Source organism: Gordonia sp. NPDC003429 (genome assembly GCF_053588575.1).
On record NZ_JBSFQF010000001.1, the window covers coordinates 227,487 to 318,907 of the forward strand.

Genomic DNA, 91,421 nt, shown 5'->3' on the forward strand with positions numbered 1-91,421 from the left:
GTTAATGATTGCTAACTGAAAGGGGCGCGGTGTCCACCACTTCACCGGCAGCGGCGACTGCACCGCCGGCGGCGACACCGGCCGGCTTCCGCGAGACGCACGAGGCCAATGTCGCGGCCCTGCGCGAGCGGCTCGCACGTGTCGCGGTCGGCGGCGGCGAGCGTGCGCGCAACCGCCATCTCGCCCGCGGCAAACTGCTGCCGCGCGATCGGGTGGACACGCTGCTCGACGTCGGATCACCGTTTCTGGAGGTCGCCGCGCTGGCCGCACTCGGCATGTACGACGACAAGGTGCCCGCGGCCGGCGTGATCGCCGGCGTCGGCCGGATCGCCGGGCGCGAATGCATGATCGTGGCCAACGACGCCACCGTGTCGGGCGGCACCTACTACCCGATGACGGTGAAGAAGCACCTGCGCGCGCAGGAGATCGCCGCGGCCAACCGGCTGCCGTGCATCTATCTCGTCGACTCGGGTGGCGCGATGCTGCTGGCGCAGGACGAGGTGTTCCCCGACCGCGACCACTTCGGCCGCATCTTCTTCAACCAGGCGACGATGAGCGCCGCAGGTATTCCGCAGATCGCCGCGGTCCTCGGCTCTTCGACTGCGGGCGGCGCCTACGTGCCCGCGATGAGCGACGAGACGGTGATCGTACGCAACCAGGGCACCATCTTCCTGGCGGGACCGCCGCTGGTGAAGGCGGCCACCGGCGAGGACGTGACCGCAGAGGATCTCGGTGGCGGGGCCATGCACTCGTCGGTCTCCGGGGTCACCGATCACCTGGTGGACAACGACGAGCAGGCCCTTGCCGCCGTCCGCGACATCGTCGCGACGCTGGGCCCGCGGGAGCCGGCGCAGTGGGAGGTGGCCGCTCCGCGTCCCGCGGCGCGTCCACAGACCGATCTCTACGACGTGGTGCCCACCGACCCGAGGACGCCCTATGACGTGCGCGAGGTGATCGGCATCCTCGCCGACGGCGGCGATTACCGTGAGTTCAAACAGAATTACGGCACCACGCTGGTCACCGCGTTCGCCCACATCGGCGGACACCCCGTGGGCATCGTGGCCAACAATGGTGTGCTCTTCAGCGAATCCGCCCTCAAGGGAGCACATTTCATCGAGCTGTGCGACCAGCGCCGAATCCCGTTGGTGTTCCTGCAGAACATCACGGGCTTCATGGTGGGCCGCGCCTACGAGGAAGGCGGCATCGCCAAGAACGGCGCCAAGATGGTCAACGCCGTCGCCTGCGCCCGCGTGCCGAAGTTCACCGTGATGATCGGCGGTTCCTTCGGCGCAGGCAACTACTCGATGTGCGGACGCGCCTACTCGCCCCGATTCCTGTGGACGTGGCCCAACGCCCGCATCTCGGTGATGGGTGGCCCGCAGGCCGCCGACACCCTGGCAACGGTGCGCCGCAACCAGATCGAGCGTCGCGGCGAGCACTGGCCCGACGCCGACGAGGAAGCGTTCAAGGAACCGATCCGTGCCCAGTTCGAACGCCAGTCCGACGCCTACTACTCGACGGCGCGATTGTGGGACGACGGCGTCATCGACCCCGCCGACACCCGCACCGTGCTGAGCCTGGCGCTCGAGACCTGCCGATACGCCCCACTCGCCGACGTGCGCTACGGCGTCTTCCGGATGTGAGGAACCCATCGTGACCGACACCGTCCCGGATGTATCGAGCGCATCCCACACCTCCCACGCCGGCGACGATCTCCCAGATCCGGCGCAGCCCAGAATGATTCGCAGTGTGCTGGTGGCCAACCGTGGCGAGATAGCCTGCCGTGTGATCGCCACGTTGCGGCGCCTCGGCATCCGCAGCATCGCCGTCTACTCCGATCCCGACGCCGAGGCCGAACACGTGCGGCTCGCCGACGTCGCGGTGCGCATCGGTCCGGCGCCGGCCACCGAGAGCTACCTCGACATCGCCGCAGTGCTCGACGCCGCGCGGCGCACGGGTACCGACGCGGTACATCCCGGCTACGGATTCCTCTCGGAGAACCAGGCTTTCGCCGAGGCGCTGGCCGATGCGGGCATCATCTTCATCGGACCACCGGCCACCGCGATCGCCACCATGGGCGACAAGATCACCGCACGTGCCGCCGTATCGGATCGGAATGTGCCGGTGGTGCCGGGCATCTCGCGACCCGGACTCTCCGACGCCGAACTCGTCGACGCCGCCTCCGACATCGGGTTCCCGGTGCTCATCAAGCCCAGCGCGGGCGGCGGCGGCAAGGGTATGCACCGCGTGGACGATGCGGCCGCGCTGCCCGGCGCCCTGGCCACGGCGCGGCGCGAGGCGGCGTCCGCATTCGGCGACGACACCCTGTTCCTGGAACGATTCGTCGACACCCCGCGCCACATCGAAGTGCAGGTGCTCGCCGACGCCCACGGCACCGTGATCCACCTCGGTGAGCGCGAGTGCTCGCTGCAGCGCCGTCATCAGAAGGTCATCGAGGAGGCGCCGTCGGCGCTGCTCGACGAGGCCACCCGGCAGCGGATCGGCGCTGCGGCCTGCGACGCCGCCCGCAGTGTGGGGTACACCGGCGCGGGCACCGTCGAGTTCATCGTCTCCGCGCACCGCCCCGACGAGTTCTTCTTCATGGAGATGAACACGCGGCTGCAGGTGGAACACCCGGTCACCGAGATGGTGACCGGCGTCGACCTCGTCGAACAGCAGATCCGGGTGGCGCGGGGCGAACCGCTCGACCTCGCCCAGGACGACATCGTGCTGCGCGGCCACGCCGTCGAGGCGCGCGTATACGCCGAGGACCCGGCGGCGGGATTTCTGCCGACCGGCGGCACGATCACCGCGCTCGCCACCCCCGAGACCGGGGCCGCGACAGGAGTGCGCCTCGACTCGGCGATGGCCTGCGGCCTGGTGGTGAGCAGCGACTACGACCCGATGCTCGCCAAGGTCATCGCCTACGGCGACGACCGCGCCGAGGCTCTCGACCGGCTCGACCACGCACTGTCGGAGACGCGGGTGCTCGGCGTGGTCACCAACATCGACTTCTGCCGCGACGTGCTGGCGCGGCCGCAGGTGGCCGCCGCCGACCTCGACACCGAACTGCTCGACCGGCTCGCCGCCGACTACACCGCACCGCCGCCGGCGCCAGAGGCACTCGCCCTGGTCGGACTCGCCCGCGTTGCACGGCAACTCGTAGGACACGGTGCCGCCGACGTGTGGCCCCAGGACGTATGGCACAGCGCGGTGGGGTGGCGGATCGGCGGCCGGGCGCCGGTGATCACGCGGCTCACCTGGGGCGGCCACCACATCACGGTGACCGCCGACATCGTCGGAACCGACACCGGCCGGATCGACGGGGCTGTGACGGTGAACGTCGACGACGACTCCGGCCCGCCCGGCTGGCACGCATCGGTGAGCTACCTGCCCGGTGGCGGGGACCCGACGCGCACGCAACCCGAGAGCGCCGGGGTCCGTCTGGTCGTGGACGGCGTCAGCCAATCCTGGACGATCGCCGACGCCGGCACACACGGTGTGCGGGGAGTCGACTCGTGGTGGGTGTCGGGGCCGCAGGGAACCTGGCTCGTCCACCAGGCCAGGGCACTGCTCGACGAGGCCGCCGAGGAGAATGCCGGTGACATCGTGAGTCCGATGCCGGGGACCGTGGTGGCCGTACCTGCCACCGCCGGAGCCGAGATCACCGCCGGCGCAGCGGTGGTGGTGGTGGAGGCGATGAAGATGGAACACACCCTCACCGCGCCGGTCGATGGTACGGCGCAGATCTCGGTCCGGGTGGGGGACAAGGTCTCCGCCGGTCAGCGCCTTGCTCACATCACACCTGTCCAGATCACCCCGGCCGACACCGCACCCGCCGACGCAGCAGGAGAGAACAGATGGAACTGACCCCCGAATACACCGACCTGATGCACACCGTGCGCGACTTCGCCCGCTCGGTGGTGGCCCCGGTCTCGGCGACACACGATGCCGAACACAGCTTTCCCTACGACGTGGTCTCCCAGATGGGCAAGATGGGCCTGTTCGGGCTGCCGTTCCCCGAAGAGTACGGGGGCATGGGCGGTGACTACTTCGCGCTGGCACTGGCACTGGAAGAACTCGGCAAGGTCGACCAATCGGTGGCCATCACCCTCGAGGCGGGAGTGAGTCTGGGCGCCATGCCGATTCACAAGTTCGGCAGCGATGAGCAGAAGCAGCGATGGCTACCCGACCTCACCTCCGGTCGCGCGCTCGCCGGATTCGGACTGACCGAACCGGGGGCGGGCTCCGACGCGGGTGCCACCGCCACCACCGCACGCGACGACGGGGATTCGTGGGTGATCAACGGCGCCAAACAGTTCATCACCAACTCGGGTACCGACATCACCTCCCTGGTCACGGTCACCGCGGTCACCGGTGTGAAAGACAACGGGCGCAAGGAGATCTCGACCATCATCGTGCCTTCCGACACGCCCGGATTCACCGCCGAACCCGCCTACAACAAGGTCGGCTGGAACGCGTCCGACACCCACCCGCTGTCCTTCGTCGACGTGCGGGTACCCAAGGAGAACCTGCTCGGCACCCGTGGGCGCGGCTACTCCAACTTTCTGTCGATCCTCGACGAGGGGCGCATCGCCATCGCAGCCTTGGCCACCGGCGCGGCGCAGGGCTGCGTGGACGAGAGCGTGGCGTACGCCAAGGAGCGTGAATCGTTCGGCAAGCCGATCGGCGAGTACCAGTCGGTGGCGTTCGCCATCGCCCGGATGGAGGCCCGCGCTCACGTGGCGCGCACCGCCTACTACGACGCAGCGGCAAAGATGCTGGCGGGCAAACCTTTCAAGAAGGAGGCCTCGATCGCCAAGATGATCGCCAGTGAGGCGGCGATGGACAACGCCCGGATGGCCACCCAGATCCACGGCGGCTACGGGTTCATGAACGAGTACCCGGTGGCACGCCACTATCGCGATTCCAAGATCCTGGAGATCGGTGAGGGCACCACCGAGGTGCAACTGATGCTGATCGCGCGCGAACTGGGCTTCTCGTGAACGCCGAGAACGAGACCGCGACCGCCCGCCGCGTGATCCAACGCGGACTGTGGTTCGAGGAGTTCGTCATCGACACCATCTACGAACACCGGCCGGGCCGCACGGTGACCGAGGCCGACAACGTCGTGTTCACCACGCTCACGATGAATACCCAGGCATTGCACCTCGACGCGGCGTGGTCGGCCACGCAGCCCGGCTTCGGCGGTCAGCGGCTGATCAACTCGATGTTCACGTTGTCGACCATCGTCGGGCTGTCCGTGTCGCAACTGACCCAGGGCACGCTGGTGGCCAATCTCGGTTTCAGCGACATCTCCTTTCCGGCACCGCTATTCGCCGGCGACACCCTCTACGCCGAAACCGAGTGCACCGGAAAGCGCGAATCCCGCTCCCGCCCCGGCGAAGGAGTGGTCAACTTGGTGCACGTCGGCCGCAACCAGGACGGGGTGGTTGTCGCCCGGGCGACGCGGGCCACCCTGGTCCGGAAACGACCCGAGGAGAGCTGATCGAGAATGTCCACCGGACCGCTACCGACCCAGTCAGCCGGACCGCCGGCGAAATTGGCCAACCCGTGGACTCCACCGGGGCCCGCGATGCTCTTCTGCCCGGCCGACCGGCCCGAACGTTTCCAGAAGGCCGCCGACCGCGCCGATGTGGTGATCCTCGACCTCGAAGATGCGGTGGCGCCGCAGCACCGGGCGGCGGCCCGCGAGGCGCTCGTCGCCCACCCACTCGATCCGGATCGCACCGTGGTGCGGATCAATCCGGCGGGCACCGGCGACTACCGCCGCGATCTCGCCGCACTCGCCGACACCAACTATCGCGTGGTGATGCAGGCCAAGGCCGAGACGGCCGACACCATCGTGCCGACCGCGCTACAGACCATCGCCCTGATCGAGACCCCGCTCGGAGTGGTACGGGTCAACGAGATCGCTTGTGCGGTCAACTGTATCGGCCTGATGTGGGGCGCCGAGGATCTCGTCGCCGGCCTCGGCGGCAAGTCCAGCAGATTCGGCGCCGACGAGCCGGACCCGGGCACCTACCGCGACGTCGCACGCTATGCGCGGTCGATGGTACGGATCTCGTCGGCGGCCGCCGGGATCTTCGCCGTGGACTCGGTACACCTCGACATCCCCGATGTCGACGGGCTCGCCGCGGAGGTGCGCGACGCCGTCGCACTCGGATACGCCGCCACCGCGTGCATCCATCCGTCCCAGGTCGCGATCATCCGCGCCGGTTATCGGCCTTCCGACGACGAAATCGGTTGGGCCGAGAAGATTCTCGCCGAGGCCGAGCGTGCGGGCGGCGGCGTGTTCAGCGTCGACGGCCAGATGATCGACGGTCCCGTGCTACGCCAGGCCGAGGCCGTGATGACACGTGCCGCAGCCGCCGCCACCGACGGGCACCCCACCGTCAACCCATGACCGCGCAACCACCCGGGAAGAGTGACCGACATGGCTGAGATGACCACCGAATTATCATACGCCAGAGGCGAATCCGATCCGCCGCTGCTCACCGAGACGATCGGTGCCACGCTGTCGAGGACCACCGAGGCTTTCGGCGACAACATCGCACTCATCGACGCACCCACCGGCCGCACCTGGACCTACCGCGAGTTCCGGCGCGACGTGCTCGCCCTTGCTGCCGGATTGCTGCGGCTGGACGTGAGTGCCGGCGACAGGGTGGGGCTGTGGGCGCCCAACCGGCCGGAATGGGTGCTCACCCAGTACGCGACGGCCGAGATCGGGGCGATCCTGGTCAATCTCAATCCGGCCTACCGTCAGCACGAACTCGACTACGCACTCACCCAGTCGGGATCGAGCGTGGTACTCGCCGCCGCGCGTTACAAGGATTCCGACTACGCCGGCATGCTCGACGCCGCACGTCCGGCCGCGCCCGACGTCCGTGAGGTGATCCTCTTCGACGGTTCGGCCTGGGACGAGCTGACCGCCACCCCGACCGACGACGAACTGTCGGCGGTGGCAGCACGCGCGGCGAGTCTGCGCCCCGACGATCCGATCAACATCCAATACACCTCGGGCACCACCGGTTTCCCCAAGGGTGCCACGCTCACACATCGCAACATCGGCAACAACGGCTACCTCGTGGGCGAACTGCTCGACTACACCGACGCCGACCGCATCTGCATCCCGGTGCCCTTCTACCATTGCTTCGGCATGGTGATGGGAAACCTGGCGGCCACCAGTCACGGTGCGGCCATGGTGATCCCGTCACCCACCTTCGACCCCGAGGCCGTGCTGTCGGCAGTCGCCGAACACCGCTGCACCAGTCTGTACGGGGTGCCGACGATGTTCATCGCCGAACTGGCGTTGCTCGATCAGTTCGACGACGGCCACGTCGACCTGTCGTCGTTACGCACCGGGGTCATGGCCGGCTCACCCTGCCCCGAACACGTGATGCGTCAGGTGGTCGACCGGATGCACATGCGCGAGGTGTCAATCTGTTACGGCATGACCGAGACATCGCCGGTATCCACCCAGACCCGCGTCGACGACCCGCTGGAGTTGCGTGTCGGCACCGTGGGCCGGGTCGGTCCGCACCTGGAGATCAAGGTGATCGATCCCGTCACCGGCGAGACCGTGCCACGCGGGGAGACCGGCGAGTTCTGCACCCGCGGCTACAGCGTGATGACCGGATACTGGAATCAGCCCGACAAGACCGCCGAGGCGATCGACGCGGACGGGTGGATGCACACCGGTGACCTGGCCGTGATGGATGCGGGCGGCGCCGGGAGCGGCGGCGGTTACGTGCGGATCACCGGTCGCATCAAGGACATGGTGATCCGCGGTGGTGAGAACATCTATCCGCGGGAGATCGAGGAGTTCCTCTACACCCATCCCGACATTCTCGACGCCCAGGTGATCGGGGTGCCCGACGAACGCTACGGGGAGGAACTGATGGCCTGGATCCGCTTGAAGGAGGGGGCGGCCGACCTCGGCGCCGACGACATCCGGGAGTTCGCGTCGGGTCGGATTGCGCGACACAAGATCCCGCGCTACGTGCATGTGGTCAAGGAGTTCCCGATGACCGTGACCGGCAAGGTCCGCAAGGTCCAGATGCGCGCGGAATCCGTCGAGATCCTGCGGCTACTGCGATGACGCCCGGCACCGGGACCGGTTACCGCATCGACGAATTCGCCGCCGCGGTGGCCGCACGCGAGGCCGTCGACGTCGGTTCCTATGACTCGTTGTGGCGATGGTCGGTGTCGCGGCCGGCTGCGTTCTGGCGTGCCGTGTGGGACTTCTTCGATCTCGATGTGCTCGGCGGGCCGCTCGCCGACGGCGACGACGCCGTGCTGGCGTCATCGGACATGCCCGGCGCGCAATGGTTTCCCGGCATCACACTGAACTATGCCGCGCAGGTTTTCCGGCACGCCATCGGACCCGAAGCGGCCACCCGCACCGCGGTGGTCGGCATCGACGAGGACGGCGCGCGCCGCGTTCTGACCTGGGCCGAACTGCGTTCGGACGCACTGTCGTTTGCGCGGACCCTGCGTTCGCTGGGCGTGGGTGACGGCGACGTGGTGGCCGCCTACCTGCCCGATGTTCCCGAGGCGATCGTCGCCTTCCTCGGCACCGCTACCGTGGGTGCGATCTGGTCGGGCTGTGGACAGGACTACGCGCCCGAGGGGGCGGCCGGACGGCTGGCACAACTGAATCCGGCCGTGCTCGTCACCGCCGACGGCTATCGATACAACGGCAAGACCATCGATAAGGTGGCCGACAGCGATGCGCTCGCCGGCCTGCTCGACGGGCTGCGCGCCCACGTCGTCGTCGGCGATCCGGCCCGTCACGGCCAGGGCGTGGCGCGAATCTCGTACGCGGACGCGGTGACCCGTGGCGGTGACGACGGCGACACCGAGCCGGTTCGGGTGGCATTCGACCACCCGCTGTGGGTGCTATTCAGCTCCGGCACCACCGGTAGGCCCAAGGGAATCGTGCACGGTCACGGGGGAGTGGTGCTCGAACATCTCAAGGCGGCGGGCCTGCACGCGGGGCTCGCGCCGGGTGACGTGTTCTTCTGGCAGACGGCGCTGAGCTGGATGATGTGGAACTTCCAGATCGCCGGGCTGCTGTGCGGTGCCGAGGTGGTCTGTTACAGCGGGTCGCCACTGTATCCGAGCGCAGACCGGCTGTGGCAGATCGTCGCCGACGAGAAGGTGACCTACTTCGGCACCAGCCCGGGGCAACTGCAGGCCTCACGCAAGGCGGGGCTGGCACCCGGACGCGACCATGACCTCACGGCGCTGCGCACCCTCGGCAGCACCGGTTCGTCGCTGTCGGCCGACCTGTTCACCTGGATCGACCAGAACGTGTCCGCGGGCCTTCCGGTGTCGTCGATCAGCGGCGGCACGGACGTGGTCAGCGCCTTCGCCGGGGGCTCGGCGGGGGTGCCGGTGGTACCCGGCGAACTGTCGGTGCGCTATCTGGGTGTGGCGCTGCAGAGTTGGGCACCCGACACCAGACCGCTGATCGACGAGGTGGGCGAGATGGTCATCACCGCACCCATGCCGTCGATGCCGGTGAGCTTCTGGAATGATCCCGACGGGTCGCGCTACCGCGCGGCGTATTTCGCGCACGAATGGTCCGTGCCCGATACTCCGCCGGTCTGGCGCCATGGCGACTGGGTGACGCTCACCGGCCGCGGTTCGCTCGTCATCCACGGCCGCAGCGACGCCACACTGAACAAGCAGGGCGTGCGGATGGGCTCCGCCGACATCTACGAGGTGGTCGAGGGTCTCGACGAGATCGCCGAGGCGTTCGTGGTGGGTGTCGACGGTCCCGGCGGCGCCTACTGGATGCCGTTGTTCGTCACCCTCACCCCGGGCGCGGTACTCGACGACGATCTGCGTGCCCGGATCACCCGGGAGATCCGCACCCGATTGTCGCCACGTCACGTGCCCGACGAGGTGATCGAGGCGCCCGGCATCCCACACACCCGGACGGGCAAGAAGCTCGAGGTTCCGGTGACCGCGATCCTGGCCGGTCGGGCGAGCGTCGACGTCGATCCGAGGTCCGTCGATGATCCTGCGCTCATCGCGTGGTACGCGGAGCAGGGTCGCGCGCATCAGTGGTGAGATCGCGGATTCACCCTGCATCAAAGGCCCGCACCGACGGCCAGATCAGCGCCAAAGCGCCATGCGCGCTGGCGATGTCGATCGCGGCGTGATCGATGAGCAGGCGCACCCACAGCGGACCGTAGATCGCGTCGAGCACGAGATCGAGGTCGATGTCGCTGCGGACCTGCCCCGTCGCGATCCCGTGACGTAGGCACCGCCGCGACAGCGTGCGACGCGGTTCCCAGAATCGCGTGACGAAGTCTGCGGCTGCGTGCTGGTCGCGCTGGGCATCTCCGACGATTCCCTTGATCATGCGTCCGCTCGGCGAGGCGAACATCTCGGCGACCATCTCGAGGTGACTGTCGAGGTCGGCGTAGGTGTCACCGGTGTCGGGGAAGGGCGTCGCGTCGAGGGTTGCGCGTAGCAACGCGTCGATCGCCAGTGCACCTCGCGAGGGCCACCACCGGTAAATGGTCTGTTTGCCGACTCCGGCGTGGCCCGCGATTTCGTCCATGCTCACCGACAAGCGACCCTCTGCGGACATCAATGTGAACGCCGCGTCGAGGATTCGACTCGCCGCTACCGGGTCCCGTGTGCGTCCCCGTCCCATGGCTCAGACCCTACCGAATAACGAGACTCGGAGTCTTGCGTTCGTTAAACGAGACTATTAGTCTTGTTTATGCGGCAGGTAGCCGCATCACTCTCCAGATATAAGGAGTTCCCATGTCCGTTTCGGTGCCGTCCATGTCGATGCCCTCGATGCCGTTGGCGACCGGCACGTGGGTTGTCGACAAGACTCACAGTGCAGTGCGCTTCTCGGTTCGCCACCTCGGGATCTCGAAAGTGCGAGGCAGGTTCACCCGATTCGACGCGACGGCGGTGGTCGGGACGAGCCTTGCCGACACTCGGATGACCGCGGTTGTCGAGATGGCGAGCGTGAACACCGACAATGCCATGCGTGACCAGCACCTTCGTGGCCCCGATTTCTTCGATGTCGAACAAGAACCGGTGATGACCTTCGAGTCGACGTCGATCTCGGCACGCGACGACGACGGATACGACATGGCCGGTGCGCTCACGATCAACGGGGTGACCCGGGAGGAGGTGCTGGTCGTCGAGGCGCTCGGCGTCGAGACGTTCCCCGGCGACGGATCGACCCACGCGGGATTCAGCGCGCGCGGATCGATCTCGCGAGCCGACTACGGGATCGAATTCAATGTCCCGATGTCCGCAGGCGGGGTGGTCATCGGTGATCGGGTCGACATCGAACTCGACGTCCAGTTGATGCCCTCCGGCCAGGCCGACGCCTACCACGCCGCGTTCGCGCCCGCAGAGTAACGCACGGTTCGCCCGGGGTCACTGCCGTCGATCGGCCGAACGGTCCGCACCCGGGGCGGATTGACGCACCCGGTAGGACGTGTGGTCGCGTGTACTAGCGTGGGCGAAGAGTTGCCGGGCTGCCCGAACGGGGGTGGGCGCGGTTCCGACGTTCACGCAGGAGAAGGTGATCTATGACCTACCAATCGGGAGGACCTGGCTACGGTCAGCAGCCGGGATCAGGGCAGGGCTACGGGCCCCCGCAAGGGGGATACCCGCAGGCCGGTCCCCAGGGCTATGACCCCGCGGCGTACCCGCAGTCCTATCCTCAGCAGCAGCAGCCCTCTTATGGTCAGCAGCCCGCGCAGGGCAACGAACAACCCTACGGACAGGGTTACGGCCAGTACGGGTACGGGCAGCAGCCGGGTCAGCCCGGCTACGGCCAGTACGGCTACGGCCAATACGGCTACGGAGCGCCCCAGAAACCGGCCGGCCAGGGACTGCCGTCGAACATCGGCTTCATCCTCGCGATCGCGGTGGCCGCGGTGTGTGCGCTCAACGTGCTCCTCGGATTCTGGAAGCACAGCTACTTCCTCGGAACCGGGGTGACGTTGGCGACGCTCGCCTTGCTGACGCTGGCACCAAAGCTCTCCGACAAGGTGCTCGTGCCGGTGTTGACCGCTTTCGCGGCGGGCGTCACCGTCGACAAGATCGACGACGTCATCCGGACGGCGACCTCCGACTCGGCCGAGTACCTGCCGTCGGAGTATCAGGTGGGTGTCATCGGCTACTTGCAACTGGTGCTGTGCCTGATCATCACCGCGATTGCGGTGTTCTGGCTGCTGGTGGTCCTCGGCGTGTTCAAGGTCGCGCCCGCCGCGGGCGCCGCCACCGAGACGGCCCCAGGGGTTGACGTCCCTCAGGCCGCCGCCCAGTCCGCAGTGGCCCAGCCCGGTGCCACCGAGTCGGCACAGTCGTATGCGCAGGCCCCCGCACCCGGATACGGCGACGCACAGTCAGGCGCACAGCAGCCGAGCTACGACCCCTCGGCCTATGCCGGCTACGGCCAGCAGGGTTACGGGTACACCCCGGGAGCCTCGGCGACCCCGTCCGGACCCTCCTCGTCGGCGTCCACCGCATCGGCATCGACGTCGTCGGACGCGACATCGGGCGCGCAACCCGCCGAGGCGCCGTCAAACCCCGCCTACGGCGGCACGGCCGGAGAGGGTGCACACACCGAGCACACGACCACGGTGTTCCAGAAGCCGGGCCAGCACGGCAACGGCTGACAGCCTGTCGTTGAGCTGACCGAGCGCCCCGTCGACCCCGAGTCGGCGGGGCGCTCGGCGTTCGCCCGGCGCGTCTACGGGGCAACTCGCGTCACACGTGTCACGCTCGTAACGATGCCCTCCCTGAGATCCGCTTCTGCCGACAATCTCGCGGCGCGCCTGCGACAGGTGCGCCGGCATTCGCGACTGCAGCGCGCCAACGCCGACGGCACCGCGCGCGAATTGATCCTGGTTGCCTTCGGGGTACCGGTGATCACCCTTGGCGTGCTGCTCGTGGGACTGCTGGCGGTGTTGCTCCTCGCCGGAAGTGCGCTGTCGGGGATCGCGGGAGCGCTGGCGACCTGCTGGCTGGCCATCCACCAGGTACCCGTCACCATCAGCGGCGTCACCATCGGCGTGCTGCCCCTGTTACCCACCCTGCTCATCGCCGCGGGGACCGCGGTTTCGGCCGCATCGGTTGCGCGGCGCGGCCGTGCCGCGACCGAGGTGATCGCCGTCGCGTGCGCGGCGGTCGGCGGTCCGTTGCTGATCACGGCGATGTCGCTGGCCGTGGTGATGGACGGGTCGTCGGACCTGCAGGTGCAGAGCCCCAATGCGTTGCTGGCGTTCGGTTGCACCCTGGCCGTGCACGGCGTGGCCGCTGCCCTCGGTATCGGCTGGGCACGGCGCCGCGACCTCCAGTCGCGGCTGGCGCTCACCGCAGCGGATCGACGCGGTGTCCGCTACGGCGTCGTCGCCGCGCTGGCGTTGCTGGCCGCGGGCGGCGCGGTGGTGGTGATCCGGCTCGTCATGCGCTGGCACCTGGTGGGCCAACTGATCGCCGGCGGATACGACTTCGACGGATTCCTCGGCCTGACCGGACTGTCGGTGTTGTATCTGCCCAACGCGATCGTCGGTGCGGCCGCGGTGCTGGTCGGCGCCCACGTCCACGTCGGATCGGCATCGGTCGCCTTGACCGGGGTCCACGGTGGCGCGGTTCCACCGCTGCCGGTGCTGGCCGTGTTGCCGGGCGGGGACGTGGGGACCTGGGGAATCGTCGGATTCGTGGTGCCCGCCGCGATTGCCGCATTCGTCGGCTGGCGCTGCCGTTCGGCCGACCCCGTCGCGCACGCACGCGCGGTGGGGGTCGCGGCCGGTGTGGCCGCCACGGTGATGGTGGTGCTCGGCTGGTCGCTGGGTGGCGCCCTCGGCGAATTCGGTTCGGCGGGTGTCGATGTGGCCGCCATGGGCGTGTTCACCTTCGGCTGGATCGCGGTGGTCGGGCTGCTCGTGGTGCTGATTCACGGGTATTTGCCGTCCACCCGCAGCGCACGCCGCGACGGCCGCGGCGTCGTCGACCTCGAGCCCGACCTCGACGACTGGTTCGACGACCGCGGATACGATGACGACTACGTTGACGACGGGCCGGTGGTCGTCGACGAGGGCGTGGCCGTCCACGACGAGGATGACGCGTACGAGGACGACGCGTACGAGGACGACGCGTACGGCGAGGACGAATATTCGTCGGACGTCGATGAGGGCTCGGAAGGTTCGGATGAGGCCCACGACGACGATCGTGGGGACGAGCACGCCGCCGACGACGGCGGGGACGGGCAGCACGACCCCGCCCACCACGAACTCAAGGTTTGAACGCCCCGTCACCGACCCGCCGATCGTCAGTGACTCGATCACAGGCCGATGACACCGATCATCTAGGCTCGCAAGTGTGAATGCAGATCCCGGCCGTGCGAGTACGTCCCCGCAGCCGGGCCGGATCGTCGTCATGGCGTCGGGTACGGGCACGCTACTCGAATCGATCATCGACCGGGCGACGGCGCCCGACGCCCCGTTCGAGGTGGCGGCCGTGGTCGTCGACCGCGACTGTCGCGCCGCCGACATCGCCGCGCGACACCACATCCCACTCATCGAATGCCGGTTGTCGGCGTTCGCCGACCGCGCCGAGTGGGATGCGCATCTGGCCGAGACGGTCGGCGAGGTGAACCCCGACGTGGTGGTCACCGCGGGATTCATGAAGATCCTCGGACCCGGGTTTCTGTCCCGATTCGGCGGACGGATCGTGAATTCACATCCCGCGCTGTTGCCCTCGTTCCCCGGCGCACACGGCGTTGCCGACGCACTCGCCCACGGGGTCAAGGTCACCGGTGCGACGGTGCACCTGGTGGACGCGGGTGTGGACACCGGGCCGATCCTGGCGCAGGCGCCGGTGGTGATCTCGCCCGGTGACACCGAGGATTCCCTGCACGAACGCATCAAATCGGTGGAGCGCATCCTGCTCCCCGACGTGGTGGCGAAGGTCGTCACCCGAGGAGTTGTCATCGACGGACGAAAGGCCCACATTCCGTGAACGCAGCCAGCCCCGCTGACGCCAGTCGCCGACCGATCCGCCGGGCCCTGGTGAGCGTCTACGACAAGACCGATCTCACCGATCTCGCGACGGCCTTGCACGACGCCGGAGTGGAATTGGTGTCCACCGGTTCCACCGCGAAAACCATTGCCGCTGCCGGTGTTCCGGTCATCGAGGTGTCCGAGCTCACCGGATTCCCGGAATGTCTCGACGGGCGGGTCAAGACGCTGCACCCCAAGGTGCACGCGGGCATCCTCGCCGACCTCCGGAAGCAGTCGCACGTCGACCAGCTCGCCGACCTCGGTGTGGCCGCCTTCGATCTCGTCGTGGTGAACCTCTATCCGTTCACCGAGACCGTGGCGTCCGGGGCCTCCGACGACGAGTGCATCGAACAGATCGACATCGGCGGTCCGTCGATGGTGCGTGGCGCGGCCAAGAATCATCCGAGCGTCGCGGTGGTCGTCGACCCGATGGACTACGAAAAGGTTGCCGACGCCGTCGCCGCCGGCGGTTTCACGCTTGCGCAGCGACAGCAATTGGCCGCCAAGGCCTTCCGCCACACTGCCGACTACGACGTGGCCGTCGCATCGTGGATGTCGGCGACCATTGCGCCCGCCCCGGACGGATCGGAGTTCGCGGAATGGTCGGGTGCCACGTGGGAGCGGTCGGCTGTGCTGCGCTACGGCGAGAATCCGCATCAGGCGGCAGCGCTGTACCTGTCCACGTCGAATCCCACAGGCCTGGCGTCGGCAGAACAGTTGCACGGCAAGGAGATGAGCTACAACAACTACACCGACTCCGACGCCGCCTGGCGCAGCGCGCACGACTTCGACGTGCCCGCCGTGGCGATCATCAAGCACGCCAACCCCTGTGGCATCGCGGTGGGTGCCGACATCGGGGAGGCGCATCGCAAGGCACATGCGTGCGACCCGGTCAGCGCCTACGGCGGGGTGATCGCGGCGAACCGTGAGATCACCGTCGAGATGGCCGAGCAGGTGGCCGAGATCTTCACCGAGGTGATCATCGCGCCGGGATTCGCCGACGGTGCGTTGTCGGTGTTGCAGCGCAAGAAGAACATTCGGATTCTGCGGGCAGTGCCCCCGGTACGTGGTGGCGTGGAAACCCGGCCGATCTCCGGTGGACTGCTCATGCAGGACCGCGACATCCTCGACGCGGCGGGTGACGATCCCGGCAACTGGAGCCTGGCGACCGGCGCGCCGGCCGATCCGGACACCCTCGCCGACCTCGAATTCGCTTGGCGTGCTTGCCGGTCGGTGAAATCGAATGCGATCCTGCTCGCCAAGGACGGCGCCTCGGTGGGAGTGGGCATGGGACAGGTGAACCGGGTGGACTCCGCGCATCTCGCGGTGACCCGCGCGGGGGAGCGGTCGGTGGGTAGCGTCGGCGCCTCCGACGCGTTCTTCCCGTTCCCCGACGGACTTCAGGTACTGATCGCCGGTGGCGTGAGCGCCGTGGTGCAGCCCGGTGGCTCGATCCGCGACAACGAGGTGATCGAAGCAGCATCCGAGGCCGGGATCACCCTGTACCTCACCGGTGCACGCCATTTCGCGCACTGACCCGTCGAGCGTGCCCAGAACTCGGTCGAGCGTGCCCAAAATCCCGTCGAGCGTGCCCACAATCCCGTCGAGCGTGCCCAGAACTCGGTCGAGCGTGCCCAGAACTCGGTCGAGCGTGCCCAGAACTCGGTCGAGCGTGCCCAGAACTCGGTCGAGCGTGCCCACATTCCCGTCGGCCGTGCCCATTGCCGAGGCCGGACGGTGAGTGTCCTCGACTTCGGGCTTCTCATGCTGGCGGGTTTCGGTGCCGGCCTCGTGGGATACATCACCGGGTTGGCGTCGGTGGTCAGTTATCCGGCGCTGCTGGCGGTGGGACTGAGTCCCATCGCGGCGAACGTGACCAATACCGTCGCCCTGGTGTCAGTGGGCGTCGGCAGTCTCGCACAGTCGGGAAAAGTGCTTCTCGACGGTGACCGCAGGCCGCTGCTCGCCGGTGTGGTGGCATCGCTGATCGGCGGGACCATCGGTGCGGTGATCCTGCTCCTTTCTCCACCGGATTCGTTCAAAGTGATCGTGCCCTACCTCGTGGGGTTCGCCGCCATCGCACTGCTGATCCAGCCCACGCTGCGACGACTCGCTGCCCACCACACGGACCGACCGTGGATATGGCTTCTCGGACTCACCCTCATCTCGGTGTACGGCGGGTACTTCGGTGCCGGAGCGGGGATCGTGCTGCTGGCATTGACGCTGATCGTGACAAGCGAACCGCTGTGGCGCGCGACATTGTTGAAATCACTGTTCCTGGGCGTCGCCAATCTCGTTGCCGCACTGGGCTTCATGATCTTCGGTCCGGTGCATTGGGGGGCCGCGCTCGCGATGGCCATCGGATGCCTGGTGGGCGGCTGGTGCGGACCACCGGTGGTTCGACGGCTGCCGCCGGGTCCGCTACGCATCGTGGTGGGCATCGGCGGCCTGGGTCTGGCGGTGTGGCTCGCCGTGAGTTGACTGGCTCCGGTTGTTCGCCTCGGTTGTGGGCACGCTCGGCCGGGATCTGGGCACGCTCGACCGGGAAACGGGCACGCTCGACCCGGAAACGGGCACGCTCGGCCGGGATCTGGGCACGCTCGACCCGGAAACGGGCACGCTCGACCGGGAAACGGGCACGCTCGACCGGGAAACGGGCACGCTCGACCGGGATCTGGGCACGCTCGTGTCTTTCTCTCCGTGCGGACAACCCTGTCGGAGGCGCGCAACGGTGAGTACACAGGGTGCGTGACCGTATTCAAACCTGATCCGACCGGCGTGCCGTGCGTCGTCGTCGCGCCCGTCGCCGCTGGTCGTGCGACCATGGCAGGACTCCCGGTCGATCGGTGCGGATCCCGGCCCGCCCACCATCGGGAAGGCCCTCGCATGAACCACCGCCCTTGCGACGATCATCGGATGAACTGGTCGGACGGTACCCATCACGGGTCGCCGCCGTGCGCTCTCGGACGCCACCATCACCACAACCATCCGAGAGGGACCATCCATGACACTTTCACTCGACAAGTCACAGCAGCAGGTCACTGACACCGCAATTGTCGGCTCCGGCGTCGAACTCGACATCGACGAGTTCGGTCCGCGGTTCGGCGCGGAGATCCGAGGCCTCGACGTCGCCGACGCCTCCGACGACCAGATCCGCGCGATTCGCCGGGCACTCATCGACTACAAGGTGATCGTGTTGCGCGATCAGCGCCTCGACGACGCGGCGCACATCGAGTTCGGCAACAGAATCGGGGACCTCACCGTCGGCCATCCCGTCTGGAACAGCGGTGACGTTCCCGACGAGGTGTACTCGCTCGACAGCTCCAACGACGGATTCGCCGACGTCTGGCACACCGACGTCACGTTCATGCCGCGCCCACCGCTCGGGTCGATCCTGCGGCCGGTGGTGTTGCCCCGCAACGGCGGAGACACCAACTGGGCCGACGCCGAACTGGCCTACGAGTCGCTGTCGGCGCCGGTGCAGCGGCTGGTAGACCAGTTGACCGCGGTTCACGACGGCAACCGCGCGTTCGGCTACTACCTCGAACAGCAGCGCGGCGGACACGGAAACGTCTGGGACGGAAAAGAAGTCACCCGGCTGGTGCCGGTGAGCCATCCCGTCGTGCGAATCCACCCCGAGACCGGCCGCAAGGCTGTGTTCGTCAATCCCGGTTTCACCTCGCACATCGAGGGAGTATCGGAGGCCGAGAGCCGCCATCTGCTCGACCTGCTCTACGCGCACCTCACCAAGCCCGAGCACATCGTGCGGCATCGCTGGCGCCTCGGCGACCTGGTGCTGTGGGACAACCGGAACACGGTGCACTATGCCAACCGGGATTACGGCGACGCCCGCCGGGTGATGCACCGGATCACGCTGCGCGGGGACGAACCGGTGGGGCCGACTGCCTGACCGCGAAAAGGCGCCTTTCAGCCTCTGAAAAGCGCCCCGGAGCAGGCAGTCGTTGACGATGTGGCAACGCACCGCGCTCGGGGCGCTCTTCAGTAGCGTGCGAGCCTCCTAGCTCGACCCGAGGTTGGGCGGCACCCAGGCGAGGGTGTACGAGACGAGCTTACGATCGACGTTGATGGGAACCAGAGTGTTACACACTGTGACCACCAGGTACGTGCCGGGTGGCACGTGATCGAATTCCCCCGTCGCGATCCCGGTATCCCGGTTGGCGGTCGACGGTTGGATTCCGACCACCGCTCCGCTGTCATTGAGGCGCCGTAGGAGTTCGACGTAGTCGATCGAATCCGCGCTGAGTGAGTTGATCAGTACGGGAAGGGCGGCCCCGCCGGCCTTCAAGAAGTCGGCCGCAACGGTATTGCAGAAGCCCGGGATAACTGTGCCTGACCTCGGCACATCGGTGATGGTGTAGTGAATAGTGCTGCCGCTCACCGTGGTCGAGAGATGGACGCCGCCCGGTTCTGAACTCCCTGCTGAGCCCGAACTACTTCCGGCCACCTCCGTCGGCCCGACCGCGGACGCGGTGGCCGGTACCGAGAGGAACGCAAAAAAGCCGACGACAACAAGGATACTTACCCACCAACTCTTCATGATTCGCAGCCTAGGCCCGGAATATGTGATCTGCACCGAAATCCTGAATATGGAACATCACGCAAATCCGCCACGGCTGAACGACGACCCCTTTTCGGTGGACATTTTCGTCAATTCCCGGCTGCGTTTTCCGGAGTCGCCCACTTGAAAGGCCCCGGACCTGTGGACAACCGAGTGGTTGACAACGCCGTCCGCCGGTGCGATTCTCGTATTCAACCAAGTGGTTGAAGGAGTGCAATGGCCGATCAGCTGTCCCGGGTGTTCGCCGCACTGTCCGACCCGACACGACGTGACATCGTCGCCCGCCTGACCAGTGCCGATGCCACTGTCAGTGAGTTGGCGGCACCCTACGACGTGAGCATCCAAGCAGTGTCGAAGCACCTCAAGGTGCTCGAGGACGCCGGGTTGGTGAGCCGTAGCCGGGAGGCGCAGACCCGGCCGGTTCACCTTGAAGCAGAGGTTTTCGACCTGATGACCAAGTGGATCGAGCGATACCGCCGTCAGGCCGAGGCGCGATATACGCGCCTCGACGCCGTACTGGCCGATATGAACGACGACGCGGCGGTACCGCGTCGACAAACCGAGACCAACCGAGGAGAAGAGGCATCGTGAACACCGTCGAGAAGACATTCGAGAAAGTCGCGGTGGAGGCCGACCCGATCGTCCCCATCATCCGCATCACCCGCGACTTCCGTGCCACCCCGGCACAATTGATGAAGGCACACACCGACCCCGACATCTTCGCCCGATGGGTGGGACCCGACAGCCTCACCAACCGGGTGACGGCATGGGACGCCCGAAACGGAGGGGAATGGGCGTACACCGCATCGCGCGGATCCGGTGACGAGGCAGAGGAATTCCGCTTCCGCGGCTGCTTTCACACCGTCGGCGACGACGTCATCGTGCAGACCTTCACCTGGGAGGGCACGCCCGATCAGGTGGCGCTCGAGACCCTGCGGTTCACCGATCTCGGCGACGGCCGCACCCGCCTGGTTGCCGAATCCCTCTGCGACAGCTTCCAAGCACGCGACGGATGGCTTGCGTCGGGGATGGAGACGGGCCTCGACGAGGGCTACGACGCCCTCGACCGGCTCGTCGAATCCGGTGACGTTGAATCCGGAGACGTCGAATCCGGAGACGTCGAATCCGGAGACGTCGAATCCGGTGACGCCCAATGAGCGCAGAAACCACCGAGCGCTCGCGCGGATTGGCCGATCTCGATGCGGCCCAACGTCATCGGCTCATCAGTGCAGACTTCGCCGCCATCACCGAGCAGGTGACCGACTGGGACGCGCCGACGCCCGTGCCCGATTGGAAAGCCCGCGACGTGGTGACCCACCTCGTCGAATGGTCCACCGGCTTCTTCGCGGCCGGCGGGGTGCGGTTCGCACCCGCGCCAGACACCCACGACGACCCGACGGCGACGTGGGTTGCGCACGCCGCGGCCGTCGGGGCCCTGTTCGACGAACCCGACGTCACGTTTGCGCACCCGATGGTGGGAACCCGTCCGATCGGCGACGCGATCGACGCGTTCTACACCTCCGACGTATTCATGCACAGCTGGGATCTGGCTCGGTCGGGGGGCATCGACCCCGACCTCGACCCCGCGTTCGCCACGCGGTTGCGCGAGGGCATGGAGCCGATCGACGAGATCCTGCGATCGTCGGGCCAGTATGGTCCGGCGATGCCGGTGAGCGACGACGCCGATCCCGTGGACCGGCTGATGGCCTTCGTCGGCCGTGATCCCGGATGGGGCCACGCCCGGTCGGGTCGGGAGATTCGCCCAGCCCGGACTAGTCCCGATTCGGAGTACCGTGGTCGGAGTGGCAGAGGACTTCACCACGCCGGCCCCGACCACCAGCGGCTCGGCGACCACCGAAACCCGACATCCTTCCCCGCGCACCCTCGGTGAGCTGCGGGCCAGCGGACACGTGCAGCGCTCCGTGCGCGACGAGATCCGGCACAACCTGCTGGGCGCGCTCCGCGAGGGCCGCGATCCGTGGCCGGGCATCGTCGGCTTCGAGGCCACGGTCATCCCGCAGCTCGAGCGGGCGCTGATCGCCGGCCACGACGTCGTGATGCTGGGCGAACGTGGCCAGGGCAAAACCCGCATCCTGCGGACACTGGTCGGTCTCCTCGACGAGTGGACCCCGGTGATCGCAGGCTCCGACCTCGGCGAACATCCCTACGAGCCGATCACACCGGCGTCGATCCGACGGGCGGCCGGCCTACTCGACGACCTGCCGATCGAGTGGCGTCACCGCAGCCAGCGCTACAGCGAGAAGCTCGCCACCCCCGACACCTCGGTGGCCGACCTCGTGGGTGACATCGACCCGATGAAGGTGGCCGAGGGCCGCAGCCTCGGCGACCCGGAGACCATCCACTTCGGCCTGATCCCGCGCGCCCACCGCGGCATCGTCGCGATCAACGAGCTGCCCGACCTGGCCGAACGCATCCAGGTGTCGATGCTCAACGTGATGGAGGAGCGCGACATCCAGGTGCGTGGCTACACGCTGCGGCTGCCGCTGGATGTGCTGGTGATGGCCAGCGCCAACCCGGAGGATTACACCAACCGCGGCCGCATCATCACCCCGCTCAAGGACCGTTTCGGCGCCGAGATCCGCACGCACTACCCGCTGGAACTCGACGACGAGATCTCGGTGATCGAGCAAGAAGCCGACCTGGTGGCCACGGTGCCGACGTTCATCACCGAGATCCTGGCGCGCTTCACGCGCTACGCCCGCGATCATCCGTCGATCGACCAGCGATCGGGTGTCTCGGCGCGTTTCTCCATCGCCGGAGCCGAGACCGTGGCCGCCGCCGCGCTGCATCGTGCCACCGTCACCGGGGAGGACGTCGCGGTGGCCCGCGTCGTCGACCTGGAATCGGTGATCGAGGTGCTGCGCGGCAAGATCGAGTTCGAATCCGGCGAAGAGGGCCGCGAACTGGAGATTCTCGAGCACCTGCTGCGCAAATCGGTGGCCGACACGGTGCGCGCGCACTTCGGCGGCATCGACATGGCGCCGCTCGTGCACGCGCTGGAGAACGGCGAACCCGTGGTCACCGGCGACCGGGTGACCGCCGAGGACCTGCTCGCCTCGATCCCGGATCCCGACGTCACCGCGGCGGTGCTCGACGAGATCGCCGACCGACTCGACGCCGAGGTGGCCGGGGAACGTGCCAGCGCCGTCGAATTGGCGTTGGAGGGGCTGTTCCTGGCCCGCCGCATCGGCAAGGAAGCCGACGACGACGGCCAGACCATCTACGGCTGAATCCCCCACGGGGAGTGGAAGGTGGGTGTGAACCCATGGTTGCCAAGAACTTTCACCGATCGCGGTACCAGCGGTACACCGGCGGCCCCGATCCGCTTGCACCGCCGGTGGATCTGCGCGAGGCGCTGAGCGAGATCGGCGACGACGTCATGGCCGGCGTCTCCCCGCAGCGGGCGTTGCGTGAATTCCTGCGCCGCGGCACGCAGGACATGCGCGGGCTGGACAAGCTACGCGAAGAGGTCAACCGTCGTCGTCAAGAGCTGCTCAAGCAGCGCAACCTCGACGGGACGTTCAACGAGATCCGCGAACTCCTCGACCGCGCCGTCCTGGAGGAACGCAAACAGCTCGCCCGCGACCTCGACGACGAGGCCCGCTTCGCCGAGATGCAGATCGGCAGTCTGCCACCGTCGACCGCGCAGGCCGTCGAGGAACTGTCGGAGTACGACTGGCGCAGCCCGCAGGCGCGCGAGGACTACGAGAAGATCAAGGACCTCCTCGGACGCGAACTCCTCGACCAGCGTTTCGCCGGGATGAAGGAGGCGCTCGAGGGCGCCACCGAGGCCGATCGCCGGCAGGTGTCGGAGATGCTGACCGACCTCAATCAGCTTCTCGACGCCCACAATCGGGGTGAGGACACCACCGAACAGTTCGACGACTTCATGCGCAAGCACGGCGACTTCTTCCCGGACAATCCGCGCAACACCGAAGAGCTCATCGACTCGCTGGCGCAGCGGGCCGCTGCGGCCCAACAGTTCTACAACTCGCTGACCCCCGAGCAACGCGCCGAACTCGATCAGCTCGCGCAGCAGGCGTTCGGTTCGCCCGAACTGATGAGTCAACTGGCACAGATGGATTCGTCACTGCGCCAGGCACGTCCCGGCCTCGACTGGGACAACGCGCAATCGTTCTCCGGCGAGCAGCAGATGGGACTGGGGCAGGGTGCCGCCGCGCTGCGCGACATCTCCGAACTCGAGGCCCTCTCCGAGCAACTGTCCCAGCAGTACGCGGGCGCCCAGATGGACGACATCGACCTCGAGGCGCTGGCCCGCCAGCTCGGGGAGCAGGCCGCCGTGGATGCCCGCACCCTCGCCGAACTGGAAAAGGCGTTGCGCGAAGAAGGATTCTTCGACCGCACCGCCGACGGCAACCTCCGTCTGAGTCCCAAGGCGATGCGCCAACTCGGGCAGTCGATCTTCCGTGACGTCGCCGAACAGATGTCGGGCCGGCGCGGCGACCGGCAGACCCGTCGGTCCGGGCTGCTCGGCGAACCCACCGGTGCCACCCGCGAATGGGAATTCGGCGACACCGACCCCTGGGACGTCACCCGAACGGTGTCGAATGCGGTGTTGCGCACCATCTCCGAAAGTCCCGAACCCACCACCGCGTCGACGCGGATGGCCCGCGACGGGGTGGCCATCGACGTGCGCGACGTGGAGGTGGCCGAGACGGAGGCCCGCACCCAGGCGGCGGTGGTGCTGTTGGTGGACACCTCGTTCTCGATGGAGATGGAGGGTCGGTGGACGCCGATGAAGCGCACCGCGATTGCGCTGAATCACCTGATCTCCACCCGCTTTCGCAGCGACGAACTGGAACTGATCGCGTTCGGCCGTTACGCCCGCAGCATCGACATCGCCGAACTCACCGGACTGCAGCCGCGGATGGAACAGGGCACCAACCTGCACCACGCCCTGCTGCTCGCACAACGCCATCTGCGGCGTTACCCCAACGCGCAGCCGGTGGTGCTGGTGGTGACCGACGGTGAACCGACCGCCCACCTCGACCCGAGTGGTGAGCCGTTCTTCTTCTATCCGCCGCATCCGCAGACCATCGCGGTGACCGTCCGCGAACTCGATCACGTTTCCCGAATGGGCGCGCAGGTCACGTTCTTCCGGCTCGGGGAGGACCCGGGTCTCGCGCATTTCATGGACCAGATCGCCCGCCGCATCGGCGGACGGGTGGTGGCTCCCGATGTCGACGGACTGGGTGCGGCCGTGGTGGGCGACTACCTGAAATCGCGGCGCGGCCGACGACGCTGACTTCCGGTCACCACGAGAAATCAGGGATTCGTCAGGGTCGTTCCGGGTGGCCAGGACACCCGCGACGCCACTACCGTGGCTGAGGTGAGCCTGCCAGCGCAACGTCCCGAACCCGGACCCGACGACGAACGCCGGGCACGACTGCGTGCCGCCGACGTCGATCGCGAACTGGTGCACAGTATTTTGTCGGCGGCGATGTCCAGCGGCGCACTCTCGCCCACGGAGTACGAAGAGCGCGCACAGAAAGCAGTGAGCGCCAAGACATTCGGTGAACTCGACGAACTCACCGACGACCTCCCGGTGACTCAACTCGGCGTACCATTGCCCGCCGCGGGCGATCCCTACCCGGGAGCGGCAACCGCGCAGGTCAGTTCGGCGGCCGGGCGCGAACCCGTCCGTCACCGGCTCGCCATCATGTCGGGCTCCGAACTCAAGGGCCGCGCGGTGGTGGCCGAGCATCTGAGTGCCACCGCGATCATGGGGGGTGTCGAAATCGATCTGCGCGAGGTGGACTTCACCTCGGCAGATCTGACCATCCAGTGCGTCGCGGTGATGGGTAGCGTCGACATCACGGTGCCGCCCGACGTCGGAGTGGAGGTCGGCGGGCTTGCCATCATGGGCGGATTCGGCGGGAAGGCGGCCCACCCCGGCCGACCGGGTGGCGTGACCGTCCACGTCACCGGATTCGCCCTGATGGGTGGCGTGGACGTCAAGCGCAAGGAGCGTGACTGATCGACGGCGTCGTCGACACGTCATCGGATCTCAGGCGAGCAGCCACGCGATCACGGCGATCACCGGAACCGAACCCAGCGTGGTGATCAGGGCGGTGTCGCGGGCGAGAATCTGGCCGCGCCGATAACGGGTGGCGTACACCATCACGTTCTGCGCGGTGGGCAGCGCAGCGATCACCACCTGCGCGAACAGGGTGTGACCGGACTCGCCGAAACCCCATCGTGCGATCACGTAGACCAGCGCGGGCATCGCGATCAGTTTGAGTACCGACGCCGCCACCACCTCACGCCGCGGACTATCACCCTTCTTCATCACCGCCACCCCGGTCAACGACAAACCGAACGCGAGCAGCGCCGCGGGCACCGACGCGCTGCCGAGCATTTTGAACGGCTCGAGGACCGCGGCGGGCGGATGCCAGCCGAGTGCGGAGAACACCACGCCGATCAGGCCGCCGATCACGATCGGGTTGGTCAGCGGCAGCACCACGGCGTCGCGGATCGCCGATCGTCCGGCGGTGCGATCCAACGCCGTCAGGTCCAGCGTGACCAGCGCCAGCGGTGAGTAGATCAGGATCTGAAAGAGCAGCAGCGGGGCGATGAACGAGGCGTCGTGCAGCACGAAGAGGGCAATCGGCAGACCGAGATTCACACTGTTGACATACGACGACGACAGCGCTCCGATGACGAGTTCGGGAATCGAGCGGCGGCGCAACAGCAGCCGTGCCACGCCGATATAGACGGCGCCGACGATCAGCGCCGAACCACCGGCGATCAGCAGCGTGGTGGAGAAGATGACCGACAGGTCGGCGGTGACGAGTGAATGAAAGAGCAGCGCCGGGGTACACACGAAGAACACCAGGCGGGAGAGCACTTCGTGGGCGTGTTCGCCCAGCGTATGGGTCCGGCCGAGCAGAAATCCGATTCCGACCATGATGAAGATGACCGTGAACCCGGAGACCACGCCTGACACCGGTCGAGTCTAGTCACTAGTCTGAAACGACATTTCGGACGGTGAGGGGACCGGGTGAACGACGACGGCAGGCGCGATCCGCGGGAAGACGGCGGTGTCGATCCGTACGGCGAGACCCAGTTCCGCCCACTTCCCGAGGCGCGGCCGGAGTACGACGCGCCGTTCACCCCGATCGGCTATCCACCCTACGAGGACCCGGCCGCGCAACCGCCGACCGATCCCGGACCCTATGTGGCGCCCGGCTCCCAGCCGTATTCACCCCAGCCGTACCCGAACCAGCCCTATCCGCCCCAGTCGTACCCGAACCAGCTGTACCCGAACCAGCCGTATCCCAGCCAGGGTCCGTACGGGGCCGTGCCTTACGTGCCCGGATATCCGGCACCGGGTCTTCCGTGGACCCCGCAGGCCCCGACCAGCACCAAGGCGATTCTCTCCCTGGTCTGCGGCATCGTGTCCGTGGTGGGGTTGCTCACCTGCTGGGTGTCGGTGTTCGTGTCCCTGCCCACGGGCCTTGCCGCGGTCGTCCTCGGTGCCCTGGCACGGTCGGAGATCACGCGGTCGGCCGGTGGCCAGCGCGGGGAGGGCATGGCGCTGGCCGGTTTGATCACCGGAGTGGTCGGCATCATCGGGGCCATCGTCTACGCCGTGATCTTCTTCGTCCTCATCGCATCGAGCAATTGACCCGGTGACCCGCTTCCGCGGGCGAGCGTGAGCACGGACTTCGTGTACGAATCGAATGAAACGCGGCAGTAAAGGCGCGTGAGGGCTCCACCCGTCATTAAGCTGATGCGGCAGAGGCCGGCTCGTCGTGTCGGGCCCGCCCGCCGTGCACAGTTCGTCGACCCTGCCTGCGGTCGACGTCGTCGAGGAAAGGCTCGCAGATGTCCACACCGCACGACGGTTCGAAAGAGCCTGATTCCGGTTCGGAAGGCGCGGCATCGACACCGCCGCCCTCGCCGTCCGACGACTCCACTCGGATCATCCAGACTCCACCGTCGGGAGGGTTCCCCTCGGGCGCCACGCCCCCGCCTGCCGGGCCGCCCTCGTCGGATGCCACCCGGGTGATCAACACCGGCCCGAGCGGAAACACGCCGGAGACGCCCGGATCGACGCCGCCACCGCCGTCGGGGTACCCGCCCCCACCGCCGTACGGTGCGGCTCCCGAGCCCCCGCAGTACGGCACCCCTCAATACGGCGCGCCGCCCCAGTACGGCACCCCGGAGTACGGCGCACCGCCCCAGTACGGCGCACCCGCCGGCGGCGGCACTCCCGACTACGGTTCGACGCCGGGTGGGCAATATCAGGCTCCCGGCGCCCAGCCCCAATACGGCGCCCCTCAATACGGTGAGCAACCCCAGTACGGTGAGCAGCCCCAGTACGGTCAGCCGCCCGCGTACGGCCAGCCGCCCGGTTACGGGCAGCCGCCTGCGTCCGGCTATCCGGCGGCCGGTGGGGTACCGGGGCAACAGTCGACCAACGGGATGGCGATCGCGTCGCTGATCGTCTCGATCGTCGGCGTGCTGTGCTGCTCCACCCTGCTGGTACCGATCATCGGTGTCGTGCTCGGCGTGGTGGCCCGCAACCAGATCAAGGCCTCCAACGGCACCCAGAAGGGTGACGGCATGGCCCTGGCCGGCATCATCATCGGCGGCATCGCGATCGTGGTGGGCATCGTGTACTGGATTCTGTACGCAACCGGCGTGCTCACCTTCAACATCACCGACACGTCCACGTACTGACCGGCTGCGCTGACCGGCTGTACTGACCGGTCAACCCCGCAGGTGCACCGTTTTGGAGGTTGACCCCTCCGCCGGGTAGTCTGGTGAGGTTGCGTGCCGCGCCCCCGGGTGTTCGGCGCGCGGACCATGCGAGTCGTCGTGTGTCCCTACGACGCGGACGACCACCAGAGCACACACGTAGAGAAGGGCACTACCATGGCTGTTCCGAAGCGCCGGATGTCGCGGGCCAACACCCGCAGCCGTCGTTCGCAGTGGAAAGCGGACAATCCGGCACTGCAGGAGGTCAGGGTGAACGGCGTCGCCCAGCGCATCCCGCGGCGGTACGTCAAGGCCGCCCGCGCCGGCGTCATCGACCTCGACCGCCGCTGACCCAACGTTCCACCAGAACTGCCGCAACATCCTCGATGTTGCGGCAGTTCTCGTTGTAGACCTCTGCTCCCGTTGTAACCTCTGCGTCGTGCCGCCGTGGTTTCACCGTCGGCGCGGTTGATCGAGGCGAACGAGGTTCAGATGTTGCTGACGATCCTGAGCACAGCGGGGATCGCGTTGTTCGCGGGGTCCGGTGCGCTCGTCGGCGTCCGGAAGGGCTTCGACCTGTGGGGGATCGTCACCGTGGGTGTGCTCACCGGTGTCGGTGGGGGCATCTTGCGGGACCTGCTCGTCGGCATCACACCGCCGACGTCCCTGGTGAACTGGCTCCCGATCTCCACCGCGGTCATCGCCAGCCTGGCGGTGTTCAAATTCCATCCGTCGCTCGCGGAAATCGGGCGCCCGGTCGAGATCCTCGACGCCTTGGGTGTGGGTCTGTTCGCGTCGGTGGGTGCCAGTATCGCGGTCGATGTCGGCGCGAACGCGTTCACCGCGACGCTGGTCGGTCTGCTCACCGCGATCGGCGGCGGCATCATCCGCGACGTCCTGGTCAACGACGTCCCGTTGCTGTTGCAGCCGTCCGAACTCTACGCGATTCCCGCCCTGATCGGGGCCGCGATCGTCGCCGGGGGGATGGTGCACACCAATCTCCCGCAGCAGGTCTGGCTCATCGTGGGCACGGTCGTGTCGAGCGCTCTGCGGCTGGCGTCGTTGTTCCGCGGGTGGCGGCTGCCCACCGCCGGCCGCGGTGTCCGGCTGGCACCCCGCTGGCGTCCCGGTGGGCGGCCCCGCCCACCGGAATGACCGGCTCCTACTGTGCGATCACCTTGTTGACCAGACGGTTCAGTGAGTTGGGAATGAACTTCGCAGCGTTGCCCAGCACCAGGGTCTGGGTGCCCACCGAGTAGCTCGTGCGGTGCAGCAACTTGTCCTGGCGACTCGGATGCACTGCTTCCCAGACCTTGTCGGCCACCTGCTCGGGGGTGATCCGGACGCCCAGGCTCTTCGTGGATTTCGCGTCATTGTCGGCGAGAGCGGTCTTGGCCCACAGCGGCCAGATCCCCACCACCCGGATGTCGTCTTTTTCCCACTCGAGTTCGAGTGCTTCGGTCAGGCCCGCGACGTAGAACTTGGTGGCGCTGTAGGTCGCGATCCCCGGCTGACCGTAAATGGCCGACGCGGATGCGATGTTGACCAGATGGGCGCCGGGCGTCGCCTTGAGGTATTTGAAGGCGGCCTGCGCGCCGAGGGTGACGCCGAGCGCATCGATGTCGATCTGCTTACGGATCGCGTCGGGGGAGATGTCGGCGAGGTCGCCGGCGATGAGGATGCCCGCGTTGTTGTCCAGCACGTCGAGTTGGCCACCGGTGTGCGAGGTGAAATCCGCGAGCGATTGCTCCCATTGCGCGGGGTCGCGGACGTCGATCTGCCCGGTGATGAATGCGGGGTGGTTGGCCTTCACCTTCGCCAGCGCGTCGGCGTCGACGTCGTAGACGCCGACGGTCCACCCTTCGCGGTCGAACCGCTCCGCGGTGGCCAATCCGATGCCGGCCGCACCGCCGGTGATGAAGATGGACGGCATTGAATCTCCTGCCCTTGAACTGCGAAAACGTGCGATCCACACGAACCTACCCGCGAGTATATCTGCGCGTGTGTTTACTCCGTCACACCCCGGTGCTATCTTGACAACACGCATTGTCATAACAGCGCACGTTGTCACGGTTGCGCGCAGACGTCCCAATGAGAGGCGAATTCGAATGACTACTGCAATGGACCGCACCGACGAGGTTGCAACGTCGACGAGCGACGAGAACGTGGTCAGCATCCGCGACCACGGCATCGACGAAGTGTCGGGCCGACTGCTGGCATCGGCGGCACGGCTCTCCCGAAACGCGATGACCGAGATCGACTGGTCGCTGCCGATGGATCCCACCAAGTACGGCTGCAGCCCCGAGTGGTCGTCGCTGTACGGCACCGACTACTGGAACGAGCTCACCGAGGAGCAGCGGGTCTCGCTGACGCGGCACGAGTTCGCGTCGATCATGTGCATCGGTATCTGGTTCGAGATGATCCTCAACGAGATGATCCTGCGCGATCAGTACCTCGGCGACTACCACAGCAGCGAGTACCAGTTCGCGCTGACCGAGATCGCCGACGAGTGCCGTCACTCGATGATGTTCGCCAAGGCGTCGGAGAAGATGGTCGGCACCTCCTACCGCCCGAGCCGGATCGTCGGACGACTCGGCAAGCTGCTCAAGGGCAATGCCCGCGGGGAGATCGCCTACACCGGCATCCTGGTGGCCGAGGAGATCCTCGACGTGTTCCAGCGTGGCTGCATGCGCGACGACCGGGTGCTCCCGTTCATCCGCACCGTCAACGAGATCCATGTGCTCGAGGAATCGCGGCACATGAAGTTCGCGCGCGAACAGGTCCGCGAGTCGTTGAAGACCGCCGGCGCCGCCCGCCGTCAGACGAGCGCGCTGATCGTGTCGATCGCCGCGTACGTGATCGTGTCGAGCCTCATCCAGAAGCAGGCGTACACCGACGCCGGACTCGACGCCGACCGCGCCGCTGCCGAGGCCAAGAACAACGCCCACTTCCACGCGATGATCCGCAGCAGCTGCGCACACCTGATGGAGTTCCTCGACGAGGTGGGCCTGCTCACCCGCCCGGCGATGCGCTACTACCGGAAAGCGAACATGCTCTGATGTTCGTCATCACCCAGACATGCTGCAGCGACGCGGCATGCGTGTCGGTCTGCCCGGTGAACTGCATCCACCCCACCCCCGACGAGCCGGGATTCGGCACCTCCGACATCCTGCACGTCGACCCGGTGGCCTGCATCGACTGCGGCGCCTGCGCCGATGCGTGCCCGGTGGACGCCATCTTCCCGGCCGAGAACCTCGGTGCCCGCGACAAGGTGTTCATCGAGATCAACGCCGACTACTACCGCACCCACCCCGAGGTGAAGTCGGGGTGGAACCCGATCGCCTGGGACCCGGCCGAGGACGATGCAGACCCCGACCATCCGTCGGTGACCTACCCCGACATCCCGCGGCTCCCCGCAGGCATGCGGGTGGCGTTGGTGGGCACCGGTCCGGCGGGCGGATACGCACTGCGGACACTGCTCGACCGCACCGAGGCCGACGTGACCGTCATAGACAAACTGCCGACACCGGGTGGTCTGGTGCGAGCGGGGGTCGCGCCAGATCATCCGGGAACCAAGGGTGTGCTGCACGGCTTCGACCTGCTCTACCGCGATCCCCGGGTCACCATGGCCACCAACGTCGAGGTGGGCAACCCGCGGGCCGGTGGACCCGACATCGGAGTGGTGTCGCCGCAGGAGCTGTCCGAACACTTCGACGCGGTCATCTACGCGGTGGGCGCCAGCGAATCCCGGCGACTCGGCATCCCGGGTGAGGACCTGCCCGGTTCCACCTCCGCCACCGAACTCGTCGCCTGGTACAACGCCGTGCCCGGTGCCGACGCGGCACCGCCGATCCGTCGCGGCACCGCCGACGACCCCGCGACCGGCCGGGCGGTGATCGTCGGCACCGGCAACGTGGCGCTCGACGTGGCCCGCATTCTGGTGTCACCGCCGGAATTGTTGTCCACCACCGACATCGCCGATCGCGCACTGGGCATCCTCAAGGAACAGAACGTGCACGAGGTGGTGCTGCTGGGTCGTCGCGACCAGGCCAATGCCGCGTACACGTCGGCCGAATTCCGTGCGCTGTCGACGATTCCGGGCGTTGAGGTGGTGGTGATCGATGATCCCGCCGCACAGGTCGACGACCTGTCCGGCCCGGCCGACCCGAACCGGCGGCGCATCGTGTTCCTGTTCCACAGCGCCCCCGAAGAGATCCTGGGCGACGGTCAGGTGGACGGCGTGCGGGTCCGCACCGGCGAGGGCACCCACCGTATCGGCGCCGACCTGGTGGTACGCAGCATCGGTTACCGCAGCGTGCCCATCGCCGGACTGCCGTTCGACGAAGCGCGGGGGCTGTTCCCCAACGTCGACGGCCGGATGGTCGACGCGGACGGCGCGGTGATTCCCGGTGCCTACGTGGTGGGCTGGGCCAAACGCGGCCCGAGCGGCGGAATCGGCGCCAACAAGATGTGCGCCCAGAAGACCGTCGAGGACCTGGTCCGCGATGCCGCCGAGGGCAAGCTGACGCCGCCGAAACACAAGCCCGACGACTTCAACCGCCTGCTGCGCTCACGCACCCGGCATGTGATCGGCTACCGGGGGATGCGGGCCATCGACCGCATCGAACGTCGCCGCGGCGACGAGCAGGGCCGCCCGCGCGTCAAGTTCACCCGCGTTCCCGACATGGTCGGTGCCGCGGGGTGGCGCAAACGCTGACCTCTCGCGACCGGGTTCCAACCTTCCTCACCCCGCTCGAAGTCCCCGGGGTTCGGCACCTCAGTCGGCGCGGGGTGCCGGCAGCGCCAGACCTTCTTCCTCGGCCATGAGTTCCTTCTCACCGGTCATGGCGTCGATCTCCTCGAGTGGTGGAACAGGTTTCCCGTCGAGCACGAGTTGCATTCGTTCCTTGTCGAGCTGACCTTCCCAGTTGGCCACCACGAAGGTGGCCACACAATTGCCGATCAGGTTGACCGACACCCGCATCGAATCCATGATCCGGTCTGCGCCGAGCAGCAACGCCACCGCGGCGACCGGGATACTGCCGTGGCTGATGGCCGCCACCGTTGCCGAGAGTGCCAGGAACGAGGATCCCGGCACACCGGCCATTCCCTTTGAGGTCAACATCAGCACCAGCATCGCCGTGATCTGCTCGCCGAAACTCAAATCGACGCCGAGTGCCTGCGCCAGGAACAGGATGCAGATCGACAAATAGAGCGTTGCCCCGTCGAGGTTGAACGAATATCCGGTCGGCACCACCAAACCCGTTGTGGTACGGGAACATCCGGCGAAGGTCAGCTTTGTCATGATGCGCGGCAGCACCACTTCGGTGGACGCGGTGCCCAGTGCGACGAACAGTTCGTCCTTGATGTAGACGAGGAACTTCCACAGATTGACACCGGCGAAGATCCGGACGATCGCGGCGAGCACAAGGATGAACAGGATGGCGGCGAGATAACAACAACCGATCAGCCTGCCGTAACTGGCCAGTGACGACAATCCGTACTGCCCGACCACGAACGCCATCGCGCCGAACGCGCCGACGGGGGCGAGCTTCATGATCCAGCCGATCATGGTGAAGAAGATGTGGCTGCTCTGGTCGATGAACTCGAGGATGATGGGCGGACCCTTCTCGCCCAGCTTGGCCAGTGCCAATCCGAACAGCACCGCGAAGAACAGCACCTGAAGCAATTCGTTCTCGGCGAACGCGGAGATCACCGAGGTCGGGATGATGTTCAGCAGGAAGTCCACCGTGTGCGGGAGTTCGCCGTTGTCGGTCTTCTTCGCGATGGCGTCGGCGCCGGTGGCGAGAGTGTCGGGATCGATGTTGAAGCCCGCGCCCGGCTTCACGAGGTTGCCCACCACCAGGCCGAAGATCAATGCGAAGGTCGTGACGGCCTCGAAATAGATCAGCGCCTTCACGCCGATGCGTCCCACCGCCTTGAGATCGCCGACGTGGGCGATTCCCAAGACCACCGTGCAGAAGATGATGGGTGCGATGAGCATCTTGATGAGCTTGATGAAGCCGTCGGCCAACGGCTTCATGTCGGCACCGAAGTCCGGCCACAGCGCACCGACGGTGATGCCCGCGACGATGCCCACCAACAGCCAGGTGAACATCGACCGGTACCAAGGTGTTTTCGGTTTCTCTGCGGTCGGGTCCGCCGACACGGTGATGTCGCTCGTCATGCGGCGAGTGTGCTCAACTGTTTGGTCGATTTGGTGAAATGACTATTGCAATTCCGTAAATGGCGCAACCCCGTACGAAGACGAGAAGTGCGCGTTGCTCAGCCGACTCTCAGTGATTGTGGATAAGACTGTTCATATGCGCATTCTCGTGGTTGACGATGACCGGGCGGTCCGGGAATCGCTGCGTCGGTCACTGACCTTCAACGGGTACGCGGTCGACACCGCGGGCGACGGGATCGAGGCGCTGGAGAAGATCGTCGCCGACCGACCCGACGTCGCCATTCTCGATGTGATGATGCCCCGCCTCGACGGCCTCGAGGTGTGCCGGCGTCTTCGCTCGACCGGCGACGACCTGCCCATCCTCGTGCTGACCGCCCGCGACTCGGTGTCCGAGCGGGTGTCGGGACTCGACGCGGGCGCCGACGACTACCTGCCGAAACCCTTCGCGATGGAGGAGTTGCTGGCGCGACTGCGCGCCCTGCTGCGACGCTCCACCCCCGACGACCCGGAGTCCGAAGCACTCACCTTCGCCGACCTGTCGCTGGATCCGGTGACCCGCGACGTGTCCCGTGGCGAACGCCAGATCAGTCTCACCCGTACCGAATTCGCGTTGCTGGAGATGCTGATGGCCAACCCGCGCCGGGTGCTCTCGCGCAGCAGGATCCTTGAAGAGGTGTGGGGATACGACTTTCCCACCTCCGGAAACGCACTCGAGGTCTACGTCGGCTATCTGCGTCGCAAGACCGAGGCCGACGGTGAGCCGCGACTGATCCACACCGTGCGCGGCGTCGGCTACGTACTCCGGGAGACCCCGCCGTAGTGACGGATCTGCACGAGACCTCGGCCGGATCCACCCACGGCTGGACACCGTGGCGCCATCGCGACGGCCATGCCGAGATGCGTGCCCCCATGCCGCTGACCCGCGCGGTGTCGTTGCGCCTGCGCGTGACGCTTCTCTCCGCGACGGTGGTGCTGGTCGCGGTGAGCCTGATGGCCGCCGCCGCCTATTTCGTGGTGTATCGGGCGATGTACAACGAGGTCGACTCTCAACTGGAGAGCCGGGCCGACGGCATGACCGCGCTCGCCAAGACCGGCATGCTCAACGACCGCCCCGAGTCGCTGGTCGCGGGAACTGTGTTCTCCACCAACATCTCACTGGCCCTCGTGCGCCCCGACGGGCAGACGTATCTGGTGGGGTCGGTGCCGTTCCAGGACGTCGAACGCCGCATCGCCCGCTCGACGAATCATCCCGGCAACAATCTGCAGAGCCTGCGCACCGTCGACAACCAGCGGGTGCTGGCCCGCAAACTCGACGACGGCAACACATTGATCCTGGCGCAGAGCCTGTTGCACACCGATCGTGTGCTCAAACGGCTGGCGTGGGTGTTGCTGGTGGTCGGCTGCGGCGGGGTGGCGTTGGCTGCGCTGGCCGGCACCACGGTGGCCCGTGCGGGTCTGCGCCCGGTGGCCCGCCTCACCCGCGCGGCCGAACGCGTCGCCCGGACCCAGGATCTGACGCCGATCCCGGTGAGCGGCAACGACGAACTCGCCCGGCTCACCGAGAGTTTCAACACGATGCTCGCCGCCCTGGCGCAGTCGCGCGATCAGCAGGCCCGCCTGGTCGCCGACGCCGGGCACGAGCTGCGGACACCGCTCACCTCGTTGCGGACGAACCTCGAATTGCTCATCGCGGCAAGCGAGCCGGGTGCGCCCCCGGTCCCGGCCGCCGACATGATCGAACTGCGTTCGGATGTGGTGGCCCAGATCGAGGAACTGTCCACCCTCGTCGGTGACCTCGTCGACCTCGCCCGTGAGGACACCCCCGAGGTGGTGTTGGAGGAAGTCGACCTCGCCGAGGTGGTCGATCAGGCTCTCGAACGGGTGCGCCGGCGCCGCACCGACGTCGACTTCGAGGTCAGCACGATGCCGTGGTTCGTCTTCGGTGACCAGCACGGTCTGAGCCGCGCGGTACTGAACGTGCTGGACAATGCCGCCAAGTGGAGTCCACGTGGTCATGCGGTGGTGGTGGGACTGGCCCAGGTCGACGATGTCACTGCCGAACTGACCGTCGCCGACGCGGGACCGGGCATTCCGCCGGAAGACCGTGAGTTGGTGTTCGAGCGGTTCTACCGGTCCACGCAGTCCCGGTCGATGCCGGGATCGGGACTCGGCCTGGCCATCGTGCGTCAGGTGGTGGTGCGCCTGGGCGGGTGGGTGCGCGCGGAGCAGTCGACGATGGGCGGCGCACTGATCCGGATGTCGCTGCCCGGACACCCGATTCCCGTGGAACCCGAACCGCAGGTGGTTCGTCAGTAGTGTGAACGGTCTTCAGTGACTTACCTCGCTGACGCGAAGTCCGATCCCCTAGGGTGATTGGCGAGCGCATCCCGGCCGGTCGGAGCCAATGCTCCGCCTGCTCAGGGGTCGCTCGCAGGCCCGAAGGGCGAACCCCGAACCGAGGAAGAACGACGACGATGACAGGTGGCGGCCCGCAGGGCGGCAATCCCTACGGCAACGGCCCGTACACGGGTGGGTTCCCGGCCTTCGACCCCAACGCGGGTCGCACTCCTGCGCCCGACCCCAACGCGGGCCGCGCACCGGGCTACGACCCGGCCGGCGGTCGTACTGCGCCCTACGGTGACACGTCCTATGGCGGCACCCATTCTTACGGTGACACCCATTCCTATGGGTCCCACGCGACCCCGGGATACGAGCAGCCCGCGTCGCAGCCCGGCACCGCGGCGTTCCCACCCGGCCCGCCCACCGGATTCGACCAGCCCGGTCCCGTCGAGCCGACGCCGCAGAAGAAGTCCCGCGGCGGCCTGATCGCGGCCCTGGTTGCCGCGGCCCTCGTCTTCGGCCTGATCGCCGGAGCGATCGGTGGGGTCGTGGGGGCCAAGGTGGCCGACAACTCGAGCAATTCGGCGATCCCCTCCGGTCCGCTCGGCGGCGACCCGAACACCGGCAACGGAGCCGAACCACCCGCGCCGGCCGGCTCCACCCAGGAAGTCGCGGCCAGGGTACTGCCGTCGGTGGTGTCGATCGACGTCGTCTCCGGCAGCGAAGAGGGCGAGGGCTCGGGGGTCGTGCTCACCGACGACGGCGTGATCATGACCAACAACCACGTGGTGACCAGCACCAGTGGGAGCCCGGCCAGCACAGTTCAGGTGAACTTCCACGACGGCTCGCGCGCCTCGGCGCGTGTGCTCGGCGCCGACCCGATCTCCGATATCGCCGTCATCAAGGTCGACAAGTCGAACCTGACCCCGATCACCGTCGGCAACTCGAACAATCTCGCCGTGGGCCAGGACGTGATCGCGGTGGGTGCGCCGCTGGGGCTGGAGGGCACCGTCACCACCGGCATCATCAGCGCGCTGAACCGTCCGGTGTCGACGTCGCGGGAGGGCGGCGGGGGCACCACCTCGGTCATCGACGCCATCCAGACCGACGCGGCCATCAATCCCGGCAACTCCGGTGGCGCCCTGGTCAACGCACGGGGCGCGCTGATCGGCATCAACACCGCCATCGCGACCCTCGGCGGTGGGGAACAGCAGCAGGGCGGCAGTATCGGACTGGGCTTTGCCATCCCGATCGACCAGGCCATCCGGGTGGCCAAGCAACTCGAGAAGACGGGTAAGGCCACCCACGCGAGTCTGGGTGTGTCGGTGCGGCCGAGTAGTAACCCGGACACGCCCGGTGCGCTGGTCTCCGACGTCACCGCGAACGGACCGGCCGCTGCCGCGGGAATCCCGAAGGGCGCCGTCATCACCAAGGTCGACGATCGCAACATCACCACCGGCGATGCGCTCGTCGCCGCCGTGCGGTCCTACGCGCCGGGCGACAAGATCTCGGTCACCTACGTCGCCAACGGACAAACCAAGACCACCAGCGTCACCTTGGGGACCCTCCCGGCCAATTGATTGCTGCGACCGATCACCACGTTTGATCACGACAGAGAGGCAACCATGAGCGACACAGGTAGCACCCCGTACGGTTCCACCGTTGCCGAGGGCGACGTCGGCACCGCGTCCGCTCCTGAACTCGTGCAGGTCGATCCGGCCGACGTGGTGGCAGCCGACGCCGCGGCGCGCGACTTCGTCGCCCGGTACAGCGCAGTGCCCGCCCCCGACTCCCCGGATGGGGAAGTGGGGCGCGCGCTCGTGGTGGTGGTGGACGACCAGGTGGCGCACGGAGAGCTGCCCGATTCGCTGGGACCCCTGGTCGGCGAGTTGCTGGCCGAGGCCGGATTCCACGTGGACGCCACTCTCGCGGTGTCGGGCGACGAGGTGGAGATCCGTAACGCGCTGAACACCGCGGTGATCGGCGGGGTGGATCTGGTGGTGTCGGTGGGCGGTGTGGGCGTGGGGGCGCGCGATGTGACACCCGAGGCCACCGAGCACCTCCTGGACCGCCGGCTCCGCGGCATCGAAGAGGCCGTGCGTAGTTCCGGTCTCGCTGCCGGCGCCACCGACGGGGGCCTCTCGCGCGGCCTCGCCGGGATATCGGGCCAGACGTTGGTGGTCAACATCGCGGATTCGCGTGCCGCGGTTCGTGACGGCATGGCGACGGTGGCACCACTGGCCAAGTACGTCATCGAATCGATCAGTGAATTCTGAGTGTCTCTGAATCGTCTCTCAGGAAAATCTGTGCTAGCGCGTGCTCGACGCCGGGGCGTCATCGGCGCGCACGACCGAATCCGCAATCGCTGAGTAGGCTGATGAAATGTCGTCCACCAGCGAAAACGATTCGCCAGGCGAGAATACGCGTGCCGCATCACGTCGGCGCCGCGCTCTTGACGACGTGTTCGGTGACGACATTCCGGACATAACGACCGACGAGTGTGACGAAGGTCACACAGGTCGATCACAGGAGTGGTACGACGATCAACGCCCACCGCACTATGGTTAACGCCATTTTTTCGGAAGCTCCTAGCAGGGCGTTTTCCTGCTGTTAACACAATTCCCGTGCGGCTGGCGAATTATTACTTGTCGATACCAAGTTGTGGACATGAGACACGACTGAATCCTCCTGTTGCCCGTTTTGATATCGCTCGGATAACGTTCGCGGTGACAGCACCCGGCCACAGCGTGGAGGCTCGGGAACGAGGTCCTGCTATCGGGGAGCTATCTGGTGGCAGTAGTGGAACGAGGAGGCTGGGTCCGTTTACCTCCTGGAAACTTTGCCGTAGCGGCGGGTTCACCCGGGGGCTAGATGATTCCCGCGAGCCACCTAGGTCACCCGGTGGATACGAGAACGCATCCACCGGATAACAGCCGAATCCTGTGAGAGGGAACGAATGAGCAAGTTCAGCAAGCTTGGGCTGCGCCGTGCTGCTGGCGCTGTCGCCGTAGCCGCCGTCGCGGCGATCGGTGCCGCCGGCATGGGGGCAGGGCACGCGGAGGCCGCGCCGCTGGCCAACGGCTACAAAAACGCGGGCGGCGCCCAGATCTGGCGCACCGGTGAGTCGGCGTACGCCACCCCGACCGTTGCCAACAACCCGGCCCAACGTCAGGCGTCACTGTCCGGTACGTATACCGCCAAGCTGGCAGCTCCGCTCAATGGCAACATTGCGGTGAAGTACATCATCGGTTGCCAGGTAAACGTCTCCGGACTCACTCTTGGCCTTGGCGGCAGCTTCGACATCAGTCCGGCCATCGGAGGCAGCGCAACGCTGAGTCTGCCCCTGGCGCCGGGTCAGGTTGCCGTGGCAAGCATCACCGACAAGGACATCAAGGCGGGTGGTACGGGCAGCATCCAGATTCAGGACTTCACCCTCATACTCCCCAACTGCGGTGGCTACGCCTCGGCGCGCTCGGCAGTTCAGGTTGTCGCGGCCAACGGATACAACACCGACGGTGGCACAGTGAACGGTACGGGCAACTACATCCAGTCGACCCTTTACGGCCAGCCCTTCAGTCTCAACTGAGTGGCAGCAGATAACCAGCAACTACTGAGATTTATCTGCTCCCAAGCAGATCGAACATTCCACGAAGGGGAATCATGAAGAAGATCATCACGCGTCGCGTGGCCGCAGTCGTCGGTATCGCCGGCGCCGCGGTGATGGGGCTTGGCAGCTTTGGTGTTGGCGGTGCTCACGCCGGCCCGGTGGCCGGAGGCAAGGTCACCAAGAAACTGGCCGACGGTACCCCAGTGACCGTCGCCCTATACGACCAGTTCATCAATATCCAGCACCCTGTCAGCAATGTTCCGACCAGCCGTGAAGTCTGGGCGTCCGGCAAGGTCAACGTCACCGTCGGCGGAAAGGCCGAAGGCGGCAGCATCAAAGCCGGGTACTTGGTCGGGTGCCAGGTCAATTTCGGTATCGATGACAGTAGCGGTGCAGGGGCTGGCTTCACCAACCAGGGAACGTGGGGTGACTTTAACGGGGTTCCGTACCCGCGGTTCAATAAGAACAACGGCCAGGCTAGCCCGGTGCCGGGAGCCAACGGCGGTGTCACCCTCCAGCCTGGTGCGGTGTCGACGGTCTGGCTGATCAACACCACCTCCGGTGACAGCACGGCCTACAAGGACTACGGCGTCAACGACTACACCTTCAAGGGCAGCAGCGGTGGCGTCCAGTACAGCCAGGAGCAGTTCGGCGTCGATGGTTGCGCCGGATACGCATCGGCTCAGCCGATCGTGCAGGTTTCGGTCAGCACCGACTCGGTGAAGAGCCTCGTCACCCTGCGCGGAACGCCGTTCAGCCTCGGCTGATCGCGAGTCACGCACACAACTGAACACACTCCGTAGGGCGGGAACCGGTAGGGTTCCCGCCCTACGGCGTTTCCGGGTAGTTCGCAGGGAACTGCCAGCCGTCGAGCCGGGAACGGACAGGCAAGGCCAATAGCGTTGGGACAATGACTGGTTCGGCGTCCATCGTCGGCGCGCGCGAAGACGACACGAACGGCGATGACCTCAACACAGTTGAGGGCGTTGGTCGTGATGTGCCGGACGATGACGACACGGCGGTCCCGCCGCCCACACCGATGAACGTGCTCGCCACCATGCGGCGGTTCAGCCCGCTGCTGATCGGGCAACGCTGGAAGCTCGCGATCGCGGTGCTGCTCTACCTGGTGGAGATGGGTACCACCGTCGTCACCGTGGCCGTGTTCGCCTACATCGTGCAGAACGTGCTGGTCACCGGCGATATTCATGCTTTGGTGACGCCGATGGTGGTGTGGGTGGTCGCCGCTCTGATCGGGTCGATCTGCTCCTATCTCGGAGCGATCCTGACCGGCTCGGTCACCGAGAACATGCTGCTGCGGCTGCGTGATGCGATGTACGCGCACACGCAGCGGCTCGCGCCGCACACCCGGCAGAAGTTCGAAACCGGCGACCTCATCGCCCGGCACAGCGCCGACGTCGACGGCATCGACGCGTTGCTGTCGTCGGGTGTGGTGCAGGGTTCGGTCGCCGCGGTCAGTCTCGTCGTCTACGCGGTCGCCGCCTTCGTCACCCGGTGGGACCTCGCACTGCTCGCCGCGGTGCTCGCCCCGCTGCTTTGGGTGCTCGCTCGCTGGTTCGGCGTCGTGGTCAAGCGCGCCGCGCGTCGTGAACGCCGAGCCAACGGCCGCATCAGTTCACTGCTGCAAGAGGGCATCACGTTCGCGTTGTCGATCCAGGCCGACAACCAGGGCGCGCGTGATCGACTGAAAGTGTTGCGGCAGAGCCGACGATGGCGCGATGCCCGGCTGGCCGAGATCCGCGCCAACGCCGTCTTTTCCGAGACGGTCGGCATCGTCGAGGTGCTGTGCATGATGGCCGTCCTGGTGGTGGGAGCCTGGCAGATCTCGGTGGGCCGCGCCGACATCGGGGTGCTCATCGCCCTCACCGGCTACCTCGGCTACCTCTACCCGCAAATCCAGACCCTCGGCGGTCTCGTGGTGCAGGTGACCGGAGCAACGGCCAGTGCGGAGCGGGTGACCGAGGTGCTCGACGCTCCCGTCGGCATCACCGACGACGCCGACGACGCGGTGCGGCTGACGGCCGACAGCCAGAAGAACGACGAGCGGCACACCGCCGGGCTCTCGCACACCTGGCCGACGGACATGTCCGACGCCGATGTGGAGAAACACCTGCTCACCGCCGACGTCGAGCCGATGGCGACCGAAGCCCGCGTCGAACTGTCCGGTGTCACGTTCACCTACCCGGACTCTTCCACGCCGGTGTTTCGCAAGGCCGACCTCGCCGTCGACAACGGCGACTTCGTTGCCATCCTCGGTCCCAGCGGCGCGGGCAAGAGCACCCTGATGTACCTGTTGCTGCGGTTCTACGACCCCGACGCGGGAACCGTCTTGCTCAACGGCACCGATGTCCGGTCGATGACGTTGGCGCAGCTACGCGCCCACGTCTCGGTGCTGCAGCAGCAGGTCGCGCTCTTCGGCGGCTCGGTGCGCGAGAACATCCGCTACGGCAGGCCCGACACCTCCGATGCCGAGATCCGGGCGGCGGCCGACGCCGCCGACGCCACCGGCTTCATCGTGGGGTTGCCGCAGGGGTTCGACACCCACCTGCAGGAGCGGGGCACCAATCTGTCCGGTGGGCAGCGTCAGCGGATTGCGCTCGCTCGAGCCTTCCTGCGTGACACCCCGCTGCTGATCCTGGACGAACCGACCACCGGACTCGACGCCGATACGGTGGCTCGGGTGATGGAGCCCATGACGCGGATCGCACGATCGAGGACCACGCTGCTCATCACGCACGATCCGGCGGTGGCCGCCCTCGCCGACTACACCGTCAGGGTGTGCGGTGGCCGGCTGATCCGGGACTGATCGGCAGAATCGGCTGACCCAGAAGAGTTGACCCAGAAGAGTTGACCCAGAAGAGTTGACCCAGAAGAGTTGACCCAGAAGAGTTGACACAGAAAGGTCCCGCCTCTCGCCTGGCGAGAAGCGGGACCGACTTATGTTGTGCGGGAATGAGTTCCGGATCAGCTCCCGAAGAACGGGAACCACGGCAGGGGTCGCCGCGGAGCGGGAGCCGGAGGTCCGCCATGTCCGCGAGGGGCCGGACCAGGCTGAGGACCGGGACCCGGCTTGGGGCCGTGTCCGGGGCCGGGACCGCCTCGGGGTGGGAGAGGTTTGCGGGGTGCCATCGGCGTCTCCTTCGTTGAGGTGATTGCGACGTGCGCACACCATGTCGGGTGCACGTTGTCGAACATAACCCCGCGAACAGGGCGCGTGGTGACGGTGTGTCCGACCATGAGCCCGTTTCGGCAGTGTCACCAACGGAAAGGCGAGTACTGCACTCCGTCAACAGGTCTCGCCATCAGCGATTATGGCGGTTAGCTGCTGGATTGCTTGAGATCATCTGTGAATTGTCGGACCGGTGAGTCGAATTCGTGTCGGTGTCGTCCGCGCGAACGAGTCAGGGGCAGGCGCCGTGGTCGGCGCCCGCCCCTGGGGATCACGTCTTTCCGGTCAGCTCCCGAAGAACGGGAACCAGGGGAAGAGACGCGGACGCGGCTGCGGACGGGTGGGGGCGGGGCGCCCGCCCTGGCCGTTGGGTCGACCGGATCCGTTGTTGCCGTTGTTTCCGTTGGGGCCGTGAGGTTCGCGCATGGTGATTCCTCCGAATCTGGTTGGGCGAATAGGGAGATGGTGTCGAGTCGATCTGAAGTCGATCAACTCGCCTCAACACCAACAAGATTCACGGTAGGAGCCCAACCTTGGGGCATGAGTTCGGTGGGCTGTCAACTACCTGAACACGACGAAGGCCACGCCGGTGGGCGTGGCCTTCGTCGCGTGTGGCGTTGTCAGCGGGAGTGTCGTCCCTGAGGGTCCGGCGGATACTCGCCCGGGAACTGAGACCCCGGCGGCGGGTAATTGCCGGGAGGAGGGTAGCTGCCGGGAGCCGGATTGGGCGTCGGATAGGGAGGATTGCCGGCGGGCGGGGGACCGGGCTGCGCCGGGAACGGCGCCGACGGCGGATTCTGGTAGTGCGGCGCCGGAGCTGCGGACTGCGGCGGCGGGGTGGTGAGCCGCTGCGTGGGCGCCGGCGCGGCCGCAGGCTGGCCGCCGCTCGGTGCGCCCGGATTGTTCAGGTGGTCGGGCAGATCCTTTTCTGCCTCCTCCTTCGCTTTCGAGGCGCCTTCCGGATCGAGGAGGTCGCGGATCTCGGTGAGCAGCGCGACCTCGGTGACCTCGGCCTTCTTGCCGAATCCGCCCAGCTCGGTGAGCTTGTTGTACGGCAGGATGATGACGAAGTAGACCACTGCCGCGATGATGAGGAAGTTGATCGTCGCCGTGATCACCGAACCCAGGTTCACAAAGGTCGACGGCTTGTCGGGAATGATGTTGAATCCGAGTCCCGCTGCGTCGCTGGGGCTCCACGGAATGGTGTTGATGATCGGCTGGACGATGCCGTCGGTGAACGCCGTGACAATGGCCGTGAACGCGGTGCCGATGATGACCGCGGTGGCCAGATCGATCACGTTGCCCTTGAGTATGAACTCTCTGAATCCCTTGAGCACGTTTCCGGTCCTCTCGTTGATCGGGTGCCCGCTGCTGGCCGACAATCGTGCGTCGTGGCTGTGTCGAAATGATCACCCGGGTGAGTGACCGTGACCGAAGCCTATCCGCGATCGTAAACGACTGACAGGTTTTGCTCAGGTAGGCCGGACATGTGTTCGGCTCGCTCCTGCCGCAATCGTCGTCAGGTTGGCACATGGTGTCGGGCTGCGCGCAGCACGACTGGCTCAATGCGCCCCTGGCTCAGTGCACCACCACGGCAAGGGCCACGTCGAGGCCGGCCGCAGCCACCCGATGCGCCGCGTCCTCGCCCATCGCCAGCAGAATCGGTGTGTCGCTGGGGTTCTTGCTGGCCAGTCCCGTCGACGGCGGATCCGCGTCGAGCGCCACCACAGCCTGCCGTGCCAGTACCTCGGCACCCGGACCGAGCACGTCCACCACGTCACCGGTCCGCAGCAGCGACGACACAGCTTCATCGGCGAGCCGAACCGGCACGAGACGGGCGTCGGCGCGCCCGGTGAGGGACGCCGGAAGCCGTGGCGACAGCAGTCGCGCGTCGGTCATTATCTCGCCGGACCGCACGAGGCCGGTCACGGTTCGGCCCGCCGCATCCACCGACATGCGGATGGCGCCGTCCGGAACGAGTGACCCCGGCACCTTGCGCGTGGTCACATCGCCCGCCGTCACCGTCACCCCCGGCAACAGATCGTGTGCCGCGACCATCACCGAGACGCGGTCGTCCTCGCCGCGTCCGAGCGCGACGATGGCGATCGCGGTCAGCACCAGCAGTGCCGCGGCACCGCGGCGGATGTACATCGAGCGTGCCCACCCCGGACGCACGGCGGCGCCGAGCCGATCGACGAGCCGCGGGGCGAGCCGGTCGCGCGGTGTTCTCATGTCGGGCAACCTAGTCGGCGATCACACCGACCCAGCTCGCGTTGTCCACAGCCGTGCTCGCCTTGTTAACAGCACTGTGCGCTCAGTTGGTACAGTCGCCGCTCGTCGGGAACAATGGCTTGAGGTGTGCCGGGAAGTCTGGTCGGCGCGGGAGGTGTTCTCCCGTTCGCAGAGATGATCCGTGCCGGCTGCTGGGCCGTCGCGCATATTTGACCGAGGAGCGACGTGTCGACCGAATCCGACCGTGACCTGCGCCGCGAACGAATCCGACGTTCATTGTCCCTGGACACCACCAGCGGCGCCCTGCTGTTGACGTGCGCCGCGATTGCGGTGGTCTGGGCCAATTCGCCCTGGCGTGAGACCTATCACAGTCTTCTCGAGTTCGACGTCGGCCCGGAATCACTGCACCTGCATCTCACGCTCGGGCACTGGGCCGCCGACGGCCTGCTGGCGATCTTCTTCTTCGTCGTCGGTCTCGAACTCAAACACGAGTTCGTCGCGGGTAGTCTGCGCGATTTTCGCCTCGCCGGTGTGCCGATTGCCGCGGCCGTGGCGGGCATGGTGGCACCTGCCCTCTGTTATGTCGCGGTGGTCGGCTCGCTGGACCCCGCGGCATTGCGCGGCTGGGCGATCCCGACCGCCACCGACATCGCCTTTGCGCTTGCGGTGCTCGCGATCTTCGGTCGCGGGCTGCCACTCGCGCTGCGGACGTTTCTGCTCACCCTGGCCGTGGTCGACGACCTGCTCGGCATCACGGTGATCGCCACCTTTTACACGGAGTCCATCGACTTCGCGATGCTCGGGCTGTCGCTGATCGCGATCGTGGTGTTCGCCGTGCTGGCCAGGATGAGCTGGGGATACCGGTGGCTCATGCTGCCGGTGGCGCTGGTCGCCTGGGGTCTGATGCACGCGTCCGGGGTGCACTCGACGGTGGCCGGCGTGTTGCTGGGTTTCGTGGTTCCGGCCCTTCCGGTCCGTGGCGAACCCGAATCGCGTACTGAGATGCTCGACGACACGATCCGCCCCTGGTCGTCGGCGGTCGCGTTGCCGATCTTCGCGTTCGCCGCGGCAGGGGTGTCGGTGGTGGGCAGCGGCGAGAGCATCATCGAACCCGTGTCCATCGGGATCGTCCTGGGTCTGTGTGTCGGAAAGGTGGTCGGCGTGCTCGCCGGCACCGCGCTGATGACCCGGTTCACGCCGCTGCGCCTGCCCGACTCCATCGGACTGCGCGATCTGGTTCCGGTGGGCATGCTCACCGGCATCGGCTTCACGGTGGCGCTGCTGATCGCGGAGTTGTCCTTCGAGGACGGTCCGCACGCGGCGCCGGCCAAGGCGGCGATCCTGATCGGCTCGGTGATCGCCGCGGCGGTGGCGGCCGTCCTGTTGCGCTGGGATGCACGACGCACGCGCGATGCCGACATGAACCGCGACGGTGTCCCCGACACCGACATGGACGTGATCGGCGGCTGAACTTGGCACTCGGAATGTCCGAGTGCCAGTCTCGGTTATGATCGGTAGCGATTTACTACTCCCACGGAGGTTGACGGTGCCCACTTACTCGTATGCGTGCACGGAGTGCGACAACAAGTTCGACATCGTGCAGTCGTTCTCCGACGACGCGCTCACCGAGTGCCCGCAGTGCGCGGGGCGGCTGCGCAAACTCTTCAACTCCGTCGGCATCGTCTTCAAGGGCAGCGGCTTCTACCGCAATGACTCGCGTTCGACGTCTTCCACGTCGGAGAAGTCGAGTTCTGCGGATTCTTCGTCGTCGAATTCTTCGTCGAACGACTCGAAATCCTCATCCGACACAAAGTCGTCGAGCAAGTCCGCCGACTCCTCCTCGTCGAGTTCGTCGTCCGGTACGGCCGCGAAAAGCGCCTCGACGTCGGCGTGATCGCCTCTCAGCCGAGTTCGGCAAACCCCTTCTCCGGCGTCAGCACCCAGCCGACCGGCACGTCGTAGGGGCCCGACGGCAGTGAGTCCACCACTTCGTCGTCGTAGACCACCGCCACCAGATCGGCCGAAAGCCCCGACAGTGACCTGTCGTAGTACCCGGCGCCCCGGCCGAGGCGCACTCCGCTCTTGTCGACCGCCAGTGCCGGCATCAGGATCACCGATGCCGCACGAATCGCCTGCGGGCCCAAGCGTTCCCCGGTCGGCTCGAGCAGTCCCCACCGCCCGCGTTCGATGCTGGTGGTGCCGTCGTAGCGCACCCAGTCCAGCGGAGCGGGATCTCCGGGCGGCACGGCCGGGACGAGCACGGTGACGCCGCGATCGAGCAACGCGTCGAGCAGAGCGGGTGAGCCGGGCTCCGTGCCGAACGGCACATACGCACCCACGGTGACGTCGTATTCGAGGCGGAAGGGCGCAGCGTAGATCCAGTCGGCGAGGTCGGCGGCGGCCTGCTCGCGCACGAACGGCGACAGCGACGACCGACGATCGGTGAACTCGTCACGCAGGCGCCTTTTCAACGTGCGCACCCCGACGCCCTCCGCTCGGTGGACAATTGACCTCCTGTGAACCTTAACGCCCGTTCGTCCGCGATCGAACGGCATGGTCATTTGTTCGTCCAATGATGTCCGGCAGGTCTCTACGAAATTGGGCAACTACTTGCCAGGCCCCGATCGGAAACCGACATTATGGTTAGGGCATGACGTCAAGCCTCAGTGATACGACGCCCGACGAATTCACCGAATACTCCGCGGTGCCCAACACCCCGCCGATCCCGCGGACCGCGGTGGTTCCCGCCGCGGGCCTGGGCACGCGGTTCCTCCCGGCCACCAAGACGGTGCCCAAGGAACTGCTCCCGGTGGTCGACACCCCGGGCATCGAACTCGTCGCCGAGGAAGCCAAATCGGCCGGAGCCGAACGGCTGCTGATCGTCACCTCGCCGGGCAAAGACGGTGTGGTTGCCCACTTCGTCGAGGATCTCGTCCTGGAGAACACCCTGGCCACCCGCGGTAAGGCCGCCATGCTGGCCAAGGTGCGCAAGGCGCCGTCGCTGCTCGAGGTGGCCTCCGTCGTCCAGGAGAAGCCGCTGGGTCTCGGACACGCGGTGGGGTGCGTCGAGCCCTACCTCGACGATGACGAGGACGCCATCGCGGTACTGCTGCCCGACGATCTGGTGTTGCCGGGCGGCGTGCTCGAGGTGATGGCCCGCACCCGGCAGCGTCGTGGGGGATCGGTGTTGTGTGCCATCGAGGTACCCGAAGACCGGATCAGCGCCTACGGCGTCTTCGACGTGGAGCCGCTGCCGGACGCCAACAACCCGAATGTGATGAAGCTCAAGGGCATGGTGGAAAAGCCCGATCCCGGGGACGCTCCCTCGAACCTGGCCGCCGCCGGCCGCTACATCCTCGACCGCAAGATCTTCGACGCGCTGCGGCGGATCAAGCCCGGGGCCGGAGGTGAACTGCAGCTCACCGACGCGATCGCGCTGCTCATCGCCGACGGCGAACCGGTCCACGTGGTGGTTCACCGCGGTACCCGCCACGACCTCGGCAACCCCGGCGGCTACCTCAAGGCGGCAGTCGACTTCGCGCTCGACCGCGACGATTACGGGCCCGATCTGCGCGAATGGCTCGTCGCGCGCCTCGCGCAGGACTAGTCGCAGCGCCTGGGCACCGAGCCCGGACGAGTTGCGCTCGCAGACCGGTTCACCGCGCGCCTGCACCACCGAAGCGTCCCCGCCGACTAACGTCGTGTCGGACGTCGGGCACTGTGCACGCAGGCGAGTGAGGTGAGATGCGGTCCGTCGAAGATCATCTGACGCACGTCACCGCGGCAGCGGTCGCGCCGCGGCCGGTCCGGGTGGCCATTTCCGAGGCCCAGGGCCTGATGTGCGCCGAGGAAGTGGTGACCGAGCGCCCGATGCCCGGCTTCGACCAGGCGGCGATCGACGGCTACGCCGTGCGCGCCGTCGACGTGGCACTCGCCGGGGTCGCCGCACCCGATGATCTCGAAGATTTCGATGCCGGCGGCGCCGAACTCGTCGATCTCGAGGCCGGCGAGCCGATCATCGTCTCGCTGCCGGTGGTGGGCGAAGTGGGTCCCGGCGCGCGCACCCCCACGCGCCTGCAGCCCAAACAGGCCGTGCGGGTGGAGACCGGCGCGCCGATGCCGACGCTGGCCGACGCGGTGGTGCCGTTGCGCTGGACCGACGGCGGCGAGCAACGCGTCAAGATCGGACACGGCGTCGACAGCGGCGACTACGTCCGGCGCATCGGCGACGACGTACAGCCGGGCGATGTCGCGGTGCGGGCCGGTTCGATCATCGGGTCGGCGCAGGTGGGATTGCTGGCCGCAGTGGGACAGGCACGCGTGCTGGTCCATCCCCGGCCCCGCCTGTCGGTGATCTCGGTGGGCAGCGAACTCGTCGACATCGACCGCACCCCCGGCCCCGGCCAGATCTACGACGTCAACAGTTACGCACTCGCCGCGGCCGCGCGCGATGCGGGAGCCGATGTGAATCGGGTGGGCATCGCCGAGCGGGATTCGTCGCGACTGCGGGAAGTGGTTGAGGCGCAACTGATCCGGTCGGAGATCGTGGTGATCTGCGGAGCGGTCGGCGGTTCCGCGTCACGTGCCATCGCCGACGCGCTCGCCGACCTCGGCGAACTGGAGATCGTGCGCATCGCGATGCACCCCGGCTCCGTGCAGGGCTTCGGTCGTCTCGGCCGCGACGAGGTGCCCACATTCCTGCTGCCCGCGAATCCGGTGAGCGCGCTGGTCACCTTCGAGGTGATGGTGCGGCCCCTGATCCGGATCGCGCTCGGCAAACGTCAGCCGATGCGCCGGGTGATCACCGCCCGCACGATCGGACCCATCGCCTCGGTGGCCGGCCGCAAGGGATATCTGCGGGGCCAACTCATGCGCGACGAACGGTCGGGGGAATACCTCGTGCAGGTGCTCGGCGCCTCGCCGACGGGGTCGTCGCATCTGCTTGCCGAACTGGCCGAGGCGAACTGCCTCATCATCGTCGACGCCGACGTCGAGGAACTCGGCACCGGCGACGAGGTCGAGGTGGCGTTCCTGGCCCAACGGGGCTGACCCGGAGTTTTCGGCGGTACCGACGATCCTGCCGATGCCGCGACGACACCGAATAGACTCGGTCACGTGTTCACGTGGTTGAGCGGTGTTCAGGCGAGCCCCGGGTGGCCCGCCACGTTGGGCCCGCTCGTCGCCCGGGGTGGTGCCGTCACGTTGCGGCCGGTGCGACTGCGTGACGCCAAGGTGTGGAGCGATCTGCGTATCCGCAACCAGAATTCGTTGTTGCCGTGGGAACCCACCGGTGTGGGCAGTTGGGCCGAACGGCATCAGCCGGCGTCGTGGCCGCCGCTGTTCGCGGTGCTCAAGTCGGAGGCCAAACGCGGCAACATTCTTCCGTTCGTGATCGAACTCGACGGGCGATACGTCGGACAACTCACCGTCGGCAACATCCAGCGTGGCGCGGTGCGGACGGCGTGGATCGGGTACTGGATCGATCAGGCCCATTTCGGGCAGGGAGTGGCCACGGCCGCAGTGGCTCTCGGCGTCGACCACTGCTTCGGCCCGGTGGGTTTGCATCGCCTCGACGCCACGGTGCAGCCGGCGAATGCGGCGTCGCAGGCCGTGCTGACGAAGATCGGATTCCGCCGCGAAGGGCTGTTGGAACGCTACATGGACGTCAACAAGCGCTGGCGCGACCACATCCTGTTCGCTCTCACCGCCGAGGAGTTCGCCGGCACTGCCGCGGAGCGCCTGGTGCGGTCGGGGCGGGCGAGCTTTCTGTAGTACTCGGGTGTGTGCCGACGTCGACGGTGGTCGTAGGCTTCGCGGTATGTCGACTGCATTGGAGATCGTCGTCCGCGGACATGCGAGTGGCCGGTACACCGCACAGCGGGCGATGTTGTCACTGACCGCGGACTTCTCGGGGACCGACCGCGACGAGGTGTACCGCAGCGCCGTGGGTGTACAGGAACGCGTCACGGCTGCGCTGACCGAAGTCGAAGAGAGCGACGCGGTGTCGACGTGGCACAGCGATTCGGTGCACGTGTGGTCGTACCGCCCGGTGGATCCCGAGGGTCGACCGCGAGACCTGTTGTACGTCACCCAGATTCGTATCTCTGCCGAGTTCGTCGACTTCGAGCGGCTGAGCGCGTTCATCGACGAGTGGGCCGGGGTGGAGGGCATCGACATCGGTGGTGTCCGTTGGGATGTGACCGATGAGAGCAGGCGGACCCGCGAGCGAGAGTTGCGCAAGCTCGCCGTCGACGACGCGGTGTCCAAGGCGCAGGCTTATGCCGATGCGGTGGGACGGGGTCCGGTGGTGGCGGTGCAACTCGCCGATCCCGACATGCTGCCGTCGGAACCGAACCTTATGCGCGCCATGGTTGCCGGTGCACCGCCCGGGGGATCGGCCCCGGCACTGGAACTACGGGCGCGAGACATCGAGATCTCGGTGTCTGTGGACGCGCGATTCGTCGCGGAGTAGGCACACGTCGACCTGCGTGTGCGGCGCCTGGGCGCTTTTCGGGGACTGCGTGGCGCGCTGCTGCCCAGTCGGCGACTGAGAAAGCCGTGTGAATCGACCCCAATGTGGGCCGGCTGCGGCGCGTCTGCGCAGCCCTGCGGTATCGCGGCCATAGATTGTGCAGTGGTCCGGTGTAACCAGAGTGATTGAAGGGAGAGGTCGAATGCCGAACTCCGTCCTGTGGGTCTGCCTCGTCGCGGTGTGGCTGTTCGTCCTTGTCCCCATGGTCATCAAGGGGCGGCCACAGATGCGCAAGTCCACCGATGCCGCACGCAAAACCCGTCTGTTGCATCGCGGCGGCACCCGTACCCGCACCTCTGCACGACGGTCGGCCGGATCGCATCCGCACGACCCGTCGTGGACGTCGCGCCGCACCGCACGTTCGGCCACAGCGACGCTCGACGACGAGGTCGACCACGACGACGTTGACGACGAGTCGGATGCCGAGGTCGACGAGACCCCCATCCGTCGCGCGACTGTGGCAAGAGTTGTTGAACCACAAGCAGACACGGCACAGGACGACACGGTCGAAGACGACACCGTCGAAGACGGCACGGCCGATGATCTCGACGACGGTGAGCGCGCCGACGGTGAGGACGTTGTCGACGTCGACGAAGCTGCGGACGATGACGAACTCGACGACCAGTACGACGACGAGCATGTCGAGGGCGACGAGTACGACGACGAAGCAGAGTACGACGACGAAGCAGAGTACGACGACGAAGCAGAGTACGACGACGCCGACTACGAGGATGACGCCGAGTACGACGAGGCAGAGTTCGACGACTACGACGATGACGCCGAGTACGACGACATCGATGACGAGTCCGAGGATTTCGACGAAGTCGACGACTACGAGCGCAAACCTGCAAGGTCCGCCGAGCCTGCGCCCGAGGAGAAAGTAGCGCCTTCCGACGACGTCGCGGAGAAGCGGACCCGCCGGTCGCGGGAACGGCAGTCGCGTCGCGGCAGTGCGTATTCGCTCGACGCCCGTGACACGCAGTTGCGGTACCGCGAACGTCAGCGTGTGATGCTCGGACTGCTGGGATTGGTGATTGTGTCGATCCTGGCGGGTGTCTTCCTGGGGCTCGCCGGATGGATCGCGACCGGTGTGACCGGCGTGATGTTGCTGGCCTACCTGTTCTACCTACGACGCACTGTGCGGACCGAACAGCACATCCGGGCGCAGCGGGCCGCCCGCGCCGCCCGGGCGCGGCGAGAAGAAGCGCAGCGGCAGCGTCGTCAGATGCAGACCCCCGAGTTCGCGGCCGCTCCGCCGCCGCCTCGGCTGCGTCGCCCCGGCGGGGCCACAGTCCTCGAAATCGACGACGAGGACCCCGTGTTCGAACATCTGCCGCCGTTCCAGCGACGTCGGGTTATGCGTGAGGATCAGGAACACTACCGTCGGGTGGCCGGCTGACCGAGATGGCCTCGGGGTGCAGCGAGATCCAGGTGCGTCCGGCTTTCACGGCGTCGCACAGCGCCAAACGCTCGCCGACGTAGAGCGCGGGTGCGCCGACCACCGGTATGTAACCGAGCAGTGAGAACGGCCGCGCCGGCTTGGGGCGGTTGCCCAGTTCGTCGTTGACCCTGCGCAGGATCTGAGCGATCTTCCACGGGGCGACGAAGATTGCCCATGCACGTTTGAGGGGTTGCGTCGGAAGTGCCGTCGCCGCTTGGGCGTCCGCGGTGGTGGCGTCGAGGTCGCGATTGCTCAGCACCGCGGCCAGCAGACGGATCTGGTCGGTGCGGTCGGTGACGCCGTATTCGCGGGCGATGGCGATCAGCACCATGGCCTGGTTGGCAAAGCCCAGCGTCAGCGCGAGGGGCAGCGCCTTGGCCCACGCCCCGAACATGCCCGGGTAGGCCACGGCGACCGTGTTGAGTGCGCCGATCCTGTTGATCCACCAGCTCGCGCGATCGTTCATCGACAGCTCCGCCCACCCCTTGGTGCCGGGCCAGTCCGCGACGTCGAGTCCTTCGGCGAGCAGATGCTGAGCTCGTTCGAGCCGGGAGTGGCCGACATCGTCGTGGAAAGTGTGCGCCTTGAGTCCCAGCGGGTCGGCGTCGGCGAGCACATCGATCACCGGGTCGATGATCGCGATGGCGCGGTCGAGGGCAACGGCGAGTTGTTCGTCGGTCATCTGGGCCACGTCGGCAGCGTATCCGACGTGCCGCGCGAGGCCCTGGTCAACCATCTGACCAGGCGTTTGTGAGGGTGAGTGGCTGCGGTGTTAGAGTGTCCATCGGCCGGTTGCGCGCAATCGGCACGGGGCTATGGCGCAGTTGGTAGCGCGACTCGTTCGCATCGAGTAGGTCAGGGGTTCGATTCCCCTTAGCTCCACAGATCGGACAGTCCTGCGTGTCGTGGTACAGCCTGGTGGTCAACCTTGGGGTGCGGTGGTGATGGCATTGCAGGTTGTCGCCGATTCTCGATTGGTTGCGGATCTTCGGTTCGGTACTGACTGATCGCTTTGAACCGGGCCGTAGCGATGTCGATTTTCTGGTGGATTTCAAGAGCGGCCGCGAGAACGCGTTTCATGACTATTTCGATCTCAAGGCGGCGCTCGAACAGATCGTTGAGCGCGATGTTGATCTCGTCGTGGCCAACGCGGTGAAGAATCCCTATGTCGCCAAGTCCGTCTTCGACAGCGCTGAAGATGTCTACGCGGCCTGACAACCGTCCGGCTGCTTATATTTGGGTCGCAAAGCTCGATCCGAGTGCTTCTAAAATGCATGCATGGCTGTCTCGATCACCATCCGCCACGTGTCGAATCAGCAGCCACGACGCCGCGCACATCGCCCTGGCCGAGAATCTCGGCGCCCGGTTGATTACTCGGGACGCGAAACTCTCACGTGCGCCCGGGATTCGGTGTGCCATCGAACTGCTGTGACCGCAGGGGATGCGAGATGGTTCGCCCGGAATCGAGAAGGGGAGTAGGACGGAGATGTCCACCCGAGGAGTTCTGATGACCCACTCGATCTTGTCCGACGATCGGATCGCCGGCCTGACCGCGGACGAGCGGCGGGATCTGATCGCTCGACTGTCGCGGCCGCTCGACGACATCGCGCCGAGCCCCATCGTCCGCAGTCGCCTCCGCAACGTTCGTATCGGCCTGATGACCGCCGGTGCGATCGGTCTGATCCCGTGGGTCGTGTTCCTCGCGCTCACGCTGCCGGTGGATTACGTCGCACACAACTGGTCCGTCACCTGGGTGGGTTTCGATGTCCTGCTGGTGGCGATGATGGCGGCCACCGCTCTCTTGGGTCTGCTTCGCCGTCAGATGCTGGTCCTCGCAGGCTTCACCACGGGCGTGCTGCTGGTGTGCGACGCCTGGTTCGACATCATGACCGCGGCCCCGGGCGACCGGTGGATCTCGCTGCTCACGGCGTTCCTGGCAGAACTGCCACTGGCCGCGCTGCTCATCTTCGGCACCATGCGCATCATCGGCTCTCCGCCGTGCACCTCTGGCTGATCGAGCCGCACGCCCCGCTCTGGACCGTGCCGGTGTCGATTCGCTGAGATGATTGCGCCCCGCGCCGGTCAGCTGCCGAAGAGCAGTGCGGGCAGAATCGAGCTGCCCAGGACAGCGCTGCCGAGCGCGCCGGCACCCAGGGCTGCGCTCCCGAGGGCGGCGCTACCACTACCGTTGTCGTCGCCTCCGGTGCTTTCACTGATGCCACCGTGCCCGGAGCACGCGCCCTGGCGGTGCGTGGCGTGACTATAGGTACCGTCCTTGCACCGGATACCACTCGGTGTGTCGTCGGGTATCGGCGTACATCCGCCATCAGAGTTCTGGTAGTACCGCGAACCGCACACGGTGTCGGCGTGCGCTATCCCTGGACCATCCACCGCCTGACCCACGAGCAAACCGAGCGTCAACGCGCCTGCTCCACCTACCGCGCAGAGAAAGCGCCGCATTCTCATCCTGAGCACGCAGAGAATTCTCGGGCACAGAGGGGGGCGCCACCGTGCCGGCGGCGACAATTCGTCCGTCCGGACGACAGCTCCGAGATCGGTCGTGTCGGAGCGATCGGGACCGATTGCGCGCTCAACCCTTCCGGCAGCCGAGTCGATCGAACGCGGCCGCATCCGAAAGATACTGTCCCCGCGGATAGTACGACCCCATCGTTGCCTGCTCGTGGTTGAGCGATGCGTGCGCGATGCTCTGCGCGAAAGACGGATCGGCGAGCATGTTGCGCATGATGAGCACCGTGCCGAGTCCGGTGCTCATCGGCAACCAGGCCACACCGCACGCGGCGGTGGCATTGACCGGACGATCCTGTGGGGCCGACACCACCAGCGTGAACGTCCGTCCGGCGCCAAGGGGCACCTCGTGGTCGGGGACGCACGCCACCGCTTGCGTGGTGGACAGGATCTCGCTGCACATCGACCAGTACCGCACCTGACCCGACCCCATGGGTGTCTGGCCGGCCGAGGTCTCGGGATGGGTGGGCATCGTGGCCCGCAGCACCAGCACCTTGCCGTAGCGCGGATTGGCGAGCGTGGTGATGTATTGGTTGTCGACGTTGGCGCCGAGGCCACCGGATTCACCGCCTGAGGTCGCCGTGCTCGCCCGGTCGTAGAGCGCGTCGCCGAGCAGGTCGCTGCGGAGGAGTTGGGTGTAGACGGTCGGGGTGTTGATGAACTTCTGCCACTGGGGCGGGTTGGTGCCGTACGCTCCCACACCGTCCGGAATCGCGGGCCGCGCACCGAACGACGCTCCCGGGGTCACTCCGCCGCTGTTCGCGTCGCACGTCGACACCGTATGTCCGCTTGCATCGACAACGGTGACCGCCGGGAATCCGACACCGCCGGTCCGCTGGTCGACGTTGCGGTCGACGTCGTAGATCCGGTAGACGATGTTCAGTGACCCCGACGCCCGGCCCGCGTACAGGGTGTTGGGTGCGCCTCCCGTCGTCGGCGCCGAGCCGGGTACCACCCGCATCGTGTACGAACGGTTCGTCGCGTTGCGGTCCGCGCCGACCACGAACGGATTGATCGATCCGGAATCGGGACGCAACTTGGTGTCGTGGATCGCGTCACCCGATCCGCCCGGCCCCTGCAGGGCGTACGCCATGTATCGGGAGTGCGGGAACCGGGCCTGCACCCGCACCGACTGTCCCGATGAAAGCGGCACCGTCACATGCCAATAGCGGGCATTGAGATCCGGGTAGAGCGCGTTGCCCACCGGCGTCCAGCCGCAGGCACGACCACTCGGTGCAGCGTTCGCCTGCACGCCCGAGACGACGAGCAGAGCTGCCGCAGCCGTTGCGATCACCAGTAGCGCCAGCATTCGAGACATGTGTTTCCCTCTCATCACGGCCAGCTGTCCAGGTAGGCACGGTAGGTACCGATGGGAAGCGTTGCGTCGTAGGTCATCTCGCCGGACGCGGAGAACTCCGAGATATGCGGCGCGGTACCCCAGCTGCCGAAAGTGTAACCGCCCGGCAGCGCCTGCGCGTTTCCGGTCGCCGCCGTCGCGAGTCCACCCGGATGTCCCTGTGCGCGAACCAGTGTCGCGGTGTGCCTCTTCGGGTCGATGCGAACCCATTTGATACTGGAGTCGCCGAGCTGATTGACGACGTCGATGTTGTTGTCGAACATCCGGATCGTCGTCGGGTCTGCGTACTCCGCGTCGTGCTGACCGAAGAAGTCACTGCCCGGGCCCATGACGAAACTCGATTTCTTGCCACCGAGTTGCCAATTCACCACGCCGGTACCGACGTCGACGTTGTAGATCGCGTTCAGGTTGCGGAACGAGATCAGCAGGTTGCCACTCGGGTCGAGCGCGATGGAATTCATGTGGAACGGGTCATAGGTTCCCGCGCCGCGTAGGCCGGTGTACGTCGCGGACGACTCGGACACGGGAATGTGGGCCAGCGCGGACCAATGCCACAGCGGGCGTCCGGTGGCCACGTCGACGACGGAGGCGATGCAGTCGAGCATCGTGCCTTTGCGCGGGCCGCCCACCGAGGTCAGGTCGGCGGCGACTTCCCGATACGAGGTGATCAACGCGCGCCCGTCGGGGGTCAGGCGGAACTCGTGCACATCGGAGGTGAGTCCGTCACCCGGTGTGAGCGTCTTGATCACGTGACCGTGGGTATCGGCGATGTAGTCCGCCCCCGCGCCGTGCCCGGCCGCACCCGGTCCCTGCCACCACGTGAGCACCTTGCGGCCCTGGTAGGTCTGGGTGCGAAAGTTCTCGATGCCCTCGTTGTTCGGCGGGGTGTAGCGCCAGACGACCCGCCCGGACTTGTCGGCGATGATCGCCGACTGATCGATACCGGCCAGCGCCTGCGGGGCGATGGGCAGCGGAACAGCCGCGGGCAGACCGGTGGTGTAGAAGACATATCCGCCGGGTCCGCCGGGCTTGTTCACGTTCACGGTGTACTGCGCGGCACCGATCGGGAACGTGGGCAGCCGGGGTGCGGCGTCGGCCGGTGCGGCGACGGTGGTCGACACGATGGTGGTCAACGAGCCGAATACCGTCACAGCCACGAGCAGCGCGGTCCGCAACGCGGTCGCTGGGCGCATCGAGTTCTCCTGTGGTCGACGATCTTCCCCGCCGGTGACCGGGGACCACCCGATCCTTCGCGCCCGTCGGCCTGCTCGACAAGGGTTTTCGGATGAGAGATCGATGAGACCGCCTCAGGCGACGCCGAGCGCTCGTAAGGCTGCGGCCACACCCGCGGCCAGCGCCACCACCGCGATGAGCGGTGCGCGGCACAGTGCGGCGGCCACCCCCGCGGCCACACCGGCCGGACGAGCCCACCCGGCGAGATCCTGACCGGCATACAGTGCGCCGGTCACCGCGACGGCGACGAGGAGCACCAGCGCGGCGCGATCGATCAACTCGCGCAACCGAGCCGACATGCGGAACCGGGAGCGCAACACCGGGCCGGCCAGGCGGAGCAGGTAGGTACCCACTGCCAGCAGGCACACTGCGAGGAACAGCTGGGTGCCGTGGCTCATGTGATGGCCGCCGGTTCGGGCCGGGCGGCGGCCAGGCCGGCCAGTGCGCACAGGATGGGCACGCCGGCAGGCGCGAACGGGGTCACCGCCACCGCGAGCACCGCACCCACACCCATGGAGATCGCCAGGGGTGTTCGTGCGGCGGGTCGGTCGCGGAGTGCTCCGACGGCAAGTGCGGCGAGCAGAGCCGGGAACGCCGCGTCGAGACCCAGCGCCTGGGGACTCGAGATCAGCTGACCCACAACGGCTCCCAGCGCAGCACCGGCAGGCCAGCAGAGCGCCACCCCGGCACCGCACCAGAGAAACGCGGCGCGCGATCGGGCGGCATCGGGTTGAACGGTCGCCACGGCCGTGGTCTCGTCGTTGATCAGATGCGCGCCGAACGCGGTGCGCAGTCCGGGGCCCAGGTGCTGGCCGACGGCGAGTCCGTACCCGAGGTTGCGCGTGTTCACCACCAGTCCGGCCACCGCGCCGAGGAGCGGCACTCCGCCGGAGGCGAGTACTCCGACGAAGACGAACTCGCTCGAACCCGCCATCACCAGACAGGCGATCGTGACGATCTGCCACCAGGCGAGACCTGCGCCGTGCGCGGCGACACCATACGACGTGCCGATGACCAGCACCGACAGCGAGATGACCAGGATTGTCCGCAGTGTCGACCACCCGAGGTTCTCCCATGACGAACGCATGTCCACTATGATGAACACATGGGCATAGTTCGTCAAGGTGAACAATCGGACGATATATCGAACACCCGGTCCCAGGGGCCGCACCCCACGACTCCGAATCCAACAGTGCTCGTCGCCGCGGCACTCAAACGTGAACGTACCCGCGCCGGCCTGTCGATCGGCGAACTCGCGCGACGCGCCGGAGTGGGCAAATCGACTCTCTCGCAACTGGAATCGGGAACCGGGAACCCAAGCATCGAGACTCTCTGGGCGCTGAGCACCGCCTTGGGGATCCAGTTCTCCGACCTTCTCGACGCACCGCCGCGGCCGGTGGAGCTGATCCGATTCGGCGAGGGCACGGTGATCGCAGCCGCAGTGGCCGACTACACCACCACCCTGCTCTCGGCGGCGCCGCCCGGATCGCGGCGCGACATCTTCCTGATCCGGGCGGAACCGGGCTCGCCGCGGTCCTCGCGTCCGCACGCGCGCGGAACCACGGAGCACGTGGTGCTCTGCGCCGGACGCGCGCTCGTCGGACCCGCGGATGCGCCCGTCGAACTCGGTCCCGGCGACTACCTTTCCTACCCCGGTGACGCAGAGCACACCTTCGATGCGCTGATGCCCGGCACCGTTGCGGTGCTGGTCAGCGAGGCATTCTGAACGCGAAGGCGAAGTAGGGGCGTCCGGCGGGGCGCGTCGGATTGGCGCCACGGCGCCGATTTCGCGTAGCGTTGTGACATCGGCACGCAGAGATGTGGCGCCGACGCGTCGTAGATCGCAGATCCTCGCGGCAGGTCCCTCCGAAGGGTAGGTCGACCGCCACGCATCTTCATTTCATACGGCGAAACGAATTCGCGCACCCGCGATTTCGCCACCGTGGCAGCAACCGACATCGAGTCCGTTACTGCCCACATGCAGAAAGACTTGGTTTCATGACCGACTTCAGTTCTCTCGGCGTGCCCGCCGAGATCGTCAAAGTGCTTGCCGCCGAAGGCAAGACCGAAGCATTCGCGATTCAGGAGAAGACCTTGCCGGCGACCCTGGAGGGCGGCGACGTCCTCGGCCGCGGGCGCACCGGATCGGGAAAGACGCTGGCATTCTCCATTCCTCTCGTCGCCGGACTGGCCGAACTCGAGGTGACCCGCAAGCCGGGCGCCCCAACCGGGCTCGTCCTGGCGCCGACCCGTGAACTGGCCAATCAGATCAGCGTCGCCATCACCCCCCTCGCACAGGCGATGGGCCTCACCGTCACCACCGTGTTCGGTGGCGTCAAACAGGCACGTCAGGAGCAGGCCCTGCGCCGCGGCGTCGACATCGTGGTGGCCTGCCCGGGGCGACTCGAGGATCTGATGCGTCAGCGCATCGTGCGCCTCGACGATGTGGAGATCACCGTCATCGACGAGGCCGACCACATGGCCGATCTCGGGTTCCTCCCCGGCGTCACCCGCATCCTGGCCGCCACACCCGCCGACGGTCAGCGCATGCTGTTCTCCGCGACCCTCGACAACGGCGTCGACAAGCTCGTCCGCCGATTCCTCACCGACCCGGTGATGCACTCCGTCGACGACGCCACCTCGCCGGTGGAATCGCTGACCCACCACGTGTTCGAGGTCGCCCCCGGTGACAAATCGGCCGTGGTGACCGAACTCGCCTCGGGTGTGGGACGCCGAATCCTGTTCACCCGCACCAAACATCAGGCGCGCAAGCTGGCCCGTAAGCTCACCGCGGACGGAATCCCGGCGGTCGATCTGCACGGCAACCTGAGTCAGCCGCAGCGTGACCGCAACCTGAAGGCCTTCGGCGAGGGTGGGGTGCGCGTGCTGGTGGCCACCGACGTGGCCGCCCGCGGTGTGCACGTCGACGACATCGAACTCGTCGTGCACGTCGACCCGCCGGCCGAGCACAAGACGTTCCTGCATCGGTCGGGTCGTACCGCGCGTGCCGGCAGCGCCGGTGACGTGGTGACGCTGTGCCTGCCCGAGCAGCGCCGTGACCTCGAACAGCTCCTGCGCAAGGCCGCCATCGGGGTGAAGCCGCAGCGAGTGTCGTCGACGGCCCCGGCCGTTACCGCGCTGATCGGCGAGCGCGCCGAGTTCGTGGCACCGGTGGCGCCGACCGCGGCGCCCACCCGTCAGCCGCAACGTAGCGGCCGCGGCACGTCCGGGCGGCGGCGCCCGCAGCAGCAGCGCAACGGGCGCTCACGGTCGCGCGGCGTCAGCCGACAGTCGGCCCGAAGCGCTTGACCAAACCGGTGGCCAGCCACGGCTTGGCGCCCCACACCATCGCGCGCCCGGTCACCGCGGCACGCAGAAGTGACATGCGACCGTAGCCGGCGAGCAGACACGCCACCGGGTCGATGCTGATGTGGACGTCGGGCTCGCGGTGCTCGGCGGGATTGACTTCGAGTGCACCGCCGGTGAATTCGAGGATGCAACGCTCGTCGTAGCCGCGCAGTCGCAAGTCATAGGTCGCGTGGTGTTCACGGCAGGCCCCCTCGTCGCGCCACACCGGCAGCAATGCGTGGTGTCCGCGCACCACCAGGGGAGTGAGTGCGGGGTCGAGTTCCCAGCGCTGGCCGGTGGCCCGGGCGATGTCGTGTCCGCGTACCGCGAATTCTCCGATGAGGATGCCCAGCGACGCGTCGGCCCGCACGGTGGGCCCCGAGTCGATCTGCATCATCGGCACGCGGGCGCCGAAGTGGCTCACCAGGTCGAGAAGCTCGTCGAGGTCGTCGAGCAGCTTGCCGCACAGACTCCCGACATCCCGGGTGGGCACGTTCGCGATCTGTTTGGCGTACACGTCGAAGAGTTCGCGGGTGCGGCACGGCCACGACGCCTCGCCGCGCGCCAGGTCCAGGTAGCGCGACGGCTCACACGCCACATGGCCCACGCAATCGCCCACCGTCCACTGCGCGGCGCCGCCCAGACGCGTCTCCGGGTTGTCGACACGCCGGGTCATCTCGACGAAGCTCTGGGCCGTCGACCTGGCTGCGTCGATGTAGTCGAACCGCGACAACGTGCTGCTCATCCTCACCCCTATCGCGGCATGAGAATACTCGCGGGTTGCTACGTATGCGATACGCGACGGACGGATGTGAATCGAAGGAACCGAACTGTAACTTTCGCTATCCTTAACCGCATTCACCGGTCTGATGTCGGGTCGGAAAACACCTGCTACAGGGGTCAATCGTTCTTCGCTGAGGCCACCGCCGCACGCACCGCTTCCGCGCATCGTGTGCCGGCATCCTCGGGTCCGAGGCCGATGAAAAAGGTGCCTGCCGCGCCGTCCGAGCTGTCCCATCCGTCGACCGTGAATCCCCGATCACCGGAGTTCGGGGGAGCGTCGGCGATCGATGCCGAGGCCAGTGGTACCGACATGGCGGTGATGCCACGTTCGGCCCCCGACACCTCCACGATCAGGTGGGTCGGATGCAGGATCACCAGTGTCTGGTGCTCGTCGTCGGGGTCGGCGGGATTGGCCCGGCGTCCCAGGAGCCGACCGATCCACGACCTCGAAGGAAGATTCTCGCTGCGTGTGACCCATGCGGGCATCGTGACGTCGAGTTCGAGCCGGTGGGCGCTCGCGTAGTTGTGCAGTGCGGTGCGTGCGTCAGCGGGCAGCGCCGAGAGGTCGGCGTCGGCGGTGCTGCGCCGGTACATCGGTGCCGAGACGGCCGAGTGATGCTTCCCTGAGATCATGCTTCGAACGTAGTTCAGCAAATGGCGCGGCGGTCGCCAGATCGGCGAGCAGCGAGCCGACTGTCTCGGCGCTATCTGATTTGTTGGTGCCGATGAATCCCGACGGACCGCGCTTGATCCATCCGGTGACATACATGCCGGGCACCGGGACGTCCCCATCGACCACCCGGCCGTCCCGATGGGGGATCACGCCGCGGTCGTGGTCGAACGGCAGCCCCGCCACGGCGCGCCCCCGGTAGCCGATCGAGGTGAGGATCAGTCCCGCGGGCAACACCTCGGTGGCCGGTTCCGGTCCGGGAGATGTCACACAAATGCCGACGGCGCGTCCCAATTCATCGACGTCGATCGCCGTCGGCCGCCGGTGAAAGGCGAACCGGATGTGGGGCTCGGCGGGTGCATCGTCGTCCACCAGTTCGCTCAGCAGGGCGAGCTTGCTGCGCGTGGTGGTGTCGAGGTCGCCCCATTCGTGTGCCTCGCGCAGTTCCTCGGCGCCGAGCGGGTCGACGACGGTGGGGGTGCCGCCGTCGACCAGGCCGACGAGTTCGGGCAGCGTGAACGCTGCGTGCCGGGGGCCGCGCCGGCCGACAACGGTCACGCGACGCACCCGTGAGGTGCGCAGCGCGGCCAGCGCGGCCGGTGCGATCGAGGTCTCCGCCAGCCGCTCGGGATCGGTGACGAGGATGCGGGCGACGTCGAGCGCCACGTTGCCGTTGCCCACCACAACCGCCTCGTCGCACCCGAGTTGTGGGGTCAGCGAGGCGAAATCGGGATGGCCGTTGTACCAGCCCACGAATGAGGTGGCCGAGTGCACACCCTGAGCGTCGGCGTTGTCGATGTCGAGACGACGGTCGGTGGGTGCCCCGCCCGCCCAGATGACCGCGTGATGGCGTTCGCGAAGGTCGTCGAGCGACAGGTCACGGCCGATCTCGGTGTTCAGCCTGATCTGCACCCTGTCGTCGCGGGCGATCTCGTCGAAGAGGCGGATCACCGTGCGCGTCGCGGCGTGGTCGGGCGCCACCCCGAAACGGGCGAGCCCGAACGGCTGGTGGAGTCGTTCGTAGATGGTCACCGAGACGCCCCGGTGCCGCAGCAGTTCGTCGGCGGCATACATCGCCGACGGTCCCGACCCGACGATGCCCACCGACACCCGCATCCCGGTCGGCAGCGCCCGAGCCGGCCTGATCGGAGCCAGCGGCAGCATACGGCGCTGGTCGACGGGGAAACGGGTTGCTTCCGAGGATGTTTCGTCCTGCTGGTAGTGCCCGGCGTTGATGTCGGCAAAGCGTTCCTGACCAGAGCCGAGCCGGTGTGCGGGACTGATCGCACCCACCGGGCATGCGCTCACGCAGGCACCGCAGTCGACACAGGTCTGCGGATCGATGTACAGCATCTCGGCCGTGCCGAAACCGGGCTCGTCGGGGGTGGGATGAATACAGTTGACCGGACAGGCGTAGACGCAGGAGGCGTCACCGCAGCAGGCCTGCGTCACCACGTGAGGCATGGTTCTCTGTCGAATCGCCGGATCGCGCGGCTAGACCGCGGTGTAGGACGGTTCGCTGCGGAAGCGTGACGAGCGTCCGCTGATGCCGAGCGCCCGCCACAGCGCACGCGACGCCGGATTCATCAGCCCGCACTGCTCGCCGAGCATCCGTACGTCACCGAAAACGTTGCGTCGCACGTGCTTCGACTCCTCGGCGCGCCAGAAGATGTCGCGCATCACCGCGTCGGGGATGTCGAATTCGCGCTGGAAATTGCGGGGCGGAACCATGATGGCGCCCAACAGGATCCGCATGGCGATCGGGAATGCCAGCGACAACAGGAACCGTTGCGCGCGTCCTTTGCGCGGAATGCTCTCACGCAGGTGGTGGTGGGCGAAGGAGATGTGGCGCGCTTCCTCCGCCACGTGCAACTGCATCACCGCGGCCATGGTCGGATGCAGGTCGGCTCGGGTGCGCAGAAAGTCCTTCTGCAGATGATCGATCGGTTCCTCACCGCCGAGAATGCCGAAGAAGAACACGGTGGGAAAGATGGTGGACACCAGTGGCACCAGCGGGGACACCATGCGGTACCCGATCTTCGCACCGGGCACGTCCATGCCGATCCGGTTGACCAACTCCTGGAACATCAGGGTGTGGTTGCACTCTTCCTTGGATTCGTGCGTGGTGTAACGAAACTCCTTGGCTCCGTTGCGAAGCGCAAAACTGTACTGCATCAGACCCCGGATCAGGATCGATTCGAACTGCAAGCCCACCTTGGCGACGTTGGCCTGTCGCCACATGCCCATCCGGATCTGCTTGTCGAGTGGCTGCTGCTGATACCAGGGGTGTCTCCCGACCGGATCGACGTCGTAGGACAACCGCCACCGAGGGTCGTCGGGGGTGATGGCCATCTCCGGCGCGTCCCAGTCGATGTCCAGGTAGGGGTCGAAGTTGCGGTGTACCGACGCCGACGACAGGTCGTCGAGTACTTGCTGATACTCGGCACGGTCGAGTCCCTCGTCGACGGCCGGTCCCGGGTCGTAGGAGGTCATCTCGGTCATGGTGTCGCCCTTCTCGATGGTGTGGACGTATGGCGAGCGTCACAGAGTTCGACGCTAAGCCGCCGTGCGGGAACTTGTCAACAATCGATGTCACATTGACCGGTGGAACTCATGGTGAGGCCTATGTGGTCGGGCGGTGCGCCGCAACGGCGTGGCCGCGCGACGGATGCGCGAAGATGGCCGCGTGGAGAAGATTCTCATCGTGGTGGGCGCGGTCGTGCTGATCGCGCTCGTCAGTGACCTCGCGCCGCGCATCCGGATACCGGCCCCGCTCGTGCTGGTGGTGGTCGGGGCCGTGGTCGGAATCAGCGTGTGGGTGCCGGAGTTCCACGCCGATCCCGAGTGGATCCTGATCGGCGTGTTGCCGCCGCTGCTGTATTCGGCCGCGATCCAGATGCCGACAATGGACTTCCGACGCGACTTCACCGCGATCAGCGCGTTGTCGGTGGTGCTGGTGGTGATCAGCGCGGTGATCCTCGGATGGTTCTTCACCCTCGTCGTCCCCGACATCTCGCTGGCCACCGGGGTGGCGCTGGGCGCCATCGTCAGTCCGACCGACGCCGTGGCCACCTCGATCGCCAAACGCATGGGTGTGCCATCGCGGGTGGTGGCCCTCCTCGAGGGCGAGAGCATGCTCAACGACGCGAGTGCGCTGGTGTTGCTGCGGGCAGCGATCGCGGCAACCGCTGCATCGATCTCGTTCTGGGGCGTCGCCCTGAACTTCGCGTGGGCGGTTGTCGCGGCGGTGGTGATCGGTGCCGTGATCGGGCTGGCCAATCTCTGGGTGCGTTCACACATGCACAACGCCACCGCCAACACCGCGATCTCGTTCACCGTCCCGTACCTGGCCTACCTGCCCGCCGAGGCAGTGGGTGCGTCGGGCCTGTTGGCCGCGGTGACCGCAGGACTCATCACCGGTGCGGGAGCGGCTCGGTTCCTGACCCCCCAGCACCGCCTCTCCGACATCCAGAACTGGCGCACCGTGGAACTCATCGCCGAGGGCGGCGTCTTCCTGCTGATGGGTCTGGAGTTGTTCACCCTGATGCGTGATGTGCAGAAAGACCACGAGGGTGTGCACAATGCGGTGTTCATCGGAGTGGCTGCCTTGATGCTGGTGCTCGTGGTGCGAGCCGTCTACGTCGCGCCGCTGGTGTGGTGGCTCGATCTCAAACGTCGCCGCGGAGACGCGATCCGCCCGATGCTCGAGGACTTCACCGTCACCCCGAGCACCGATGTCTCGCACCATGGGGGCCGAAAGGCGCGGAGCAGGTGGCGCCAGATCATCCCGATACGCCGACGCCAGCGAGGCGAACTCCCCTCGCCGGATCTGGGGCCGGTGTCGCCGGCAACGGCGGAGCGGATCAACTCGCGCGTGGTCCGCACCTTGGCCGATATCGACTACTACGCCGAAGCGCCACTGGGACCCAAGGAATCGGTGATCATCGTCTGGGCCGGGATGCGCGGTGTGATCACCGTGGCGGCCGCCCAAACGCTGCCCGAATCCACGCCGAGTCGATCGCTGCTGGTGCTCGTCGCCTTCGTGGTGGCCGCCGCGTCGCTGCTCGGGCAGGGCGGCACCCTGCCGTGGCTGATCCGTCGGCTGCACCTTCCCGACGAGTCGAGAACGATTGCGGCCGAACGCGTGCGGCTCAACGCCGAACTCGAGCGGACCAGCGCACGGGTGATGGCCGCCAGCGACGAGATCCGCGCCGTGCCGGGTATGCGGGAAAGGCTCGAGGAGACCAACAGACAAGCGCAGGAGGATGCGGCCGATGCGTCGCAGACCCTGGCCGACGACGATGCCCTCGGCCCGGTAACCGACGGCGACGAACAGGTGGAGGGCAGGGCCGACGATGAACCGGATACCGAACCGACGCCGGCTGCGAAGCCGGGCCCGCAGGCGATGGGCTTCCGGATGACCGCGGAGAATCGCGCCCGGATTCGACGGATTCGGCGCGAGATCGTCGTCGCACAACGCGAGACGCTGCTCCGTCTGCGCAGTGAAGGAACCTACAGTTCCGGGGTGCTCAGCAAGGCGCTCGGCCAACTCGACGCCGAGGAGATCAGCCTCGACATGCAGCGCGGTAGCTGACAACTATCGCGCGATTCGCGAGTCGTCCTCTGTTCGAACGCCGAACGATGGTTACGGGCGGAAGCGCGGGTTAAGGTTGCCGTGTCCGAATTTCAGAGCCTGCGCTGCGGAGGGAACATGCCGAACGTCGTTGCGGGGCGCAGGCGCCGGAGGTCGATGTGACAGGTCCACGACCGCCGCAGGGGGGTGGCCCGGTTCCGCCACCGCGCCCGACATACGTACCGGCTCCGGGTGGGCCGCCGCCCGGTGCACCGCGTCGATTTCCGTCGCCGCCCACGGCGCCACCCGGCCCCGCGCCGGGACCCCCACCCGGGCCAGTACCGGGACCCCCACCCGGGCCCGGCCGGCCGTGGTCCCCGCCTTCTCCTCAGTCCCCGCCTTCTCCTCAGTCCCCGCCGGCGCCCGAATCGGAAGGCTTCGCCACCGCCTACATCGATCGCACCGTGGGGACCGGTGATCTCACCGAAGAGTTGATCGAAACCGACATCTGGACCGACCAAATGGTTGCCGCCGCAGGTATTCCGGTGGTCGACGTCCCGTTCGTCACCGTCGGATCGGGCATCGGCTCGTTCGTCACGGTCGACTATCTCCGGATCTGCGGCGTCCCGCTCGACCAGATCGCGGTCCTCGGCCCGCAGGACGTGCCGTGGCACAGCTACGAGTACCTGACGCGGGTATCGCAGATCCCGCGCGGCGAACGGCTGCGATCGGATTCGGCGTCCACCCCCGACAACATCTGGGGATTCCCGTCGTACGCGGTTCGCGAGGCGTGGTCCACCAAGTCGATCAAGCCGCTGTGGAACGTCGCGGTGGAACCGATCTTCGCCAACTACTACACGCCCAAGGCCGGGCACGCCTTCGAGTCGATGGAGAAAGAGTGCCGGCGCATCGGCTACCTGCAGTGCCTGCGGCTCGGGCAGGTGCGCATGATCCGGCGCCGGGCGGGTGGCGGCTACTTCACCATCCTGACGCCGCCGCCGAATGCGCCCGGCCCCACCAAGCGCGTCGCCTTCCGCAGTCAGTGGGTGCATGTGGCGATCGGATACCCCGGCATCAAACTGCTGCCGGATCTGCAGGACTTTCGCGAGCGCTACCGCGACGCCAGCAAAGTGGTCAACGCCTACGAGCCACACGAACACATCTATCAGTCGCTGCGACGTAAACCCGGGACCGTGATGATCCGGGGGGCGGGCATCGTGGCGTCGCGAGTGTTGCAGCGGCTCATCGACGATCGCGACGCCTACCACCTGCAGACGCAGATCGTCCATCTGTTCCGCACCTACGTCGACAAACCGCACGGACCGCACATCTTCATGCGCCGAAAAGGCAAGGACGGCTGGGCATATCAGGGCTTCAACTACCCGAAGTCGGTGTGGGGTGGGCAGCTCAAGGCGCGGATGCGCAAACTCGAGGGCCACGATCGTGCCGAGGCGTACAAGCAGATGGGTGGTACCAACACCCCGGTGCGCGACGATTGGCAGGAGCAGCTCAAACGAGGACGCCGCGAAGGCTGGTACCGGGTGGCGGTGGGCAAGGCGGAGAAACTCCTGCCGGCGCCCGGCGGGCAGGGCGTGATCGCCACCGTACGGGTGGACCCGCACACCTCGATCGCCCAGGAGCATCGTCCCGACGGCACGATGGAGCTCTACGCCGACTACGTGATCGATTGCACCGGACTCGAAGCCGATGTGCGCGAACACCGTCTGCTCGCCGACCTGCTCGACCACACCGGCGCGGGTATCAATCCGGTCGGCCGGATGGATGTGGAACGGGATTTCGAACTCATCGGGACCGCAAACGGGGCCGGGAAGATCTACGCCTCGGGCAGCGCGACCCTCGGCGGCTACTTCCCCGGCGTCGACACCTTTCTCGGATTGCAGATCGCGGCGCTCGAGATCGTCGACGACCTGGCCAAACAGGGCTTCTGCAAGAAGCTCACGCCGTGGCGCTCCACCGCGCAGTGGTGGCGATGGGCACGCGGCAAGGGGGTGGACTGAATGTTGCCGACGCTGTGGGGCCGCATCCAGACCCGGGTGCTGGTCCTGGGCATTCTCGGTGGGTTCTGGACACTGCTGATCGGGCCGTTCCTGCCCGACGGCGCCCCACTGGCCACGACGTATCGGGTGGCGTTCACCGTCTTGGCGGTGGTGATCGTACTCGGGGTGGGGTGGGAGTTCATTTATCACTTCCTGCAACAGTTCCGGTGGGAGAAGGACTGGCCCACCCTCTTCGGGTTGGTCACCGCCATCAACGAAGGCATCGTGGCTTGGCTTGTGCTGCAATACACCCCGGTGTTGCCCGATGACCTCAAGCCCTCACCGCTGGTGTTCTCGCTGCAGTTCGTGAGTACCTGGCTGGTGGTGTGGGTCGCGGTGAACGGGCCGTTGCGCGCGATCTTCCCGCACTGGCGATTCCAAGGAGGTCGGTTCTTTTGAGCGGACCGGGTTTGTCTGATGTGCCGAGCGTGATTCCGACAGTCACGCTGGTTCCGGGAAGCGGGATCGTCATCCGCAAACCCGCATTCCTGTGTGTTCTCGGTGCGCAGTGGGCGTCGCTGGTCCCGCAGATCCTGGCCCTCGAGGAGTCCGTGGCGGTGCCCGACCGGCGGCCCCGGCGTGGACGCCACATGGTGCGCGCCCTGGCCCAACTCGTCGCCACCATCGACGACGAGAACGGTGAACCGGTCGACATCGCCTTCGCAGCACCCGACAACGTCGGCATCGCGATTTACCTGTCCGGGGCGATGACCGCCGAGATCGATGGGCAGCGACTGACTCCCGACGGTGACGAGGCATTCGACCGGGCGATCCCCTGGCCGTTCGAAGGCCTCGGCCTGTATGTGGCCGGAACCGAGCCCGCCGAGCCGGGCGAGGAGATGTTCGCACTCGTGGAGGGCGCCGTGCCTGCCGCGGGTGCGCTGCTGCACACGCCGTTGGGCATGCGCGGCACCGAGATCCACGACGTGAACTCGGCGGCGCCGCCGCCGCTACGGCAAGTGCCGGCATCTGGCGCGTCGGAACCGGTTGCGGCCGAACCTGTTGCGGCCAAACCGGTGGCACCGGAGCCGATGGCGCCGGAACCTGAGGCACCGGAACCTGAGGCGCCGGAACCTGTGGTGCCGGAACCTGTTGTGGCCGAACCTGTGGCGCCGGAACCGTTCGTGGCTGCCTCACTCATGGCCGGAGACGCCGCGACTCCGCCGGTCACTCCCGCTCAGCCGGCGCCACCCCAGGCCGAAGCCCCGCCGCCTCCTGCCGCCCCGGCGCCGCCACCAGCTGCGGGTGGTGCATTCCAACTCGATTCGCTACAGAGCAACGAGGTCCCCGAACCCCGCGCACCGCTACCCAAGCAGGAGCGACAGCGTCCGGCCACCGAGGTGGTGCGGGTGGTCGAGTCCCGCGCGCATGTACACGGGATTCGTTGCTCCCGTGGACACCTGAATCATCCGAGGTCGTGGTTGTGTGGGGTCTGCGGAATCCGGATGGATCAGTTGACCGGCATCCTCGTGGAGGGTGAGCGGCCCCCGCTGGGCTGGCTGCTGCTCGACAACGGATCCACCTATCTGCTCGACGAGGATCTGGTACTCGGCCGGGAACCCGGCTCGGTGGGTGGCGCACGCACGGGGAGCCCCAAACCCATTCGGGTGCAGGACGAGAGCGGTCAGCTGTCGCGGCGGCACGTCGAGATCCGGCTCGTCGAGTGGTCGGTGCAGTTGATCGACCTGGGTTCGGCGAACGGCACATTCGTCAGCGATCCCGCTGCGGGGAATCGGGAGATCCGTCTGCCCGCCCATCAGGTCTACGTGCTGACGCCCGGTTCGCATGTGCGCCTCGGCGGTCGCCACTTCATCTTCGAGTCGCCCCACGCCCGGACCTGACGCGGCGATGGACAAGCATCAGGCAGCGTTTCTGCTGATCGACGTGGCCGTGGTGATCGCCGCAGCCCGCGTCGGTGGCCGCATCGCGCAGGCCCTGCGACAACCGGCCGTGGTCGGCGAGATCGCTGCGGGCATCGCCCTGGGACCCAGTGTGCTCGGGCTGTTTCCCGGCGACCCGAGTGCGTGGTTGTTTCCCGTCGAGGTGCGTCCGCTGCTCGGGGCGCTGGCCCAGATCGGCCTCGTGCTGTTCATGTTCATCGTCGGACTCGAACTCGACATGCGCCTCATCAAGGGGCGCGAACGGTCGGCGGCCACCATCTCGATCGCCTCGATCGTGTTGCCGTTCACCCTCGGTGCCGGGCTCGCGCTGATCCTCTATCCGTCGCACAACATGGTGGGCGGGGAACAGGTGACGCGGCTGGGGATCGCTCTGTTCCTCGGTATCGCGATGTCCATCACCGCTTTTCCCGTGCTGGCACGCATCCTCACCGATCGCGGGATGCAACGAACCCCGCCCGGTGTGTTCAGCCTCGCCTCGGCCGCGGTCGATGACATCATCGCCTGGACGCTGTTGGCGTTCGTCATCGCGATCATCGAGGGCGGCAGTCCGTTGGCGGTGGCGCGGATCGTCGGACTCACCCTGGTGTACGCAGCGGTCATGTTCATCGTGGTGCGCCCGTTGCTGCGACGTCTGGTGGCCTGGCGCGACCGCGCCGGGCGGATGACCCCCGACATTCTCGCGGTCATCCTCATCGGCCTGTTCGCCTCGGCCGCGGCCACCGAGCTCATCGGAATCCATTACATCCTGGGCGCATTCGTTTTCGGTGCGGTGATGCCCAAGGTCGGCGGCGAGGCGCTGAGCCGCGAAATCCTCGAGCGTCTCGAACAGGCGTCGGTGCTGTTGTTGCTGCCGATGTTCTTCGTGGTCACCGGACTCGGCGTGAACCTCACCGGCATCGGACCCCAGGGCTGGTGGCAGTTGCTCCTCATCCTTCTCGTAGCGATCGGGGGCAAGTTCGTCGGCGCCTACACCGGCGCCCGGCTGAGCCGAATACCCTCGCGCCAGGGGGCGACGATCGCCGTGCTGATGAACACCCGCGGACTGACCGAACTGGTGATCCTCTCCGCCGGTAAACAACTCGGCGTTCTCTCCGACGAACTGTTCGCCATGATGGTGATCATGGCGCTGGTCACCACGGTGCTCACCGAGCCGCTGCTGCGGCTGGTCTACCCGGACTCGGTGATCAGCAAGGACATTGCCGCGGCGGAGCGTCGTGCGCTGGCTGCCGGCACGGCGACACGGATCATGCTGGTGCTCGACGACCTGTCGGGTTCGGTCGACGATGTGCGGCGCAGGCATTCCCGTCTGCTCACCCTCGGCGCCGATGCCGACGTGGTCCTGGTCGGTTTGCTGCGCATCACGCCGGGTTCACAACGGCTCGAGGTGGGAGTGCCGCTGGTGCCCGACTTCGCCGAAATGGCCTCCGCCGTAGAGAAACTCCGCGCGTTGGGCCGCACCCTGCCGCAGTCGGCGACGGTGTCGGAGTTGTGCCGATTCACCGCCGATCCTGCGCTCGATCTCGCCGAGTTGGCCGAGAACACCGCCGCCGACGTGGTCGTACTGGCGTCGGCGTGGCGCGACCTCGCATCGTCGGTCACCTCCGCGCCCACCGTCGTCGTCGACGAGGACGTGCCCGACCGACATCCGGACCGGTTGACGTGCGTGGCGGCGGAGAGCCGTCACGGGCGTGCCGCGATCGTGGTGAGCGCGGGCCTGGCCCTGTCCGAACGTCGCGGGCTGAGGATCGAGACCGAGATGTCCCGGCGTCGGCTGCTCGCGGACTTGGCTCCGGTCATCGCGCATGGTGTACGGGTGGATGTCGCCGCGATCCGCACGTCCGGCGAGCCCCGGGACGAGGTCACGGTGATCTCGTCCGACGTCGAACGATCCACCGAGGCAACCGCTTTCGTTGTCGCCGACAACACCGGAACCACCGAGGAGCCCCTCGGCGAACGGATTTCGCTGAGATACGCGCTGCCCGAGCCCGCCCCCGTGCCTCACCTGCGGTCTCCCGACCACACCGAACTCACGTCTCCGACAGACCCTTCCCGCGAGAGGTACTGACATGGCCACAGTCGAAGTCCCGCAGCAACTGGCGGATTTCAGCGTCTTGCGCCGGCTGGGCGCGGGCGGCAACGGAACGTTCTATCTGGCGGTGCCGCCCGCACGGCTCGGGTTGTCGACGGACCGCGTGGTGCTCAAGGTGTTCAGCGGTGTCTGCAGCGACGACGCCTACCGTCGTGGCGTGCGTGAACTGCGGGCCTTCGCGGCCGTTTCCTCCCCGTATCTCGCAATGCTCTACGACGCGGTGTTGCAAGGGCAATTCATGTACGCGATGGAGTATTTCCCGGCCGGGTCGCTGGAGGAGCCGACGCAACCGACCACGCGTGCGGGCGCGTTGGCGGCCATCGCCGACGCGGCGCGAGGGGTGGACGCACTGCACGAGGCCGGCATCGCGCACGCCAACATCACGCCCGCGAGCATCATGCTGACCGAGCCCACCGCCGCGCGTCCCGCCGGTGGCGGCAAGATCTCCGACCTGGGGCTGGCCCGCGTGCTGGCCGCCGACGAGCCCGTCACCAGTTTCGCCCAACCCGGCGCGGTGCAGTACATGGATCCCGCGCTGCTCGCAGGTGATCTGCCCTCGCGCGCCACCGACATCTGGTCGCTCGGCGCGTGCCTGCATCGTGCGCTCACCGGAACCGGGGTGTACGGCGAGGTGCCCGATACGCAGCCACTGCTCGCGATCCGCGCCGCGCTGTCGACGCCACCGGCGTTGTCGGAGAACCTCAACCGTGACGAACGCACACTGATCGCGAATTGCCTTGCCCTGTCCGGTGAACGACCCGCAACCGCCATCGAGGTAGCCGAGCGGATCGAGGCGCTCGGCTAGTCGAGCGTGCCCAGATCGCCGTCGAGCGTGCCCAGATCGCCGTCGAGCGTGCCCGCGGATGGTGGTTTCGACAAGCTCAACCAGCGGGGGAGTAGCTCAACCAGCGGGGGAGTAGCTCAACCAGCGGGGGCGGCGGGTCGAGCGTGCCCAAAACTCGGTCGAGCGTGCCCAGATCGCCGTCGAGCGTGCCCGCTTTCGGCGGTGAATGGCGGTGAACGGCTCGACGGTCGACAGACGACGCATCGGCCGCGCGGATGTAGCGTCGACTCGTGGCGGCAGACGAATTGCATAGGCGGTGGAACCATAATGTGCACTACCACCGGATAGTCCGCGCCGCGACGCCCGCCGACGCACGGAGCGCACTCGATGTCGGTACGGGCAACGGCCTCCTGGCGGGTGAGTTGCTCGACATCGTCGCCGACGTGTCGGCCATCGACACCGATGCTGACGTCCTGGAAGCCGCTCGCGCAGAAGCTCCGAGCGTGCAATGGATTTGCGGTGATGTCATGACGCACCCGTTCGGTCGGACCTTCGACGTGGTCGCGTCGGTGGCCACGTTGCATCACCTACCCGATCAGGCCGCCGCGTTGATGCGGCTATCCGAGTTGACCTCCCCGGGCGGGATTCTGGTGGTAGTGGGACTTGCGCGGTCAAGGTCTCTCACCGACTTCGGTGTCGATCTGGCCGGAGCCGTTCAACATCGGTGGCTATCGCGGAGGCGAGGTTACTTGGAGCACTCGGCGCCGACGGTGTGGCCACCACCGCACACGTATGCGGAGGTTCGCGCATGCGCAGAGGACGTCCTACCCGGAGTGCAGTGGACACGACTACCGATGTTCCGATTCGCGCTGACGTGGCGTCGACCATTCGAGTGATCGGCATGGAAGGCACCGCACAAAACTTCATGAAACCGGAGACGGCAGTGCGTGCGTCCAACCGACATGAACAAGACGACCGACGACGTCGACATCGACAAACACCTCATCCGGCGCCGCGAGGCGGTAAGCAACCTCGGCCTTTCCTCGGATGAGTTCGACGGCGCGTATCGCCGGCTTTCGAGTGGACTGTTCGTTCCGCGCGAGGTAATCCTCTCGGCGCGAGAGCATGTGATGGCCACCTTCCACGCCGCCGACGGTGATCCCGTGGTCGCACGGACCGCGGCAGCCATCATGCACGGAAGTATCTGGTACGACGATGAATTCACCGTCGACCTGATTCGTCACCCGACCGGCTGCGGCAAGCGACGTCGCGGATCGCAGGTGTATCGGACCGAACTGTCGGCGGCGGACGTCGTGTCGATCGACGGAATCAGCGTGACAAGTGCGGTTCGTACAGCATTTGATCTGGGTCGCGTCGGACCTCCGTGGCGTGCGCTCGGTTACCTCGATGCGTTGGCGCGGGCGACCGGATTGACGTCGACCGACTTGGTGACCTATGTCCAAGCGCACCGACGTGTTCGCGGCATCGTTCAGTTGCGGGAAGTCGCCGCGCTTGCAGACGGTCGAGCGGAGTCGCCGCCGGAGAGTTGGCTGCGATTGATCCTGATTCGTGGAGGTTTGCCGTCGCCGGATCTCCAGATCGAGGTCGCCGACAGTTGGGGACACATCTACGCTCGCATCGACCTCGGGTACGAGAGTCTCAAGATCGCGGTCGAGTACGACGGTGAGGACTTCCACTCCACACCGGAGCAGTTGGCGCACGATGCGGAACGTGATCGGAAACTGGATGACGACGGTTGGAAGGTCATCCGCGTTCGGGCACAGCAGGTTCGGGACGCTCCCTGGAAGATCGTCACCGACGTGGGTGCCGCCATTAAGTCGCGCGGAGGCTACTTCTGAACGATCGAGGGCACGCTCGGCGGGGATGTGGGCACGCTCGACGCCGAACTGGGCACGCTCGACGGGGATCTGGGCACGCTCGACGGGGATGTGGGCACGCTCGACCGGATTCTGGGCACGCTCGACGGTGATGTGGGCACGCTCGACCGGATTCTGGGCACGCTCGGCGGGTATGTGGGCACGCTCGACGCCGAACTGGGCACGCTCGACCGGATTCTGGGCACGCTCGGCGGGAATGTGGGCACGCTCGACGGGGATCTGGGCACGCTCGACGGGGTTACTCTCCCAGCAGATACGGGGCGCTGGTGAAGAGCATGATGAGGAAGAACGCGAACTGGAACCACATGGCCCCCTGCCACACCTGCCATCGTCCGCCGGCCTGCCACACCCGATAGGTCTTGAAGGCGGTGAACACCGCTCCGATGAGGACGATGATCGGCGCGACCACCACCAGCACGGTGCGCAGGCCACCCGACGAGGCTGCCGCCACCAGCAGGGTGGCCACCGCGAAAGCGACCGTGACGAGCGCTGCGGTCACCGCAGCGCGGATGTCCGACGGGGGAGGGCTTGACGACGCGGCGTCATCGCGCCGCGGGTCGGGTGGGGGCGAATCATTTTGTGGCTCAGTCATGATCGCAGTCATCGCCGGAGCGGGTTGGTGTGGTGCGTCCGGCGCCGTACACCTCCTGTGCATCCACGGTACATCCGCAGCGACGACGGGGCGTCGGGTTGCCTGGTAGGGACGTTGTCCTATTGCCGGGGGCACCCCTGCCGGGACTACCATGGAAACCAGGAAACGGGTGTGACGAAGAGAAGAGGAGTTGACCACAGATGAACGCGATTCTCGTCGGTGTTGACGGTTCGGATGCGGCCCTCGCCGCGGTGCGGTGGGCGGCCAAGGCCGCGGCCGCCGAGAAGTCCGATCTGAAGCTGGTGGGCGTTTACGACGCCAGCACCAGTGACTACGCACCCGGCCTGATCATCCCGCAAGACGTCATCGATGCCATCCGCCAAGATGCCACCGACGCCGTGCACGGCGCCGCCGCGGCAGCCAAGGAAGTGGCGCCCGAGGTCACCCTGCACACTTCGATCGTCGACGGCGACGCCGCCCGCGTGTTGCTCGAACTGGGCAAGGACGCCTCGATGATCGTGGTGGGTACCCGCAAACTCGGCAGCGTCAAGGGCCTTTTCCTGGGGTCGGTGAGCACCACGATCGCCGCTCACCATCACGGACGCGTCGTGGTGATCGATGGTCCCGGTGGCGACGGTCCCGTGGTTGTCGGAGTCGACGATTCGCCGACCAGCCGCGCCGCGGTGGCCGAGGCATTCCGCCAGGCGTCGTTCCGCAACGTCCCGTTGGTGGCGGTCCACACCTGGACGCCGCTCGATGTGGACGCGCTGCACGGCTACGGCATCGATCCCGACGAGGTCACCCGGATGTCGCAGGATGCGGTGGAAGCACTCTCTGAGCGCCTCGCGGGGTATTCGCAGGATTATCCCGACGTGACCGTCGAGCGGAAGGTGCTGCCCGAGGATCCCGCGAAGGCGGTGATTGACGCCGCCGGCGACAACGCGTCGCTGGTCGTCGTCGGCAGCCGCGGTCGTGGCGGTTTCCGCGGACTGCTGCTCGGATCGACGAGCCAGAAGGTGCTGCGTGAGGCACAGAGCCCGGTGATGGTGGTTCGCGCCTGACGCGTATCCCGCGACAATCCCGACACCAGGCGACTTCAAGTTCACTTGAAGTCGCCTAGTGTTGTGTGATGGGGCTGAAGAAAGTCGAATTGTCCGTCGGAGAGCTGGCCCAACGTGCCGGGATCGCGCCGTCGGCGGTGCGGTTCTACGAAGACCAGGGACTGATCTTCGCTCGCCGCACGCCGGGAAACCAGCGTCGGTACCACCGCGCGATGCTCCGCCGGGTGGCCTTTATCCGGGCGTCGCAGGCCGCGGGCATTCCGCTGTCGGTGATCGCCGAGGTGTTCGCCGAACTCGGCGACCACGAATCGCCGCCGCGCTCGATGTGGGAGGCCGCGTCGAAACGCTGGATCGCCGACATCGACCGGCGGATCGCATTGCTGCAGAACATGCGCGACATGATCGGTTCGTGCGTCGGCTGCGGCTGCCTGTCGCTCGGGTCGTGTCACCTGCTCAACCCCGGCGACGAGCTCAACCGGCTCGGACCGGGGCCGCGACGGTTGATCACCGATTGACGGCCGCGCCGGTGTGTTCCCCAAGCGCTGGATAGTCTGAAACCCATGGCCCGACCCTCGCGCGTGGCACTCGCCCTCGGCAGCGGAGGTGCGCGCGGATACGCCCACATCGGGGTCCTCGCTGAACTCGACGCGCGCGGATACGACGTGGTGGCCGTCGCCGGTTCGTCGATGGGCGCCCTCGTCGGCGGCCTGTACTGCGCGGGCGGACTCGACGACTACGAGACGTGGATCAGCGGACTCAACCAACTCGACGTCATGCGACTGTTGGACGTCTCCCTCTCCAAGCCGGGCGGGATGATCGGGGCCGAGCGCATCCTCGCCCACGTGCGTGAGATCGTCGGCGACACCGTCATCGAAGATCTGCCCATCGCCTTCACCGCGGTGGCCACCGACCTCACGGCCGGCCGGCCGGTCTGGTTCCAGCGCGGCAGCCTGGTGGACGCCATCCGCGCATCCATCTCCATACCCGGCGTCATCCGGCCCCACGAGCACGACGGTCGACTACTCGCCGACGGTGGCATCCTCGATCCGCTTCCGGTGGCACCCACCTCGGCGGTGCCCAGTGACGTGACGATCGGCGTGGTCCTCGACGCCGACGATCCGCCCGGGCAGGGTGTGTCGGCCACCCCGAAGACCAAGGGAATGATCCGACGGAACGTGGAGCCGTTGCTCGACAACGATCTGGTGCGCTCCGTGCGCGAACGCTTTGTCGCCGACGCCGACCCCGAGGTGGAACTCGAGCCGGAGCCCGACCGGGCCACCCCGATGGGCAGGGTGGAGGTGCTGTTGCGTTCTCTCGACATCATGTCGATAGCCCTGACCCGCTACCAGGTGGCCGGATACCCACCCGACGTGCTGATCCGGATACCGCGGAAATCGGTGCGCACGTTGGATTTCCACAAGGCCACCGAGATGATCGAACTGGGCAGGGCGCGCACCGCCGAAGCCCTGGACAAAACGGCCGAGGCCACGTGAGGACCCGATGAGGCAGATCCCCAGAGGTATCTGGGTGCTGCTGTCGGCCAACGTGGTGATCGCCCTGGGCTTCGGGCTCATCGCTCCCGCGCTGCCGAGCTTCGCGCGCAGCTTCGACGTCGGCTACACCGCGGTGTCCGCGGTGGTCTCGGCGTTCGCGGTGATGCGGCTGCTGTTCGCCCCGGCCACCGGTCGGCTCGTCACCGTGCTCGGGGAGCGGCGCATCTACCTCAGTGGCCTGCTGATCGTTGCGGCGAGCACCCTCGCGTGTGCCTTCGCGCAGAGCTACTGGCAGTTGCTGGTGTTCCGTGGGCTCGGTGGGATCGGTTCCACCATGTTCACCATTTCGGCGATGGCCCTGCTGATCCGGCTCTCGCCCAACGAGATCCGCGGTCGCGTGGCCGGATTCTTCTCGGCCGGGTTCCTGATCGGCAGCATCACCGGGCCGCTGATCGGCGCTCTGCTGGTGGGTTTCGGTCTGCGGATGCCGTTCATCGTCTACGCCGTCGCCCTGGTGATCGCCGCGGCGGTGGTGGCGACACAACTGCGTGACACCGGCGTCGCCGACGCCGTCAGCGACGACGGACCGGGTGTGATGGCGTTGCGAACGGCGTTGCGCGACAGCACCTACCGGGCCATCATCGCGTCGAACTTCACGCAGGGATGGGCGTCGATGGGTGTGCGGGTGGCGGTGGTGCCGCTGTTCATCACCGAAGGTCTCGGCGCGGTTCCCGCGATGGCCGGGGTGGTGCTCGCGGTGTACGCGGCGGGCAACGTGGTGGCCATCCTGGTGGCGGGCCGGATGTCGGATAGGCTCGGTCGCCGACCGGTGATGCTGGTGGGCCTGGCGATCATGGCGGCGGCCACGGTGGGCCTCGGCTACTCACCGAACCTTCCGGTGGCCATGGGCCTTTCGCTGCTCGCCGGGGTGGGTTCGGGACTGTTCGCACCGACCCATCAGGCCGCTCTGGCCGACGTACTCGGGGCGCGCAGGCAGGGCGGGTCGGCGCTGGCCGCCTACGGGATGTCGTCGGACCTCGGCGCGATCACCGGTCCGCTGGTGGCCGGGTTCGTCGCGCAGCGCGCAGGATTCGGTCCCGCCTTCGTGCTCAGCGCGGTGGTCGCGGGCATCGCGCTCCTGTTCTGGCTGTTCGCGCACGAGACCGCACCCGAAGTGGTCGGTGCGCAGGTCAAGCTCACTGCGCCGCCGCCGACTCCCGACGGTCCGACCCGATGATGTCGGCGTCGCCACAGAGTCGTATGAACAGAGTCGTTGTACGGAAGGTCGTGTGCACAGAAGGCCCGTGTGCACAGAAGGCCCTACGTACAGAACGGGCGCGTATGAGGACCACGACACGCACCTGTGCAGGTCGTCCTCCTCTGAGCCGCCCATTCTGTACCGAGACCCGCTGAGCCCACCGAGACCCGCTGGGCCCACCGAGACTCGATGACCCTGAGCGCGCGATCACAACGCACTAGGGTGGGTCCATGACCTCCGCGTCGCACACCTACGCACTGGGATCGGACTCCGAGGTGGGGCGACTGCGGGCGGTCATGCTGCATCGCCCCGGCGACGAGTTGCGGCGTCTGACACCACGCAACAGCGACCAGTTGCTCTTCGATGGCCTCCCGTGGGTCACCCGCGCGCAGGAGGAACACGACGCCTTCGCCGCGGCCCTGCGCGCCCGCGGGGTGGACGTGTTCCTGCTCGGGGATCTACTCGTCGAGACCATCGAGCACAGCGGAGCGGCCCGCATCCAGGGAATCGCCGCCGCCGTGAACGCACGACTGCTCGGCCCGCACCTGGCCGCGGAACTGTCCACACATCTGCGCGGGCTCGCGGCCCCCGACCTCGCCGACCTGCTGATCGCCGGCATGACCTTCGACGAACTACCGCTCAGCCCCGCTGCCGCGTCGTCGTCGCTGGTGCGCCGGATGCACCATGGCCCGGAATTCGCCATCGCGCCGCTGCCCAACCTGCTGTTCACCCGCGACAGCTCGTTCTGGATCGGACCCCGGTTCGCCATCACCTCGCTGGCGTTGTCGGCGCGGGTGCGCGAGACATCGCTGACCGACCTGATCTATGCCCATCACCCCTTCTTCACCGGCACGCGGCGCGCCTACGAATCGCAGGTGGCCCCGGTGGAGGGTGGCGACGTGCTGCTGCTCGCACCCGGCGTGGTGGCCGTGGGAGTGGGGGAGCGGACCACACCCGCAGGTGCCGAGGCGTTGGCGCGCAGCCTGTTCGGTGACGGGCTGGCACACACCGTGCTTGCCGTGCCCATCGAGCAGGCGCGGGCTTTCATGCATCTGGACACCGTCTGCACCATGGTCGACACCGACGCCGTGGTGATGTATCCGAACATCCGGGACTCGATGTCGGCGTTCACCCTTCGCGACGCCGGCGATGGATCGGTGTCGGTGACCACGGCGCAACCGTTCGTGCAGGCCGCCGCCGAGGCGATGGGCATCGAGAAGCTGCACGTCATCGACACCGGACTCGACCCGGTGACCGCCGAACGCGAACAGTGGGACGACGGCAACAACACACTCGCCCTCGCGCCGGGAGTGGTGGTGTCCTACAACCGCAACGTCGAGACCAACCACCGTCTGATCGACTCCGGTATCGAAGTGATCGAAATCGAAGGGCGCGAACTGGGTTCGGGTCGCGGCGGGCCGCGGTGCATGTCGTGTCCGCTGTCGAGGGACCCGTTGTGACGGAAACAGTTGCGCCCCTTGGTCGGTTGGTACACATCGATCCGGACAGTGCGCACGCACCCTACGACCAGCTACGGCTGAGGATTCTCGACCTGATCGCCCGCGGCGATCTGCTGGTGGGAGAACGGATTCCGACGGTCCGCGCGCTGGCCGCCGACCTGCGGCTCGCACCCAACACGGTCGCGCGCAGCTATCGTGAACTCGAGGCCGCCGGCGTCATCGAAACCCGGGGCCGCCGGGGCTCCTTCGTCAAGGCCAGCGCGAACACCGCCCTCGAACGCGCGCAGCGCGCCACCTTCGAACACGTTGCGGCACTGCGTGAGATGGGAATCGACGACCCCACCATCGTCGATCTCGTGAAACGGGCCACCGGCGAGTCCGCCCGGTAGACCGGTCGGCTCAGCCCCAGCTCGGCAACCAGATCTGCTGATGCCACTGCTCGGTGGAGATGGGACTCGCCGTGAGAATCGGCCACAGCCACACGAAGTTCGTCACCACCAGCCCGACGTAGATCGCCACCACGAGCAGGCCGAGCACCTGCCGTTCGGGACGTGGCCGCTCAGGTGACGACCGTGTGGCCGTGAGTATGTCGCCGCAACACAACGCGAGCCCCATCACCAGGAACGGTGCCAGGGCCGTGGCGTAGAAGAAGTACATCTGGCGGTCGAGTTCGATGAACCACGGCAGGAATCCGGCGGCGTACCCGACGACCACCGCGGCGTAGCGCCAATCGCGGCGGATCAGCCACGACCACAGCCCCCACAGCAGCATGGGCACCGCCAGCCACCACATGGCTGGCGACCCGATCAGCATCTGCGCGCGCACGCACGGGGCACCACCGCACTGATCGGGCCCGTTCTCCAGGGCATAGAGCATCGGGCGCAGACTCATCGGCCACGTCCACGGTTTGGACTCCCACGGGTGATGGTTGCCCGCCGAATTGGTGAGGCCGGCATGGAAATCCAGTACCCCCGACTGGTAATACCAGAGCGAGCGCCACGCGCCGGGCAGCCACGACCACATCCCGCCGTCGCCGATGGTGTTGCCCACCTGGTAGCGGTACACCGATGTCTCGCTGGTGAACCACGGAATGAACGTCGCCAGATAGATCGCGATCGGCATCGCCACCAGGCTCGCACCGCCGGGCACCACGTCGCGCACCAGCGTGCCCACCCAGGGTCGGCGCACGTGATAGGCCTTACGCGCGGCGACGTCGAATCCGAACGCCAGCAGCGCGAAGAAGATCACGTAGTAGATCCCCGACCATTTGGTGCCGCAGGTGAGGCCGAGCATCAGGCCCGCGGTGAACCGATACCACCGGAATCCCAGGCGGGGACCGTACACCGAATCGTCGATCCGACCCTCCAGATACACCGTGTGCATTCGGGCGCGGACCTGATCGCGGTCGGCGATCAGCGCGGTGAAGGCGGCCACCACGAACAGGCACTGGAAGATGTCGAGCATGCCCATCCGGGACTGCACGAACAGCACGCCGTCGCAGATGGCGAAGATCCCGGCGATCGCACCCACCAGAGTGGAGCGGGTCATCCGGCGCACCACGCAATAGATCATCACGACGATGGCCACGCCCGCGACCGCCGACGACACCCGCCACCCCAGCGGCCCGTACCCGAACATCCACTCGCCCACGGCGATCAGCCACTTGCCCACCGGCGGATGCACCACCAGGCCGTAGGCGGGGTTGTCCTCGATCCAATTGCCGCCCGTGAGAACCTGCCAGCCCTGGGGGACGTAGTGCTTCTCGTCGAAGACGGGCGTTCCCTGGTCGGTGGGTCCGCGCAGCCCCCAGAAGCGGGTGGCCACCGCCAGCAGCGTGATGACCAGCCCGACGAGCAGCCCGCGGGCGCGGTCGGGAGCACCGAACAACGGAGCCGGGATCTCCGGGACCGGTCGGATCCGCGTGGAGCGGAGGTCGACGGCGCGAACGAACGCGGGGCGGGTCCGGTCGTCGGCGGACGCGGCGTCAGGCCGTGCCGGGCTGTCGTCGACGATGGTCACTCGGCCCATCGTAATCGGCGGGGTGACCAGGCCCGCTCGCTGCGCTCCCGGCGCGGGTCACCTCGTAAGCTCGAACACCATGAACTCCTCGCACGCGTCGAACTCCTCGCACGCGTCCGGGCCGGAGTCGGCGCGCACGGACGGCGGCCGGCTGGTATTGGCCGCCACCCCGATGGGACAGCCCGGCGACGCCTCACCCCGGCTGCGCGAGGCGCTCGCCCACGCCGATGTGGTGGCCGCCGAGGACACGCGCCGCGCCCGCGCGCTCGCCGCAGCGCTCGACGTGGAGATCGGCGGCACCCTGATCAGCTACTACGACCAGGTGGAAGCCGCGCGCACGCCCACCCTCATCGAGGCGATCACCGCCGGTCAGACGGTGCTGTTGATCACCGATGCCGGCATGCCGTCGGTCAGCGACCCCGGATTCAGGATCGTGGCGGCCTGCGCGGAGGCGGGACTCACCGTGACGGCACTGCCCGGCCCGTCGGCGGTGACCACCGCGCTCGCCGTGTCGGGGCTGCCGTCGGAACGCTTTTGTTTCGAGGGATTCGCGCCGCGCAAGAAGGGGCAGCGTGAGGAATGGCTGGCCACCCTGCTCGACGAACCACGCACCGCGGTGTTCTTCGAGTCGCCGCACCGGCTGGTCGACACCCTCGCCGACGCGCTCGCGGTGCTCGGGCCCGATCGGCGCGCAGCCGTCTGCCGCGAACTCACCAAAACCTACGAGGAGGTGCGGCGCGGCACCCTCGCCGAACTGGCCACCTGGGCCGCCGATGGCGTGCGCGGGGAGATCACCGTGGTGCTGGCCCCCGGCGAGAAGTCGGCACCCGACCTCGCCGAACTGGCGACCCGCGCCGAGGCTCTCGTCGCCGCGGGACATCGACTGAAAGACGCGTGCGCCGAGGTGACCCGAGGAACCGGGGCGTCGCGGCGCGAGGTGTACGAGGCGGTGCTGGCCGCGCGCACTACCGCGCAGTGACGTCCAGGGTCACCGAGGGAGCGAGCCGATAGGGGCGGCTGGAGATCAGCGGGCCGATCATGCGGCGCAACCGCGACATCTCGGCGCGCACCGCCACGACGTGGCCGGAGTCGCCGTAGAGGTGATAGCTGAGCTGGGCGGCGCTCAGACCGGCCTTGCCTGCGTCGGCGACGAGCAACATGATCTGCGCGTGACGTCGGGTGAGCACCACCCGGCGCTCCTCGCCGTCGCCGGTGACTGCGATGGTCGGCTCGCCCTGGAGGTCGAGCGCGACGCGCAGGGGATGTGCCGGACCCGCGGGACGGATCACCCATCCGCTACCGGCGCGCTCGGCGACGCACGATCCCAGACCGGGGATGAACTGGCGTACGCCCTCCTGCGGAGGAATCACCCGCGGTGGTGGGATGACGCCACGGCTGTCGGCCACCAGGCCGTCGTCGTCGACGAGCAATGCGGTGGGCAGTGTCGCGAACGCATCCGACGCGGACTCGCGCAATGCCCGTAGCGATCGCTGGTGCGCACCGATGATGCCGCGTTCACACAGGGTGGCGATGGTGTGCGCGAGCACCGTGGCCGCCGGTTGGATGGCGTGGGCCGGTCCGGCCAGCGCGATGATGCCTGCGAGGTCGCCGGTGTGCCGGTCGAACACCGGTGCTCCGCTGCAATATGTTCCGCGCAACGCGTCCGCATAGTGTTCGGCGGGCAGTACCTGATGGGCACGCGGATCGGCGATCACCTGGCTCACCGCCGTGGTGGCGCACGACTCCTCGTCCCAGCGCGACCCTTCGGTGATGTTGAGGGCGTCGGTGTGCGAACGCACGTGGCGTGACCCCTCGTTCCACAGCAACACCCCGTCGGCGTCGTGCACGCCGAGCATCAACTCCGAATCGTGATGAGTCGACGCGAACAACTCCAGCGAATCGCCGACGGTGTGGCGCATCGGCGATTCCGATCGCAGTTGTGCCAGTTCGGCGCGGTCGACGCGGGGCGGGTCATGCTGGTCATGGCGCCTGCCGCGGGCGCGGACACGCTGCCAGGACTCGATGATGGACTGCTGTGGCCGGTAATCGGCCGGATATCCGGCGGCTGCCGGGGCGTCGGCGGGCACCCGACACAGCAGCGACTCACGAATCTCGTCTGCGGAGGCGGCGCTGTCCGTGTCGATGATGCCGGTGCGCATTTCGCAAGGCTACCCCACAGGCGCTTGACGTGCGGTGATGATCGTATGCGCCTTGTCGAGGCACTCCTGCCACTCACGGTGCGGAACGGAATCGATCGTGATGCCGCCGCCCACCCCCAGCGACGTGCGCCCGGCGGGGTCGATCTCCACGGTTCGGATCGCCACGTTGAGATCGAGCAGATGGTCGGGGCCGGCCAACCCCACCGCGCCGCAATAGACGCCCCGGGCGTCGGGTTCCCACTCGTCGAGCAGGTCGAGCGCTCGCAGTTTCGGTGTCCCCGTCACCGACGCCGGCGGCCAGGTGGCGTCGATCAGCCGGTCATTGCCGACAGCCGGGTTCAGCCGGGCCTGAACCCTCGACACCAGATGCCACACGCCGGGCGCGGGCACCACGCGCAGAAGGTCGGCGACCCGTACGGTTCCCACCTCGGCGACGCGCCCCAGATCGTTGCGGACCAGATCGACGATCATCACGTTCTCCGCGACGTCCTTGGTCGACGTCGACAACAGCACGGGGTCGGCGTGCGCGGCAACGGTGCCCTTGATGGGCGCCGACCACACCGTGCTGCCCGAGCGTCGCAGGAAGGTTTCGGGGGAGAAGCTCGCGACCGCGCCCCATTCACCTTGCAGGAAGGCGGATTTGGCGGGCGCGGTACCGCGGGTGAGGTCGGTGTAGAAATCGAGTGCCGAGCCGTCGAGTGTTCCGGTGAAGCGCGTACAGACGCACGCCTGATAGATCTCGCCGGCGCGGATGGCGTCGAGGCATTTCTCGATCGCGTCAAGGTGCGGTTCGTGTGGGGGTGCATTCCAGTTCGCGGTCCAGCCGGTGTGCGCCTCCGGTGGCGTCGTGTCGTCGACGGCGTACCGCACCCAGTCCGGCATCGCGGACCCGTCGAGCGCCACGTGCTCCCAGAAACCGTTGCGCAACAACAGAATCCTGTCGGTGAGGCCGCCCGCGGTGACCGGCAGCGTCGATTGTCGGGCGCGCCGGCCGCCGAAACCCCGGTAGCCCAACCAGAATTGGGTGGGCAGGTCCGGCGGTGCGATGTCGCGACGGATCTCGATCGACGGTGCGATCACCGCATCGGCGTCGCACCAGTCGCCGACGAGCGCTGCGGGTCCGGGCACACCTTGGCGTCGGGCGGCCGACTCCAGGCGACGCAGCGTGCGCAGGGCCACGGCGGTGGCGTCCGTGACACCGGCGGTGGCGCTGCGCGGTTTTTTCACGCCTCGTATCGGGGGAAAACCGGTGTGGGCTTGGGCAATTCGGTGCCCGGTACGATGCGGTCGCCCACCGCGGTGAAGTTGCGGCGGTCGCCCACCGAGAGCAGATCGAGCAGCCGTGCACACGATTCCGGCATCACCGGTTGGGTGAGCAGGGCCACCACCCGCACCACTTCGGCACACACGTACAGGACGGTGCCGGTGCGTTCGAGGTCGGTCTTGGCCAGCTTCCACGGCTCCTGCGCGGAGATGTAGCGGTTGGCCTGTGCGAGCACCGACCACAGCGCCTCGAGTCCGAGGTGGATGGCCTGCTGGTCGAAATGCGCACGCACACGGGGCAACAGGGCGTCGACGGCGTCGAGCAGGGTCTGGTCGTCGGCGGTGTAAGAGCCGGGTTGCGGCACCTGTCCGCCGAAGTACCGCCCGATCATCGACAGGGTGCGTTGGGCGAGGTTGCCGAACTCGTTGGCCAGGTCGGCGTTGATGCGCGCGACGATCGCCTCCGCGGAGTACGACCCGTCCTGTCCGTAGGACACCTCCCGCAGGAAGAAGTACCGCACCGGGTCGAGGCCGAACTCGTCGATCAGGTTGTCGGGGTCCACCACGTTGCCCACCGACTTGCTCATCTTTTCGCCCTTGTTGAACAAAAAGCCATGAGCGAACACGCGTTTGGGCAGTTCGATACCGGCACTCATCAAGAAGGCAGGCCAGTACACGCAGTGGAAGCGGATGATGTCCTTACCGATCACGTGCAGGTCGGCGGGCCAGTACCGGGCGAAAGTGTCGGGGTCGTCGGGGAATCCGGCGCCGGTGAGGTAGTTGGTGAGGGCGTCGACCCACACGTACATGACGTGATCGGGGTGCCCGGGTACCGGTACACCCCAGTCGAAAGTGGTGCGCGACACCGACAGATCGGTGAGGCCACCCTTGACAAAGCTGATGACCTCGTTGCGTCGGACATCGGGTCCGATGAAGTCGGGGTCGCGGTCGTAGAGATCGAGGAGCTTGTCCTGATAAGTGGACAGACGGAAGAAGTAGGTCTGCTCCTCGGTCCAGGTGAGGACGTGGCCGTTGTCGGTGGCCACACGGTTGCCGGCATCGTCGACGGTGGTGTCGGCCTCGGCGTAGAACAGTTCGTCGCGCACGTCGTACCAGCCGGCGTAGGTGTCGAGGTAGATGTCACCGGCGTCGGACATGCGGCGCCAGATCTCCTCCGACGCGCGCTTGTGGTCGGCGTCGGAGGTGCGGATGAACCGGTCGTAGCTCGAACCGAGCCGATCCTGCAGTCTCTGGAACCGATCGGAATTGCGTGCGGCGAGTTCGGCGGTGGGGATACCTTCGGCCTCCGCCGTCTGCTGCATCTTCTGCCCGTGCACGTCGGTGCCGGTGAGGAACCGGAGGTCGAACCCGTCGAGACGCTTGAACCGCGCCAGCGCGTCGGCCGAGATGTACTCGTAGGCGTGACCGATGTGTGGTGCGCCGTTGGGATAGGCGATCGCCGTCGTCAGGTAGTACGGGCGTCCGGCCCCATGGGAGTCGGGCACGTCGGTGCTGGTCGGGTCAGTGGGCATAGTGATGCTCAGGATACGTGGTGGGATCGGGCCGCGGCGGTGCGGCCATGTCGGACCCGCACCGGGCGCGGGCATCTGACACCAACCGATTCTGGCACCCGATTGCATCGTCGGGCGTCCGCCACGGACACCCGGGGCGGATAGGCTGGAGCCATGGTGATGGCTGATCGTCCCGGGGTGAACACGGCATCGGTGCCGGTGACGGCGCTGACGATGGTGGGACTCGCCGACAACATGGTGAACGGGCTGGCCAGAGTGCCGTTCCGGGCGTTCTGGAAGGGGCCGAGCGGCCTGCTCGACAACGTCGGTCAGTCCGTCACACGCCAGGCCGTGCGCTCGTTCATGGGCTACATCGTCGGACTGCCGATCGAAGAGTTCCGATCCATGGAGAAGGTTCTCGACGACCTGTGCCGCGTGGTGATACCGCCGTTCATCCGGCTCACCGACGGGGTGGAGGTGACCGACGACGAGATCAACGGGGTGCCCGGCCTGTGGCTGCGTTCCCGGGCGAGCTCGGACGAGTTCGTCGCAGACCACGCGCAGAAGAAGTCGATCGACGCCACCGTGCTGTACCTGCACGGCGGCGGCTACATCGGCACCACCCCGATGATGTACTCCGCGTTCGCCGCGTCGCTGGTCAGCGGTACCGGGGCCGAGGTGTTCATCGCCGACTACCGGATGGCCCCGGAGTTCCCGTTCCCGGCCGGCGTTAACGACGCGGTCGACGCCTACCAGGGTCTGCTCGACCGCGGTGTGGACCCCGACCATCTCATCATCGCCGGCGACTCCGGGGGAGGAGGGCTGACAACGTCGGTGCTGGCGTTCCTGCACGAGCGGGGACTGCCGAAACCGGCTGCGGTGGCACTTTTTTCGCCTGAGGTGGATCTCGACCTCACCCACGACTCGGTGACCGACAACGCGCCCAAGGACATCCTGCCGTGGAACGTCCCGGTGACCCCGTATCTGCACGGCATCGAGCCCGACGACGAGCGGGTGTCCGCCGTCTACGGGGTCCCCGATCCGGAGTGGTTCCCCCCGACCTTCGTCTGCTCGGGAGAGGACGAGATGTTCCGCGATCCCATCCGCGACTTCGTGGCGGGACTGCGTGAGTCGGGCGTGGAGGTGATGTCGCTCGAGGAACGGGGGATGTTCCACGTCTTCCCCATTCTGATGCCCTGGGCCGAGGCATCGCACGAGGTGTACCGCGAACTCGACGCCTTCATCAACAAGCACGTCACCCCGGACACCGACGCGGTAGCTACCCACTGACCGCCAGTCGAGCGCCCCTCGCTGGTTGAGCTTGTCGAAACCACCACCCGCCGGTTGAGCGCCCCCGCCCGCTGGTTGAGCGCCCCTCGCTGGTTGAGCTTGTCGAAACCACCACCCGCCGGTTGAGCGCCCCCGCCCGCTGGTTGAGCGCCCCTCGCTGGTTGAGCTTGTC

The 91,421-nt window shown here is 67.1% G+C and carries 84 protein-coding genes, 1 tRNA gene and 1 pseudogene; 63 read left to right on the forward strand and 23 right to left on the reverse strand.

What is annotated here, in order from left to right; all coding sequences use genetic code 11:
* Window positions 1-29 precede the first annotated feature (29 nt).
* From ACWDSI_RS01075 to ACWDSI_RS01105, 7 genes are all read left to right on the forward strand, one after another.
* Window positions 30-1,643 carry a carboxyl transferase domain-containing protein gene (locus tag ACWDSI_RS01075; RefSeq protein ID WP_449755398.1) on the forward strand — a complete coding sequence of 538 codons (1,614 nt, stop codon included), beginning with the start codon at window positions 30-32 and terminating at the stop codon, window positions 1,641-1,643.
* Window positions 1,644-1,737: 94 nt separating this feature from the next.
* Window positions 1,738-3,870, forward strand: a complete 2,133-nt coding sequence (locus ACWDSI_RS01080; protein WP_449755693.1) for an acetyl/propionyl/methylcrotonyl-CoA carboxylase subunit alpha — start codon at window positions 1,738-1,740, stop codon at window positions 3,868-3,870.
* On the forward strand, window positions 3,861-5,006 hold the full coding sequence (locus ACWDSI_RS01085; protein ID WP_449755399.1) for an acyl-CoA dehydrogenase family protein: 1,146 nt from the start codon (window positions 3,861-3,863) through the stop codon (window positions 5,004-5,006). Before ACWDSI_RS01080 ends, ACWDSI_RS01085 begins: the two co-directional genes overlap by 10 nt.
* Window positions 5,003-5,509 (forward strand): MaoC family dehydratase, encoded by a 507-nt coding sequence (locus ACWDSI_RS01090; protein ID WP_449745612.1) that lies wholly within the window; start codon window positions 5,003-5,005, stop codon window positions 5,507-5,509. The genes ACWDSI_RS01085 and ACWDSI_RS01090 overlap by 4 nt, the downstream gene beginning before the upstream one ends.
* Before the next feature lie 6 nt (window positions 5,510-5,515).
* Window positions 5,516-6,427: an HpcH/HpaI aldolase/citrate lyase family protein gene (locus tag ACWDSI_RS01095; protein WP_449755400.1), complete on the forward strand. Its 912-nt coding sequence runs from the start codon at window positions 5,516-5,518 to the stop codon at window positions 6,425-6,427.
* A 39-nt stretch (window positions 6,428-6,466) separates the two neighbouring features.
* Window positions 6,467-8,122, forward strand: coding sequence for an AMP-binding protein (locus ACWDSI_RS01100; protein WP_449755694.1), 1,656 nt, complete (start codon window positions 6,467-6,469; stop codon window positions 8,120-8,122).
* A complete protein-coding gene (locus ACWDSI_RS01105; protein ID WP_449755401.1) occupies window positions 8,119-10,101 on the forward strand; it encodes an acetoacetate--CoA ligase in 1,983 nt (660 codons plus the stop codon). Before ACWDSI_RS01100 ends, ACWDSI_RS01105 begins: the two co-directional genes overlap by 4 nt.
* A gap of 10 nt (window positions 10,102-10,111) precedes the next feature.
* Here ACWDSI_RS01105 and ACWDSI_RS01110 read toward each other — a convergent pair whose 3' ends face one another.
* On the reverse strand, window positions 10,112-10,693 hold the full coding sequence (locus ACWDSI_RS01110) for a TetR/AcrR family transcriptional regulator (protein WP_449745609.1): 582 nt from the start codon (window positions 10,691-10,693) through the stop codon (window positions 10,112-10,114).
* Between the two features lie 113 nt (window positions 10,694-10,806).
* On the opposite strand from ACWDSI_RS01110, the gene ACWDSI_RS01115 reads away from it, so the two are divergent.
* The 8 genes from ACWDSI_RS01115 to ACWDSI_RS01150 all read left to right on the forward strand — a co-directional run bounded on the left by ACWDSI_RS01115 (window position 10,807) and on the right by ACWDSI_RS01150 (window position 18,984).
* Window positions 10,807-11,421 (forward strand): YceI family protein, encoded by a 615-nt coding sequence (locus tag ACWDSI_RS01115; RefSeq protein ID WP_449745608.1) that lies wholly within the window; start codon window positions 10,807-10,809, stop codon window positions 11,419-11,421.
* 173 nt (window positions 11,422-11,594) lie between these two features.
* A complete protein-coding gene (locus ACWDSI_RS01120; protein WP_449755402.1) occupies window positions 11,595-12,689 on the forward strand; it encodes a hypothetical protein in 1,095 nt (364 codons plus the stop codon).
* A gap of 114 nt (window positions 12,690-12,803) precedes the next feature.
* On the forward strand, window positions 12,804-14,318 hold the full coding sequence (locus tag ACWDSI_RS01125; protein WP_449755403.1) for a cell division protein PerM: 1,515 nt from the start codon (window positions 12,804-12,806) through the stop codon (window positions 14,316-14,318).
* 133 nt (window positions 14,319-14,451) lie between these two features.
* Entirely contained in the window at window positions 14,452-15,033 is a 582-nt protein-coding gene (gene purN, locus ACWDSI_RS01130) for a phosphoribosylglycinamide formyltransferase (RefSeq protein ID WP_449745920.1), read from the forward strand.
* Window positions 15,030-16,610, forward strand: coding sequence for a bifunctional phosphoribosylaminoimidazolecarboxamide formyltransferase/IMP cyclohydrolase (gene purH / locus ACWDSI_RS01135; RefSeq protein ID WP_449755404.1), 1,581 nt, complete (start codon window positions 15,030-15,032; stop codon window positions 16,608-16,610). The genes purN and purH overlap by 4 nt, the downstream gene beginning before the upstream one ends.
* 201 nt (window positions 16,611-16,811) lie before the next feature.
* Entirely contained in the window at window positions 16,812-17,555 is a 744-nt protein-coding gene (locus tag ACWDSI_RS01140; RefSeq protein WP_449755405.1) for a sulfite exporter TauE/SafE family protein, read from the forward strand.
* 10 nt (window positions 17,556-17,565) lie between these two features.
* Entirely contained in the window at window positions 17,566-17,826 is a 261-nt protein-coding gene (locus ACWDSI_RS01145; protein WP_449755406.1) for a hypothetical protein, read from the forward strand.
* Window positions 17,827-18,078: 252 nt separating this feature from the next.
* Window positions 18,079-18,984: a TauD/TfdA dioxygenase family protein gene (locus ACWDSI_RS01150; protein WP_449745602.1), complete on the forward strand. Its 906-nt coding sequence runs from the start codon at window positions 18,079-18,081 to the stop codon at window positions 18,982-18,984.
* Window positions 18,985-19,092: 108 nt separating this feature from the next.
* Here ACWDSI_RS01150 and ACWDSI_RS01155 read toward each other — a convergent pair whose 3' ends face one another.
* The gene (locus tag ACWDSI_RS01155) at window positions 19,093-19,632 is read right to left on the reverse strand and encodes a hypothetical protein (protein ID WP_449755407.1); all 540 of its coding nucleotides are present in this window, start codon (window positions 19,630-19,632) and stop codon (window positions 19,093-19,095) included.
* Between the two features lie 237 nt (window positions 19,633-19,869).
* Between ACWDSI_RS01155 and ACWDSI_RS01160 the strand changes: the two genes are divergently transcribed.
* The 6 genes from ACWDSI_RS01160 to ACWDSI_RS01185 all read left to right on the forward strand — a co-directional run bounded on the left by ACWDSI_RS01160 (window position 19,870) and on the right by ACWDSI_RS01185 (window position 25,672).
* Window positions 19,870-20,244 carry an ArsR/SmtB family transcription factor gene (locus ACWDSI_RS01160; RefSeq protein ID WP_449755408.1) on the forward strand — a complete coding sequence of 125 codons (375 nt, stop codon included), beginning with the start codon at window positions 19,870-19,872 and terminating at the stop codon, window positions 20,242-20,244.
* Window positions 20,241-20,810 (forward strand): SRPBCC domain-containing protein, encoded by a 570-nt coding sequence (locus ACWDSI_RS01165; protein WP_449755409.1) that lies wholly within the window; start codon window positions 20,241-20,243, stop codon window positions 20,808-20,810. The genes ACWDSI_RS01160 and ACWDSI_RS01165 overlap by 4 nt, the downstream gene beginning before the upstream one ends.
* The gene (locus ACWDSI_RS01170) at window positions 20,807-21,544 is read left to right on the forward strand and encodes a TIGR03086 family metal-binding protein (protein WP_449755410.1); all 738 of its coding nucleotides are present in this window, start codon (window positions 20,807-20,809) and stop codon (window positions 21,542-21,544) included. The genes ACWDSI_RS01165 and ACWDSI_RS01170 overlap by 4 nt, the downstream gene beginning before the upstream one ends.
* Window positions 21,447-22,904, forward strand: a complete 1,458-nt coding sequence (locus tag ACWDSI_RS01175; RefSeq protein WP_449755411.1) for a sigma 54-interacting transcriptional regulator — start codon at window positions 21,447-21,449, stop codon at window positions 22,902-22,904. The genes ACWDSI_RS01170 and ACWDSI_RS01175 overlap by 98 nt, the downstream gene beginning before the upstream one ends.
* Window positions 22,905-22,939: 35 nt before the next feature.
* Window positions 22,940-24,940, forward strand: coding sequence for a vWA domain-containing protein (locus ACWDSI_RS01180; protein ID WP_449755412.1), 2,001 nt, complete (start codon window positions 22,940-22,942; stop codon window positions 24,938-24,940).
* Between the two features lie 84 nt (window positions 24,941-25,024).
* Window positions 25,025-25,672 (forward strand): DUF1707 SHOCT-like domain-containing protein, encoded by a 648-nt coding sequence (locus ACWDSI_RS01185; protein WP_449755413.1) that lies wholly within the window; start codon window positions 25,025-25,027, stop codon window positions 25,670-25,672.
* A gap of 30 nt (window positions 25,673-25,702) precedes the next feature.
* Here the strand turns inward: ACWDSI_RS01185 and ACWDSI_RS01190 are convergent, their stop codons facing one another.
* Entirely contained in the window at window positions 25,703-26,641 is a 939-nt protein-coding gene (locus tag ACWDSI_RS01190; RefSeq protein WP_449755414.1) for an AEC family transporter, read from the reverse strand.
* 54 nt (window positions 26,642-26,695) lie between these two features.
* On the opposite strand from ACWDSI_RS01190, the gene ACWDSI_RS01195 reads away from it, so the two are divergent.
* The 4 genes from ACWDSI_RS01195 to ACWDSI_RS01210 all read left to right on the forward strand — a co-directional run bounded on the left by ACWDSI_RS01195 (window position 26,696) and on the right by ACWDSI_RS01210 (window position 29,553).
* Entirely contained in the window at window positions 26,696-27,322 is a 627-nt protein-coding gene (locus ACWDSI_RS01195) for a DUF4190 domain-containing protein (RefSeq protein ID WP_449755415.1), read from the forward strand.
* A gap of 200 nt (window positions 27,323-27,522) precedes the next feature.
* The gene (locus ACWDSI_RS01200) at window positions 27,523-28,380 is read left to right on the forward strand and encodes a DUF4190 domain-containing protein (RefSeq protein WP_449755416.1); all 858 of its coding nucleotides are present in this window, start codon (window positions 27,523-27,525) and stop codon (window positions 28,378-28,380) included.
* A 195-nt stretch (window positions 28,381-28,575) separates the two neighbouring features.
* Window positions 28,576-28,749, forward strand: coding sequence for a 50S ribosomal protein L32 (gene rpmF / locus ACWDSI_RS01205; protein WP_449755417.1), 174 nt, complete (start codon window positions 28,576-28,578; stop codon window positions 28,747-28,749).
* A gap of 141 nt (window positions 28,750-28,890) precedes the next feature.
* Window positions 28,891-29,553: a trimeric intracellular cation channel family protein gene (locus ACWDSI_RS01210; protein ID WP_449755418.1), complete on the forward strand. Its 663-nt coding sequence runs from the start codon at window positions 28,891-28,893 to the stop codon at window positions 29,551-29,553.
* A gap of 7 nt (window positions 29,554-29,560) precedes the next feature.
* On the opposite strand, the gene ACWDSI_RS01215 is transcribed toward ACWDSI_RS01210, so the two are convergent.
* Window positions 29,561-30,331: an SDR family oxidoreductase gene (locus ACWDSI_RS01215; protein ID WP_449755419.1), complete on the reverse strand. Its 771-nt coding sequence runs from the start codon at window positions 30,329-30,331 to the stop codon at window positions 29,561-29,563.
* 175 nt (window positions 30,332-30,506) lie between these two features.
* On the opposite strand from ACWDSI_RS01215, the gene ACWDSI_RS01220 reads away from it, so the two are divergent.
* A complete protein-coding gene (locus tag ACWDSI_RS01220; RefSeq protein ID WP_449755420.1) occupies window positions 30,507-31,457 on the forward strand; it encodes an AurF N-oxygenase family protein in 951 nt (316 codons plus the stop codon).
* Window positions 31,457-33,115: an FAD-dependent oxidoreductase gene (locus ACWDSI_RS01225; protein ID WP_449755421.1), complete on the forward strand. Its 1,659-nt coding sequence runs from the start codon at window positions 31,457-31,459 to the stop codon at window positions 33,113-33,115. The genes ACWDSI_RS01220 and ACWDSI_RS01225 overlap by 1 nt, the downstream gene beginning before the upstream one ends.
* 60 nt (window positions 33,116-33,175) lie before the next feature.
* Here ACWDSI_RS01225 and dctA read toward each other — a convergent pair whose 3' ends face one another.
* Window positions 33,176-34,585, reverse strand: a complete 1,410-nt coding sequence (gene dctA / locus ACWDSI_RS01230; protein ID WP_449755422.1) for a C4-dicarboxylate transporter DctA — start codon at window positions 34,583-34,585, stop codon at window positions 33,176-33,178.
* A 136-nt stretch (window positions 34,586-34,721) separates the two neighbouring features.
* Between dctA and ACWDSI_RS01235 the strand changes: the two genes are divergently transcribed.
* The 7 genes from ACWDSI_RS01235 to ACWDSI_RS01265 all read left to right on the forward strand — a co-directional run bounded on the left by ACWDSI_RS01235 (window position 34,722) and on the right by ACWDSI_RS01265 (window position 43,356).
* Window positions 34,722-35,405, forward strand: a complete 684-nt coding sequence (locus ACWDSI_RS01235) for a response regulator transcription factor (protein WP_449745586.1) — start codon at window positions 34,722-34,724, stop codon at window positions 35,403-35,405.
* A 77-nt stretch (window positions 35,406-35,482) separates the two neighbouring features.
* The gene (locus ACWDSI_RS01240; protein ID WP_449745919.1) at window positions 35,483-36,901 is read left to right on the forward strand and encodes an ATP-binding protein; all 1,419 of its coding nucleotides are present in this window, start codon (window positions 35,483-35,485) and stop codon (window positions 36,899-36,901) included.
* A 158-nt stretch (window positions 36,902-37,059) separates the two neighbouring features.
* A complete protein-coding gene (locus tag ACWDSI_RS01245) occupies window positions 37,060-38,505 on the forward strand; it encodes a trypsin-like peptidase domain-containing protein (protein WP_449755423.1) in 1,446 nt (481 codons plus the stop codon).
* 45 nt (window positions 38,506-38,550) lie between these two features.
* Window positions 38,551-39,201, forward strand: a complete 651-nt coding sequence (locus tag ACWDSI_RS01250; protein WP_449755424.1) for a MogA/MoaB family molybdenum cofactor biosynthesis protein — start codon at window positions 38,551-38,553, stop codon at window positions 39,199-39,201.
* A gap of 680 nt (window positions 39,202-39,881) precedes the next feature.
* Entirely contained in the window at window positions 39,882-40,511 is a 630-nt protein-coding gene (locus ACWDSI_RS01255; RefSeq protein WP_449755425.1) for an MspA family porin, read from the forward strand.
* A gap of 74 nt (window positions 40,512-40,585) precedes the next feature.
* Complete coding sequence (locus ACWDSI_RS01260) at window positions 40,586-41,299, forward strand: MspA family porin (RefSeq protein WP_449745582.1); 714 nt, start codon at window positions 40,586-40,588, stop codon at window positions 41,297-41,299.
* Between the two features lie 143 nt (window positions 41,300-41,442).
* The gene (locus ACWDSI_RS01265) at window positions 41,443-43,356 is read left to right on the forward strand and encodes an ABC transporter ATP-binding protein (RefSeq protein WP_449755426.1); all 1,914 of its coding nucleotides are present in this window, start codon (window positions 41,443-41,445) and stop codon (window positions 43,354-43,356) included.
* A 983-nt stretch (window positions 43,357-44,339) separates the two neighbouring features.
* On the opposite strand, the gene mscL is transcribed toward ACWDSI_RS01265, so the two are convergent.
* Window positions 44,340-45,056, reverse strand: coding sequence for a large conductance mechanosensitive channel protein MscL (gene mscL, locus ACWDSI_RS01270; RefSeq protein WP_449755427.1), 717 nt, complete (start codon window positions 45,054-45,056; stop codon window positions 44,340-44,342).
* 241 nt (window positions 45,057-45,297) lie between these two features.
* Entirely contained in the window at window positions 45,298-45,951 is a 654-nt protein-coding gene (locus tag ACWDSI_RS01275) for an SAF domain-containing protein (protein ID WP_449755428.1), read from the reverse strand.
* A 225-nt stretch (window positions 45,952-46,176) separates the two neighbouring features.
* Between ACWDSI_RS01275 and nhaA the strand changes: the two genes are divergently transcribed.
* Together nhaA and ACWDSI_RS01285 are read left to right on the forward strand one after the other, a co-directional pair.
* A complete protein-coding gene (nhaA, locus tag ACWDSI_RS01280; protein WP_449755429.1) occupies window positions 46,177-47,421 on the forward strand; it encodes a Na+/H+ antiporter NhaA in 1,245 nt (414 codons plus the stop codon).
* Between the two features lie 76 nt (window positions 47,422-47,497).
* Entirely contained in the window at window positions 47,498-47,845 is a 348-nt protein-coding gene (locus tag ACWDSI_RS01285; protein ID WP_449755430.1) for an FmdB family zinc ribbon protein, read from the forward strand.
* Between the two features lie 7 nt (window positions 47,846-47,852).
* Here the strand turns inward: ACWDSI_RS01285 and ACWDSI_RS01290 are convergent, their stop codons facing one another.
* Window positions 47,853-48,431, reverse strand: coding sequence for a 5-formyltetrahydrofolate cyclo-ligase (locus ACWDSI_RS01290; protein WP_449755431.1), 579 nt, complete (start codon window positions 48,429-48,431; stop codon window positions 47,853-47,855).
* A 170-nt stretch (window positions 48,432-48,601) separates the two neighbouring features.
* On the opposite strand from ACWDSI_RS01290, the gene ACWDSI_RS01295 reads away from it, so the two are divergent.
* From ACWDSI_RS01295 to sepX, 5 genes are all read left to right on the forward strand, one after another.
* The gene (locus ACWDSI_RS01295) at window positions 48,602-49,558 is read left to right on the forward strand and encodes a UTP--glucose-1-phosphate uridylyltransferase (protein WP_449745575.1); all 957 of its coding nucleotides are present in this window, start codon (window positions 48,602-48,604) and stop codon (window positions 49,556-49,558) included.
* A 137-nt stretch (window positions 49,559-49,695) separates the two neighbouring features.
* The gene (glp, locus tag ACWDSI_RS01300) at window positions 49,696-51,000 is read left to right on the forward strand and encodes a molybdotransferase-like divisome protein Glp (protein ID WP_449755432.1); all 1,305 of its coding nucleotides are present in this window, start codon (window positions 49,696-49,698) and stop codon (window positions 50,998-51,000) included.
* Between the two features lie 66 nt (window positions 51,001-51,066).
* A complete protein-coding gene (locus ACWDSI_RS01305) occupies window positions 51,067-51,723 on the forward strand; it encodes a GNAT family N-acetyltransferase (protein WP_449755433.1) in 657 nt (218 codons plus the stop codon).
* A 46-nt stretch (window positions 51,724-51,769) separates the two neighbouring features.
* Window positions 51,770-52,423, forward strand: a complete 654-nt coding sequence (locus tag ACWDSI_RS01310) for an SIMPL domain-containing protein (RefSeq protein WP_449755434.1) — start codon at window positions 51,770-51,772, stop codon at window positions 52,421-52,423.
* A 202-nt stretch (window positions 52,424-52,625) separates the two neighbouring features.
* Window positions 52,626-53,882, forward strand: coding sequence for a divisome protein SepX/GlpR (sepX, locus tag ACWDSI_RS01315; RefSeq protein ID WP_449755435.1), 1,257 nt, complete (start codon window positions 52,626-52,628; stop codon window positions 53,880-53,882).
* On the opposite strand, the gene ACWDSI_RS01320 is transcribed toward sepX, so the two are convergent.
* On the reverse strand, window positions 53,839-54,615 hold the full coding sequence (locus tag ACWDSI_RS01320) for a hypothetical protein (RefSeq protein WP_449755436.1): 777 nt from the start codon (window positions 54,613-54,615) through the stop codon (window positions 53,839-53,841). The genes sepX and ACWDSI_RS01320 overlap by 44 nt on opposite strands.
* Window positions 54,616-54,733: 118 nt before the next feature.
* Between ACWDSI_RS01320 and ACWDSI_RS01325 the strand changes: the two genes are divergently transcribed.
* From ACWDSI_RS01325 to ACWDSI_RS01335, 3 genes and pseudogenes are all read left to right on the forward strand, one after another.
* Window positions 54,734-54,806, forward strand: a tRNA-Ala gene (locus ACWDSI_RS01325).
* Between the two features lie 75 nt (window positions 54,807-54,881).
* Window positions 54,882-55,139: a nucleotidyltransferase family protein gene (locus tag ACWDSI_RS01330; RefSeq protein ID WP_449755437.1), complete on the forward strand. Its 258-nt coding sequence runs from the start codon at window positions 54,882-54,884 to the stop codon at window positions 55,137-55,139.
* A gap of 292 nt (window positions 55,140-55,431) precedes the next feature.
* Window positions 55,432-55,985, forward strand: a pseudogene (locus ACWDSI_RS01335) (hypothetical protein).
* A gap of 21 nt (window positions 55,986-56,006) precedes the next feature.
* Here the strand turns inward: ACWDSI_RS01335 and ACWDSI_RS01340 are convergent.
* From ACWDSI_RS01340 to ACWDSI_RS01360, 5 genes are all read right to left on the reverse strand, one after another.
* Complete coding sequence (locus ACWDSI_RS01340) at window positions 56,007-56,345, reverse strand: DUF3761 domain-containing protein (RefSeq protein ID WP_449755438.1); 339 nt, start codon at window positions 56,343-56,345, stop codon at window positions 56,007-56,009.
* 169 nt (window positions 56,346-56,514) lie between these two features.
* Window positions 56,515-57,768 (reverse strand): hypothetical protein, encoded by a 1,254-nt coding sequence (locus tag ACWDSI_RS01345; RefSeq protein WP_449755439.1) that lies wholly within the window; start codon window positions 57,766-57,768, stop codon window positions 56,515-56,517.
* A 14-nt stretch (window positions 57,769-57,782) separates the two neighbouring features.
* On the reverse strand, window positions 57,783-59,000 hold the full coding sequence (locus ACWDSI_RS01350) for an arylsulfotransferase family protein (protein WP_449755440.1): 1,218 nt from the start codon (window positions 58,998-59,000) through the stop codon (window positions 57,783-57,785).
* Between the two features lie 114 nt (window positions 59,001-59,114).
* Window positions 59,115-59,438, reverse strand: a complete 324-nt coding sequence (locus tag ACWDSI_RS01355; protein WP_449745565.1) for an AzlD domain-containing protein — start codon at window positions 59,436-59,438, stop codon at window positions 59,115-59,117.
* On the reverse strand, window positions 59,435-60,127 hold the full coding sequence (locus tag ACWDSI_RS01360) for an AzlC family ABC transporter permease (RefSeq protein WP_449755441.1): 693 nt from the start codon (window positions 60,125-60,127) through the stop codon (window positions 59,435-59,437). Before ACWDSI_RS01360 ends, ACWDSI_RS01355 begins: the two co-directional genes overlap by 4 nt.
* Window positions 60,128-60,145: 18 nt before the next feature.
* Between ACWDSI_RS01360 and ACWDSI_RS01365 the strand changes: the two genes are divergently transcribed.
* Both ACWDSI_RS01365 and ACWDSI_RS01370 read left to right on the forward strand, forming a co-directional pair.
* Window positions 60,146-60,766, forward strand: coding sequence for a helix-turn-helix domain-containing protein (locus ACWDSI_RS01365; RefSeq protein ID WP_449755442.1), 621 nt, complete (start codon window positions 60,146-60,148; stop codon window positions 60,764-60,766).
* 272 nt (window positions 60,767-61,038) lie between these two features.
* Window positions 61,039-62,349, forward strand: coding sequence for a DEAD/DEAH box helicase (locus tag ACWDSI_RS01370; RefSeq protein ID WP_449745562.1), 1,311 nt, complete (start codon window positions 61,039-61,041; stop codon window positions 62,347-62,349).
* Here the strand turns inward: ACWDSI_RS01370 and ACWDSI_RS01375 are convergent.
* From ACWDSI_RS01375 to ACWDSI_RS01390, 4 genes are all read right to left on the reverse strand, one after another.
* Complete coding sequence (locus tag ACWDSI_RS01375; RefSeq protein ID WP_449745561.1) at window positions 62,321-63,133, reverse strand: hypothetical protein; 813 nt, start codon at window positions 63,131-63,133, stop codon at window positions 62,321-62,323. The genes ACWDSI_RS01370 and ACWDSI_RS01375 overlap by 29 nt on opposite strands.
* 155 nt (window positions 63,134-63,288) lie before the next feature.
* Window positions 63,289-63,804, reverse strand: coding sequence for a hypothetical protein (locus ACWDSI_RS01380; RefSeq protein ID WP_449745560.1), 516 nt, complete (start codon window positions 63,802-63,804; stop codon window positions 63,289-63,291).
* Entirely contained in the window at window positions 63,716-65,305 is a 1,590-nt protein-coding gene (locus tag ACWDSI_RS01385) for a 4Fe-4S binding protein (protein ID WP_449745559.1), read from the reverse strand. The genes ACWDSI_RS01380 and ACWDSI_RS01385 overlap by 89 nt, the downstream gene beginning before the upstream one ends.
* A 30-nt stretch (window positions 65,306-65,335) precedes the next feature.
* Window positions 65,336-66,334, reverse strand: coding sequence for an AurF N-oxygenase family protein (locus ACWDSI_RS01390; RefSeq protein WP_449745558.1), 999 nt, complete (start codon window positions 66,332-66,334; stop codon window positions 65,336-65,338).
* 193 nt (window positions 66,335-66,527) lie between these two features.
* Between ACWDSI_RS01390 and ACWDSI_RS01395 the strand changes: the two genes are divergently transcribed.
* The 9 genes from ACWDSI_RS01395 to ACWDSI_RS01435 all read left to right on the forward strand — a co-directional run bounded on the left by ACWDSI_RS01395 (window position 66,528) and on the right by ACWDSI_RS01435 (window position 77,413).
* On the forward strand, window positions 66,528-68,435 hold the full coding sequence (locus ACWDSI_RS01395) for a cation:proton antiporter (protein WP_449745918.1): 1,908 nt from the start codon (window positions 66,528-66,530) through the stop codon (window positions 68,433-68,435).
* 443 nt (window positions 68,436-68,878) lie between these two features.
* Window positions 68,879-70,432 carry a hypothetical protein gene (locus tag ACWDSI_RS01400; protein ID WP_449755443.1) on the forward strand — a complete coding sequence of 518 codons (1,554 nt, stop codon included), beginning with the start codon at window positions 68,879-68,881 and terminating at the stop codon, window positions 70,430-70,432.
* Entirely contained in the window at window positions 70,433-70,870 is a 438-nt protein-coding gene (locus ACWDSI_RS01405) for a hypothetical protein (protein ID WP_449745556.1), read from the forward strand. It abuts the gene before it with no gap.
* Window positions 70,867-72,312: an FHA domain-containing protein gene (locus ACWDSI_RS01410; RefSeq protein ID WP_449755444.1), complete on the forward strand. Its 1,446-nt coding sequence runs from the start codon at window positions 70,867-70,869 to the stop codon at window positions 72,310-72,312. The genes ACWDSI_RS01405 and ACWDSI_RS01410 overlap by 4 nt, the downstream gene beginning before the upstream one ends.
* 7 nt (window positions 72,313-72,319) lie before the next feature.
* The gene (locus ACWDSI_RS01415; RefSeq protein ID WP_449755445.1) at window positions 72,320-74,437 is read left to right on the forward strand and encodes a cation:proton antiporter; all 2,118 of its coding nucleotides are present in this window, start codon (window positions 72,320-72,322) and stop codon (window positions 74,435-74,437) included.
* A gap of 1 nt (window position 74,438) precedes the next feature.
* Window positions 74,439-75,266: a protein kinase domain-containing protein gene (locus ACWDSI_RS01420; RefSeq protein WP_449745553.1), complete on the forward strand. Its 828-nt coding sequence runs from the start codon at window positions 74,439-74,441 to the stop codon at window positions 75,264-75,266.
* Window positions 75,267-75,535: 269 nt separating this feature from the next.
* Window positions 75,536-76,141 carry a class I SAM-dependent methyltransferase gene (locus ACWDSI_RS01425; protein ID WP_449755446.1) on the forward strand — a complete coding sequence of 202 codons (606 nt, stop codon included), beginning with the start codon at window positions 75,536-75,538 and terminating at the stop codon, window positions 76,139-76,141.
* A gap of 51 nt (window positions 76,142-76,192) precedes the next feature.
* Window positions 76,193-77,104 carry an endonuclease domain-containing protein gene (locus tag ACWDSI_RS01430; RefSeq protein WP_449755447.1) on the forward strand — a complete coding sequence of 304 codons (912 nt, stop codon included), beginning with the start codon at window positions 76,193-76,195 and terminating at the stop codon, window positions 77,102-77,104.
* Window positions 77,105-77,131: 27 nt separating this feature from the next.
* Window positions 77,132-77,413: a hypothetical protein gene (locus tag ACWDSI_RS01435; protein ID WP_449755448.1), complete on the forward strand. Its 282-nt coding sequence runs from the start codon at window positions 77,132-77,134 to the stop codon at window positions 77,411-77,413.
* On the opposite strand, the gene ACWDSI_RS01440 is transcribed toward ACWDSI_RS01435, so the two are convergent.
* On the reverse strand, window positions 77,382-77,735 hold the full coding sequence (locus ACWDSI_RS01440) for a hypothetical protein (protein WP_449745548.1): 354 nt from the start codon (window positions 77,733-77,735) through the stop codon (window positions 77,382-77,384). The genes ACWDSI_RS01435 and ACWDSI_RS01440 overlap by 32 nt on opposite strands.
* Window positions 77,736-77,935: 200 nt before the next feature.
* Between ACWDSI_RS01440 and ACWDSI_RS01445 the strand changes: the two genes are divergently transcribed.
* The 6 genes from ACWDSI_RS01445 to ACWDSI_RS01470 all read left to right on the forward strand — a co-directional run bounded on the left by ACWDSI_RS01445 (window position 77,936) and on the right by ACWDSI_RS01470 (window position 83,396).
* Window positions 77,936-78,796: a universal stress protein gene (locus tag ACWDSI_RS01445; RefSeq protein WP_449755449.1), complete on the forward strand. Its 861-nt coding sequence runs from the start codon at window positions 77,936-77,938 to the stop codon at window positions 78,794-78,796.
* Between the two features lie 68 nt (window positions 78,797-78,864).
* A complete protein-coding gene (gene soxR / locus ACWDSI_RS01450) occupies window positions 78,865-79,311 on the forward strand; it encodes a redox-sensitive transcriptional activator SoxR (RefSeq protein WP_449745546.1) in 447 nt (148 codons plus the stop codon).
* A gap of 45 nt (window positions 79,312-79,356) precedes the next feature.
* Window positions 79,357-80,289, forward strand: coding sequence for a patatin-like phospholipase family protein (locus ACWDSI_RS01455; protein WP_449755450.1), 933 nt, complete (start codon window positions 79,357-79,359; stop codon window positions 80,287-80,289).
* A 7-nt stretch (window positions 80,290-80,296) separates the two neighbouring features.
* On the forward strand, window positions 80,297-81,526 hold the full coding sequence (locus tag ACWDSI_RS01460) for an MFS transporter (protein ID WP_449755451.1): 1,230 nt from the start codon (window positions 80,297-80,299) through the stop codon (window positions 81,524-81,526).
* A 251-nt stretch (window positions 81,527-81,777) separates the two neighbouring features.
* The gene (locus ACWDSI_RS01465; protein ID WP_449755452.1) at window positions 81,778-83,007 is read left to right on the forward strand and encodes an arginine deiminase; all 1,230 of its coding nucleotides are present in this window, start codon (window positions 81,778-81,780) and stop codon (window positions 83,005-83,007) included.
* A complete protein-coding gene (locus ACWDSI_RS01470; RefSeq protein WP_449755453.1) occupies window positions 83,004-83,396 on the forward strand; it encodes a GntR family transcriptional regulator in 393 nt (130 codons plus the stop codon). Before ACWDSI_RS01465 ends, ACWDSI_RS01470 begins: the two co-directional genes overlap by 4 nt.
* Before the next feature lie 10 nt (window positions 83,397-83,406).
* Here the strand turns inward: ACWDSI_RS01470 and ACWDSI_RS01475 are convergent, their stop codons facing one another.
* A complete protein-coding gene (locus tag ACWDSI_RS01475) occupies window positions 83,407-85,035 on the reverse strand; it encodes a dolichyl-phosphate-mannose--protein mannosyltransferase (RefSeq protein WP_449755454.1) in 1,629 nt (542 codons plus the stop codon).
* Window positions 85,036-85,105: 70 nt separating this feature from the next.
* On the opposite strand from ACWDSI_RS01475, the gene rsmI reads away from it, so the two are divergent.
* On the forward strand, window positions 85,106-86,005 hold the full coding sequence (rsmI, locus tag ACWDSI_RS01480) for a 16S rRNA (cytidine(1402)-2'-O)-methyltransferase (protein ID WP_449755455.1): 900 nt from the start codon (window positions 85,106-85,108) through the stop codon (window positions 86,003-86,005).
* Here rsmI and ACWDSI_RS01485 read toward each other — a convergent pair.
* From ACWDSI_RS01485 to metG, 3 genes are read right to left on the reverse strand one after another with little or no spacing between them, the layout of a single operon-like run.
* Window positions 85,992-87,185, reverse strand: coding sequence for a GAF domain-containing protein (locus ACWDSI_RS01485; protein WP_449755456.1), 1,194 nt, complete (start codon window positions 87,183-87,185; stop codon window positions 85,992-85,994). The two genes, rsmI and ACWDSI_RS01485, sit on opposite strands and share 14 nt — an antisense overlap.
* A 9-nt stretch (window positions 87,186-87,194) precedes the next feature.
* On the reverse strand, window positions 87,195-88,412 hold the full coding sequence (locus ACWDSI_RS01490; RefSeq protein ID WP_449755457.1) for an aminodeoxychorismate synthase component I: 1,218 nt from the start codon (window positions 88,410-88,412) through the stop codon (window positions 87,195-87,197).
* A complete protein-coding gene (gene metG / locus ACWDSI_RS01495; RefSeq protein ID WP_449755458.1) occupies window positions 88,409-89,980 on the reverse strand; it encodes a methionine--tRNA ligase in 1,572 nt (523 codons plus the stop codon). The genes ACWDSI_RS01490 and metG overlap by 4 nt, the downstream gene beginning before the upstream one ends.
* A gap of 153 nt (window positions 89,981-90,133) precedes the next feature.
* Here metG and ACWDSI_RS01500 point away from each other — a divergent pair, with 153 nt between their 5' ends.
* Window positions 90,134-91,249, forward strand: coding sequence for an alpha/beta hydrolase (locus ACWDSI_RS01500; RefSeq protein WP_449755459.1), 1,116 nt, complete (start codon window positions 90,134-90,136; stop codon window positions 91,247-91,249).
* Window positions 91,250-91,421: the final 172 nt, after the last annotated feature.

What these genes read in the sequence shown, in the direction of transcription:
- ACWDSI_RS01080 (WP_449755693.1), top strand. Translation starts at nt 1,738, where the DNA reads ATGATTCGCAGTGTGCTGGTGGCCAACCGTGGCGAGATAGCCTGCCGT.
- ACWDSI_RS01085 (WP_449755399.1), top strand. Translation starts at nt 3,861, where the DNA reads ATGGAACTGACCCCCGAATACACCGACCTGATGCACACCGTGCGCGAC.
- ACWDSI_RS01095 (WP_449755400.1), top strand. Translation starts at nt 5,516, where the DNA reads ATGTCCACCGGACCGCTACCGACCCAGTCAGCCGGACCGCCGGCGAAA.
- ACWDSI_RS01100 (WP_449755694.1), top strand. Translation starts at nt 6,467, where the DNA reads ATGACCACCGAATTATCATACGCCAGAGGCGAATCCGATCCGCCGCTG.
- ACWDSI_RS01105 (WP_449755401.1), top strand. Translation starts at nt 8,119, where the DNA reads ATGACGCCCGGCACCGGGACCGGTTACCGCATCGACGAATTCGCCGCC.
- ACWDSI_RS01110 (WP_449745609.1), bottom strand. Translation starts at nt 10,693, where the DNA reads ATGGGACGGGGACGCACACGGGACCCGGTAGCGGCGAGTCGAATCCTC.
- ACWDSI_RS01115 (WP_449745608.1), top strand. Translation starts at nt 10,807, where the DNA reads ATGTCCGTTTCGGTGCCGTCCATGTCGATGCCCTCGATGCCGTTGGCG.
- ACWDSI_RS01120 (WP_449755402.1), top strand. Translation starts at nt 11,595, where the DNA reads ATGACCTACCAATCGGGAGGACCTGGCTACGGTCAGCAGCCGGGATCA.
- ACWDSI_RS01125 (WP_449755403.1), top strand. Translation starts at nt 12,804, where the DNA reads ATGCCCTCCCTGAGATCCGCTTCTGCCGACAATCTCGCGGCGCGCCTG.
- purN (WP_449745920.1), top strand. Translation starts at nt 14,452, where the DNA reads ATGGCGTCGGGTACGGGCACGCTACTCGAATCGATCATCGACCGGGCG.
- ACWDSI_RS01150 (WP_449745602.1), top strand. Translation starts at nt 18,079, where the DNA reads ATGACACTTTCACTCGACAAGTCACAGCAGCAGGTCACTGACACCGCA.
- ACWDSI_RS01155 (WP_449755407.1), bottom strand. Translation starts at nt 19,632, where the DNA reads ATGAAGAGTTGGTGGGTAAGTATCCTTGTTGTCGTCGGCTTTTTTGCG.
- ACWDSI_RS01160 (WP_449755408.1), top strand. Translation starts at nt 19,870, where the DNA reads ATGGCCGATCAGCTGTCCCGGGTGTTCGCCGCACTGTCCGACCCGACA.
- ACWDSI_RS01170 (WP_449755410.1), top strand. Translation starts at nt 20,807, where the DNA reads ATGAGCGCAGAAACCACCGAGCGCTCGCGCGGATTGGCCGATCTCGAT.
- ACWDSI_RS01180 (WP_449755412.1), top strand. Translation starts at nt 22,940, where the DNA reads ATGGTTGCCAAGAACTTTCACCGATCGCGGTACCAGCGGTACACCGGC.
- ACWDSI_RS01200 (WP_449755416.1), top strand. Translation starts at nt 27,523, where the DNA reads ATGTCCACACCGCACGACGGTTCGAAAGAGCCTGATTCCGGTTCGGAA.
- rpmF (WP_449755417.1), top strand. Translation starts at nt 28,576, where the DNA reads ATGGCTGTTCCGAAGCGCCGGATGTCGCGGGCCAACACCCGCAGCCGT.
- ACWDSI_RS01210 (WP_449755418.1), top strand. Translation starts at nt 28,891, where the DNA reads ATGTTGCTGACGATCCTGAGCACAGCGGGGATCGCGTTGTTCGCGGGG.
- ACWDSI_RS01215 (WP_449755419.1), bottom strand. Translation starts at nt 30,331, where the DNA reads ATGCCGTCCATCTTCATCACCGGCGGTGCGGCCGGCATCGGATTGGCC.
- ACWDSI_RS01220 (WP_449755420.1), top strand. Translation starts at nt 30,507, where the DNA reads ATGACTACTGCAATGGACCGCACCGACGAGGTTGCAACGTCGACGAGC.
- ACWDSI_RS01225 (WP_449755421.1), top strand. Translation starts at nt 31,457, where the DNA reads ATGTTCGTCATCACCCAGACATGCTGCAGCGACGCGGCATGCGTGTCG.
- dctA (WP_449755422.1), bottom strand. Translation starts at nt 34,585, where the DNA reads ATGACGAGCGACATCACCGTGTCGGCGGACCCGACCGCAGAGAAACCG.
- ACWDSI_RS01235 (WP_449745586.1), top strand. Translation starts at nt 34,722, where the DNA reads ATGCGCATTCTCGTGGTTGACGATGACCGGGCGGTCCGGGAATCGCTG.
- ACWDSI_RS01240 (WP_449745919.1), top strand. Translation starts at nt 35,483, where the DNA reads ATGCGTGCCCCCATGCCGCTGACCCGCGCGGTGTCGTTGCGCCTGCGC.
- ACWDSI_RS01245 (WP_449755423.1), top strand. Translation starts at nt 37,060, where the DNA reads ATGACAGGTGGCGGCCCGCAGGGCGGCAATCCCTACGGCAACGGCCCG.
- ACWDSI_RS01250 (WP_449755424.1), top strand. Translation starts at nt 38,551, where the DNA reads ATGAGCGACACAGGTAGCACCCCGTACGGTTCCACCGTTGCCGAGGGC.
- ACWDSI_RS01255 (WP_449755425.1), top strand. Translation starts at nt 39,882, where the DNA reads ATGAGCAAGTTCAGCAAGCTTGGGCTGCGCCGTGCTGCTGGCGCTGTC.
- ACWDSI_RS01260 (WP_449745582.1), top strand. Translation starts at nt 40,586, where the DNA reads ATGAAGAAGATCATCACGCGTCGCGTGGCCGCAGTCGTCGGTATCGCC.
- ACWDSI_RS01265 (WP_449755426.1), top strand. Translation starts at nt 41,443, where the DNA reads ATGACTGGTTCGGCGTCCATCGTCGGCGCGCGCGAAGACGACACGAAC.
- ACWDSI_RS01275 (WP_449755428.1), bottom strand. Translation starts at nt 45,951, where the DNA reads ATGAGAACACCGCGCGACCGGCTCGCCCCGCGGCTCGTCGATCGGCTC.
- ACWDSI_RS01295 (WP_449745575.1), top strand. Translation starts at nt 48,602, where the DNA reads ATGACGTCAAGCCTCAGTGATACGACGCCCGACGAATTCACCGAATAC.
- glp (WP_449755432.1), top strand. Translation starts at nt 49,696, where the DNA reads ATGCGGTCCGTCGAAGATCATCTGACGCACGTCACCGCGGCAGCGGTC.
- ACWDSI_RS01310 (WP_449755434.1), top strand. Translation starts at nt 51,770, where the DNA reads ATGTCGACTGCATTGGAGATCGTCGTCCGCGGACATGCGAGTGGCCGG.
- sepX (WP_449755435.1), top strand. Translation starts at nt 52,626, where the DNA reads ATGCCGAACTCCGTCCTGTGGGTCTGCCTCGTCGCGGTGTGGCTGTTC.
- ACWDSI_RS01345 (WP_449755439.1), bottom strand. Translation starts at nt 57,768, where the DNA reads ATGTCTCGAATGCTGGCGCTACTGGTGATCGCAACGGCTGCGGCAGCT.
- ACWDSI_RS01350 (WP_449755440.1), bottom strand. Translation starts at nt 59,000, where the DNA reads ATGCGCCCAGCGACCGCGTTGCGGACCGCGCTGCTCGTGGCTGTGACG.
- ACWDSI_RS01355 (WP_449745565.1), bottom strand. Translation starts at nt 59,438, where the DNA reads ATGAGCCACGGCACCCAGCTGTTCCTCGCAGTGTGCCTGCTGGCAGTG.
- ACWDSI_RS01360 (WP_449755441.1), bottom strand. Translation starts at nt 60,127, where the DNA reads ATGCGTTCGTCATGGGAGAACCTCGGGTGGTCGACACTGCGGACAATC.
- ACWDSI_RS01365 (WP_449755442.1), top strand. Translation starts at nt 60,146, where the DNA reads ATGGGCATAGTTCGTCAAGGTGAACAATCGGACGATATATCGAACACC.
- ACWDSI_RS01370 (WP_449745562.1), top strand. Translation starts at nt 61,039, where the DNA reads ATGACCGACTTCAGTTCTCTCGGCGTGCCCGCCGAGATCGTCAAAGTG.
- ACWDSI_RS01375 (WP_449745561.1), bottom strand. Translation starts at nt 63,133, where the DNA reads ATGAGCAGCACGTTGTCGCGGTTCGACTACATCGACGCAGCCAGGTCG.
- ACWDSI_RS01380 (WP_449745560.1), bottom strand. Translation starts at nt 63,804, where the DNA reads ATGATCTCAGGGAAGCATCACTCGGCCGTCTCGGCACCGATGTACCGG.
- ACWDSI_RS01385 (WP_449745559.1), bottom strand. Translation starts at nt 65,305, where the DNA reads ATGCCTCACGTGGTGACGCAGGCCTGCTGCGGTGACGCCTCCTGCGTC.
- ACWDSI_RS01390 (WP_449745558.1), bottom strand. Translation starts at nt 66,334, where the DNA reads ATGACCTCCTACGACCCGGGACCGGCCGTCGACGAGGGACTCGACCGT.
- ACWDSI_RS01405 (WP_449745556.1), top strand. Translation starts at nt 70,433, where the DNA reads ATGTTGCCGACGCTGTGGGGCCGCATCCAGACCCGGGTGCTGGTCCTG.
- ACWDSI_RS01415 (WP_449755445.1), top strand. Translation starts at nt 72,320, where the DNA reads ATGGACAAGCATCAGGCAGCGTTTCTGCTGATCGACGTGGCCGTGGTG.
- ACWDSI_RS01420 (WP_449745553.1), top strand. Translation starts at nt 74,439, where the DNA reads ATGGCCACAGTCGAAGTCCCGCAGCAACTGGCGGATTTCAGCGTCTTG.
- ACWDSI_RS01440 (WP_449745548.1), bottom strand. Translation starts at nt 77,735, where the DNA reads ATGACTGAGCCACAAAATGATTCGCCCCCACCCGACCCGCGGCGCGAT.
- ACWDSI_RS01445 (WP_449755449.1), top strand. Translation starts at nt 77,936, where the DNA reads ATGAACGCGATTCTCGTCGGTGTTGACGGTTCGGATGCGGCCCTCGCC.
- soxR (WP_449745546.1), top strand. Translation starts at nt 78,865, where the DNA reads ATGGGGCTGAAGAAAGTCGAATTGTCCGTCGGAGAGCTGGCCCAACGT.
- ACWDSI_RS01455 (WP_449755450.1), top strand. Translation starts at nt 79,357, where the DNA reads ATGGCCCGACCCTCGCGCGTGGCACTCGCCCTCGGCAGCGGAGGTGCG.
- ACWDSI_RS01460 (WP_449755451.1), top strand. Translation starts at nt 80,297, where the DNA reads ATGAGGCAGATCCCCAGAGGTATCTGGGTGCTGCTGTCGGCCAACGTG.
- ACWDSI_RS01465 (WP_449755452.1), top strand. Translation starts at nt 81,778, where the DNA reads ATGACCTCCGCGTCGCACACCTACGCACTGGGATCGGACTCCGAGGTG.
- ACWDSI_RS01475 (WP_449755454.1), bottom strand. Translation starts at nt 85,035, where the DNA reads ATGGGCCGAGTGACCATCGTCGACGACAGCCCGGCACGGCCTGACGCC.
- rsmI (WP_449755455.1), top strand. Translation starts at nt 85,106, where the DNA reads ATGAACTCCTCGCACGCGTCGAACTCCTCGCACGCGTCCGGGCCGGAG.
- ACWDSI_RS01485 (WP_449755456.1), bottom strand. Translation starts at nt 87,185, where the DNA reads ATGCGCACCGGCATCATCGACACGGACAGCGCCGCCTCCGCAGACGAG.
- metG (WP_449755458.1), bottom strand. Translation starts at nt 89,980, where the DNA reads ATGCCCACTGACCCGACCAGCACCGACGTGCCCGACTCCCATGGGGCC.
- ACWDSI_RS01500 (WP_449755459.1), top strand. Translation starts at nt 90,134, where the DNA reads ATGGTGATGGCTGATCGTCCCGGGGTGAACACGGCATCGGTGCCGGTG.